The 100835-nt window shown below is 66.4% G+C and carries 102 protein-coding genes; 62 read left to right on the top strand and 40 right to left on the bottom strand.

Annotation, left to right across the window (positions count from 1 at the left end):
- Positions 1 to 11: 11 nt before the first annotated feature.
- Genes AC5Y5W_RS21280 through AC5Y5W_RS21255 form a run of 6 tightly spaced genes read right to left on the bottom strand, consistent with a single transcriptional unit; the run spans position 12 to position 6036 of the window.
- Positions 12 to 347 (bottom strand): monovalent cation/H(+) antiporter subunit G, encoded by a 336-nt coding sequence (locus AC5Y5W_RS21280; protein WP_499887460.1) that lies wholly within the window; start codon positions 345 to 347, stop codon positions 12 to 14.
- Positions 344 to 610, bottom strand: coding sequence for a monovalent cation/H+ antiporter complex subunit F (locus AC5Y5W_RS21275; RefSeq protein WP_500011485.1), 267 nt, complete (start codon positions 608 to 610; stop codon positions 344 to 346). The genes AC5Y5W_RS21280 and AC5Y5W_RS21275 overlap by 4 nt, the downstream gene beginning before the upstream one ends.
- Positions 607 to 1140 carry a Na+/H+ antiporter subunit E gene (locus AC5Y5W_RS21270; RefSeq protein WP_500011483.1) on the bottom strand — a complete coding sequence of 178 codons (534 nt, stop codon included), beginning with the start codon at positions 1138 to 1140 and terminating at the stop codon, positions 607 to 609. Before AC5Y5W_RS21270 ends, AC5Y5W_RS21275 begins: the two co-directional genes overlap by 4 nt.
- Positions 1137 to 2726: a Na+/H+ antiporter subunit D gene (locus AC5Y5W_RS21265; RefSeq protein WP_500011482.1), complete on the bottom strand. Its 1590-nt coding sequence runs from the start codon at positions 2724 to 2726 to the stop codon at positions 1137 to 1139. The genes AC5Y5W_RS21270 and AC5Y5W_RS21265 overlap by 4 nt, the downstream gene beginning before the upstream one ends.
- Positions 2723 to 3184, bottom strand: a complete 462-nt coding sequence (locus tag AC5Y5W_RS21260) for a Na(+)/H(+) antiporter subunit C (RefSeq protein WP_500011481.1) — start codon at positions 3182 to 3184, stop codon at positions 2723 to 2725. The genes AC5Y5W_RS21265 and AC5Y5W_RS21260 overlap by 4 nt, the downstream gene beginning before the upstream one ends.
- Positions 3181 to 6036 carry a Na+/H+ antiporter subunit A gene (locus tag AC5Y5W_RS21255; protein ID WP_500011479.1) on the bottom strand — a complete coding sequence of 952 codons (2856 nt, stop codon included), beginning with the start codon at positions 6034 to 6036 and terminating at the stop codon, positions 3181 to 3183. Before AC5Y5W_RS21255 ends, AC5Y5W_RS21260 begins: the two co-directional genes overlap by 4 nt.
- A 292-nt stretch (positions 6037 to 6328) precedes the next feature.
- Here AC5Y5W_RS21255 and AC5Y5W_RS21250 point away from each other — a divergent pair, with 292 nt between their 5' ends.
- Complete coding sequence (locus AC5Y5W_RS21250; RefSeq protein WP_500011477.1) at positions 6329 to 7351, top strand: TIGR03617 family F420-dependent LLM class oxidoreductase; 1023 nt, start codon at positions 6329 to 6331, stop codon at positions 7349 to 7351.
- A gap of 31 nt (positions 7352 to 7382) precedes the next feature.
- Here the strand turns inward: AC5Y5W_RS21250 and AC5Y5W_RS21245 are convergent, their stop codons facing one another.
- Positions 7383 to 8204 (bottom strand): DUF2867 domain-containing protein, encoded by an 822-nt coding sequence (locus tag AC5Y5W_RS21245; protein ID WP_500011475.1) that lies wholly within the window; start codon positions 8202 to 8204, stop codon positions 7383 to 7385.
- A gap of 21 nt (positions 8205 to 8225) precedes the next feature.
- On the opposite strand from AC5Y5W_RS21245, the gene AC5Y5W_RS21240 reads away from it, so the two are divergent.
- Positions 8226 to 8822 (top strand): TetR/AcrR family transcriptional regulator, encoded by a 597-nt coding sequence (locus AC5Y5W_RS21240; RefSeq protein WP_500011473.1) that lies wholly within the window; start codon positions 8226 to 8228, stop codon positions 8820 to 8822.
- On the opposite strand, the gene AC5Y5W_RS21235 is transcribed toward AC5Y5W_RS21240, so the two are convergent.
- Genes AC5Y5W_RS21235 through AC5Y5W_RS21205 form a run of 7 tightly spaced genes read right to left on the bottom strand, consistent with a single transcriptional unit; the run spans position 8804 to position 16856 of the window.
- Positions 8804 to 10966, bottom strand: coding sequence for an AAA family ATPase (locus AC5Y5W_RS21235; RefSeq protein WP_500011471.1), 2163 nt, complete (start codon positions 10964 to 10966; stop codon positions 8804 to 8806). The two genes, AC5Y5W_RS21240 and AC5Y5W_RS21235, sit on opposite strands and share 19 nt — an antisense overlap.
- Entirely contained in the window at positions 10963 to 11823 is an 861-nt protein-coding gene (locus AC5Y5W_RS21230; protein ID WP_500011469.1) for a CDP-alcohol phosphatidyltransferase family protein, read from the bottom strand. The genes AC5Y5W_RS21235 and AC5Y5W_RS21230 overlap by 4 nt, the downstream gene beginning before the upstream one ends.
- Positions 11820 to 12524, bottom strand: coding sequence for a phosphatidylserine decarboxylase (locus AC5Y5W_RS21225; RefSeq protein WP_500011467.1), 705 nt, complete (start codon positions 12522 to 12524; stop codon positions 11820 to 11822). Before AC5Y5W_RS21225 ends, AC5Y5W_RS21230 begins: the two co-directional genes overlap by 4 nt.
- Before the next feature lie 29 nt (positions 12525 to 12553).
- Positions 12554 to 13759 carry a molybdopterin molybdotransferase MoeA gene (moeA, locus tag AC5Y5W_RS21220; RefSeq protein WP_500011465.1) on the bottom strand — a complete coding sequence of 402 codons (1206 nt, stop codon included), beginning with the start codon at positions 13757 to 13759 and terminating at the stop codon, positions 12554 to 12556.
- Positions 13759 to 14682: an SDR family NAD(P)-dependent oxidoreductase gene (locus AC5Y5W_RS21215; protein ID WP_500011463.1), complete on the bottom strand. Its 924-nt coding sequence runs from the start codon at positions 14680 to 14682 to the stop codon at positions 13759 to 13761. The genes moeA and AC5Y5W_RS21215 overlap by 1 nt, the downstream gene beginning before the upstream one ends.
- A 52-nt stretch (positions 14683 to 14734) precedes the next feature.
- Positions 14735 to 15151 (bottom strand): MmpS family transport accessory protein, encoded by a 417-nt coding sequence (locus tag AC5Y5W_RS21210; protein WP_500011462.1) that lies wholly within the window; start codon positions 15149 to 15151, stop codon positions 14735 to 14737.
- A 52-nt stretch (positions 15152 to 15203) separates the two neighbouring features.
- Positions 15204 to 16856 carry a DEAD/DEAH box helicase gene (locus AC5Y5W_RS21205; RefSeq protein ID WP_500011460.1) on the bottom strand — a complete coding sequence of 551 codons (1653 nt, stop codon included), beginning with the start codon at positions 16854 to 16856 and terminating at the stop codon, positions 15204 to 15206.
- An 84-nt stretch (positions 16857 to 16940) separates the two neighbouring features.
- Between AC5Y5W_RS21205 and AC5Y5W_RS21200 the strand changes: the two genes are divergently transcribed.
- The 4 genes from AC5Y5W_RS21200 to AC5Y5W_RS21185 all read left to right on the top strand — a co-directional run bounded on the left by AC5Y5W_RS21200 (position 16941) and on the right by AC5Y5W_RS21185 (position 21320).
- A complete protein-coding gene (locus AC5Y5W_RS21200) occupies positions 16941 to 17633 on the top strand; it encodes a M24 family metallopeptidase (protein ID WP_500011513.1) in 693 nt (230 codons plus the stop codon).
- A 199-nt stretch (positions 17634 to 17832) separates the two neighbouring features.
- Complete coding sequence (gene groL, locus AC5Y5W_RS21195) at positions 17833 to 19458, top strand: chaperonin GroEL (RefSeq protein ID WP_500011458.1); 1626 nt, start codon at positions 17833 to 17835, stop codon at positions 19456 to 19458.
- An 85-nt stretch (positions 19459 to 19543) separates the two neighbouring features.
- Positions 19544 to 20890 carry a bifunctional adenosylcobinamide kinase/adenosylcobinamide-phosphate guanylyltransferase gene (locus tag AC5Y5W_RS21190; protein ID WP_500011456.1) on the top strand — a complete coding sequence of 449 codons (1347 nt, stop codon included), beginning with the start codon at positions 19544 to 19546 and terminating at the stop codon, positions 20888 to 20890.
- Between the two features lie 43 nt (positions 20891 to 20933).
- The gene (locus tag AC5Y5W_RS21185; RefSeq protein ID WP_500011454.1) at positions 20934 to 21320 is read left to right on the top strand and encodes a heme-binding protein; all 387 of its coding nucleotides are present in this window, start codon (positions 20934 to 20936) and stop codon (positions 21318 to 21320) included.
- On the opposite strand, the gene AC5Y5W_RS21180 is transcribed toward AC5Y5W_RS21185, so the two are convergent.
- Entirely contained in the window at positions 21317 to 21694 is a 378-nt protein-coding gene (locus AC5Y5W_RS21180; protein WP_500011453.1) for a pyridoxamine 5'-phosphate oxidase family protein, read from the bottom strand. The two genes, AC5Y5W_RS21185 and AC5Y5W_RS21180, sit on opposite strands and share 4 nt — an antisense overlap.
- Positions 21695 to 21725: 31 nt before the next feature.
- On the opposite strand from AC5Y5W_RS21180, the gene AC5Y5W_RS21175 reads away from it, so the two are divergent.
- Positions 21726 to 22742, top strand: a complete 1017-nt coding sequence (locus tag AC5Y5W_RS21175; protein ID WP_500011451.1) for an aldo/keto reductase family protein — start codon at positions 21726 to 21728, stop codon at positions 22740 to 22742.
- A gap of 71 nt (positions 22743 to 22813) precedes the next feature.
- Here the strand turns inward: AC5Y5W_RS21175 and AC5Y5W_RS21170 are convergent, their stop codons facing one another.
- Complete coding sequence (locus tag AC5Y5W_RS21170) at positions 22814 to 24553, bottom strand: N-acyl-D-amino-acid deacylase family protein (protein WP_500011449.1); 1740 nt, start codon at positions 24551 to 24553, stop codon at positions 22814 to 22816.
- 23 nt (positions 24554 to 24576) lie between these two features.
- Here AC5Y5W_RS21170 and AC5Y5W_RS21165 point away from each other — a divergent pair, with 23 nt between their 5' ends.
- The 4 genes from AC5Y5W_RS21165 (at position 24577) to AC5Y5W_RS21150 (ending at position 27889) form a co-directional block, all read left to right on the top strand.
- Positions 24577 to 24861 (top strand): VOC family protein, encoded by a 285-nt coding sequence (locus tag AC5Y5W_RS21165; RefSeq protein ID WP_500011447.1) that lies wholly within the window; start codon positions 24577 to 24579, stop codon positions 24859 to 24861.
- A gap of 10 nt (positions 24862 to 24871) precedes the next feature.
- Entirely contained in the window at positions 24872 to 25396 is a 525-nt protein-coding gene (locus tag AC5Y5W_RS21160) for a mycothiol transferase (protein WP_500011445.1), read from the top strand.
- Positions 25397 to 25457: 61 nt separating this feature from the next.
- Positions 25458 to 26993, top strand: a complete 1536-nt coding sequence (locus AC5Y5W_RS21155; protein WP_500011443.1) for an aldehyde dehydrogenase family protein — start codon at positions 25458 to 25460, stop codon at positions 26991 to 26993.
- Between the two features lie 50 nt (positions 26994 to 27043).
- Positions 27044 to 27889 (top strand): hypothetical protein, encoded by an 846-nt coding sequence (locus AC5Y5W_RS21150; protein ID WP_500011441.1) that lies wholly within the window; start codon positions 27044 to 27046, stop codon positions 27887 to 27889.
- Here AC5Y5W_RS21150 and AC5Y5W_RS21145 read toward each other — a convergent pair.
- The 7 genes from AC5Y5W_RS21145 to AC5Y5W_RS21115 all read right to left on the bottom strand — a co-directional run bounded on the left by AC5Y5W_RS21145 (position 27886) and on the right by AC5Y5W_RS21115 (position 33862).
- Positions 27886 to 28377, bottom strand: coding sequence for an LpqN/LpqT family lipoprotein (locus tag AC5Y5W_RS21145; RefSeq protein ID WP_500011439.1), 492 nt, complete (start codon positions 28375 to 28377; stop codon positions 27886 to 27888). The genes AC5Y5W_RS21150 and AC5Y5W_RS21145 overlap by 4 nt on opposite strands.
- A gap of 169 nt (positions 28378 to 28546) precedes the next feature.
- Positions 28547 to 29233 (bottom strand): anti-sigma factor, encoded by a 687-nt coding sequence (locus tag AC5Y5W_RS21140; protein ID WP_500011437.1) that lies wholly within the window; start codon positions 29231 to 29233, stop codon positions 28547 to 28549.
- Complete coding sequence (locus AC5Y5W_RS21135; RefSeq protein WP_500011435.1) at positions 29230 to 29793, bottom strand: sigma-70 family RNA polymerase sigma factor; 564 nt, start codon at positions 29791 to 29793, stop codon at positions 29230 to 29232. Before AC5Y5W_RS21135 ends, AC5Y5W_RS21140 begins: the two co-directional genes overlap by 4 nt.
- Before the next feature lie 46 nt (positions 29794 to 29839).
- Positions 29840 to 30610: a DUF1295 domain-containing protein gene (locus AC5Y5W_RS21130; RefSeq protein ID WP_500011511.1), complete on the bottom strand. Its 771-nt coding sequence runs from the start codon at positions 30608 to 30610 to the stop codon at positions 29840 to 29842.
- A gap of 5 nt (positions 30611 to 30615) precedes the next feature.
- Positions 30616 to 31884 carry a class I SAM-dependent methyltransferase gene (locus AC5Y5W_RS21125; protein WP_500011433.1) on the bottom strand — a complete coding sequence of 423 codons (1269 nt, stop codon included), beginning with the start codon at positions 31882 to 31884 and terminating at the stop codon, positions 30616 to 30618.
- A complete protein-coding gene (locus tag AC5Y5W_RS21120; protein WP_500011431.1) occupies positions 31881 to 32579 on the bottom strand; it encodes a DUF1365 domain-containing protein in 699 nt (232 codons plus the stop codon). Before AC5Y5W_RS21120 ends, AC5Y5W_RS21125 begins: the two co-directional genes overlap by 4 nt.
- The gene (locus AC5Y5W_RS21115) at positions 32573 to 33862 is read right to left on the bottom strand and encodes an NAD(P)/FAD-dependent oxidoreductase (protein WP_500011429.1); all 1290 of its coding nucleotides are present in this window, start codon (positions 33860 to 33862) and stop codon (positions 32573 to 32575) included. Before AC5Y5W_RS21115 ends, AC5Y5W_RS21120 begins: the two co-directional genes overlap by 7 nt.
- Before the next feature lie 130 nt (positions 33863 to 33992).
- Here AC5Y5W_RS21115 and AC5Y5W_RS21110 point away from each other — a divergent pair, with 130 nt between their 5' ends.
- The 4 genes from AC5Y5W_RS21110 to AC5Y5W_RS21095 all read left to right on the top strand — a co-directional run bounded on the left by AC5Y5W_RS21110 (position 33993) and on the right by AC5Y5W_RS21095 (position 38469).
- A complete protein-coding gene (locus AC5Y5W_RS21110; protein ID WP_500011427.1) occupies positions 33993 to 34655 on the top strand; it encodes a fasciclin domain-containing protein in 663 nt (220 codons plus the stop codon).
- 133 nt (positions 34656 to 34788) lie between these two features.
- Positions 34789 to 36528, top strand: coding sequence for a cytochrome c biogenesis protein DipZ (locus AC5Y5W_RS21105; protein WP_500011425.1), 1740 nt, complete (start codon positions 34789 to 34791; stop codon positions 36526 to 36528).
- A gap of 74 nt (positions 36529 to 36602) precedes the next feature.
- Entirely contained in the window at positions 36603 to 37181 is a 579-nt protein-coding gene (locus AC5Y5W_RS21100; protein ID WP_500011423.1) for a fasciclin domain-containing protein, read from the top strand.
- A gap of 13 nt (positions 37182 to 37194) precedes the next feature.
- The gene (locus AC5Y5W_RS21095; protein ID WP_500011421.1) at positions 37195 to 38469 is read left to right on the top strand and encodes a class I SAM-dependent methyltransferase; all 1275 of its coding nucleotides are present in this window, start codon (positions 37195 to 37197) and stop codon (positions 38467 to 38469) included.
- Here AC5Y5W_RS21095 and AC5Y5W_RS21090 read toward each other — a convergent pair.
- From AC5Y5W_RS21090 to AC5Y5W_RS21080, 3 genes are read right to left on the bottom strand one after another with little or no spacing between them, the layout of a single operon-like run.
- On the bottom strand, positions 38459 to 39361 hold the full coding sequence (locus tag AC5Y5W_RS21090) for a crotonase/enoyl-CoA hydratase family protein (RefSeq protein ID WP_500011419.1): 903 nt from the start codon (positions 39359 to 39361) through the stop codon (positions 38459 to 38461). The genes AC5Y5W_RS21095 and AC5Y5W_RS21090 overlap by 11 nt on opposite strands.
- A gap of 2 nt (positions 39362 to 39363) precedes the next feature.
- Positions 39364 to 39753: a type II toxin-antitoxin system VapC family toxin gene (locus AC5Y5W_RS21085; RefSeq protein WP_500011417.1), complete on the bottom strand. Its 390-nt coding sequence runs from the start codon at positions 39751 to 39753 to the stop codon at positions 39364 to 39366.
- Positions 39750 to 39974 carry a FitA-like ribbon-helix-helix domain-containing protein gene (locus tag AC5Y5W_RS21080; RefSeq protein WP_500011415.1) on the bottom strand — a complete coding sequence of 75 codons (225 nt, stop codon included), beginning with the start codon at positions 39972 to 39974 and terminating at the stop codon, positions 39750 to 39752. The genes AC5Y5W_RS21085 and AC5Y5W_RS21080 overlap by 4 nt, the downstream gene beginning before the upstream one ends.
- Before the next feature lie 165 nt (positions 39975 to 40139).
- Here AC5Y5W_RS21080 and AC5Y5W_RS21075 point away from each other — a divergent pair, with 165 nt between their 5' ends.
- Positions 40140 to 41462 (top strand): NAD(P)/FAD-dependent oxidoreductase, encoded by a 1323-nt coding sequence (locus tag AC5Y5W_RS21075; RefSeq protein ID WP_500011414.1) that lies wholly within the window; start codon positions 40140 to 40142, stop codon positions 41460 to 41462.
- Positions 41463 to 41530: 68 nt separating this feature from the next.
- Positions 41531 to 42844, top strand: a complete 1314-nt coding sequence (locus AC5Y5W_RS21070; protein ID WP_500011509.1) for a sensor histidine kinase — start codon at positions 41531 to 41533, stop codon at positions 42842 to 42844.
- On the opposite strand, the gene AC5Y5W_RS21065 is transcribed toward AC5Y5W_RS21070, so the two are convergent.
- Positions 42841 to 43095 (bottom strand): DedA family protein, encoded by a 255-nt coding sequence (locus AC5Y5W_RS21065; protein ID WP_500011413.1) that lies wholly within the window; start codon positions 43093 to 43095, stop codon positions 42841 to 42843. The genes AC5Y5W_RS21070 and AC5Y5W_RS21065 overlap by 4 nt on opposite strands.
- Positions 43096 to 43239: 144 nt before the next feature.
- Between AC5Y5W_RS21065 and AC5Y5W_RS21060 the strand changes: the two genes are divergently transcribed.
- From AC5Y5W_RS21060 to AC5Y5W_RS21050, 3 genes are read left to right on the top strand one after another with little or no spacing between them, the layout of a single operon-like run.
- Positions 43240 to 43566, top strand: a complete 327-nt coding sequence (locus AC5Y5W_RS21060) for a DUF2563 family protein (protein WP_500011412.1) — start codon at positions 43240 to 43242, stop codon at positions 43564 to 43566.
- A 9-nt stretch (positions 43567 to 43575) separates the two neighbouring features.
- Positions 43576 to 45165: a putative alpha/beta hydrolase gene (locus AC5Y5W_RS21055; protein ID WP_500011410.1), complete on the top strand. Its 1590-nt coding sequence runs from the start codon at positions 43576 to 43578 to the stop codon at positions 45163 to 45165.
- A 3-nt stretch (positions 45166 to 45168) separates the two neighbouring features.
- A complete protein-coding gene (locus AC5Y5W_RS21050) occupies positions 45169 to 45864 on the top strand; it encodes a hypothetical protein (RefSeq protein WP_500011408.1) in 696 nt (231 codons plus the stop codon).
- Positions 45865 to 45930: 66 nt separating this feature from the next.
- Here AC5Y5W_RS21050 and AC5Y5W_RS21045 read toward each other — a convergent pair whose 3' ends face one another.
- On the bottom strand, positions 45931 to 47964 hold the full coding sequence (locus AC5Y5W_RS21045) for a prolyl oligopeptidase family serine peptidase (RefSeq protein ID WP_500011406.1): 2034 nt from the start codon (positions 47962 to 47964) through the stop codon (positions 45931 to 45933).
- Positions 47965 to 48019: 55 nt separating this feature from the next.
- On the opposite strand from AC5Y5W_RS21045, the gene exaC reads away from it, so the two are divergent.
- The 7 genes from exaC to AC5Y5W_RS21010 all read left to right on the top strand — a co-directional run bounded on the left by exaC (position 48020) and on the right by AC5Y5W_RS21010 (position 54213).
- Positions 48020 to 49543, top strand: a complete 1524-nt coding sequence (gene exaC, locus AC5Y5W_RS21040; RefSeq protein ID WP_500011405.1) for an acetaldehyde dehydrogenase ExaC — start codon at positions 48020 to 48022, stop codon at positions 49541 to 49543.
- Positions 49543 to 50082: a DUF779 domain-containing protein gene (locus tag AC5Y5W_RS21035; RefSeq protein WP_500011403.1), complete on the top strand. Its 540-nt coding sequence runs from the start codon at positions 49543 to 49545 to the stop codon at positions 50080 to 50082. Before exaC ends, AC5Y5W_RS21035 begins: the two co-directional genes overlap by 1 nt.
- Positions 50083 to 50112: 30 nt before the next feature.
- Positions 50113 to 50394 (top strand): putative holin, encoded by a 282-nt coding sequence (locus AC5Y5W_RS21030; RefSeq protein ID WP_499887382.1) that lies wholly within the window; start codon positions 50113 to 50115, stop codon positions 50392 to 50394.
- Between the two features lie 232 nt (positions 50395 to 50626).
- On the top strand, positions 50627 to 51094 hold the full coding sequence (locus AC5Y5W_RS21025) for a hypothetical protein (protein ID WP_500011507.1): 468 nt from the start codon (positions 50627 to 50629) through the stop codon (positions 51092 to 51094).
- A gap of 182 nt (positions 51095 to 51276) precedes the next feature.
- Positions 51277 to 52509 carry a fatty acid desaturase family protein gene (locus AC5Y5W_RS21020; protein WP_500011402.1) on the top strand — a complete coding sequence of 411 codons (1233 nt, stop codon included), beginning with the start codon at positions 51277 to 51279 and terminating at the stop codon, positions 52507 to 52509.
- A 32-nt stretch (positions 52510 to 52541) separates the two neighbouring features.
- On the top strand, positions 52542 to 53936 hold the full coding sequence (lpdA, locus tag AC5Y5W_RS21015) for a dihydrolipoyl dehydrogenase (protein WP_500011400.1): 1395 nt from the start codon (positions 52542 to 52544) through the stop codon (positions 53934 to 53936).
- 4 nt (positions 53937 to 53940) lie between these two features.
- Positions 53941 to 54213 carry a hypothetical protein gene (locus AC5Y5W_RS21010; protein ID WP_500011398.1) on the top strand — a complete coding sequence of 91 codons (273 nt, stop codon included), beginning with the start codon at positions 53941 to 53943 and terminating at the stop codon, positions 54211 to 54213.
- Here the strand turns inward: AC5Y5W_RS21010 and AC5Y5W_RS21005 are convergent.
- Positions 54204 to 54752 (bottom strand): carboxymuconolactone decarboxylase family protein, encoded by a 549-nt coding sequence (locus tag AC5Y5W_RS21005; RefSeq protein WP_500011397.1) that lies wholly within the window; start codon positions 54750 to 54752, stop codon positions 54204 to 54206. The two genes, AC5Y5W_RS21010 and AC5Y5W_RS21005, sit on opposite strands and share 10 nt — an antisense overlap.
- A complete protein-coding gene (gene ramB / locus AC5Y5W_RS21000) occupies positions 54749 to 56164 on the bottom strand; it encodes an acetate metabolism transcriptional regulator RamB (RefSeq protein WP_500011395.1) in 1416 nt (471 codons plus the stop codon). The genes AC5Y5W_RS21005 and ramB overlap by 4 nt, the downstream gene beginning before the upstream one ends.
- Before the next feature lie 125 nt (positions 56165 to 56289).
- Here ramB and AC5Y5W_RS20995 point away from each other — a divergent pair, with 125 nt between their 5' ends.
- The 4 genes from AC5Y5W_RS20995 (at position 56290) to AC5Y5W_RS20980 (ending at position 60575) form a co-directional block, all read left to right on the top strand.
- Positions 56290 to 57084 (top strand): acyl-ACP thioesterase domain-containing protein, encoded by a 795-nt coding sequence (locus tag AC5Y5W_RS20995; protein ID WP_500011394.1) that lies wholly within the window; start codon positions 56290 to 56292, stop codon positions 57082 to 57084.
- Between the two features lie 279 nt (positions 57085 to 57363).
- Positions 57364 to 58650 carry an isocitrate lyase gene (gene aceA / locus AC5Y5W_RS20990; RefSeq protein WP_500011392.1) on the top strand — a complete coding sequence of 429 codons (1287 nt, stop codon included), beginning with the start codon at positions 57364 to 57366 and terminating at the stop codon, positions 58648 to 58650.
- A 79-nt stretch (positions 58651 to 58729) separates the two neighbouring features.
- Complete coding sequence (locus AC5Y5W_RS20985) at positions 58730 to 59581, top strand: 3-hydroxybutyryl-CoA dehydrogenase (protein WP_499887365.1); 852 nt, start codon at positions 58730 to 58732, stop codon at positions 59579 to 59581.
- A 133-nt stretch (positions 59582 to 59714) separates the two neighbouring features.
- Positions 59715 to 60575 (top strand): cyclopropane mycolic acid synthase family methyltransferase, encoded by an 861-nt coding sequence (locus tag AC5Y5W_RS20980; RefSeq protein WP_500011390.1) that lies wholly within the window; start codon positions 59715 to 59717, stop codon positions 60573 to 60575.
- Between the two features lie 56 nt (positions 60576 to 60631).
- Here AC5Y5W_RS20980 and AC5Y5W_RS20975 read toward each other — a convergent pair whose 3' ends face one another.
- Positions 60632 to 61540: a cyclopropane mycolic acid synthase family methyltransferase gene (locus AC5Y5W_RS20975; protein ID WP_500011388.1), complete on the bottom strand. Its 909-nt coding sequence runs from the start codon at positions 61538 to 61540 to the stop codon at positions 60632 to 60634.
- Positions 61541 to 61737: 197 nt separating this feature from the next.
- Between AC5Y5W_RS20975 and AC5Y5W_RS20970 the strand changes: the two genes are divergently transcribed.
- Positions 61738 to 62988 carry a KasA/KasB family beta-ketoacyl-ACP synthase gene (locus AC5Y5W_RS20970; protein WP_500011386.1) on the top strand — a complete coding sequence of 417 codons (1251 nt, stop codon included), beginning with the start codon at positions 61738 to 61740 and terminating at the stop codon, positions 62986 to 62988.
- An 8-nt stretch (positions 62989 to 62996) separates the two neighbouring features.
- Here AC5Y5W_RS20970 and AC5Y5W_RS20965 read toward each other — a convergent pair whose 3' ends face one another.
- Both AC5Y5W_RS20965 and AC5Y5W_RS20960 read right to left on the bottom strand, forming a co-directional pair.
- Positions 62997 to 64007 carry a prenyltransferase gene (locus AC5Y5W_RS20965; protein ID WP_500011384.1) on the bottom strand — a complete coding sequence of 337 codons (1011 nt, stop codon included), beginning with the start codon at positions 64005 to 64007 and terminating at the stop codon, positions 62997 to 62999.
- A 28-nt stretch (positions 64008 to 64035) separates the two neighbouring features.
- A complete protein-coding gene (locus tag AC5Y5W_RS20960; protein WP_500011382.1) occupies positions 64036 to 64737 on the bottom strand; it encodes a TetR/AcrR family transcriptional regulator in 702 nt (233 codons plus the stop codon).
- 113 nt (positions 64738 to 64850) lie between these two features.
- Between AC5Y5W_RS20960 and AC5Y5W_RS20955 the strand changes: the two genes are divergently transcribed.
- From AC5Y5W_RS20955 to deoC, 6 genes are all read left to right on the top strand, one after another.
- Complete coding sequence (locus tag AC5Y5W_RS20955) at positions 64851 to 66218, top strand: DUF445 domain-containing protein (RefSeq protein ID WP_500011380.1); 1368 nt, start codon at positions 64851 to 64853, stop codon at positions 66216 to 66218.
- A gap of 103 nt (positions 66219 to 66321) precedes the next feature.
- The gene (locus tag AC5Y5W_RS20950) at positions 66322 to 66723 is read left to right on the top strand and encodes a helix-turn-helix domain-containing protein (RefSeq protein ID WP_499887351.1); all 402 of its coding nucleotides are present in this window, start codon (positions 66322 to 66324) and stop codon (positions 66721 to 66723) included.
- A gap of 79 nt (positions 66724 to 66802) precedes the next feature.
- Positions 66803 to 67411, top strand: a complete 609-nt coding sequence (locus AC5Y5W_RS20945; RefSeq protein ID WP_500011378.1) for a heparin-binding hemagglutinin — start codon at positions 66803 to 66805, stop codon at positions 67409 to 67411.
- A gap of 92 nt (positions 67412 to 67503) precedes the next feature.
- Positions 67504 to 67794 carry a DUF2516 family protein gene (locus AC5Y5W_RS20940; protein WP_500011505.1) on the top strand — a complete coding sequence of 97 codons (291 nt, stop codon included), beginning with the start codon at positions 67504 to 67506 and terminating at the stop codon, positions 67792 to 67794.
- A gap of 4 nt (positions 67795 to 67798) precedes the next feature.
- Positions 67799 to 68230 carry a DUF2599 domain-containing protein gene (locus AC5Y5W_RS20935; protein ID WP_500011376.1) on the top strand — a complete coding sequence of 144 codons (432 nt, stop codon included), beginning with the start codon at positions 67799 to 67801 and terminating at the stop codon, positions 68228 to 68230.
- Positions 68230 to 68901, top strand: a complete 672-nt coding sequence (deoC, locus tag AC5Y5W_RS20930; RefSeq protein WP_500011374.1) for a deoxyribose-phosphate aldolase — start codon at positions 68230 to 68232, stop codon at positions 68899 to 68901. The genes AC5Y5W_RS20935 and deoC overlap by 1 nt, the downstream gene beginning before the upstream one ends.
- Here deoC and AC5Y5W_RS20925 read toward each other — a convergent pair.
- Positions 68898 to 69656, bottom strand: coding sequence for an LmeA family phospholipid-binding protein (locus AC5Y5W_RS20925; protein ID WP_500011372.1), 759 nt, complete (start codon positions 69654 to 69656; stop codon positions 68898 to 68900). The two genes, deoC and AC5Y5W_RS20925, sit on opposite strands and share 4 nt — an antisense overlap.
- A gap of 71 nt (positions 69657 to 69727) precedes the next feature.
- Here AC5Y5W_RS20925 and AC5Y5W_RS20920 point away from each other — a divergent pair, with 71 nt between their 5' ends.
- Entirely contained in the window at positions 69728 to 70033 is a 306-nt protein-coding gene (locus AC5Y5W_RS20920; protein WP_500011370.1) for a hypothetical protein, read from the top strand.
- A gap of 6 nt (positions 70034 to 70039) precedes the next feature.
- Here the strand turns inward: AC5Y5W_RS20920 and AC5Y5W_RS20915 are convergent, their stop codons facing one another.
- The 3 genes from AC5Y5W_RS20915 to AC5Y5W_RS20905 form a co-directional block, all read right to left on the bottom strand.
- Complete coding sequence (locus tag AC5Y5W_RS20915) at positions 70040 to 70957, bottom strand: LmeA family phospholipid-binding protein (protein WP_500011368.1); 918 nt, start codon at positions 70955 to 70957, stop codon at positions 70040 to 70042.
- On the bottom strand, positions 70954 to 71772 hold the full coding sequence (locus AC5Y5W_RS20910; protein WP_500011366.1) for a carbon-nitrogen hydrolase family protein: 819 nt from the start codon (positions 71770 to 71772) through the stop codon (positions 70954 to 70956). Before AC5Y5W_RS20910 ends, AC5Y5W_RS20915 begins: the two co-directional genes overlap by 4 nt.
- 84 nt (positions 71773 to 71856) lie before the next feature.
- On the bottom strand, positions 71857 to 72366 hold the full coding sequence (locus AC5Y5W_RS20905) for a DUF2505 domain-containing protein (protein WP_500011364.1): 510 nt from the start codon (positions 72364 to 72366) through the stop codon (positions 71857 to 71859).
- Positions 72367 to 72392: 26 nt separating this feature from the next.
- On the opposite strand from AC5Y5W_RS20905, the gene AC5Y5W_RS20900 reads away from it, so the two are divergent.
- Both AC5Y5W_RS20900 and AC5Y5W_RS20895 read left to right on the top strand, forming a co-directional pair.
- A complete protein-coding gene (locus tag AC5Y5W_RS20900; protein WP_500011362.1) occupies positions 72393 to 73457 on the top strand; it encodes a UDP-N-acetylmuramate dehydrogenase in 1065 nt (354 codons plus the stop codon).
- A 39-nt stretch (positions 73458 to 73496) separates the two neighbouring features.
- Entirely contained in the window at positions 73497 to 74816 is a 1320-nt protein-coding gene (locus tag AC5Y5W_RS20895) for a L,D-transpeptidase (protein WP_500011361.1), read from the top strand.
- Here AC5Y5W_RS20895 and AC5Y5W_RS20890 read toward each other — a convergent pair.
- Complete coding sequence (locus AC5Y5W_RS20890) at positions 74794 to 75540, bottom strand: SDR family NAD(P)-dependent oxidoreductase (RefSeq protein ID WP_500011359.1); 747 nt, start codon at positions 75538 to 75540, stop codon at positions 74794 to 74796. The genes AC5Y5W_RS20895 and AC5Y5W_RS20890 overlap by 23 nt on opposite strands.
- A 195-nt stretch (positions 75541 to 75735) precedes the next feature.
- Here AC5Y5W_RS20890 and AC5Y5W_RS20885 point away from each other — a divergent pair, with 195 nt between their 5' ends.
- The 21 genes from AC5Y5W_RS20885 to AC5Y5W_RS20785 all read left to right on the top strand — a co-directional run bounded on the left by AC5Y5W_RS20885 (position 75736) and on the right by AC5Y5W_RS20785 (position 98631).
- The gene (locus AC5Y5W_RS20885; protein ID WP_499895269.1) at positions 75736 to 77025 is read left to right on the top strand and encodes an ROK family protein; all 1290 of its coding nucleotides are present in this window, start codon (positions 75736 to 75738) and stop codon (positions 77023 to 77025) included.
- A gap of 50 nt (positions 77026 to 77075) precedes the next feature.
- On the top strand, positions 77076 to 78425 hold the full coding sequence (gene mshA, locus AC5Y5W_RS20880; RefSeq protein WP_500011503.1) for a D-inositol-3-phosphate glycosyltransferase: 1350 nt from the start codon (positions 77076 to 77078) through the stop codon (positions 78423 to 78425).
- A 51-nt stretch (positions 78426 to 78476) separates the two neighbouring features.
- On the top strand, positions 78477 to 78983 hold the full coding sequence (locus AC5Y5W_RS20875; protein ID WP_500011357.1) for a type III secretion system chaperone family protein: 507 nt from the start codon (positions 78477 to 78479) through the stop codon (positions 78981 to 78983).
- A 13-nt stretch (positions 78984 to 78996) separates the two neighbouring features.
- Positions 78997 to 79737: a phosphoglyceromutase gene (locus tag AC5Y5W_RS20870; RefSeq protein ID WP_500011355.1), complete on the top strand. Its 741-nt coding sequence runs from the start codon at positions 78997 to 78999 to the stop codon at positions 79735 to 79737.
- A 188-nt stretch (positions 79738 to 79925) separates the two neighbouring features.
- Positions 79926 to 81152, top strand: coding sequence for a sensor histidine kinase (locus AC5Y5W_RS20865; protein WP_500011353.1), 1227 nt, complete (start codon positions 79926 to 79928; stop codon positions 81150 to 81152).
- A gap of 73 nt (positions 81153 to 81225) precedes the next feature.
- Positions 81226 to 81909: a two-component sensory transduction protein RegX gene (gene regX, locus AC5Y5W_RS20860; RefSeq protein ID WP_500011352.1), complete on the top strand. Its 684-nt coding sequence runs from the start codon at positions 81226 to 81228 to the stop codon at positions 81907 to 81909.
- Positions 81910 to 81995: 86 nt separating this feature from the next.
- On the top strand, positions 81996 to 82958 hold the full coding sequence (locus AC5Y5W_RS20855; RefSeq protein ID WP_500011351.1) for an oxygenase MpaB family protein: 963 nt from the start codon (positions 81996 to 81998) through the stop codon (positions 82956 to 82958).
- A 13-nt stretch (positions 82959 to 82971) separates the two neighbouring features.
- A complete protein-coding gene (locus AC5Y5W_RS20850) occupies positions 82972 to 83559 on the top strand; it encodes a TetR/AcrR family transcriptional regulator (RefSeq protein WP_500011349.1) in 588 nt (195 codons plus the stop codon).
- A 67-nt stretch (positions 83560 to 83626) separates the two neighbouring features.
- Positions 83627 to 84334: a TetR/AcrR family transcriptional regulator gene (locus AC5Y5W_RS20845; RefSeq protein WP_500011347.1), complete on the top strand. Its 708-nt coding sequence runs from the start codon at positions 83627 to 83629 to the stop codon at positions 84332 to 84334.
- Positions 84335 to 84467: 133 nt separating this feature from the next.
- A complete protein-coding gene (locus AC5Y5W_RS20840; protein ID WP_500011346.1) occupies positions 84468 to 85355 on the top strand; it encodes a metal-dependent hydrolase in 888 nt (295 codons plus the stop codon).
- A gap of 28 nt (positions 85356 to 85383) precedes the next feature.
- Positions 85384 to 86280, top strand: a complete 897-nt coding sequence (locus AC5Y5W_RS20835; RefSeq protein WP_500011344.1) for a metal-dependent hydrolase — start codon at positions 85384 to 85386, stop codon at positions 86278 to 86280.
- A 21-nt stretch (positions 86281 to 86301) separates the two neighbouring features.
- On the top strand, positions 86302 to 87843 hold the full coding sequence (locus AC5Y5W_RS20830) for a flavin-containing monooxygenase (protein ID WP_500011501.1): 1542 nt from the start codon (positions 86302 to 86304) through the stop codon (positions 87841 to 87843).
- Positions 87840 to 88766 (top strand): SDR family NAD(P)-dependent oxidoreductase, encoded by a 927-nt coding sequence (locus tag AC5Y5W_RS20825; protein WP_500011342.1) that lies wholly within the window; start codon positions 87840 to 87842, stop codon positions 88764 to 88766. The genes AC5Y5W_RS20830 and AC5Y5W_RS20825 overlap by 4 nt, the downstream gene beginning before the upstream one ends.
- Positions 88767 to 88992: 226 nt before the next feature.
- Positions 88993 to 89709 (top strand): MlaE family ABC transporter permease, encoded by a 717-nt coding sequence (locus tag AC5Y5W_RS20820; RefSeq protein ID WP_419866431.1) that lies wholly within the window; start codon positions 88993 to 88995, stop codon positions 89707 to 89709.
- Position 89710: 1 nt separating this feature from the next.
- Entirely contained in the window at positions 89711 to 90580 is an 870-nt protein-coding gene (locus AC5Y5W_RS20815; protein ID WP_500011340.1) for an ABC transporter permease, read from the top strand.
- Positions 90581 to 90585: 5 nt separating this feature from the next.
- Positions 90586 to 91803 carry an MCE family protein gene (locus AC5Y5W_RS20810; protein WP_500011339.1) on the top strand — a complete coding sequence of 406 codons (1218 nt, stop codon included), beginning with the start codon at positions 90586 to 90588 and terminating at the stop codon, positions 91801 to 91803.
- Positions 91800 to 92840 carry a virulence factor Mce family protein gene (locus AC5Y5W_RS20805; RefSeq protein WP_500011337.1) on the top strand — a complete coding sequence of 347 codons (1041 nt, stop codon included), beginning with the start codon at positions 91800 to 91802 and terminating at the stop codon, positions 92838 to 92840. Before AC5Y5W_RS20810 ends, AC5Y5W_RS20805 begins: the two co-directional genes overlap by 4 nt.
- Positions 92837 to 94375, top strand: coding sequence for a virulence factor Mce family protein (locus AC5Y5W_RS20800; RefSeq protein WP_500011335.1), 1539 nt, complete (start codon positions 92837 to 92839; stop codon positions 94373 to 94375). Before AC5Y5W_RS20805 ends, AC5Y5W_RS20800 begins: the two co-directional genes overlap by 4 nt.
- The gene (locus AC5Y5W_RS20795; protein ID WP_500011333.1) at positions 94372 to 95937 is read left to right on the top strand and encodes a virulence factor Mce family protein; all 1566 of its coding nucleotides are present in this window, start codon (positions 94372 to 94374) and stop codon (positions 95935 to 95937) included. Before AC5Y5W_RS20800 ends, AC5Y5W_RS20795 begins: the two co-directional genes overlap by 4 nt.
- 65 nt (positions 95938 to 96002) lie before the next feature.
- Complete coding sequence (locus tag AC5Y5W_RS20790) at positions 96003 to 97079, top strand: virulence factor Mce family protein (protein WP_500011500.1); 1077 nt, start codon at positions 96003 to 96005, stop codon at positions 97077 to 97079.
- Between the two features lie 4 nt (positions 97080 to 97083).
- Complete coding sequence (locus AC5Y5W_RS20785; protein WP_500011331.1) at positions 97084 to 98631, top strand: MCE family protein; 1548 nt, start codon at positions 97084 to 97086, stop codon at positions 98629 to 98631.
- 11 nt (positions 98632 to 98642) lie between these two features.
- On the opposite strand, the gene AC5Y5W_RS20780 is transcribed toward AC5Y5W_RS20785, so the two are convergent.
- Together AC5Y5W_RS20780 and AC5Y5W_RS20775 are read right to left on the bottom strand one after the other, a co-directional pair.
- Entirely contained in the window at positions 98643 to 100505 is a 1863-nt protein-coding gene (locus AC5Y5W_RS20780) for a GMC family oxidoreductase N-terminal domain-containing protein (RefSeq protein WP_500011330.1), read from the bottom strand.
- Positions 100502 to 100828 carry a hypothetical protein gene (locus tag AC5Y5W_RS20775; RefSeq protein ID WP_500011329.1) on the bottom strand — a complete coding sequence of 109 codons (327 nt, stop codon included), beginning with the start codon at positions 100826 to 100828 and terminating at the stop codon, positions 100502 to 100504. The genes AC5Y5W_RS20780 and AC5Y5W_RS20775 overlap by 4 nt, the downstream gene beginning before the upstream one ends.
- Positions 100829 to 100835: the final 7 nt, after the last annotated feature.

The following is a 100835-nucleotide window of genomic DNA, read 5'->3' as shown; positions in this document are numbered from 1 at the left end:
CGCTGTCGTCGTCAGTCCGTGTCATCGCTGCTTTCCATCTGGTCGACGGTGAAGCGTTGACGAATGTCTTGTTCGCGGTATGCCAGCTGGCCGACCCGGTGCGCAACCACCGGGGCGGTGAGCACGGTGAACGCCCCGGTCAAAACGAGCATCCCGACGTCGTAGTTGCCGCGTAGCCGGATCGCGGCTCCGGCCAGCACCAGCAGCAGGCCCAGCACCTGCGGTTTGGTTGCCGAATGCATGCGTGACAACGTGTCGCCGAAGCGGACGACGCCGATGGCCGCGGTCAGCGCCAGCGCGGATCCGCCCAGCACCAGCACCCCGGAGATGATGTCGAGGATGTTCATCGCGGTCCTTTGTCGGGGACCCGGAAGCGGGCCACACTGACCGATCCGACGAAGCTGATCAGCGCCAGCGCCGCCAGGCTGTAGGTCACGGTGCTGTCGAGGGTGAACGCCGCCCAGGTGCCGATGGCGCACATCGTCACCGCGATCAGCGTGTCCAATGCGACCAGCCGGTCCAGCGTGCTCGGACCGGCCAGCAGGCGAAACATCGTGATGGCGGCCGCGGCGCTCAGCAGTATCCCGGCGATCAGCCAGACCGTATTCATGTGGAAACTCCCTCGACGGGCCGCCAATCGTCGTCGCGCTCGTAGGCGGCCATCAGCAGCCGCTCAACCTCGGCGACCTGGCGGTAGAAGCGGCCGATCGAGCGGTCTGAACCGACGTCGACCACATGGCAATAGAACACTCGTCGCACCTGGTCGATCTCCAGCACGATCGATCCCGGGATCATCGTCAAGATGTTGACGGCCAGCACCAGCACCAGGTCGGATTTGATCGACACCTGCGCTCGCAACACACCGGCCGGCGGCGGCGGGCCGGGTTTGATGGCCAGCCACGAGACCTGAACGCTGGACACCACCAGATACCACGCGACCCGGATAAGCAGTCGCAGCACCGACAGTGGGTGCACCCGGCCCTGCACGGGCACCGGTGGCATCGGCAGTAGCCACGTAATCGTCAGCGCGACAACCACTCCGCTCAGCGCGTTGGCCGCCGAGTAGGTTCCCCACAGCAACACCCACACGCCGGTCAGGGCGAGCAGGGTGCTGATTCGCAGAGCGGCGGCCCGCCTCATCGCACCGCCCCTAACACCGCAGAGATGTAGTGGCCGCGGTCGAGCACCTCGGCGGCGGCCCGGTCGCTGTAGGCGAAAAGCGGTCCGGCGAACACCGTCAACGCCACACCGACAGCGATGAGCGCGACGGTCGCCGCGATCATGCTGATCGGCATCCGGCCGACGTCGTCGCGATCCTCGAATGCGATGTCTTCGGTATCCTCGAGCAATACCGCCGCGCGCGCCGCCACCAGCTCACCGTCGGGAGCATCGACGCGAGGGCGCCAAAACGCTTTGGTCCATACCCGCGACACCACATACAACGTCAGCAGGCTGGTCACCACCCCACCGGCGACCAGCACCCAAGCCAGCACCGATCCGTCGACCGTGCCGGCCCGCAACAGGGCCACCTTTCCGATGAATCCTGAAAACGGCGGTATACCACCAAGATTCAGCGCAGGGAGGAGAAAGATGAAGGCCAGCAACGGGTTTGCGGCCAGGCCACCGAGCCGCTGCAAGCTCGACGCGCCGCCTTGGCGTTCGATCAGGCCCGTCGCCAGGAACAGCGTGGTCTGCACGACGATGTGGTGCGCCACGTAGTAGATGGCACCGGACATGCCGGCCTGACTGGACAGCGCCACCCCGAACACCATGTAGCCGATGTGGCTGACCAGCGTGAAGGACAGCAGACGTTTGATGTCGCTTTGCGCGATGGCGCCGAGAATGCCGACCAGCATGGTCAACAACGCGGCCACCAGCAACAGGTGGTTCAGCCCGGCGTCGGGGAACAACAGCGAATGGGCCCGGATGATCGCATAGATACCCACCTTGGTCAGAATCCCGGCGAACACCGCGGTGACCGGTGCCGGCGCGGTGGGGTAGGAGTCCGGCAGCCACGCCGACAGTGGAAAAACCGCGGCTTTGATGCCGAAGGCGATGAGCAGCACCGCGAACATCGCGCTGCGGGTGCCCGCGCTGAGGCTGCCGATCCGCACTGCCAGCTCGGCCATGTTCAGCGTGCCGGTCGCGGCGTAGATCAGCGCGATTCCGAGCAGGAATATCAGCGACGAGACCAGCGACACCATCACATAGCCGATGCCGGCTCGTATCCGAGCGGCGCTGGCGCCGATGGTCAGCAGCACATAGCTGGCGCTCAACAGCACTTCGAACCCGACGAACAGGTTGAATAGGTCACCGGCCAGAAACGCCATACACACACCGGACGCCAGCGCGAGGTAGGTGGGCAGAAAGATCGACACGGGCTGGCGGTCTCCGCCGTCGCGGATACCTTGACCGATTGCGTACAGCACCACGGTCAGCAACACGATCGACGAGACCACCAGCATCAGCGCCGAGAGCCGGTCGACGACGAGCGTGATGCCCAGCGGGCCCAACGCGGTCGGTCCCCAACCGCCGACATGCAGTGCCAACGTGCCGTCCCGGTCGGTCAGGTACAGCAGCGCCGCGCAGATCACCACGATCATCGAGAGGGCGGCCAAGGTGACCGCGCGCTGCAGTCGTGGCCGTCGGCCCGCGACCAGCGTCACGGCCGCGCCGATGGTGGGCACCAGCACCGGAAGCGGAACAAGGTTGGCTGCCAACGTCATCGCGACCCCTGGTGGCCCGGCAGCGCGTCGAGCTCGTCGGGTTCGTCGGTGTCGGGGTAGGGCTCCGACGGGTCGGCGTCGACGTCGGCGGCTTCCTCGTCCGATAGCTGCGCGACGCGGGTGTCCTCGGGGTCTTTGCCGACGGCCTCGGCGGCGGTCAGTCGGTAGGAGCGGTAGGCCAGCGCCAGCACGAAGGCCGCCACGCCCATCGTGATCACGATCGCGGTCAGCACCATGGCCTGCGCCAGCGGGTCGGCGGCGGACTTGTCCGGGGTGTCGTGACCGTAGATCGGCGAATCGCCGGGCGGGCCGCTGACATTGACGATGAGCAGGTTGACGGCATTGCTGATCAGCAGCAGGCCCAGCAACATCCGGGTCAGCGTGCGTTCCAGCAGCAGATAGACCCCGCAGCTGGTGAGGCCGCCGATCGCGAGTAATGGAATCAGGTCGACGGTCATGGTGTCCGCCCCGCCGATGCCGGATTGGTCAGGTCTTCGCCGACCCGGACGCCGAGGCTGCGTAGCACGTCGAGCACCAGACCGACCACGATCAAATACACGCCGAGGTCGAAGAACACCGTGGTGACGAACTTGACGTGGCCCAACACCGGAATGTCGAAGGCCACCATCGCCGACGACAGCGCCGGCGCGCCGAGCAGCAGGGATGCGATCGCGGTGCCCGCCGACAGGCCGAGCCCGACCCCGAGGATCTTGCCGGCGTCCAGCGGCAGTGTCTCGCCCAGTTCGTAGGGCCCACCGGCCAGATAACGCAACACCAGCGCCAGCCCCGCGGTCAGGCCGCCGGCAAAGCCGCCGCCGGGATGGTTGTGGCCGGTGAAAAAGAAATACACCGACACCACCATGATCAGCGGGAAGATGATCCGGGTGGTGACCTCCAGAACCAGCGAGCGGTAACGCGGGTCGCGGTATTCGCTGCCGCGCAGCCAGGTGGTGTCGCTGATCGCCGGGCTGTAGGGGGTGGCGGGAAGGGGCCCGATGTCGGGTTGACCGTTTTGCGGGATTCGCGGGGCCGAGCCGAACCGGCGGTGCCGGAACACCAGCGACGCCACACCGGTCGCCGCAACCAGCAGCACCGAGATTTCGCCGAGGGTGTCCCAGGCCCGGATGTCGACCAGCAGGACGTTGACGGTATTGGCGCCGTGACCGCGCAGATAGGCCGCGTCGGGCAGCAGGCTTGCGATCGAGGTCCCGCTGCGAGCCGCGATGGCGAACATCGCCAGCACGGTCACGGCGGCGCCGACGGCCACGGCCAGCGCCGCGCGAGGCAGCCGCCGGTGCGTGATGTCGTCGACGTCGGCCGGCAGGGTCCGTAGTACCAGCACGAAGACGACCAGCGTCACGGTCTCCACCAGGAACTGCGTCAGCGCCAAGTCGGGCGCGCCGTGGAACGCGAACACCGCACCACAGGCGTAGCCGGTGACGCCGACCGTCAGCACGGCGGCCAGCCGGTTGCGCATCACCGTCGCGCCCAGCGCGCCGGCCAGCAGCAAGCCGGCCAGCATCCCTTGCAGCGGAGAATCCCACAGCCGCAACGACAATCGGTCCCGGGTCCCCAGTGCCAGCGCTGCCGTCGGGACCAGCACCAGCGTCGTCAGAATCACCGACTGGGTGGCCGGGATCGAGCCGCGCTGAGTCCCGCCGGTCAACCGCACCGACACCACGTCGAGGCCGCGGACGACCGCGTCGTAAACGCGGTCGGCGTTACCCAGCGGCAGCCACACCAGCCGCGCGCGCCGCAACCAGGCCCGCCCGAAGAAGGCCGCCGCACCCAGGGCCACCACCAGCGCCGAGAGCAGCAGCGGCAGACCCAGCCCGTGCCACAGCGCCAGCCGGTAGCCGCCGTCGGCGTAATCGTTCAGCAGTCGCCCCAGCGGTGCGGGAGCCAGGCCCAGCAGCAGACCGGCGGCGGCCAGGACCGCCGGCGCGATCAGGAACGTGGCGGTGGGTCGGTGCAGAGCTGCGACCGGGGCGCTCGGGGCGTCGCGGCTCTTGCGCGCAAACGCGCCCCAGAGGAACCGCAGGCTGTAGATCATCGTGAACACTGACCCGACCGCGACCGCGCCCAGCACGTATGGCGCGGCCGTCCCCAGCGACGAACTGTCCGCCAGCGCCGCAAATCCGGCTTCTTTGGCCACGAAACCCAGAAACGGCGGCAGCGCCGCCATGCTGGCGGTGGCCGCGGCGGCGATCACCAGCAACGACGGACAGCGATTCCCCAGCCAAGCCAGCCGGCGCACGTCCCGGGTGCCGGTGGCGTGGTCGATGATCCCCACCACCATGAACAGCGTGGCCTTGAATATCGCGTGCGCGCACAACACGGCCAGGCCGGCCAGCATCAGATCGCGGTCGCCGCTGCCGACCAACACGGTGATCTGTCCGAGCTGGCTGACCGTTCCGAACGCCAGGATCAGCTTCAAGTCGTATTCGCGGACCGCGCGCCAGCCGGCCAGCAACATGGTGACCGTCCCGAGGATCACCACGGTGGGGCGCCAGCCTGGTGAGTCCGCGAATCCGGGGGTCATCCGGGCGACCAGATACACCCCGGCTTTGACCATGGCGGCGGCGTGCAGATAGGCGCTGACCGGAGTGGGGGCCGCCATCGCGCCGGGTAGCCAGAAGTGCAGCGGCACGATCGCCGATTTGCTCAGTCCGCCGACCAGAATCAGTAACACCGCGACGGCGACCGCGGTGCCCGACGGGGGATTGGCTATCACGTCCGACAGCAGATAGCTGCCGGCGGCCTGGCCCAGAATGATGATCCCCGCCAGCATCGCCAATCCGCCGGCCGTGGTCACCAGCAGGGCTTGGCTGGCGCCGCGGCGGCTGTTCAGACGGTCGGCGTAGTGCCCGATGAGCAGGAACGACAACACCGTCGTCAGCTCCCACAAGACGTAGAGCATCAGCATGTTGTCGGCCACCACCAGGCCGAACATGGTGCCGGCGAACGCGACCAGCTCGGCGGCAAAGCTGGGCAACCGGTTCTCAAGATGTCCGTCGTGGTGGCGGAAGTAGTCGGCGCAATAGACCAGCACCAGCGCGCCGACGCCCAAGACCAGGGCGCTCAAGATCGCGGCGAGCGGGTCGAACCGCAGCGCGACGTTCAGGGACAGCTCGGGCACCCAGTTGAACTGCACTGTGTGGTCGGTGTCGCTGGGCCAGTTCAGCACCACCCAGCTCAGCGACCCCAGCGGCACCAGCGCGAGCGGATAGAACGCCCACCGGCCGTATCTGCGCACCAGCAGCGGCGCCAACGCAGCGGCAGCCGCGTGGGCAAGCAGGATGGCGAGCATGGCACTCCGGTGTCGGGGTGTCGTTGAGCCCCCGCGCAAGAGGGCAAAGCGGGGCGTCACCCTGTAGGGCAATATCGCCTGGCAGTCTACCGATGAATCCGGTATCGCGCGACGTCAGCTAACACCTGTTTCGTTGCTACGCCAACGGAACAGCAAGCGTCGCAGGCAGTTTCACGACTTCATCGAATTACTCGGACGGCACCCGGTTGCAGCGGTGACCGTTCGTGCAGTAGAAGTCTTTATCGGGCGAAGTGATGAGCCGTCAAACCGATTGTCCGGGTGAGTTATCGAGATGCAGGTACATCTTCAAGTCGACGGATCGCCGGTCCGTGCGCGGGCAAACGCGGCAGAGATCGCCGCGGCCGGCGCCGACGGCCTGTTCACCTTCGAGGGCCCGCACGACGTGTTCTTTCCATTGGTCGCCGCGGCCGACGCGACCAGCCTGGAGCTGATGACGAACGTCGCGATCGCCGGGCCCCGCAGTCCGCTGCATCTGGCGCACGCCGCTTACGATCTGCAGGTCTACAGCGGCGGCCGGTTCCGGCTCGGACTGGGTTCGCAGATCAGGCCGCATATCGAAAAGCGTTACGGCAGTCGGTGGGAGCGGCCGGCCGCGCGAACCGGCGAGGCCATCGCCGCAATCAAGGCGATATTCGCCGCGTGGGAAGGGCAGTGTCGCCTGAATTTTCGCGGTGAATTCTTTACGCACACCTTGATGCCGCCCAATTTCAACCCTGGGCCCAATCCATTCGGACCGCCTCCGGTGCTGATGGGCGCACTGGGTCCGGTGATGACGCGCACGGCGGCGGAAGTCGCCGACGGCCTGCTCGTCATGCCGTTCAACAGTGCCCGCCACTTCGCCGAACGCACGATCCCCGCCGTGGAAACGGGGCTGCAGCGTGCACAACGGCCGTCCGGAGAGTTTGCGATCATCGCTCAGGTGATGGTTGCCGTTGGCCGTGACGACGCTGATCTGGCAGCCGCGATTGACGGGGTGGCATCCCTGATCGCGTTCTACGGCTCGACTCCGGCCTATCTGCCCGTGCTTGAGACCGAGGGGTGGGCGGATGCCCAGCCGGAGCTCAACGCGCTGTCCAAACAGGGCCGCTTCACCGAGATGCGCAATCTGGTCACCGAAGCGATGGTGGCGCGGATCGGGATCGTGGGAACTCCCGAGCAGTGTGCGCAGCAGATCGCCGCGCGGTTCGGCGAGCACGCCGCCGAGGTGTGCTGTTATTTCCCCGGTTACACGCCGCGCAGCGCCGATGTTGCCGACTTTATCGACGCCCTGCACTGGATCCCTGTCCTGCGATGAGCGGCTTGGGGCACAGCGTGTTTCGCGTTGCTTAGGAGGCTGACCACTGCGCGGTGGCGTCTTTACGGGCGCTGCGCTCCATCAGTCGCGGTGCGAGCATTCGATGCAATGGGCCGACCAAAGCCCACACCGTGCGGGCCGCGATTTTGCGCCGATAGTGCAGACGTGTGGTGAGCACGGCGCGTCGGCCACGCCGCAGCGTCAGTTCGCCGTGCATGAGCGGTCCGTCCGTCGCCAGCACGATCTCGTCGTGCTCCGAATGCATGATCGTCCAGCCGATTGCGTGCCCAGGCGAGGCGGGCGGACCCAGGGAAAACCGCAGGATGTGGCGGTGGATCCAGAAGACCAGCCGTCCCAGCACAACCGGTGTGCCCAGCGCGTCGCGAAAAGCTTGTTCGGCAGTGCGCACGTCGCCGTGACCGATTGGAGCTTCGAACGTGTCCGTGTAATCGGCCGCGGTTTCCACGAGCTGCCCCGGCGCGGCAATCACCGCTGCCGCAACGCGTTTGAGCATCCAGCGCACCACGACGCGATGCGCGCCGCTGCCGATGACCAGCGCGCGATAGATCGTGCCGTGCAGACCCGGAAATGCCGCCCACGTCTGTGAGCGCACCCGAGTGCGCTGCGGGCCTTCGGAGTCCAATTCGAACACCCACCGATAGACCGCGAACGGGTGCCGGCCTTTCAACACCAGGCGTACCGGCGGCGTCGCTTCACCGAGGACAAAGCCCACCGGGACCGTCGAGGGGTCGTTCGGGTCAGTGCAGACCACTCGAAGCAGCGCCGACCACGTGTCTGCCGCCGGCGCGTCGATCGATATGGCATGCTCGTCGATATAGGGTAATCGTTTCATATAGAAGGAATGTACTAGATCGTGGCGCCGCCGCGGAAGCATGAAACCGATGTGATCCTCGACGCAACGCGTTCGCTGGTGTTGGTGGATGGTCCGCGGGCGGCCAGTGTCGCGGCGATCGCGAAGGCGAGCGGCGCGCCGGCCGGGACGTTGTATCACCGCTTCGGTAACCGCAACGGCATCCTGACCGCCGCCTGGCTGCGTGCGCTCGAACGTTTCCAGGCGCGGGCGATCGCCGCCGCCGGCGACAGCCCCCTCGAGACCGCCGTCGCGATGGCCGTGGCGGCGATCGACTTCATGCGCGAGCACCCCGAGGATGCCCGGCTACTGCTGACCATCCGGCCGGGCGATCTGCTCGACGGCGAGCCCGACGCCGCGTTTCAGCAGGTCCTCAGCGCCCGGAACGCGCCGCTGCTGGAACGGCTGCACGCCTTGGCCGGCGAGCTGTACGGCAGCAGCGATCCGCGCTGCGTCGATGCCGTCGCCAGAGCCGTCGTTGACCTGCCCTATGCCGTTGTCCGGCGGCACGCGCACGACAAGCTGATCCCGGACTGGTTGGAGGAGGATGTCGCCGCGGCCGTGCGCGCGTTGCTGACGAGCTATCGGGTCTCGGCATAAGCGCGCAGGGCAGCCACCTGCCCGGGATCCAGCGAGGGCCGGATGGTTTCGCGTGCCGCGGCGATATCGGCGGCGGTGATGTCGGCGGCATCGATGTTGCGCCGCATCGCGGCCAGCGCGGCTTCGCGCAACAGCGCCGCACAGTCCGCGGCGCTGTAGCCGTCCAAATCGGCTGCCAGCACGGCCAAGTCGACATCGGTGTGCAGCGGAATCGACTTGCCGGCGGTGCGCAGGATGTCGTGGCGGGCTGCGGCGTCGGGCGGTTTGACGAACACCAGCTTTTCCAACCGGCCCGGCCGTAGCAGCGCGGCGTCGATCAGATCGGGCCGGTTGGTGGCGCCGACTACCACGACGTCGCGCAGCGGCTCGATGCCGTCGAGCTCGGTGAGCAGCGCGGCCACGACTTTGTCGCTCACGCCGGAGTCGAAGCTCTGCCCGCGCCGCGGCGCCAGCGCGTCGAGCTCGTCGAGGAACACCAACGACGGCGCCGAATCGCGTGCGCGGCGGAACAACTCGCGGACCGCCTTCTCCGAGGAGCCCACCCATTTGTCCATCAACTCCGAGCCCTTGACCGCGTGCACGCTCAGTTGACCGGTGCTGGCGAGCGCGCGGACCAGAAACGTCTTGCCGCAGCCGGGCGGGCCGTAGAGCAGCACGCCGTGCGGCGGCTCGACGCCGAGCCGGGCGAAAGTGTCGGGATGTTGCAGCGGCCAGAGCACCGCTTCGGTGAGCGCCTGTTTGGTGGCCGCCATGTCGCCGACGTCGTCGAGGGTCACGTCACCGGGCGACGGCTGGCCTCCGGTCGACCGGGACAGCGGCCGGATGACGGTCAGCGCGCCGAGCAGGTCGTCGTGAGTCAGCTGCGGCGGCCGGCTATCGGTGCTGGCGCGGGAGGCGGCACGCAATGCCGCCTCGCGCACCAGCGCGGCCAAATCGGCGACGACGAAACCCGGTGTGCGGCCGGCGATCTCGGCGAGGTCCAGGTCGGCGGCCGGAACACCCTTCAGCAGCCCCGCCAACAGGGAGCTTCGGGTGGCGGCGTCGGGCAGGCTCAATCCCAGTTCGCGGTCGCACAGGTCGGGCCCGCGCAGCCGCGGGTCGAGGTTTTCCGGCACCGCCGAGGTGGCGACGAACGCCACCCCCGCCGTGGCCACCGCCGACCGCAGCTCGGCCAGGATCAGGGTCGCCACCGGTTCGGCGGTCGCGGGCAGCAGCGCGTCGATGTCGGCGATCAGCAGCACGCCGCCGCCATCGCGTATCCCGGCGACCGCGGCGGCAACGGTTTTCCGGCGTTCGTCGGCAATCAGCGCGCCGACCTCGGGACCGTCCAGCTCGACCAGCCGCCGGCCGGCGCACACCGCTCGCACCAGCGTCACTTTCCCGACGCCGGCCGGGCCGGACACCAGAACACCCAGATTGGTTGTGGCGCCCAGAGTTTCGAGTAGGTCCGGCTGATCCAGCGCCAGCTTGAGCCACTCGGTGAGCTTGGCGGCCTGGGCCTGAGAGCCTCTGAGGTCCTCGAGCGCGACCGTCTCCCGGTCGGCGGCTGCGCTGAGCGCTGCCGGCGCGACACCGGCACCCCAGCTCACCAGCGAATTGGGTTGCACGCTGACCGGCCCGGCCGGGTCCACGCCGGTCACCGTGAGCAGCTCGGAGGTCCAGCTGATGCCGACCGCCGACGCCAGCGCCCGGCTGGCCTCGGTCGTCGAGGTGCCCGGCCCCAGATCGCGGGGCAGCAGCGATACGGCGTCGCCGACGGTGACCACCTTGCCGAGCAGAGCCTGCCGCAACGTGGCCGGTGGAACCGACTGGGTGGCGACCGCCGAACCGCTCAGCGTCACCGAGCGGGCGCCGCACACGGCGGCCGGGCTGATGATGACGGCGCTGTCCTCGCGCAACCCGGCGTTGGACAACGTCACATCGTCGAGCAGCGCGGCGAACGCCGGGATGTCGGCGACCGTTACGGCGACCACTGCCGCGGTGGTCCGCGAGCCGGTCAGCGACACCGCATCCCACTCCCGAATTCCCAGGGCCGCAATGGCTTCCGGGTGCAGGCGCACCACACCGCGACGCGAGTCGACCGCCGACGTGTTCAGCCGCGCGGTCAGGGTCAGCTGCCGGCCACCCCTGGGCGGCGGTGTCATGGCGTCCGGCCGGGCTTACGCAAACCCAGCCGCGCCATCGACCGCCGGTTGGGTTGCGCCCGGCGGATGGCGCGGCGCACGGCGCGCCGCTGCTTGGGCTCATGCTCCCAGGCCTCGGGATGCTCGGCCAACCAGCGATGGCTGCGCACCGAGAACGGGATGTGGAGCAGGTAGGCCGCGATGGCGACCATGACCAGGATGTAGGGGAACAGGAACGCGGCCGCGGCGACGATCGCCAACGCCGCCAACAGCACCGCCGCCAAATTCGGCGGCACCGACACGGCGTGCATTTTTTTCATCGGCAGCCTGCTGACGACCAGGATCGAGCAGCCCGCGATCCAGGCGCAGACGAACCACGGCGTCGTCCACCAGCCGTCGCCGAACTGCAATTTGGCGGCCAGCGGGCCCAGCGTCGCGATGGCCCCGGCCGGGGCGGGCATCCCGACGAAGAACTCGCGCGTGTATGCCGGCAGGGTGGCGTCGTCGAGCAGCGCATTGAACCGGGCCAGCCGCAACACGATGCACACCGCGTAAAGCAGCACCACCACCCAGCCCGCCGGCAACGCCGCCAGCAACGACACGTAGACCACCACCGCGGGCGCCACCCCGAAGTTCACCGCGTCGGCCAGCGAATCGATCTCCTCGCCCATCCGTGACTCGGCGTCCAGGATGCGGGCCACCCGCCCGTCCAGCCCGTCGAGGATGGCGGCGGCGGCGATCAGCGCCATCGCGATGTGCGGCTGGGCCTCCAACGCGAACTTGATCGAGGTGAGCCCGGCGCAGATCGCCAGCACACTCATCGAGCTGGGCAGGATGCGCAGGTTGACTGCTCGGCGGGTCCGGGGTCTGGTGATCATGACAGTTGGGCCAGCACCGTTTCGCCGGCCAGCGTGCGCTGCCCGACCAGGACCGAGGGTTCGGTCCCGGCGGGAAGATAGGTGTCCAGCCGGGAGCCGAACCGGATCAGGCCGTAGGTGTCGCCGATCGACAGCTTGTCGCCGGCGCGCGCGTCGCAGACGATGCGCCGAGCTAGCAGTCCCGCGATCTGTACGACGACGATCTCGGCGCCGTCGGCGGTGCGGATCCGCATGCTGATGCGTTCGTTGTCTTCGCTGGCCGCGGCCAGGTCGGCCGAGCCGAACCGGCCGGGCCGGTGGTGCACGGCGAGCACCTCGCCGCTGACCGGGGACCGTTGCACGTGCGCATCCAGTAGCGACAGGAAGATGCTGATCCGCGGCAGCGGGGTGTCGGGCAGGCCGAGTTCGGCGGGCGGCGCCGCCGTGTCCACCAAGCACACCAGGCCGTCGGCGGGTGCGACGACGACACCCGGGCGGCTGGGCGGTACCCGCGGCGGGTGGCGGAAGAACCCCGCGCAGGCGCCCGCGGTCAGCAGACCGGCCCGGCGCAACCATCGGTGGTTGCGGCCGGCCAGGGCAAGGCCCAGGCCGGCGGAGATGAACGGCAGCCCGGCCGGATGTACCGGCGGAACGGTCGAGCGCAGCAGCGCTACCAGGCGTTGTGGGCCGGAGAGACCGGCGGGGCGGGGGCGTCGTGCCACCCGGTCATCTTACGGAGCGGCGTGGGCGCTCAGCGCAGGTCCCAGATCCGTAGCTCCGATCCGGCCGGGAGCTGCTCGACGTCCTCGGAAATGTCGAGTAGGCAGTTCGCCGACGCGAACCAGCGCAGATGGTGTGACGCCGGCGGGCCCCAGCTGGTGACGGTGCCGGCGTCGGGGTCGAACACTCCGCGCCGGAACTGGCGCTTACCGGGAGGCGACCGCAGCGCTTCGGTGAGCACCGCCGAACGTCGCGGCCGGTGCGCATCGGGCAGGCCCATCGCGGTGCGCAGCGCGGGGCGGATGAACACCTCGAAGGACACCAGCGCGCTGACCGGATTGCCGGGCAGCGTGATGATGGGCGTGCGCGCCACCCGGCCGGTGCCCTGCGGCATGCCGGGCTGCATGGCCACCTTGACGAAGTCCACGCCTTGATCGCCGTCGCGGCCGAACGCGTCTTTGACCACTTCGTAGGCGCCTGCGCTGACGCCGCCGCTGGTGATGATCAGATCCGCCTCGGCGGCGTAGCGGTCCAGCACCGCGGCGAACTGCGCGACATCGTCGCTGACGGCCGGCGTGGCGACGACGTCGGCGCCGGCGTCGCGGACCGCCGCGGCCAGCATGATCGAGTTGGATTCGTAGATCTGGCCCGGCTGCAGCGGCGTGCCCGGCGACACCAGCTCCGACCCGGTGGAAATCACCAGCACCCGCTGCCGCGGTATCACCGGCAGTTCGTGCAGGCCCAGCGCTGCGGCCAACCCCACCGCCGCCGGGGTGACCACCTGCCCGGCCCGTAACACCGTGGTACCCGTGGCGACGTCCTCGCCGGCGCGGCGGATGTGGCGCCCCTCGTCGGCGGCCTCGCGGATCGTCACGACGTCGGTCTGCCCGTCGGTGGCTTCGACCGGCACCACCGCCGTTGCCCCGGCCGGCATCGGCGCGCCGGTCATGATGCGGTGTGCGGTTCCGGCCTCGAGAGTGGGAATGTCGGTGCGGCCGGCCGGAATATCCTCGGCCACCGGCAGTTTTACCGGTTGCTCGGCTGTCGCGTCGGCGATGTCGGCGGCCCGCACCGCATAGCCGTCCATCGCGGAGTTGTCGAACACCGGCAGCGAGACGGTCGCCGCCACGTCGGCGGCCAGCACCAGATGCTCAGCTTCGGCGAGGCCGGCGGTGGCGGCCGGACGCGCGGCGATCAGCTCGTCGACGACACGCTGATGTTCTTCGACCGAACGCATCAGACCGGGAACGTCACGTCGGTGAGTTCCTCGGAGACCGCCCACAGCCGTCGTTGCAGTTCCTCGTCGTGAGACTGCGCGCTGGACGACACCAGCTTCGGGTGGCCGCGCTGCTCGCCCAGGCCGTCGGGGCCGTAGTACTGACCGCCCTCGACGTCGGGGTCGGTGGCCGCCCGCAGCGTCGGCAGCGCGCCCATCGCCGCGCTTTGGAAGATCAGCGGACCCAGCACCGAGGCGACCGGTCTCAGGATGGTCGGGATGTTGCGCGCCAATTCAGTGTTGGAGCCGCCGGGGTGTGCGGCCACCGCGATGGTGTTCTTCTGCTGCTCAGCGAGCCGCCGCTGCAACTCGTAGGTGAACAAAAGGTTGGCCAGCTTGGATTGTCCGTACGCGGCGATCCGGTCGTAGCGGCGTTCCCACTGCAGGTCGTCGAAGTGGATGGCTGCGCGGATCCGGTGGCCCATGCTGCTGACGGTCACCACCCGCGATCCGCGGACGCCCAGCAGCTGGTCGAGCAGTAGCCCGGTCAACGCGAAGTGGCCGAGATGGTTGGTGCCGAACTGCATTTCGAACCCGTCGGCGGTGACCTGTTTGGGTGTCCACATCACGCCGGCGTTGTTGATCAGCAGGTCGATGCGCGGGTAGGCCGAACGCAGCCGGTTGGCCGCGGTGCGGACCGAATCCAGCGAGCTCAGGTCGAGTTCCTGCAACGTGACGTCGGCCGCGGGGTGGGCGGCGACGATGCCGGCCAGCGCGGCGTTGCCCTTCTCGAGGTTGCGTACCGCCAGTACGACGTGCGCGCCGCTCTGGGCCAGCACCGCGGCGGTGTGATAGCCCAGGCCGGTGTTGGCACCGGTGACGATCGCGATCCGGCCACTCTGGTCCGGCACGTCGGCGGCGGTCCATTTGCCTGCTGCGCTCATGGCGCCAAACGATACCTAGGGATGATCGGTTGTGCCCGACGGCATTCTCGGATTAGCCGGAGGTGCCGCGATACCCCGAGCCCACGTTGACCATGTTGCACCAGGCGCCCGTGCCGGCGTTCTTGGGTGCGTTGTTGGTCTTCGAGACGACCGTACGCCCAGCTACCGAAACCCGGCACGTCACCGACCCGGGATCGCCGCCGGGATGAATGCCGCTGAAACTCAGCGAAGGCGCGCTTCCGTTGTAGTCGTATGCCGTTGACCACGGCAAGCCCACGACAGCGGTCTCGGGCTCGTCATCGGCTCCGAAGTACGACACCTGGACACCCTCGGTAAAAGTTCCTGTCAACTCGAACACCATCGGCGTCGACGCGAATGCCGTTGCCGGAGCTGCCAGCAGCAGCCCGCCGCCAAGCCCAACGACAGCGGCCAGCCTCGTCATGCGACCGGTGGCAAATTTCGTTCTCATGCGTCAATTGCAGCACCGTGAGCAGCTCATCGTCAGGCGATCGGCGTATCCGTTACAACTTCCGCGCCGCTTCGATGCGGGTCTTGAGTTGATCGGTGGTCGCCGCCGCCACCGGCGGTCCGCCGCAGATGCGCCGCAGTTCGTTGTGAATCCAGCCATGTGGCTTGCCCGTTCGGTGATGCGCCGCCGACACCAACGCATTGAGCTCGCGGCGCAGATCGCGCAGCTGACCGTGCCGGATGACCGGCTCGGCGTCACTGCCGCGCCGCTCCAGCTGCTCGGCCTGGCGGCGACGCAACAGGTCTCGCATCTGCCCGGCATCCAACAGACCCGGGATGCCGAGGTAGTCGTCCTCGTCGCCGCCGGTACCGAACGACGCGCCGTCGAAGATGACCTGGTCCAGCTCGGCGTCGGCGCCCAGCGAGGTGAACCCGTTCTCGATCTCCGACGGCTCGCTCTGGCGGCGCTGCGCGGCGACCAGCTCGTCGCTCTCCCGGTGCGGCTTACCCAGCACGTGGTTGCGTTGCGCCTCCAGCTCGCTGGCCAGCAGCAGCAGCGCGGGCACCGACGGCAGAAACACACTCGCCGTTTCCCCGGGCCGCCGGGACCGGACAAAGCGGCCGATCGCCTGCGCGAAGAACAGCGGTGTCGAGGCGCTGGTGGCATAGACGCCCACCGCCAGCCGCGGGACGTCGACGCCCTCCGACACCATCCGCACCGCGACCAGCCAGCGGCTGGTGTCCGCGGCGAACCGCGCGATGCTTTCCGACGCACCCGGGTCGTCGGAGAGCACGACGGTCGGTGTCTCGCCGGTGATCCTGGTCAGCAGGCCGGCGTAGGCGCGCGCGGCCTTCTGGTCCGAGGCGATCACCATGCCGCCGGCGTCGGGCACGCCGCCACCGCGCAACTGCCGCAACCTCGTGTCGGCCGCAGCGATAACCGCCGGCATCCACTCGCCGGCCGGGTCCAGCGCGGTGCGCCAGGCCCGGGCGGTGTGCTCGACGCTCAGTGGCTCGCCGAGCCGAGCGGCGTACTCCTCGCCGGCGCTGTCCCGCCAGCGGGCCTCACCGGAGTAGGCCAGAAACACCACCGGCCGCACTACGCCGTCGGCCAGCGCCTCGGTGTAGCCGTAGGTGTGGTCGGCCTGCGAGCGCAGCAGGCCGTCGCGGTCGGGCGCGTAGTGCACGAACGGGATGGCGGCGTCGTCGCTGCGAAACGGTGTGCCGGTCAATGCCAACCGGCGGGTGGCGTCGCCGTAGGCCTCCCGGATGGCCTCGCCCCAGCTTTTGGCATCGCCGCCGTGGTGGATCTCGTCGAAGATGACCAGGGTTCGCCTGCTCTCGGTGCGCACCCGGTGCCGCGCCGGGTGACTGGCCACCTGGGCGTAGGTGACGACGACGCCGTCGTATTCGGTCGAGGTGTGGGCGGCGGTATTGCGGAACTTCGGGTCCAGCGCGATGCCGTCGGCAGCCGCCGCCACGGCCCATTGCACCTTGAGGTGTTCGGTGGGCACCACCACGGTGATCGCCTCGATGCTGCGATCTGCCAACAGCTCCGCGGCGATGCGCAGAGCAAACGCGGTCTTACCCGCGCCGGGGGTGGCGACCAGCAGGAAATCGCGCGGTTTGCTGGTCAGATAGCGCACCAAGGCTCGCCGCTGCCAGCCCCGCAACGCTCGGGTGCTGGGCGCATCGGTTGCCCGCACCCGAGGACTCCTATCTGTCGAGATGCACTGTAGCGCAATGGCATCGGAGCGTGGGTAGGTCGTACCATCATTGCGGTGGGCAAGCTGGTCGCGGAGGAAAGCGTTCGGGTGGCGCGGCTGCTCGACGCGCAAGACAAGGCGGCGCGGCTGTTCGACGAGATCGCACGCCGCGGCATGCTGCGCGGCGGTATCAGCGAGCGGGAGCTGTCCGACGAGATCCGTGACCTGGCCGCCGACATGTTCGGGATGGCGCAGCACTGGCACAAGCGGGTCGTGCGCGCCGGCGAGAACACTCTGCAGCCATTTGCCGAGAACCCGCCGGATCGAGTGATTGCCGCCGACGACATCGTGTTCTGCGACTTCGGCCCGATCTTTGAGCAGTGGGAGGCCGACTTCGGGCGCACCTTCGTGCTGGGCGACGACCCGGACAAGATCGCCCTGCGCGACGCGCTGCCCCGGGTGTGGCGGGCCGGGCGTGCCTACTTCGATGAGCATCCGGAGGTCACCGGCGCCGAACTGTTCGACCACGTCGTCGAGCAGGCCCGGGCCGACGGCTACGAGTGGGGCAGCCCCATCGCGGGGCACCTGGTGGGGCAATTCCCGCACAAGACGCTCGCCGGCGACGGCGCGCAGTGGTACCTCAAACCGGGATCCGGCCGGCCGATGCGCCGCCTGGACGGCTCGGGGCTGCCGTGCCACTGGATCCTCGAGGTCCATCTCGTCAACCCGGTGCGCGGTTTCGGCGGGTTTTATGAAGAGCTGCTCGACCTGCCCTGAGCCGGCGCGGAGCCCGGGGTATGTGACCTTGCACTCTCCATGGGCGAGTGCTAAGAATGTGTTGGCACTCGCGACCGGTGAGTGCTAGGTCGGGACGGTGAGGCACGGGCCGCGCCAGCGGAAACACACCCGAGCCGTCCGTCGCGGGCACTGCACCCGGCCAGGACGTGTCATCCCCAATCGGAGGAATCACTTCGCAATGGCCAAGACAATTGCGTACGACGAAGAGGCCCGTCGCGGCCTCGAGCGGGGCCTGAACAGCCTCGCCGACGCGGTAAAGGTGACGTTGGGCCCCAAGGGTCGCAACGTCGTCCTGGAGAAGAAGTGGGGCGCCCCCACGATCACCAACGATGGGGTTTCCATCGCCAAGGAGATCGAGCTGGAGGACCCCTACGAGAAGATCGGCGCCGAGCTGGTCAAAGAGGTCGCCAAGAAGACCGACGACGTCGCCGGTGACGGCACCACCACGGCCACCGTGCTGGCCCAGGCGCTCGTCAAAGAGGGCCTGCGCAACGTCGCGGCCGGCGCCAACCCGCTGGGCCTGAAGCGCGGCATCGAGAAGGCCGTCGAGAAGGTCACCGAGACGCTGCTCAAGGGTGCCAAGGAGGTCGAGACCAAGGAGCAGATCGCTGCCACCGCGGCCATCTCGGCCGGCGACCAGTCGATCGGCGACCTGATCGCCGAGGCGATGGACAAGGTCGGCAACGAGGGCGTCATTACCGTCGAGGAGGCGCAGACCTTCGGCCTGCAGCTCGAGCTCACCGAGGGGATGCGCTTCGACAAGGGCTACATCTCCGGCTACTTCGTGACTGACCCCGAGCGTCAGGAAGCCGTGCTCGAGGAGCCCTACATCCTGCTGGTCAGCTCCAAGGTGTCCACCGTCAAGGACCTGCTGCCGCTGCTGGAGAAGGTCATCCAGTCGGGCAAGCCGTTGCTGATCATCGCCGAGGACGTCGAGGGCGAGGCGTTGTCCACCCTGGTCGTCAACAAGATCCGCGGCACCTTCAAGTCGGTGGCGGTCAAGGCCCCCGGCTTCGGCGACCGCCGCAAGGCGATGCTGCAGGACATGGCGATCCTGACGGGCGGCCAGGTCATCAGCGAAGAGGTCGGCCTCTCCCTGGAGACCGCTGACGTGTCGCTGCTGGGCAAGGCCCGCAAGGTCGTGGTGACCAAGGACGAGACCACCATCGTCGAGGGCGCCGGTGACTCCGACGCCATCGCCGGCCGGGTGGCCCAGATCCGCGCCGAGATCGAGAACAGCGACTCCGACTACGACCGCGAGAAGCTGCAGGAGCGGCTGGCCAAGCTGGCCGGCGGCGTTGCGGTGATCAAGGCCGGGGCCGCCACCGAGGTGGAGCTCAAGGAGCGCAAGCACCGCATCGAGGACGCGGTGCGCAACGCCAAGGCCGCCGTCGAGGAGGGCATCGTCGCCGGTGGTGGCGTGACCCTGCTGCAGGCGGCTCCGTCGCTGGACGAGTTGAAGCTCACCGGTGACGAGGCCACCGGCGCCAACATCGTCAAGGTGGCGCTGGAGGCTCCGCTGAAGCAGATCGCCTTCAACTCCGGGCTGGAGCCCGGCGTGGTGGCCGAGAAGGTCCGCAATTCGAAAGCCGGTACCGGTCTGAACGCCGCCACCGGTGAGTACGAGGACCTGCTCAAGGCCGGCGTCGCCGACCCGGTCAAGGTGACGCGTTCGGCGCTGCAGAATGCGGCGTCCATCGCGGGCCTGTTCCTGACCACCGAGGCCGTTGTCGCCGACAAGCCGGAGAAGGCGGCCGCTCCGGCGGGCGACCCGACCGGTGGTATGGGCGGCATGGACTTCTGAGTCTGGTTGTCAACGGGAAGGCCCGGTCTGCTTCGGCAGGCCGGGCTTTTTCGTCTGCACGTCGCGATGGGATGCTCGTAGCACTATGGAGATTCTGTTGCTGGGCACCGGCAGCAGCGACGGCTGGCCCAGCCCGTTCTGCTGCTGCGCCTCCTGCCGGTCGGCGATGGCCGTCGGCGAGATCCGCGGTCAGACCGCCGGGCTGCTTGACAACACGGTGCTGCTGGACTGCGGTCCCGAGGCGCCCCGGGCCGCGATGCGACGCGGCCGCTCGCTGGCCGATGTGCGCCACATCCTGTTCACCCACGGCCACAGCGACCACGTCGGGCCGGCGGCGCTGCTGATGCGGCACTGGGCCGGCCGGACCGAGCCGCTGGAGGTGCTTGGCCCGCCGAGCGCACTGAAGCAGTGCCAGGATTGGGTCGCCCCCGACGACCCCGTCCGGTTCGTCGAGGTCCACCCCGGCGATGACGTCACGTTGGACCGGTATCGGGTGCGGGTTCTGGAGGCGGCCCACGATTCCGAGCTCGGCGCCGATGCCGTCCTCTACGACATCGCCAGCGGCGACGACCGGATCCTGTGGGCCACCGACACCGGTCCGCTGCCGGACAGCGTGCACGCCGCGATCGCGGGCGCCGGCTTCGACGCGGTGTTCCTCGAGGAGACGTTCGGGACGTTCACCGACCACGGCACCGAGCACCACGACCTGCCGACATTCGCGCGCACACTCGCGCGACTGCGCCAATCCGGTGCCGTCGTCGACAGCACCGACGTCGTCGCGATCCACCTGAGCCATCACAACCCGCCCGGTGCCGAACTGGCGCACGCGCTGGGTCAGTGGGGAGCACGCCCGGGGCGCGACGGGGAAGTGGTGCGAACCGGCGCGGCCCGCCCCGACTCTGTGCGTCCGGTCCGCACCCTGGTGCTCGGCGGGGTGCGGTCGGGCAAGTCGGCCTACGCCGAGACGCTCCTGGCCGCCGAGCCCGAGGTGATTTACCTGGCTACCGGCGGCACCCGGGACGGCGACGAGGAATGGGCAGAACGGGTGAAGCTGCACCAGGCGCGTCGGCCGGCATCCTGGCGAACCGTCGAAACCGCCGATGCGGCAGCGCAATTGCGCGCCGCCGGGGCGCCGGTGCTGCTGGACTGCCTGGGCACCTGGCTGACCGCTCGGATCGACGTCCATCAGGCGTGGGACGGCGATGGGCTGGACGCCGTGCACGCCGACATCGACGAACTGGTGGCGGCCTGGCGGAACTGCCCGCTACCGGTGGTGGGGGTGAGCAACGAGGTGGGCAGCGGTGTCGTCCCCGCGACCCCGTCCGGGCGGTTGTTTCGTGATCTGCTCGGCACGGTGAACGCGCGGATCGCCCGCGAAAGCGAGGCCGTCGTGCTCATGGTGGCGGGTATGCCGGTGCCGTTGCGCGGATAACGTGGCTCCAGGCATCCGCCTGACCACGAAAGGACCCACCCCAATGAAAATCTCTGCAACGTGTTTGTGGCCCATTGCGATCAGCGTGGCTGCCGTTTGTGCGCTGGGTGGCGTGGTGGCGTCGCAGCCGGCCGACGCGGCACCCGACCCATGCACCGCTGCCGGCCTGTCGACCACCGCCAGCGGTGTGCTCAGCGACGCCGGTGGATACCTGGGCAGCCACCCGGGAGCCAACGATGTGCTGACCAATGCGGTCCAGCAGCCACCGGCAGACGCCCGGGCGTCGGTCCGGGGCTATTTTGCCGGCCACCTCAACGAGCTGACTGATCTGCAACACATCGCGCAGCCGCTGTCTAACCTGCGAAACCAGTGCGGTGTGTCGGTGTCGCCGGGACAACTGGCCACCCTCTTCGAAGCCTTGTCGGGCTAGGTTTGTACGGCGAGGTTCACGCAGTCGTAGGCGGGGCCGCAGGTGCTCGGCGGGGATTCCGCGGTGGCGGGCCGGTGCAGCACAGCGCGGGTGGGCCTGACCGTCAGCGGGTCGATGTTCTCGGCGTGGCCGTCGACAATCAGCGAGTAGCCGCCCGGCACCTGCGGCGGCCACAGCACGGTGACGTCGCGGTGGGCTTCGGTGTTGGCTCGGGTGTGCCGACCGACCGTCCCGATCTGCAGCACACCGTCGTTGAGGACCGGGGTGACGGCCGCGGTGTGTGCCCGGTATTCGTCGTCGACGCTGATCACGTAGGCGAACCCATAGTCGCGCAGGGTGTCGCCGAGCCGGTCGACATCCACCTTCTTGCTCATGGTTCGAGCTTACTTCGGCAGGATGGGGCGTATGGAATTCCGCTACCTCGGCAACTCGGGTCTGCAGATCTCGGAGATCACCTACGGCAACTGGCTTACTCATGGCTCACAGGTCGAAAACGACGTCGCCACCGCCTGTGTGCGCGCCGCGCTCGACTGTGGCATCACCACGTTCGATACCGCTGACGTGTACGCCAACGGCCGCGCCGAGGAGGTGCTCGGCGCGGCGCTGAAGGGCCAGCGTCGCGAGTCGCTGGAGATCTTCACCAAGGTGTACTGGCCCACCGGGCCCACCCCATTGGGTAAGAACGACACCGGCCTGTCGCGCAAACACATGATGGAAAGCATCGACGGGTCGCTGCGCCGGCTGCAGACCGACTACGTCGACCTGTACCAGGCCCACCGCTACGACTCCTTCACCCCGCTGGAAGAGACCATGCAGGCCTTCGCCGACATCGTCCGCGCCGGGAAGGCGCTCTACATCGGGGTCAGCGAGTGGACCGCCGCGCAGATCCGGGCCGCTCACGCGTTAGCGCGCCAACTCAGGGTGTCGTTGATCTCGAGTCAGCCGCAGTACTCGATGCTGTGGCGGATCATCGAGCCCGAGGTCGTCCCGGCCTGCCGCGAACTGGGGCTGAGCCAGATCGTCTGGTCACCGATGGCCCAAGGTGTGCTGTCCGGTAAGTACCGCCCCGGTCAGCCGCCGCCGGCCGGGTCACGCGCCACCGATGAGAAGGGCGGCGCGAACTTCATCAAGCGGTTCATGACCGACGATGTGCTCGAGCGGGTGCAGCAGCTGCGCCCGATCGCCGAGGAGCTGGATCTGACCACGGCGCAACTGGCCGTCGCGTGGGTGCTGCAGAACGACAACGTCGCCGCGGCGCTGGTCGGTGCGTCGCGTCCGGAGCAGGTAACCGAGAACGTCAAGGCGGCCGGGGTGCAGATTCCCGACGAGCTGCTGGCCCGCATCGACCAGGTGCTCGGCGACGTGGTCACCCGCGACGCGGAGCTGGTGGCGAGATCGACCCCGGAGCAGCGCATCGTTTGACCGTTCCGGCACTCCGTTGAGATTGCATCCAGGGTCGTGATCCCGACGAGTTCACAGCCCTACGTGCAATCTCAACGACTATGGGAGGCGGCGGGCACGGCTTGCCGCCCGCGCACCAGCCGGCCCGGGCGAGCGTCGGTGGGCGCACCGTCGCGGGCGATCACCTCGCCGGCGACGATCGTTGCCACATACCCGTCGGCGGTCTGGTCGAGGCGGCGCCCGCCGGCGGGCAGGTCGTGGGTGACTACCGGCTTGTGCAGCCGTAGCCCCGCGTGGTCGATGACGTTGAGGTCGGCTTTGTAGCCGACGGCGACGCGGCCGCGATCACCCAACCCGGCGACCCGGGCCGGCACCGACGTCAGCTCGCGGATTGCCTCGGCCACCGACAGCCGGCCCGACGCCCGGTCACGGGCCCAGTGCGTCAGCAGATACGTGGAATAGCTTGCGTCGCAGATCATCCCGTAGTGGGCGCCGCCGTCGCCCAGGCCCAGCACGACGTCGTCGCGGCGGATCAGCTCACCAACTGTGGTCAGCGAGTTGGTCTGGAAGTTGGCCATCGCGCCGAGCAGGATCGCATGACCGTCGTCATCAAGCAGCCGGTCGTAGGCCTCCTCGGCCGGGCCCACCCCACGCGCCCGGGCCCGGGCCGCGATGCTGTTGGCCGCGTCAGGCTCGTAATTGGGGTCGTCGCCCAGTGGGAAGATCCAATCCCAGGCCTGCGCCAGGTAGAACAGCGGATTGATCGCGGCCTCGGTCGGCTTGTCGGCCAGAATGCGGGCCCGCACCTCCGGCCGACGCATCTGCGCGACCCGCTCGGCCAGTGGCAGGCCGGCGATCTCGCGATAGCTGGGATAGAGCATGAACGGGTTGACCGTCAGGTCCAGGCCGATCATCAGCCCGATCGGCCGGGGCAGAACCTGCGCGGTGATATCGGCGCCGGCGCCGTTGGCCTTTTCCACCATGGTGATCGCGTCTTCCCACAGCGGGTCACCGGAGTTGCCGACCACCAGCGTGAACGTCACCGGCAGCCCGGTGTCCCCGGCCGCGTCGAACACCTGCTGCAGCACCGGCTGATACCCGCCGGCCGGGATGTCCGGCACAAACTGGATCAGGCCGCCGCCGCCGTCGGCGATGCCGCGGGCGATCTCGAGGATCTCGTTCTCCCCGGCGTCGTAGCTGGGAATCTGCCGACCGCCTTCGGTGCGGTGCGTCGCCAGCCGCGACGACGCAAACCCCAACGCGCCGAGCTCGACGGCCTCCTTGGCCAGCGCCCGCATCTTGGCCAGGTCGTCGGCGGTGGCCGGTTCGCGGTCAGCGCCGCGCCGGCCCATCACGTAGACCCGCAGCGGGGAGTGCGGCAGATAGGCCCCCACGTCAATATCGAGCTGTCGCGACTCCAAAGCATCCAAGAATTCGCCGAAGGTCTCCCACGTCCAGGGCAGGCCGTCGGTCATCACGACGCCGGGAATGTCCTCGACGCCGGCCATCACGTCGACCAGCACGTCGTGGTCTTCGGCGCGGCATGGCGCAAAGCCCACTCCGCAGTTGCCCACCACGACCGTGGTCACGCCGTGCGCCGACGACGGATTCAGCCGGTCCGACCAGATCGCCTGGCCGTCGTAGTGGGTGTGCAGGTCGACGAACCCGGGCGTGACCAGGAGCCCGGTCGCATCGATCTCCCGGTCGCCGGGACCGTCGAGGACGCCGACTGCCGCGATCACGCCGTCGCGTACCCCGACATCACCGACGTAGGGCTCACCTCCCAGCCCGTCGACGATGGTGCCGTGGCGGATGACGAGGTCGTAGGTCATCTAAATAATCTACGACTCCGTCGGTGGCCCATGCCAGGCTCTCTATTCATGATCGATCACTTCGGGACGGCGATCCGGCCTTCTGGATCGCCGAGGGGACCGGGATGGGGCCTAACCGCGAGATCCATGTCGCTTTCCAAGCCGCCGACACCGAAGCGGTCACGGCGTTTTACGAAGCTGCGCTGGCGCTCGGCGCCGAGTCGTTGCACGCGCCGCGGCTGTGGCCGGAGTATCACCCCGGCTACTTCGGTGCGTTCGTGCGTGACCCCGACGGCAACAACGTCGAGGCGGTGTTCCACGGGGCGTAGCGTCGGCAGCATGGCTGAATCCGATGCCGCTGCCCAGGAGTTACTTCGCGATTCGTTCACCCGGTTGGTCGAGCACGTCGACCAGATCACCGACGGGCTCACCGAAGAACAGTCCAGCTACCGGCAGAGTCCCAACGCCAACAGCATCGCGTGGATGATCTGGCACAGCGCCCGGGTGCAGGACGTGCAGCTTGCCGACATCGCCGGCGTCGAGCAGGTCTGGACTCGCGACGGCTGGGTGGATCGGTTCGGGCTGGATTTGCCCCGCGACGACACGGGCTACGGCCACAGCCCCGAAGATGTGGCGAAAGTGCAGGCCTCGCGCGACCTGTTGGCCGGCTACTACCACGCCGTGCACAAGCTGACGCTGGAGTACGTCGCCACCGTCACCGGTGACGAGTTGGCCCGCGTGGTCGACACGCACTGGGATCCGCCGGTAACGGCCAGCATGCGACTGGTCAGCATCATCGACGACTGCGCCCAGCATCTGGGCCAGGCCGCCTACGTGCTCGGCGTCGCGCATCGGCGAACGTGACAGCCCGGGGCGAACTTGACACCTGTCGACCCACGTCAGAGCCGCGGCTAGCATGGCCGGTATGACCGCCACCACATCGCCAGCACCCACCCCCGAGTTCACCGGTACCGGCAGCGTTCGCAATCCCGCTACCGGCGCCGTGGCCGGTGAAGTGCACTGGACCGATCCCGCCGACGTGCCCGCGATCGCGGCGGAGCTGCGCGCAGCGCAACGCGAGTGGGAGCAGCGCGGCGCCAAGGAGCGCGCCAAGGCGCTGGCCCGCTATGCGGTGTGGTTGGGCGAGCACCGCGACGAGATCGAAGAGCTGTTGATCAAGGAAACCGGCAAGTCGGCCGTCGACGCGGCACAAGAGGTGCCGCTATTGATCATGATTCTGTCGTACGTGATCAAGACGATGGAAAAGGCGCTCGCGCCCGAAAGCCGGCCGGCCGCGCTGCCGTTCCTGGCGATCAAGAAAATCACGCTGCACTACCGGCCGCGTCCGGTGGTCGGGATCATCGCGCCGTGGAACTACCCGGTGGCCAACGCGCTGATGGACGGTATCGGCGCGCTGGCGGCGGGATGCGCCGTGCTGCTCAAGCCATCCGAACGCACCCCGCTGACCGCCGAGGTGCTGCGCCGTGGCTGGCGGGAGTCCGGTGCGCCCGACGTGTTTGCGCTGGCTCAGGGCGCCCGGGAGGTGTCCGAGGCCGTCATCGACAACGTGGATTACCTGCAGTTCACCGGTTCCAGTAACACCGGCCGCAAGGTGATGGAGCGCGCGGCGCGCCGGTTGACGCCGGTCAGCCTGGAGTTGGGCGGCAAGGACCCGATGATCGTGTTGGAGGACGCCGACGTCGACCTGGCCGCCCACGCCGCGGTGTGGGGCGCGATGTTCAACGCAGGCCAGACCTGTGTCTCGGTCGAGCGGGTCTATGTGCTCGACGCCGTCTACGACCAGTTCGTCGACGCGGTGGTCCGCGACGTCAAGGCGCTGCAGGTGGGTGCCGGCGATGGGTTTACCTACGGCGCCCTGATCGACGAGGGGCAGCGGGCGGTCACCGAGCGCCACGTCGCTGAGGCGGTGGCCGCGGGGGCGCGTGCGCTGACCGGCGGGCAACGGCCCGACGGCCCAGGCAGCTTCTATCCGCCCACGGTGCTGGTCGATGTCGACCACTCGATGGCCTGCATGACCGAGGAAACCTTTGGTCCGACCTTGCCGATCATGAAGGTCGGCACCGTCGACGAAGCGATCCGGCTGGCCAACGACAGCGAATACGGGTTGAGCGCATCGGTGTTCTCCAAAGACGCAGCACGTGCCAAAGATGTTGCACTGCAACTCGATTGCGGAGCTGTCAATATCAACGACGTGATCAGCAACCTGATGTGCACCACCGCCCCGATGGGCGGCTGGAAGACGTCGGGCATCGGGGCGCGGTTCGGCGGCGCCGAGGGACTGCGCAAGTACTGCCGGGTGGAAACGGTGGTCGCACCGCGCACCAACGTCGGCGCGGGCGGCAACTATTACCACAATTCGCTGAAGGCGCTGACCCGGATGAACCGGATGATGACCAAGATGGCGCTGGCAAGGCCGCGCCGCACCGCGAAGCGGGGCTGATCGGTGGCGACCCGCTGCGCCCGGCTTTGCCGCGCTTGCGATCGCCACTAGTGCGGTTCGCAGCCACGGCGCTGCTGTGGCTGCTGACCACGCTGGCGCTGGCGGTGGCGGTGCCGACGGCGTGGGCGCAGCACAACATCGTCGACGCCGACGGGTATGCGGGGCTGGCCCGAGAGGCGGCGGGTGAGCCGGCGTTGCAGACCGCGGTGGCTTCGCAATTGAGTGCCACTGCGACCAGGCTGATCAGGGAGCACGGCTACCGCGTCGACGCGTCGCGGGTGCACGGTGTCGCCAGCGCCTACGCCGCGGGCCCGTCCTTCCCTGCGGACTTCGCGCAGGCCAACCGGGTCGCGCACGGGTGGCTGTTCACACGCCCCGCGACCGGGTCCGATCCGTGGGTCATCGATCTGGCGCCGATGCTCGAAGACAGCGCCTTGCAGCAGACGCTGTCCGACTACCACGTCCGGGCGCCGTCGACGCTGACCGTTCCGGTGACGGTATCGCCGTCAAAGAGGTTGCAGCCGGGCATGTTACGACCACTGGCGTTGTGGGGGCCGTGGGTGAGCCTAGGTGCGGCGCTGCTCGCGGGTGTCTGCGCGGTCTTGACGTTGGTCGCCGCCCGCAGCCGTGGTCGGGCGCTGGCCGGCCTCGGTGTCTCGGCGTTGCTGGTCGGCGCCGGCGGTTGGGCGGGCGTTGAGGTCGCCCGCGGCCGGATCGGTAATGCGCTTAACCACACCGCCGGCGATATACGCCGCGTCGCCGATGCCATGGTCGGCCACGCCGAAGCGAGCCTGCACCACTGGCTCAACCTGACGTTGGCCGCCGGCGCCGTGCTGGCGGTGTGCGGCGTCGTCGTTGCGATGCTGGGCAGCGTGCGCAACCGGCCCGAACGCTAGCCCGCGCTCGGCGGCAACATCTGGAAGCCGGTCAAAATCGTGTTTGCATCGCGCGCGAACGCCGGGTTGTCCGGATCAGCGGAGCCGACGGTGAGGGTGGTGGCGTAGGTTTTGCCACCGAAGACGCCCACTACGGCCAGCATGGTGGAGCGACGAGCCGGTATCTCGCCCATCGGCGGCGCGGTGTAGGTCACGCTTTCGGCGCTATACCCGCACCGCGTGGTCGGGGTCGTGACCAGGTCAGTAGCGCCCAGTCCGGCGGTCAAGCCCCTCCGCTCGCCGTCAAGTACCTCCTGAGGATCCGCGGACCCGTCGGCGGTTTCCAGCGTGACCACGGCGTTGGGGGCGAATTTGTTGGCGATCAGGTCCCGGTTCACGATGGCGTACCGGACGATCTGCGAGTCGAACAGCGTCGTGCGTTCCCATCCCTGCGGTTGCGGTATCCGCAACTGCGGCTCGCCCAGAGCGTGAGATTCGATTGACGTCATTGGCGCCGAAACATCTTCACACGGACCAGCTTTGGCTCTTTCCGCACCAGGCGCCTTTACCGCCGAACCCGAAACCAAAGTCGTACAGCCGACCAGCGTCGACAGCGCCGCTGTTGCTACCGCCGCTCGCGTCAGCCGTGTCCGTGGCACATCCAACACTGACGCCTTCCTAGCGCAACGGCAACTGGGCAAAGATCTTCCCGGTCGGCTGAGGCGATCCGGTTCCCGGTTCGACGGTGAAGGCCAGCGCACTCGAGTTCCCGAGGTCAGTCAACACCGCGGTGGTTGACGGCGCGACGGTTGCGGTGTTCATCGTCCCCGCCGAGACTGGGCTCTTATCGCCGAGCAACCACATCTGATAGACGGTGCCCACGGAGGGTGCCGGGACGTTGTTCATCACCAGCACACCGGCGTTGCGGTCGCGGGAGAACACCACCGTCGCCGTCCCGCCGTCGGCAAGCGAGCGCGAGACCGTCCGCACATCGGGTGCCGCCATGATTTGCTCGGCAACTGTCGGCGCGGGCGGCGACCGCAGTGCGAGTCCCGCGCCGAACGCCCCGAGGCCCACCACGATCGCCGCTGCCGCGGCCAAAGCGGCTGTGCGCCACCGGGCATAGCGCGGTTTGATCGCGGAAAGCACCGCAGCACGTAGCTGGGTCGGCGGCTCTGTGGCGGTGGCGGCCGACACCACGGCCATCGTCTCGCGGACTGCGCGCACCTCGTCGCGGAAGGCCTGCGCGACCGCTGCCGGTGCGGCGGCGAGCCGTCGGTCGATGTCGATGCGTTCATCGTCGGAGATGGCGTGCAATGCATACGGTGTGGCCAGCTCGAGCAGCTCAAAGGTTGGCTCGGTCATGGCACACCCAGGCAGTCGCGCAGGCCGCGCAGCGCGTCGCGCATTCGAGACTTGATCGTCGACAGGTTGGCTGACAGCCGTCGCGACACCTCGAGGTAGGTCAGCCCGTCGTAATAGGCCATCTGGATGCACTGGCGCTGTACGTCGGTCAGGCCGCCGAGGCACTCGCTCACCCGGCGCCGCTCGTCGCTGGCGATCGCCGAGTCGGCGACGACGTCGTCGGGCGGGTCGACGGTCGCCGCGCCGTAACGCGACTCGCGCTGGCCGGCGGCCTGCTCGGAGCGCACCCGGTCGACGGCGCGCCGATGCGCCATCGTCAATAGCCACGACAGCGCTGAGCCTTTGGCGGAGTCGTAACTGCCTGCGGTCCGCCAGGCCTCGAGGTAGACCTCTTGGGTGGTCTCTTCGCTGTAGCCCGAATCGCGCAGCACGCGGATCACCAATCCGTACACCCGCGTCCGGGTGTGATCGTAAAAGGCGGCGAATGCGTCGGGGTCCCGACGGGCCACCCGGCGCAGTAATGCGTCGAGGTCGCTGCTCAGCCGCGGCGGTCCGGTCATCGACCGGTAGCCTATCCTCTCCAGCACGGCGGTCGGCATTTTCGGCCTATCCCGGCGGGCGCGGGATGAAAAACGATGTCCGTCGCTGGTATTCGTCGAAACCCGGGCGTCCCGCCATGTACTTCTCCGCCAGTCGGGCGCCGCTAACGTGCACCAGGAAATATGTCATGAGCAGCGGGGAGAACACGGTCACCAACGCCCACCAGCCGGTGATGGTGATCAGCCACAATCCCCACCACAGGCAGGCGTCGCCGAAGTAGTTGGGGTGCCGCGTCCAGGCCCATAAGCCGCGGTCCATCACCTTTCCGCGATGCGCGGGGTCAGCTTTGAACACCTGCAGTTGTCGGTCTCCGACGGCTTCGAAGGTGACGCCAACCGTCCACAGCAGCACGCCGGCCACCGTGACCGCCAGCAGTGGGCGGGGGGTGGCTCCGCTGACAGCCGACAGTTGTACGGGCAATGCGACGAACCAGATGGCAAATCCTTGCAGTACGAAGACTTTGCGTATCACCTGACCCAGCGTGGCGCCGCGCAACATGTCGGCGTAGCGAGGATCCTCACCGTTGCCGGCCGACTTGCGGTGGATATGCCAGCTCAGCCGCGACCCCCACATCGCGACCAGCGCCAGCACCAGCCACCGGCGCGGGGCGTCGCCGGTGCCGAGAACCGCGGCGACAACCGCGACCGCGATGAAGCCGATCCCCCAGGCGACGTCGACGACGTTGTAGCGACCGATACGCCGCCCGATGACGAAGGCGATCGCCTGGATCACCGCGATCACCGCGATCGAGACCCCGCAGACGGCGGCAAAGGACATGAGGTTCATCGCGCATCTCCGCGGGCGAATGTCCACTGGTAGACGTTGAGGTATTCCGACCGGAACCCGGCCTCCGCGTATGCCAGATAGAACTCCCACATCCGGGCAAAGACGGCGTCGAAGCCGATGTGGGACAGGGTAACTCGTCGCTGCATGAAGCGTTCCCGCCACAGTCGCAACGTTTCGGCGTAGTGCGGTCGCAGCGCGAGGTGATCGACGGTGCGTAAATCGGTGTGACGAGCGGTGATTCGCCGTATCGCCTCGGCAGAGGGAATCAGCCCGCCGGGAAAGATGTACTTCTGGATCCAGGTGTGGGTACTGCGGGTGGCCATCATCCGGTCGTGCGGCATGGTAATCGCCTGGATCGCTATCCGGCCGGTCGGCGTCAGCAGGCGTTCGAGGGTCTGAAAATATTCCGGCCAGGCGTGAAACCCGATCGCCTCGATCATTTCGACCGAGATCACCGCATCATAGTTCCCACCGACATCGCGATAGTCGCGCAGGTCGATCTCGACTTGCTCGGATAGGCCGGCCGCCGCGACTCGCTGCCGCGCCAACCGCTGCTGTGCGCTCGATAGCGTCACCGAACGGACGTGTGCTCCGCGCTGGGCAGCGCGGATGCACAGTTCTCCCCACCCCGTACCGATTTCGAGCACTTGGCTACCGGACCGAACCCCGGCCACATCGAGCAGTCGGTCGATTTTGCGCCGTTGTGCGTCCGCGAGGTCCGACCACGAAGCTGGCAGCGCAGCGAACAGCGCGCTGGAGTAGGTCATGGTCTCGTCGAGGAATTCGCCGAACAGATCATTGGACAGGTCGTAATGCGCAGCGACGTCACGGCGGGTCTGCGCCCGGTTGCGGTGCTGTGACCGCGGCGGGGAGGCCACCACGATCGGTCGCAGCCACTGCAGCGCGCGTGGTACCAGATCCGCCACCTCCGTCGCCAAGATTGTCAGCACCCCGGTGAGATTGCCCGACTCCCACTCGCCGGCCATGTACGACTCGCCGAAACCGATCAGACCGCGTCGCCCGATCCGGCGGGCAAGCCGGCCCGGGCGGTTGATCATCAGCGCCGGCGACGTCGGCTTCCCGCCGCCGATCACGGTGCCGTCGGGATAGCGGAGCCGCAGCGGCAGGTGTGCCGCCGTGCGGCGCAGCAGTCGGTCGGCAACCATCGCGGATGCCGCGGCAACCGGACCGGAGGGCACCCTGGCCACCGCTGGCCAACGGGCGGAATCTATTGCTGTCAAGTGGGTTCCGCAAGCGACGCTCATCGTGAGACCACCGGGACTTTTCGCAGCCACAGCCTGACCCCTTGGATACGGATGCGCAAGGCGACCATCAGCGGCGCCAGCGGCGAGAGCAACTGCATCCGCGCGACGTGCCGCACGGTTGCGGGTTGTCGTGTCCCGCGCAACGTCGCGACGAATGCCGGTTGCCCATCGCCGTGCAGCATCACCTCAACCTCCGCCCGCCGGTCGGGGAGCGGCGCCAGCACCTGGTAATGACCCGCCACCGGGTTGAACGGTGACACATAAAACTTCTTGGTGACGAGCACCGGGGTGTTCGCGGGGGGCAGCAAGTACGCGTGGCGCTTCCCGTAGGTGTTGTGCACTTCGGCGATCACATGCCGCAGTGCGCCGTCGCCGTCATGGCACCAGAAGACGCTGATCGGATTGAACACGTAGCCCAGCACTCGTGCCTGCAGCAGCGCGGTCACCCGTCCGTCCGCTAACGACACGTCGTGCGCGGCGAGGAAGGTGTCGACCCGCTCGCGCAGCGAGTCGCCGGAAGCACCGGTGAAGTGGTCTTGGGCGTGGAACCGGGCGAACGGTCGCAGCCACCACGGCAGTGCCGGCAGCTCGTCGATATCGATATACCAGCTGTAGCTGCGGTATTCGAACGAGTGATACACCGGCGCCTGCCGGCGGTGGGTAATGGTGGTGCGGTAGATCGCCGGGGTCAGCACGCCATCACCTGCTCGATTCGCGTCGGCCAATCGGCGCCCAGTCGCTGGGCCGCCCGCAGCCCCGACGCCGCGCCGTCCTCGTGGAACCCCCACCCATGGTAGGCGCCGGCGAACACCACCCGGTCGTCGTCGAGGGTCGGCAACAGCCGTTGCGCGGCAACGGATTCCGCTGTATACAGCGGATGGCTGTAGGTCATTTCGGCGATCACCGATCGCGGATCGATCCGGCCGTGGCCGCCGAGGGTGACCAGGAAACGGCGGTCGGCCTGGATGCGCATCAACCTGCTGACGTCGTAGGTGACCACAACTCGGTCGCTGCCGGCGGTGATCAGGTAATTCCATGAGGCGCGGGCACGCCGGTGCCGCGGCAGCACCGACTCGTCGGTGTGTAGTTGGGCGCGATTGGTCGAATACGGAATCGACGCGAGGACGGCCCGCTCGTATGCCGATGGGTTGTCGAGCAGCAGCAGCGCCTGGTCGGGGTGAACAGCGATGACCGCGGCGTCGAAATGCCGCGGCGGTTCGACGCCGGCCTGCACGATCACCCCGTTGGGCAGCCGGCGCAGCGAGTGCACCGGCGTAGCGGTGCAGACGTCATGCACCCGGGACGCGATGGCCTGCACATAGCGTTGCGAACCGCCGGTCACCGTGCGCCATGTCGGTGAGCCGAACACCGACAGCATGCCGTGGTGGCCCAGAAACACGAACAGATAGCGGGCTGGGTAGCGCAGCGCGTCGTCGGCGCCGCACGACCACACCGCCGCCACCAGCGGTGTGATGAAGTGCTCGACGAAGAACGCCGAGAAGCGGTGCCGACGCAGGAAGGCTTCCAGCGTTTCCAAATCGTCGTCGTCGGCGCTTAGTAGCCGAGTCGCGGCCCGGTGAAACCGAACGATCTCGGTGAGCATGAAGAGATAACCCGGTCGGGCCGCTTGCGGGCACGCGAACAGTCCGCCGATACCGAGGGCGCCGGCGTATTCCAGGCCGGTGGCGTCGGCGCGCACCGACATCGACATCTCCGACTCCTGGGTCGCCACCCCGAGGTCGGCGAACAATCGGCAGAGCGTCGGGTAGGTGCGGTCGTTGTGCACCAGGAACGCCGAGTCGACGTTGACGATGGTGCCGTCGCCGCGGTCGACGTCATGGGTGTGCGCATGACCGCCGAGCCGGGTGTCGGCCTCATACAGCGTGACCCGGTCGCGTCCGGACAAGGCGTAGGCGGCGGTCAGGCCGGCGACACCGCTGCCGATCACCGCCACCGAGCGCGCGGATGACTGTTGCACATCAACTATTCGGAGAAGGCGACCAAAAGGATGGCCTCGTCCACCCATCCGTGAGGGCGGTCACTCCGAATCAGAACTGTCCGACCCGTAAGCGGCGGCGTTGCCGCCTTGATTAAGGAGCCGAATCGGAATGAAGGACGTTCAGTCCAAGACACTCGCGATCACCCTGGCGGCGATCGCTGCCGTGGGGTTTTCGGCGTGTGCGAACGACAAATCCGAGTCTGAGAAGCAGACCAGCGCGAGTCCGGTCACCAGCTCGGCGGCGCCGGCTACGACGGGCGTAACAGCAGATCCCGCGGCGGACCTGATCGGCTCGGGATGCGCCGACTACGCGGCTCTGCACCCGACCGGCCCGGCTTCGGTAGCGGGAATGGCGCAAGACCCGGTCGCGACGGCCGCATCGAACAACCCGATGTTGAGCACGTTGACATCGGCGCTCTCGGGCCAGCTGAACCCCAACGTGAACCTGGTCGACACGCTCAACAACGGCCAGTACACGGTGTTCGCACCGACCAACGCGGCATTCGACAAACTGCCCGCCGCGACCATCGACGAGCTCAAGACCAACTCCGACAAGTTGACGAGCATCCTGACCTATCACGTGGTACAGGGTCAGCTCAGCCCGGCGAAGGTTGACGGCGCTCACAAGACCCTGCAGGGCGCCGAGGCCACGGTCAGCGGTCAAGGCAACGACCTCAAGGTCAACGACGCGGGCTTGGTGTGCGGAGGGGTGCACACCGCCAACGCGACGGTGTACATGATCGACACGGTGCTGATGCCGCCCGCTCCGTGACGGTCTGACGCCGCCGCCAGACAAGGCAGCTCGCGCCGGCGGGCTGCCTTGTCGCCTTTAACGGGTTGGTCGCGCAGCGAAACTTGTGGTGTGTGAAAGCGATCCAACACGGGCCTGGCTGCGAATACCGGACATGGTGACGCTTGCGCTGATCGGGCTGGTCGGAGGCTTCGTGACCGGCATATCGCCGTGCATACTTCCGGTCCTGCCGGTGATCTTCTTCTCCGGCACTCAGCGCGCTGCCGAGGATGAGTCGGCGGGCCCGGGCGGTGGGATAGCGGTTGCGGTCAAGCCGAAGCGCTTGTCTCAGCGGCCGTACTGGGTGATCGGCGGCCTGGTGTGCAGCTTCACCGTGGTCACCTTGCTCGGCTCGGCATTGCTGTCGCTGCTGCACTTGCCGCAGGACGCGATTCGCTGGGTCGCGCTGGTGGCGTTGGTGGTGATCGGGCTGGGCCTGATTTTTCCTCGCGTCGAGCAGCTGTTGGAGCGGCCGTTCTCCCGTGTGCCGAAAATTCACATCGCTACCGGTGCAAACGGATTCGGCCTCGGTCTGGCGCTGGGAGTGCTTTACGTCCCGTGTGCCGGGCCCGTTCTCGCCGCCATCGTGGTTGCCGGTGCCACCGCGGCGATCGGCCTGGACACCGTCGTGCTCACCGTTACGTTCGCGGTGGGCGCCGCGGCGCCTCTGTTGTTCTTCGCGCTGGCCGGTCAGCGAGTGGCCGAGCGGGTCAGCGCATTTCGGCGTCGCCAGCGCGAAATCCGCATTTTGGCAGGCATCGTGACCATCCTGTTGGCGGTGGCGCTAGTGCTCAACCTGCCCGCAACGTTGCAGCGAGCCATCCCCGATTACACCGGCTCGCTGCAAAACCAGCTCGGCGGCGATCAGCAGATCCAGGAAAGGCTCAACCTCGGCGGCATCGTCACCGACCAGAACAGGCAACTGGGCAATTGTGCAAACGGCGCGCCGGCGCTGCAGAACTGCGGGCCTGCGCCTGACATCAAAAACATTGCCGGGTGGTTGAATACGGCCGGCGGCAAGCCGATCGACCTGCGCTCATTGCGGGGCAGGGTAGTGCTCGTCGACTTCTGGGCGTATTCCTGCATCAACTGTCAACGCGCCATTCCGCACGTCGAAGGCTGGTATCAGGCCTACCGGGACAAGGGTTTCGACGTGATCGGCGTGCACACCCCCGAGTACGCGTTCGAAAAGGTTGCCGGCAACGTCAAAAAAGGCGCCGCCGATCTGGGTATCACCTATCCGATCGCGTTGGACAACGGCTACTCCACGTGGACGAACTATCGCAACCGCTACTGGCCCGCCGAATATTTGATCGACGCCGGCGGCACCGTGCGGCACATCAAATTCGGTGAGGGCGACTACGACGGCACCGAAAAACTGATTCGCCAACTGCTCGGTGACGCCCAGCCTGGTATCACATTGCCGGCACCGGTCGACGCGCCCGACATCACTCCGCGGCGCGGCCTCACTCCCGAGACGTATCTCGGAGTGGGCAAGCAAGTCAACTACGCCGGCGCTGGCGTCTACGACGAGGGTTCGGCGGCATTCGCCTACCCGCCGTCGCTGCCGAACGATTCTTTCGCCCTGCGGGGTTCGTGGGCATTGGACTACCAAGGCGCGACGGCGGGGGACGGCGCTTCGGCCGTCGAACTCAACTACCACGCCAAGAATGTCTACCTCGTAGTCGGGGGGACCGGTTCCATCTCGGTGATTCGCGATGGCACGACGACCACCGTGCCGATCAGCGGACCGCCGACGTCACACCAGATCGTCGCCGGAAACGACGTGACCCGCGGGAAACTCGAAGTTCGGCCCAGCGCGGGGCTACAGGTGTTTTCCTTCACCTACGGCTAATCGCAACCGATCCGGCGCGCCCACGGCTCCGAATACACGGCGACAGACCTGCCATGGAAAAGGGAGCCGAAACCATGAATAAGACGATTGCAGCAAGTAGTTTCGCAGCGGCGGCCGCAGTAAGTCTGGCCGTGGTCACGGCACCAGCCGCGGCGGCCGCACCAAATTTGGTCGGCCCCGGATGCGCAGACTACGCGGCGCTGCACCCCGACGGTCCCGCCTCCGTGGCCGGGATGTCGCAGGACCCGGTCGCGGTGGCGGCGTCAAATAATCCCGAGCTCACGACCCTGACCGCGGCGGTATCGGGCCAGCTCAATCCACAGGTGAACCTGGTCGACACCCTCAACAATGGTCAATACACAGTCTTCGCGCCGACCGACGCCGCCTTCAATAAGCTGCCCGCCTCGACAATCGACCAGCTCAAGACCAACTCGGACATGTTGAACAGCATCCTGACCTACCACGTCGTTCCCGGACAACTGAGCCCCGACCAGGTCGACGGCTCACATAACACCGTCCAGGGTGCACCGGTAAACGTGACCGGCGCGGGTAACGGCCTCAGGGTCAACAACGCTGGCCTGGTCTGCGGCGGCGTGCCCACCGCCAACGCGACGGTGTACATGATCGACACGGTGATGATGCCACCGCAGTAAGACTGCGCCAGACATGGCAGCCCGGCAAACCGGACCGAATCCCGCACGCGCGGTTGCGCCCATGCTGGCGGCCGCGATCGAGCCGCTGATTGGTGAGCTACCGGTGCGGCTGATTGCCTGGGATGGCAGCACCGCCGGGTCGCCCAACGCTCCGGCGGTGCGCCTCCGCAGGAGGGCCGCGCTGCGACGGATGTTGTGGCATCCTGGCGAACTCGGCGCCGCGCAGGCCTACGTGTGCGGCGACCTCGACGTCGACGGTGACCTGAGTTCGGCTTTGAGCCATGTCTGGGCACGGGCCACGCAGCACGGGCCGACGGCGATCCAGCTGTCTCCGAGGGCGCTGGCGCGGCTGGTTATCGTTGCGGCACGACTCGGTGCGCTCGGCCGGCCGCTACCGCCACCTGCCTCCCGCGTTAGGGTGCGCGGCAGACAGCACAGTCCGTCCCGGGACAACGCGGTGATCAGCCACCATTACGACCTGTCGAATGCGTTCTACCGCTTAATACTCGACCCGTCGATGGCTTACTCCTGCGCCTACTGGGAACCATCCGACCCGAACGTCACCCTGGCGCAGGCCCAACACGACAAGCTGGACCGGATCTGCCGCAAGATTCGGCTCGACGAGCAATCCGGCATGCGGCTGCTCGACGTCGGATGCGGCTGGGGTTCATTGAGTTTGCGCGCCGCCGAGCACTACGGCGCGCGAGTTCTGGGGTTGACTCTCTCGGGCGAACAGAAGGCTTACATCGACGCGGCGCTCACCGAGCGGAGACTGGGCAGCCGGGTCGAAATCCGGGTCCAGGACTACCGGACCGTCGCGGACGGGCCGTTCGACGCGGTCGCATCGATCGAAATGGGTGAACATGTGGGCCGACGCAACTACCCGACGTATGCGCGATTTCTGCGCCGGTGCGTTCGCCCGGGCGGGCGGGTGCTGATCCAGCAGATGTCAAGGGGCGGAGCCCATCCGGGCGGCGGACCGTTCATCGAAGCGTTCATTACCCCTGACATGCACATGCGTCCCGTCGGCGAGACCACCGCGTTGCTCGAAAGTGCGGGACTGGCGACCATCGCCGTCGAGCCAATGCGCGAGCACTATGTGCGCACCGCCGATGCCTGGATCGACAATCTCGAGGCCCACTGGGACGAGGCGATAGCATTTATCGGTGAGGAAGCCGCCCGAGTTTGGCGGCTGTACTTGGCCGGGGGACGGCTGGCGTTCGCGCAGGGCCGCATGGGTGTCGACCAAATCCTGCTCGCGCGGCCCGGTCGCGCCGTCACGGCGTGATGACGTGCGACGGGTCGGGCCGTAGCTCCGGCGGGGCCTGGCTGTAGTCGCCGAACGGCCCGTCGCGGCGCTCGATAGCGGCGCGCACCCCGTCGGTGGCGGCGGTCGCAATGAACTCGAGTGCATCGGGAGTGTTGCGCATCAGGCCGTCGAGGATGCCGCCCAGCGTCTGCGTCGACGCCAGACCCATGTTCTCGTAGGCCTGGTTGACAATGAGCTTCTGAGCCCGCAACTGCGACAACGGGATTCGCGCCAGTTCGGCGGCAATTTCGGCGACGCGGGCCTCCAGCCGCTCGAACGGCACCGCCTCGTTGATCAGCTCGACCTCGGCGGCCTGCACGCCGGTCAGCGGCCGGCCGGTCAGCGAATGCCACTTGACCTTGGTCAAACTGAGCCGATAGAGCCACATGCCGGTCAGGTATGCGCCCCACATCCGGCTGTACGGGGTGCCGATCACGGCGTCCTCGCTGGCGATGACGAGGTCGGCGCACAGCGCGTAATCACTGGCGCCGCCGACGCACCAGCCGTGCACCTGTGCGATCACCGGTTTGGAGGCCCGCCAGATCGCCATGAATTTCTGGGTCGGCCCGGTTTCGCGGGCGCTGACCATGGCGAAATCCTTGCCCGGATCCCACCGGCCGTCGGTCATCATGGCTTCGCCCCAGTGCTCGAAGCCGCCACCGAAGTCGTAGCCGCCCGAGAACGCCCGCCCGGCACCGCGCAACACGATCACTGTGATCTCCGGGTCGCGTTCGGCCAGCCCGACGGCGGCCTCGATCTCGTCGGGCATCGGCGGCACGATGGTATTGAGCTGCTCGGGCCGGTTCAGGGTGATGGTGGCCACCGGACCAGCCGTCGTGTACAGCAGTGTTTCGAATTCGGGTGTTGGCATAGTCAGAACACCTCCACATCTGCATGGTGCCCATGAGCTCGAGCCAGCCGGCGATCACAGGTGATCAGCGGCGCCTCCAGGGCCTCCGCCAACGCGATGAACACGGCGTCGTATGCCGTCAAATGATGACGCAGCCCCCACACGCGATCAGCGAGGGGGCCCAGCGGATACCTGGTCAAGGTGATGTCGTAGATGTCGGCGCGAGCATCCTCCAATCGTGCGTCGTCCGCGGCTCGCGTCAGTGCCAAACGGCGCAGCGCATGGAGAATTTCGACATCGATGAGGTGGGGAGCATGCAGGTCGTTGTCATCGGACAGCCGGGCCAGCAACCCGGGTTTGGACGGGCGGGCCAGAACGGCATCGATGAGTGCCGATGTGTCTACGACGATCACCGATCGCGCCCGGTGCGGACCGCGTCGACGATCGCACCTGCACTGGCGCCACCGCTGCGTCGGCTTGACCGGGCTAGGACATCGGCGAGGGCCGGCCGGTCGGCCACGCGCACAAGTTCATCAAGTAGGTAGTCCGACAGCGACATTCCCGCGGCGGTCGCCCGCGTCCGCAGCGTGCGATGCACCTCGTCGGGAACATTGCGGATCTGGATGACCTTCACCACCCAAACATACACCAAATTTGGGTGTGTCCCACCATATATACACCACCAGTTCAAGGACATGGGTTCTGCCGCGCATTTAGATTCTCCTTAATATTCTTACAATTCGTTTAATTTTATGTAGGGTCGCTGCATGATGGTTGCCGGTAGTAGCGATGGTGCGACGTGAACCGGTTCGACGTGGCGATAGTCGGCGCACGCTGTGCGGGCTCCCCGCTGGCGACGATGCTGGCGCGGCAGGGCCTGAGCGTGTGGGTGCTCGACCGGGCCCGGTTCCCTTCCGAGACTCCGTCGACGCACATGATTCAACCCTGCGGGGTGCAGATGCTGGACCGGCATGGCCTGCTCGACGGGATCCTGGCAGCCGGTGCGGTACCGCTCGATCGACTCACCCTGATCAACGATGACGTTCGGATCGACGCGACGGTCGATCGGCAGGTGGCTCCCTGCCCCGCGTTATGCGTTCGACGCGTGACGCTAGACGCGCTGCTGGTCGAAGCCGCCGCTGCGGCCGGCGCGGAGGTGCGCACCGGTTGCCGGGTCACCCAACTGATTACCGACGACGGCCGGGTAACCGGTGTGGAGACGTCCGCCGGGCCCGTTCATGCGCAGTTGGTGGTGGGGGCCGACGGCCGGCACTCGACAATCGCCTCTTGCGTGGGCGCCCGCGAGTACCACGTCACGCCGCCCGGAAAGTTGTACGCCTGGGCGTATTTCGAAGGTGTCAGTAACCGAGACGGGCACGCAAGGCTCGGTCGCCAGCGGGCCGTCGGATTCCTGGCCGGCCCCACCGACGGGGATCTTTATATGGCCGCGATCGGGATCGATATGACCGACCAGGACGAATTTCACCGCGACCGTGACGCCAACTTCGCCACAGCCATCCGGTCATGGCCGGAGCTGGCCGATCTCCTCGCCGACGGTCGTCGCGTCGGCCCGATCCGGGTTGTCAGCAACTGGTACGGCTACTTCCGGCAGGCCGCCGGCCCCGGCTGGGTCCTCGTCGGCGACGCCGGGCACTTCAAGGACCCGGCGCCGGGACAAGGGATCGCCGACGCGCTGCGCCAGGCCGATAAGCTCGCGACAGCCATCATCGATGGGCTTGGCAACAGTCGTCTCGACACTGCGGCGCAACGGTGGTGGCGATGGCGCGACGACGATGCCTACGAAATGTATTGGTATGCACGCAATGTCGGCGCTCCAGGGGCAGTTTCTCCATTGATTAAAAGCGTGCTGCGGGATATCGCGGCCGACCCCGAAGCCACCCAAACGCTGTTCCGGGTGATGAACCACGACGTTCGTCCGTCGCAGTTGTTCGCTCCGGCAAGGCTCGCCCGTGCCGCGCTGGGGGCATTCCGAGATGAGCCCAGCCAGATCGTGGCAACCGTCAAAGAGATCGTCGGCGCAGGGAAACAAAACGCGCGGCAAGGCCGGCAACGGCGCCTACAGCCGCCTGGCATGTCCGATACGGCCTGGGAGCGACGGTAACGCTGACGTCGGGCAAGATGTCCTCCGTGGAGCCGGACACTCGCTTGCATCGGCTGCAACGGCTGCTGATGCGAATGTTGTCGCTACGCACCATCGTCTTCATCGCCGCGCTCTCGGTGGTCATCCTGGTTCTGACCCTCGGCGCCTGGGTGTGGATCGGCGTGACCAACGATCAACACAACCAGCTGGACCGGCGACTGGACTCGGTAAGCAGCCTCGGCGATATCAGCACCCTGCTGAGCAACCCCAACAGCGATCAGCCCACACCGAACGGCGACCTGGTGCGCACTGCGCGCATCGGGCCCGCGACCGTGTCGGTGCCCAGCGACATCGTGTTGCCGAAACTGGACAACGGTTACGCCGATACCACCATCAACGGCGTCGAATACCGGGTCCGCACCTTCACCGCCGGCCACGCTTCGATTGCGCTCGGCGCGCCGTTGGCCGAGGCCCAGAACCGAATCAACGAACTGCATTTGCGGGTATTGTTGATCTGCGGCGGCGTCATCGTCGGCACGGTTTTGGTCGGCTGGGTCATCTCGCTGATCATGGTCAATCCATTCCGGCTGCTGGCCCAGCAGGCGCGAGCCATCAACGCCCAGTCCAACCCCGACGAAGTTCAGGTCCGCGGCGTGCAAGAGGCGGTCGAAATCGCCGAGGCGGTCGAGGGGATGCTGGCCCGCATCGGCAAAGAGCAGCAACGCACCAAAGCGGCCTTGGAATCCGCGCGTGACTTCGCCGCGGTGGCCTCCCACGAGCTGCGCACACCGTTGACCGCGATGCGCACCAACCTGGAGGTGCTGTCGACCCTCGAGCTGCCCATCGAGCAGCGCAAGGAAGTCGTTGGCGACGTCATCCGTACCCAGGGCAGGATCGAGGCGACGCTGTCGGCACTCGAACGGCTGGCCCAAAGCGAACTGACCACCGTCGACGATTTCGTCCCGTTCGACATCACCGAACTGCTCGATCGCGCCGCGCACGACGCGGTTCGCGTTTATCCCGACCTGGATGTGTCGCTGGTGCCCTCGCCGACTGTGTTGATGGTAGGGTTGCCGGTCGGGTTGCGGCTGGTGGTCGACAACGCGATCGCCAACGCGGTCAAACACGGTGGCGCCACCGAAATCCTGCTCAGCGCAACTAGTTCCGCCTATGGCGTGGAACTTGCGATCGACGACAACGGCAGCGGAGTGCCCGAGGAAGAACGGGCCGCGGTCTTCGAACGGTTCTCTCGCGGGTCGACGGCATCGCGGTCAGGCTCGGGGCTAGGGCTGGCGCTGGTTGCCCAGCAGGCCGAATTACACGGCGGCAGCGCAGCATTGAAGACCAGCTCGCTGGGCGGTGCGCGTCTGGTGTTACGGCTGCCCGGAACGCACGACGGTTAGCGCGGCAAGTGACGACGGCGTCCGACCAGCCACCGGATGAGCACGGCGATCACGACAGCGGCCAACGCGGCCAAAAAATACTTTTCGTAGCGCTGGAATTCGGTGTAAATCGCGGCGATGTGTTCGCCGGCCAGAAAACCGACCAAAACCCAGAGGCCCACCCACGCGGTGGCTCCCAGCACGTTGTAGGCGAGAAACCGCCACCAGCGCATGTGCGCCAAGCCGGCCACCACTCCGTTGGTCTGCCGCAATCTGCGCTTTGTCGGCCGCGCCGGAGGTCCATCGAGAACCCCGTTGCTGAAACCGGCGGTGTACGCGCCGCGAAGACAAGTTTTGAGCCGCACGCTGGGCAATCGCCGTCTGAACCAGCCCGCCGCATCCATTATTCTGGTGCCATGGCCGACGGCGAAATAGAGATCAATGCCGCGCACCTGACAGCGGGCGGTGACTCTTGCGATTACGCTGCGGGCTCGGCGCGCAAAGCCCATGAACAGTTGTCGAGTGCACCGCTAGCGTCGGGAATTTTTGGCAGCTTTGCTGAGGCGGATGCCTTTCATGCCAAGCTCAGCGAGGCTCATCGAAGCCATCGCGAGCGGCTGGAGGGCCATCACGCGATGCTGATGGACTTATCGGAAAAATCCAGCCTGGCGGCGCGGACGTTCGTCGATACCGACGAATCGGCTGCCGACCACCTCCGCGCGGCTGGCGACGATTTCAAATAGGGCTAACCGTTGCGCCCGGCGGGACTTGTCCACCTGGATGTGGGCGAGTTGTGCGCTCTTGCCGGTGGCGATCCGTGGCAACTCGATGACGAATTGCAGGCCGGCGACGCGGGCGCAATCAACAACCTGGCGGACGCGTTCCACAGATCTGGCAATCACGTCAAAGAAGCTGATGACGACTTCAACAAGGCGAAGCAGAAATTCCGAGAAGGATACCAACGTAACGGGTCCGAACACCCGATCAATGAGTCGGCCGAGGTTACGCGGGCGACTGCTGCCCTCAATGGGCACCGGGAGCAACTGTCGCAGATCGCGGTCAAACTGGAGCAAGTCGCTGCGACACTGGCGCAAGCGCAGCGCGACAGTGATGCCGACATCGCCGCATTGAACGGGCAATTACACGAACTGGATGACCAGATCGGTGCCGCGGAGGCGGCTGATCAGAATGCCGGCCCATTACGCTTGGCGGCTGCCGGAGCGGTCCAGTCGGCGGTGAAGAACATAGAAACGATTCGCGGTGCATATGCCGGGCAACTGCATGCGGCGGAGGCCACCATGATGGCGAAAGGCTATGTGCCAGACGCGCTCGACGATGTGGATGGGGTCCCCGGTGACGCACCCGCTGACGCGGCCCGTCGCTATGAGCAGTCGGGTCAGCGGGCGGCGGACAGACGCATGATCGATCAAGCCAAAGCCGCGGGCAAAAGTGACTCGGTCGCCATGGTGGGGCAGCCGGGTGGTTACACCGAAGCGGAAGCCGCTGCGGCGCAACGATTACACGACTACGACGTCATCAACGATAAGGCCATCAATGAGCCCGGCCGAAACGCCATCGATGTACACGACCGCGTTCAGGGCCGCCGGTTGGCCGGCGAACGCCTCGACGACTACAACATGGTGCACTCGACTGGCCCGGTCGCTAGAGACCCGGTGCTCGGCGGTGATGCCCGCACCCGCGCCCAAACTCGGCTCGACTTGCAGCAAAAGCTGGAAAAGGGCGGCCTGTCCTGGAGCGCCCAACCGAAGACGCCCGATCAGGCTACCCAGATGATCGATCAAATGGAGGCCAGCGACCGCAACCAGGTGCTCGCGCGTTTGCCCGAGCAGCTATGTGAGGGCGGCATGTCGCGGGAGGGCGCTGCCCAGTTTGTCGAAGAACTTGCCGACGGAAAGATTCCGGAGGAATACCTCGAAGCTGCCTCGGCCGCTGGAAGTGTCTTCGATGCGGGCAAAGAAGGCACTCATAGCTTCGCCGAGCTGCAGCCCACCGGCAAGCATTGGGGCCCCGGAGTCGCCTATTCTGGCGACGATATTGAAGCGCTAAATAGGTTCGGCAGCAAGTTCGGTTACGTCGGCAGTGCGATCGAACTCGGAACCGCCGTCTACGAAGTGACGCATGGCGCTCCGGTTGGCGAAGTCGTCGCCAAGACAGCTAGTGGCTGGGCGGGGGCTTGGGCTTTCGGCCAAGGCGGCGCATGGGCAGGTGGTGCAGTCGCCGGACCGCCGGGAGCGTTCGTGGGTGCACTCCTTCTTGGCACCGCCGGTGCGTTCACCGGTGAATGGCTTGGTGACCATGGATACAAGTGGCTTACGGAGTAAGAAATGACAACGTTATTCATTGTGGTGGCAGTAGGCGGTGTCCTGCTTCCGGTGGTGGCACCTTTCAACAACCGCCGGGTGGAGCGGCTGCTTTTCTGGATCGGCTTCTTCATTGCGATCGCCTCCGCCTTTTTCATCGCCTATCCACCGAATTGGCATACAGGAATCGGCTTATCGCTACTGGCGGCCTTCCTGATGCTCACCACCGCGTATTTCAGCACTTCCAATATAAAGATTCGCGGCAAAATTTACGCATTCAATGTGAGCAATAGCTTGCCCGATCCATCTTCGGACGGAACGCCGCCTACTGGCGGCGAGCAGCTCGACCACGATCCGGCGCCTGATTCGTACGGTGGCGTTGCTACGGCCAAGAAATTCTGGTGGCTACTGATCTTCTTCATAGCGGTGTGTGTTCTAGCCGTGGTAGTTCGAGCAGAAGACAAGCCATGGTGGATGACGCCACTAATGGGAACTATTGGTGTCACCATGGCGGTTTTCGTCGGCTACAGTGACGCCAGCTGGGACTATCCTATCGCCCGCCGCCAGCGCATACAGTTCATCATCATTTCGATCATCACCGTAGGTATGTTCACCATCCTCTATTTTGCCGCATATCGCATTGCAAAGCGTTGGCCATTGCGGCGCAAACGGGACATGGAATATCGTGCACATCCGCGGCACCAAAAGAGATATCCATAACGTGTAGCGCGGTTCGAGGATCGTAACTGTGGGAGCCCGCATCGGGCGGCAACATTTGAAAGCTGATCAGTCGCCGCCCAGCACCCGCCACAGGAATGCGAAGCTGAGTGCGGACTTGAACGCGATCTGCTTGTTGTCGGCCGCGCCGGCATGGCCGCCCTCGATGTTCTCGTAGTACCAGACCCGGTGCCCGGCCGCTTCCAGCGCGGCGGTCATCTTGCGGGCATGCCCCGGATGCACCCGATCGTCGCGGGTCGACGTGGTGATCAACACCGGCGGGTACTGCCGGTCCGGCGAAATATGATGGTACGGGGAATATTCCGAGATGAACTCCCAGTCCGAGGGATCGTCGGGATCGCCGTATTCGGCCACCCAGGACGCCCCAGCCAAAAGTAGGTGGTAGCGCCGCATGTCCAGTAGCGGCACCTGGCACACCAGCGCGCCGAACAATTGCGGGTATTGGGTCAACATGATGCCCATCAGCAGCCCGCCGTTGCTGCCGCCCTGCGCGCCCAGTTGCGGCACCGTGGTGATACCGCGGACCACCAGATCGGCTGCCACCGCCGCGAAGTCCTCGGCCACCTTGTGCCGGCCTGCGCGCATCGCCTGGGTATGCCAGCCCGGACCGTACTCGCCGCCGCCGCGAATGTTGGCCAGCACATACGTGCCGCCGCGGGCCAGCCACAGCCGGCCCAGCACGCCGTCGTATCCGGGAGTGCGGGCCACTTCGAAGCCGCCGTAGCCACCCAGCAGGGTGGGGCCGGCCTTCGCCTCGGCGGACCGCACGACGAAGTAGGGGATCGACGTGCCGTCCCGCGATGACACGAAATGCTGGGTAACACTGAGGTTCTCGGCGTCGAAAAAGGCCGGGGCGGCCTTGACCTCGTGCAGCGGCCCATCGACGGGTCCCTGCAGCAATCGCGACGGGGTGTCGAATCCGCTGGAATCCAGGAAGATCTCGTCACCGGCGTCATCGGCCGCCACGATCACAGTATTGGTATTGGCCGGCACGTCGGTCACCGGACGGCGCTCCCAGCTGCCCGGGGTGACGATCTCGACGCGACTGGCCACATCGGCCAGCGTGACGATCACCAGCCGGTCACGCGTCCACGCGTAGTGGTGCAGGCTGGTGTGCTGGTCGGGTTCGAACACCACCCGTAACTCCGCTGTACCGGCGAGAAATTCGTCATAGTCGGCGGCCAGCAGCGAGCCCGCCCCGTACGCCGCGTTGCCGGTGAACCAGTCGGTGCGCAACTCGATCAACAGCCACTGCCGGTGCACGGACACCGTCGCGTCGGTCGGCGCGTCGATGCGGATCAACTCCGAACCATCCGGGGAGCCGCGCAGTTCGTAAACCTCGTCGTTGAAGAAGTCGACGGCGCGGTTCACGAAGGTGCGCTCGAAATCCGGTGTGCGGTCGGCTCCCGCCGACACGTTGACGTCTGCGCGTGACCCCTCAAAGACGGTTTCAGCGGCCGTCAGTGGCGTGCCGCGGTGCCATCGCTTGACGACCCGCGGGTAGCCGGATTCGGTCAGCGAGTCAGCGCCCAAGTCGGTGCCTACCAGCAGGGTATCTGGCTCAAGCCAGCTGACCTGCGACTTGGCTTCCGGCAACTCGAACCCGCCGGCAACGAATTTGCGTGTCGCCATGTCGAATTCACGAACGATCGCCGCGTCGGAGCCGCCACGGGACAAGCTGACCAGGGCGCGGGTGTGGTCGGGCTCGATGACCTGTGCGCCGGCCCACACCCAGTTCTCGTCATCGGTGCCGGCCAGCTCGTCGACATCGATCAGCACATCCCAATCCGGGGCGTCGGTGCGGTAACTCTCCAAGGTGGTGCGCCGCCACAGACCTCGGGGGTTGGCGGCGTCGCGCCAGAAGTTGTACAGGTATTCGCCGCGGCGCCGCACATACGGGATGCGGGCATCAGTGTCGAGCACCTCCAGAGCCTCGGCGCGCATCTGCTCGAACTGTTCACCGGAGAACTCGTCGACGGTCGGTTCGTTGCGCGCGCGCACCCAGTCCAGCGCGTCGTCACCGGCGATGTCCTCCAGCCACAGATACGGGTCGTCCCACTCGTCATCAGGCATGGAAGTCATTGTGACCGCAGCGGTACTGTGAGCTGTGTAACACCTGAAACGAGGAGTTGATCCGATGACCGTCTTCGCACGTCCGGGCTCTGCAGACGCGCTGATGAGCTTTGAATCCCGGTATGACAACTTCATCGGGGGCGAGTGGGTGGCGCCGGCCCAGGGCCGGTATTTCGAGAACCCGACGCCGGTGACCGGTCAGTCCTTCTGCGAGGTGCCCCGCTCCGACGAAACCGACATCGACAAGGCGCTCGACGCCGCGCACGGTGCCGCGCCGGCGTGGGGTAAGACCCCGCCAGCGCAGCGCGCGGCGATCCTGGCCAAGATCGCCGACCGCATCGACGCCAATCGGGACAACCTGGCGCTGGCCGAAGCCTGGGACAACGGCAAACCCATCCGGGAGGCGCTGTCCGCCGATATCCCGTTGGCCGCCGACCATTTCCGGTACTTCGCCGCCGCGATTCGGGCGCAGGAGGGTTCGCTTTCGCAGATCGACGACGACACCGTCGCCTACCACTTCCACGAGCCATTGGGCGTGGTCGGCCAAATCATTCCGTGGAACTTCCCGATCCTGATGGGCGCCTGGAAACTGGCGCCGGCGATCGCTGCCGGCAACACCGTCGTCCTCAAACCGGCCGAGCAGACCCCGGCCTCCATCCTCTACTTGATGAGCTTGATCGGTGATCTGCTGCCACCGGGTGTGGTCAACGTGGTCAACGGATTCGGCGCTGAGGCGGGCAAGCCGTTGGCGTCGAGCGATCGGATCGCCAAGATCGCATTTACCGGGGAGACCACCACCGGACGGTTGATCATGCAATACGCCAGCCAGAATCTGATCCCGGTCACCCTGGAGCTCGGCGGCAAGAGCCCCAACGTCTTCTTCTCCGACGTAATGGCGGCCAACGACGACTTCCAGGACAAGTCGCTGGAGGGTTTCACCATGTTCGCCCTCAACCAGGGCGAGGTGTGCACCTGCCCATCGCGCAGCCTGGTCCAGGCCGACATCTACGACGAGTTCCTGGAGCTCGCGGCGATCCGCACCAAGGCGGTGCGGCAGGGCGACCCGCTGGACACCGAGACCATGCTGGGCTCACAGGCTTCCAACGACCAGTTGGAAAAGATCTTGTCCTACATCGAAATCGGCAAGGACGAAGGCGCCAAAGTCGTCACCGGCGGCGAGCGCGCCGAGCTGGGCGGCGACCTCTCGGGTGGCTACTACATGCAGCCGACGATCTTCTCCGGCCACAACAAGATGCGGATCTTCCAGGAAGAGATTTTCGGCCCGGTCGTGGCGGTCACGTCGTTCACCGACTACGACGACGCGATGGGGATTGCCAACGACACCCTCTACGGCCTGGGCGCCGGCGTATGGAGCCGCGACGGCAACACCGCCTACCGCGCCGGCCGCGACATCAAGGCCGGCCGAGTGTGGGTCAACTGCTATCACGTGTATCCACCGCACGCGGCGTTCGGCGGTTACAAGCAGTCCGGGTTCGGCCGCGAGTGTCACAAGATGGCCCTCGAGCACTACCAGCAAACCAAGAACCTGATGGTGTCCTACTCGGACAAGGCGCTCGGCTTCTTCTGATGCGCGTCGGCGACGATGCAGAGCATGGCGATGAGGAGGAGCGGCGCCATGGGGCCGACCGCGTGGTGATCACCGCCGCCGCCGCCAACCTGCTGGAGCAGCTGACCGAGCGGCACGGCGCGGTGATGTTCCACCAGTCCGGCGGCTGCTGCGACGGGTCATCGCCGATGTGCTATCCCGACGGGGACTTCATCGTCGGCGACCGCGACGTGTTGTTGGGTCTGCTTGATGTGACAGACGGAGTGCCGGTGTGGATCTCCGGCCCGCAGTTTCAGGCCTGGAAGCACACCCAGCTCGTCATCGACGTGGTGCGCGGCCGCGGCGGCGGGTTCAGCCTGGAAGCTCCGGAGGGGATGCGATTCCTGTCTCGCGGGCGTGCCTTCACCGACGCCGAGAACACCGAACTGGCAGCCGCGCCGGTGATCACCGGCGCCGACTACGCCCGCGGTGAGCGTCCGCCGCAGCGCAGCCCGGTGGTGACCGAGGCCACTGACGCATGCCCAATACCGACGGGACGCGCCGGACCGGTACCGCAGTAGCCGGTAGCCACCGCAGTAACGTGGGAAAGCGTGATCCCACTGCCCCGTCCATGGCTGCTGACCAGCGCGATGCTGGTCGGCACCGCGCTCGGATTAGTGGCCGGTGTCGCGGCGACGGTGGTGGTTCGGACACCGGTTCGGCCCGATGTCGTCATCGGATTGGTGCTCGGGGTGCCCACCGTGATCGGACTGCCGATGATCCTGCTCTTCAGACGACGCTGGGCCACCGCAGTGGGCGTGTGTGCGCTGGCGCTGGCGCCCGGGTGGTTTGGTGCGCTCGTCGCAATTGAGGTGGTGATGGCTTCTGCCTGAGCAGGACCGCGACGGCCGCGAATCGCTGCCGCAGACCGAACCGTACGTGCCGACCTTCGACACCGGTGCACAGCCCCGGGCCGACGAACCGCCGACGTCGGGTCGGCCCCGCCGACGGTGGCGACGAAAGCCCAAGCCCGCAGCCCCGGATCCATCACCGGCGGAGCCCACGACACAGCTGCCGCCCACCGTTCCGCCGGGGTCGGCGGTGCCGGCCGGGCCGAGGACCGAGCTGGGAGCGGAGGATGCGCCCTTGATCGAGGCCATTCCGGTGCAGTCGAGCGGCGCACCCGCCGCGCCGCCCGCCGAGTTCGCGTCGGAGCCGATTCCGCCCGCCGCGCATTCCGTGACGGTGCCCGGCCGCTACTACTACCTGAAGTGGTGGCAGCTGGTCCTGGTGATCGTCGCGGTGTGGATCCCGGCAGCGGTGATCGGCGTAGCCCTGTTCTCCTGGTGGTACTCGCTGCCCGACAAAACACCCGCCGTGTTCGTCGTGCTGATCTACGTCGTGGTGTGCACGGTCGTCGGGTTGATGATGGCGATGGTGCCGAGCAGGCCGCTCGTTTCGGCGTTAGCGATCGCGGTGATGTCGGCAGTGTTCGCGTCGGCTGCCGCCGCTTCCCCGTTATACGGTCACTACTACTGCCAGGTGCATTACCAGCAGGGCGGCCACTGCCTGGCCGGGATCATCCCGTACTGAGCGCCAAGTCACGATTGCATCCCGGCTTCGCGGGTGCCCGCCGCAGTGGTCTATGGTCTACACCGACGGTGTTGAACTTGGTCGCCGTACCGCGCCTCATGCCCGTGAACCAGGTAACAGATCGGACGTGACGCGAAATGCTGCGGTACCCGAACCTTCTCTGCTGCGTGCGCTGAACGTCGATGGCTATCACCGACGTACCTGAATACGCCCATTTGAGCGATGCGGACATCAAGGAGCTCGGCGTCGCGCTGGAGGCGATCGGTTGCGAAATCGAGGCTTCGCGCGGTGCCAAGGATCGCGCATACATCAAGCGCGTCATCACTTTTCACCGTTGCCTCGAGGTCGCCGCGAGACTGGCCATCGTCGGGAGCAAAGGCAAGTTCGGCTGGGCGGTCGGAACCACGGCCCTGGCCGCGGCGAAGTGCATCGAGAACATGGAACTCGGTCACAACATTATTCACGGCCAATGGGATTGGATGAACGACCCAGAAATCCATTCCAGTACGTGGGAATGGGACATGGTCGGTCCCTCGTCGCAGTGGCGGTCCTCTCACAACCACCGGCACCACGTGTTTGCGAACGTCGTCGGCGTGGACGAGGACCTTGGATTCCGAATCATGCGAGTGACTCGGGACCAGGACTGGCGACCGGCGGCATTGCTGCAGCCGTTGTACGCGGTGCTGCTGGCGATGGCCTTCGAATGGGGCGTCGCGGTGCACGGCTTGTATTCGGTGCAGGACTATGAACCGACAGAGGCCGGTAAAGCCGCCCACAAACGGGCGCTGGTCCGCAAGATCGCACGCCAAGTCGTCAAGGACTATGTCCTCTTTCCCGCGCTGAGCCTTCGGCGGTGGCGCCGCACGCTCGGGGCCAACGTGGTGGCCAATGGACTGCGCAATGCGTGGGCATACATCGTGATCGTCTGCGGTCACTTCGCGGACGGAGCGGAGAAGTTCACCCCGTCAGTGCTGGAGGGCGAGACGAAGCCCGAATGGTATCTCCGGCAAATGTTGGGGACCGCGAATTTCCGGGCCGGGTCGGTACTGGCGTTCATGAGTGGCAACCTCTGCTACCAAATCGAGCATCACCTCTTTCCGGGCCTACCGAGCAATCGGTACCCGGAGATCGCCGAACGGGTGCGCGCCTTGTGCGCCGCCTACGACCTGCCCTACACGACCGGTTCGTTGCTTCGCCAGTACCTGCTCACCGTGCGCACCATCTGCAAACTGGCACTGCCGGACCGGTTTCTGTCCGCTACCTCCCACGACGCACCAGAGACGGCGTCGGAGGACAAATTCCGCAATGACTCGAAAATTTCCGAATCATCAGGGGTCGGGGGCGACGTGCGGCGAAGTGGATTGGCGACCGCAATATTCGCCCGCAGGCATGGGCGCCGTCAGTTGGCCGCTTAATCAAGGCCGGGGCGGCCCGTTACTGTAGTGCCGTGACCCACTATGACGTCGTCGTCCTCGGAGCCGGCCCCGGCGGTTACGTCGCCGCGATCCGCGCCGCCCAGCTGGGGTTGAACACCGCCGTCGTCGAACCCAAATACTGGGGGGGAGTGTGCCTCAACGTCGGCTGCATCCCGTCCAAGTCGTTGCTGCGTAACGCCGAACTCGCCCACATCTTCACTAAAGAGGCCAAGACCTTCGGGATCAGCGGCGAGGCCGGGTTCGACTATGGCATTGCCTACGACCGCAGCCGCAAGGTGGCCGACGGCCGGGTTGCCGGTGTGCACTTCCTGATGAAGAAGAACAAGATCACCGAGATCCACGGCTACGGCAGGTTCACCGATGCCAACACGCTGTCGGTCGAACTCAACGACGGCGGGACCGAACAGGTCAGCTTCGACAACGCAATCATCGCCACCGGCAGCAGCACTCGGCTGGTGCCGGGCACGTCGCTGAGCGACAACGTGGTCACCTACGAAGAGCTGATCATGACCCGCGAGCTGCCGGCCTCGATCATCATCGCCGGAGCCGGCGCCATCGGCATGGAGTTCGGATACGTACTGGCCAACTACGGTGTCGAGGTCACCATCGTCGAATTCCTGCCGCGGGCCCTGCCCAACGAAGACGCCGAAGTGTCTAAAGAGATCGAGAAGCAGTTCAAGAAGCTGGGTGTCAAAGTCCGCACCGGCACCAAGGTGGAGTCGATCTCCGACGACGGATCACAGGTGACGGTCACGGTCAGCAAGGACGGCAAAGCGGAGGAGCTCAAGGCCGATAAGGTGTTGCAGGCCATCGGCTTTGCGCCCAACGTGGAAGGTTACGGCCTGGAGGCGGCCGGGGTGGCGCTGACCGACCGCAAAGCAATCGGCATCAACGACTACATGCGGACGTCCGTGTCGCACATCTATGCCATCGGTGACGTCACCGGGCTGCTGCAACTGGCGCACGTCGCGGAGGCTCAGGGCGTCGTCGCCACCGAAACCATCGGCGGCGCAGAGACTTTGGTGCTTGGTGACTACCGGATGTTACCGCGCGCCACGTTCTGCCAACCCCAGGTGGCCAGCTTCGGGCTCACCGAGCAGCAGGCCCGCGACGAAGGGTATGACGTCAAAGTCGCCAAGTTCCCGTTTACCGCTAACGGCAAAGCACACGGTCTTGGCGATCCCAGCGGGTTCGTCAAGCTGGTCGCGGACGCGAGATACGGCGAACTACTCGGCGGGCACTTGATCGGCCATGACGTGTCGGAGTTGCTGCCGGAGCTCACGCTGGCGCAGAAGTGGGACCTGACCGCAACTGAGTTGGCGCGCAACGTGCATACGCATCCGACGATGTCTGAGGCGTTGCAGGAATGCTTCCACGGCTTGACCGGTCACATGATCAATTTCTAAAACCGTGGATACCGGGTCGGTGTGGGGTGTGGTTGGCGGCGCGGCCGTCGGCTACATCGCCTGGTTGGTGGTGATGACGGTCGGCAACGCCGTCACCACGGTGAGCCGCTGGAGCCTGGCCGCGTTGATACTCTCTGTGCTGCTGGCGATCTGGGCCGTGCTGTGGGGGCGGCGGCAACGTGAGCGGCGCAACTACCCGATCGCCGCGTTTGTGTTCGGCTTACCGATTCTTCCGGTTGTGCTGTCCCTGGCGGTACTGGCCGCCACTTACCTGTGATCTGGATCTGGGTGGTCCAGCGGGATCTCGAGGGCCGACATGGTGGCGGCCAGTCCATCGTATTGTGCTGCCAGCAAGCAGAATTCGATCAGCTGGCGGCGATCGAGATGAGCGGACAACTGCTGCCAGACCTCGTCGTTGATCGAGCGGTTGTTGATGAACTCGTCGGTGGCGCGCAGCAACACCTGCTGTCGATCGGTAAGGCGCTTAGACGCTTCGGGCCAGCCGAAGATGGCCTCCTGGGTCTGCGCATCTAGCCCGCGCCGACGTGCTATCGGGCGGTGATGCTGCAACTCGTATTCGCACGCGCGTAGGTGCGCGACTCGAAGGATCACCAACTCGGTGTCCACCGCCGGCAGCCGGCCACGCAGCAGTCGGGCCCCGTAGAACGCCCATGCCCAGAAGAGCAGTCGACGTTGGCCCAGGGTCGTGAACAGATGAAACTCCGGTGCCCGAACCGTGCGTGCGCCCAGCTTGGCCAGCACCCAGTTGATCGGGCCCAATTCGCGGTACTGCCCCGACGGGATGCGCGTGCTCACGGTTGCTTCACCAGGTAGGGCGACACCGTGCTGCGGTGCTCATCGAGGTCTAATGCGCGGCCCAGCGCAGGGAACGCCCGTTGGGGACAGTTGTCGCGCTCGCAGACCCGACAGCCCGCGCCGATCGGTGTGGCGACATCGCCCGACAAGTCGAGTCCTTCCGAATAGACGAGCCGGTGGGCGTGCCGCAATTCGCAGCCCAGTCCGATCGCGAAGGTTTTACCGGGCTGACCATACCGCGCCGCTCGTCGTTCCACAGTGCGGGCCACCCACATGTAGTTGCGGCCGTCGGGCATCTGAGCGATTTGCACCAAGATCTTGCCGGGATTGGCGAACGTCTCGTAGACATTCCACAACGGACAGGTCCCGCCGCTGGACGAGAAGTGAAAACCGGTGGCGGACTGTCGCTTTGACATGTTGCCCGCGCGGTCGACCCGGACGAATGAGAACGGCACGCCGCGCATCGACGGCCGCTGCAGGGTGGACAGGCGATGCCCGATGGTCTCGTAGCTGACGCGGTAGAACGACGAGAGCCGCTCGATGTCGTAGCGGAAATTCTCGGCGCTGTCGTGAAACTGGCGGTAAGGCAACACAGTGGCGGCGGCGAAGTAGTTGGCCAGGCCCAGCCGTGCCAGCTTGCGCGACTCCTCGCTGGTGAACTTGCCGTCGGTGACCATGGTGTCGATGAGGTCGCCGAACTCCAGATACGCCAATTCGGCGGCCATCTTGAATACCCGCTGGCCCCACGACAAGTGATTGCTGATATCCAGCGTCTTGGCGTCCGGGTCGTAGCGATGCAGCACCGCCTCGCCAAGATCAATACGGCGGTTGATGTGCACACCGTGCACGTCGGTGAGCCGGTTGGCCAGCTCGACGGCCAGCTCACCGCGGTGCATCCGCATCCGCACGGTGAGATCCTCTGCCGCCGTATCCAACTCGTGGAGATAGTTCTGGCGCTGGTAGAAGTAGTCGCGCACTTCTTCGTGCGGCATGGTGATCGATCCGCTGCCGCTGCCGTCGGAAAACCGTTCTTCGGTGGCCGCGGCCAGTTGTGCGGTGGTGATCCGGTAGCGCCGGTGCAGGTTGACCATCGCGCGGGCTAAGCCGGGGTGGGCGCTGACCATTTCGGCCACCTCGGGCAAGTCGACGTCGATGTCCAGGTCGCGGTCCATGGTCACCTCGCGCAGCTCGGCGACCAGCCGGGTGTCGTCCTGAGAGGCGAAGAACGTCGCGTCGACCCCGAAGACCTCGGTGATCCGTAGCAGCACGGCCACCGTCAGTGGTCGTACATCGTGCTCGATCTGGTTGAGGTAACTGGGCGAGATCTCCAGCATCTGGGCCAGCGCGGCCTGGCTGAACCCGCGTTCGCTGCGCAGCTGCCGAACACGCGAGCCGACGAAGGTCTTGGACACCCGATCAGGTTACCCGGGTTGTGAAGGTGGGCTTCGCAGACTTGGCACTCCGACATGGATTGGCGCGCTGCCTCGGTGGTTTAGCATAATTTGCCGGAGGGTGGGGAGTAATCGGGGAGTAAATCGTGAGCCTGGATAAAACATTGATGCCGGTGCCGGACGGGCATCCCGACGTCTTCGACCTGGAATGGCCGTTGCGTGTTGCCGACATCGACCGCGAAGGCCGGCTGCGCTTCGATGCGGCCGCCCGGCACATTCAGGACATCGGCCAGGACCATTTGCGCGAACTGGGCTTTGAAGACACTCACCCGTTATGGATAGTCCGGCGCACCGTGGTCGACCTGGTTCGCCCGGTGGAGTTCCAGGACATGCTGCGTATGCGCCGGTGGTGTTCGGGCACCTCCAATCGGTGGTGTGAGATGCGGGTCCGCATCGACGGCCGCAGGGGCGGGCTGATGGAGTCCGAGGCGTTCTGGATCAACATCAATCGCGAAACTCAAGGCCCGGCGCGGATCGCCGACGATTTCATCGAGGGCCTGCGGCGCACGACCAGCGTCGACCGCCTGCGGTGGAAGGCGTATCTGACCGCCGGTGACCGTGAGGACGCCGTGGAAATCCACGAGTATCCGGTCCGGGTTACCGACATCGACTTGTTCAACCACATGAACAACTCGGTGTACTGGGGCGTGATCGAGGACTACCTGTCGTCACACCTGGACATGCTGAAGGCGCCGCTGCGGGTGGCCATCGAGCACGACGCCCCGGTCTCGCTGGGCGACAAACTGGAGATCATCTCGCACATCCACCCGCCCGGATCCACCGAGCGATTCGGTGCCGGCCTGGCGGATCGCACTGTTACAACGCTCACATACGCGGTCGGCGACGAGACGAAAGCGGTCGCCGCGCTCTTCGCGCTGTAACCGGCCGCCGGCCCCGGCGTTCTTGGCAAACATGGGTATTGACCTGCGCAATCGTGTTACCGACGGGTAACTACTGAAACGGTTCAGAAAACCCGAGCTTTGCAAGCTTTGCAAATGAGTGCAAAGTCCTAGCCAAACTTGGCAACTTAAACGGGTGGACCTGCGGAGCTAACTTGTGCCATCTTCGATTTAGCAAACCAGTGAAGCCGCTGCGGAGTTAACAAGCCTGGAAACCACTCGGGTCTTTCGCGGCGGTGACGAACCTCAAGGAGCACCTCAATGTCGACCGTTGGCACGCCGAAGAGCGCCGAGCAAATCCAGCACGACTGGGACACCAACCCGCGGTGGCGCGACGTGACCCGCACCTACAGCGCTGAGGATGTGGTGGCGCTGCAGGGCCACGTCGTCGAGGAGAACACGCTGGCTCGCCGGGGCGCCGAGGTGCTCTGGGAGCAGCTGCACGACCTGGAGTACATCAACGCGCTGGGCGCGCTCACCGGAAACATGGCGGTGCAGCAGGTTCGCGCCGGGCTGAAGGCCATCTACCTGTCCGGTTGGCAGGTCGCCGGTGACGCGAACCTGTCCGGTCACACCTACCCCGACCAGAGCCTGTACCCGGCCAACTCGGTGCCGCAGGTCGTGCGCCGGATCAACAACGCACTGCTGCGCGCCGACCAGATCGCCAAGGTCGAGGGCGACACCTCGGTGAAGAACTGGCTGGCGCCGATCGTCGCCGACGGCGAGGCCGGCTTCGGTGGCGCGCTCAACGTCTTCGAGCTGCAGAAGGCAATGATCGCGGCCGGTGTCGCGGGCTCGCACTGGGAAGACCAGCTGGCTTCGGAGAAGAAGTGCGGCCACCTGGGCGGCAAGGTGCTGATCCCGACTCAGCAGCACATCCGCACGCTGACCTCGGCCCGGCTGGCCGCCGACGTGTGCGACGTCCCGACGGTGGTCATCGCCCGCACCGACGCCGAGGCGGCGACGCTGATCACCTCCGACGTCGACGAGCGTGACCAGCCGTTCATCAGCGGTGAGCGCACCCGCGAGGGCTTCTACCGCACCCGCAACGGCATCGACCCGTGCATCGCCCGGGCCAAGGCCTACGCGCCGTTCGCGGACCTGATCTGGATGGAGACCGGCACTCCCGACCTCGAGCTGGCCAAGAAGTTCTCCGAGTCGGTCAAGGCGGAGTTCCCCGACCAGATGCTGGCCTACAACTGCTCGCCGTCGTTCAACTGGCGCAAGCATCTCGACGATGCGACCATCGCCAAGTTCCAAAAGGAGCTTGCCGCAATGGGATTCAAGTTCCAGTTCATCACGCTGGCCGGCTTCCACGCACTCAACTACTCGATGTTCGACCTGGCCTACGGGTATGCCCGCAACCAGATGAGCGCCTACGTCGAGCTGCAGGAGCGCGAGTTCGCGGCCGAGGAGCGGGGCTACACCGCGACCAAGCACCAGCGCGAGGTGGGTGCGGGTTACTTCGACCGCATCGCCACCACCGTTGACCCGACCTCGTCGACGACCGCGCTGACCGGCTCCACCGAAGAGGGCCAGTTCCACTGAGCCCTACGCCGAATGTGAAACTGTTGCGAGTTTTCCGCCGATTTCTCGCAACAGTTTCACGCTCGGCGCAAGGAGGAACATGATCGAACGAGTAGGCGTCGTCGGAGCCGGACAGATGGGCGCCGGGATCGCGGAGGTGTCAGCGCGCGCCGGGGTCAACGTGACGGTCTTCGAAACCACCGAAGCACTCGTTACCGCCGGCCGTAATCGCATCGCCAAGTCGCTGGACCGCGGCGTCAGCGCGGGCAAGATCACCGAACGCGAACGTGACGACGCCGCCGCGTTGCTGACCTTCACCACCGACCTCAAGGACCTTGCCGACCGCCAACTCGTGATCGAGGCCGTCATCGAGGACGAGACCGTCAAGGCCGGCCTGTTCGCCGAACTGGACAACACCATCACCGATCCCGAGGCGGTGCTGGCGTCGAACACCTCCAGCATTCCGATCATGAAGCTGGCCGCGGCGACGAAGAACCCGCGGCGAGTGCTCGGGTTGCACTTCTTCAACCCGGTGCCGGTGCTGCCGCTGGTCGAACTGGTCTGCACGCTGGTCACCGACGAAGCCGCCGCGGCCCGCACCGAGCAATTCGCCAGTGAGGTGTTGGGCAAGCAGGTGGTGCGTTGTTCGGACCGGTCCGGCTTCGTGGTGAACGCGCTGCTGGTGCCCTACCTGCTGTCGGCCATCCGGATGGTCGAGGCCGGCTTCGCCAGCGTCGAAGATGTCGACAAGGCCGTGGTTGCCGGGCTTTCCCACCCGATGGGGCCGCTGCGGCTGTCCGACTTGGTCGGCCTGGACACGTGCAAGCTGATCGCCGACAAGATGTTCGAGGAATTCAAGGAGCCGCAGTACGCCCCGCCGCCGCTGCTATTGCGCATGGTCGAGGCGGGCCTGTTGGGCAAAAAATCCGGGCAGGGCTTCTACTCTTACTAGAGCCGGGCATTCCGAACTGACCAGAGTTGCGGTGCGCGCCACATCCGTCAGATGGGGTCGTACCGTCTCTCACAGCTACGGTAAGGTGCTATCCCCAGGGGGGTCCAATGCGCGCGATAGGTAACTGATGGAAATGACAAAACTAAGACCGTACTACGAAGAGTCCCAAGCGATCTACGATCTTTCCGATGAGTTCTTTTCATTGTTCCTTGACCCGACGATGACGTACACCTGCGCATACTTCGAGCGCGACGACATGACGCTCGAGGAAGCCCAGAATGCGAAGCTGGATCTGGCCCTGGACAAGCTGAACCTCGAGCCGGGCATGACGCTGCTCGACGTCGGCTGCGGGTGGGGCGGAGCGCTGGTCCGGGCGGTCGAGAAATACGACGTCAACGTCATCGGCATCACGCTCAGCCGCAATATGTGCGACTACAGCAAGGCCAAGCTGGCCAGCATCCCGACGAAGCGCACCGCGGAGGCGCGGCTGCAAGGCTGGGAAGAATTCGACGAGAAAGTCGATCGGATCATCACCGTCGAGGCCTTCGACGCGTTCAAAAAGGAACGGTATGCCGCATTCTTTGAGCGCGCCCGCGACATCATGCCCGACGACGGCCGGATGTTATTGCACAGCCTGTTCACGCATCCATGGACGTATTGGCATGAGCATGACATTCCGGTGACGATGACCGATTTGCGGTTCATGCGGTTCATCAGCCAGGAAATTTTTCCTGGCGGCCAGATGCCCTCCCAGGAGGACATCCTTGAATATTCGCAGGGTGCCGGATTCTCAGTCGGGCAAATCCAGAATTTGCGCCCGCACTACGCGCGGACGTTGGACACGTGGGCGGCTAACCTGCAGGCCAATCGGGACCGCGCCATCGCTGTCCAGTCCGAAAAGGTCTACGAACGCTTCATGCGCTACCTGACCGGGTGCGCGGACTTTATGCGGCGCGGCATCACCGACGTCGCGCAATTCACCCTGACCAAATAGCAAAGGCCATGCGCCGCAAGGCGCAAGACTGAGCTCGTGCCGACGACCAATGGCCGTTAGGCAGCTTTCTTCTCCATGGTGAACTGGCAGACGTTGGTGTAGCCGTCGCGGAACAGCTCGCGGCATCCGGTCAGGTACTTGATGAAGGTCTCGTACATCTGCTCGCCCTTGAGCTCGATCGCCTCGTCCTTGTGCGCTTCGAGTGCCTTGGCCCAGGTGTCCAGGGTGCGGACGTAGTTCTTGCCGATGAAGTGGTGCCGGGTGATGTCGAAACCAGCCTCGGTGGCGTACTTGTTGACGATGTCGACCTGCGGCAAGCGGCCGCCCGGGTAGATCTCTTTGCGGATGAAGCTGATGAACCGCATCAGCGACATCGTCCTTTTCAGCCCGAGCTTTTCGCCCTCCTCGGCCGACGGCACCACGATGGTGTGCAGCAGCATCTTCCCGTCGTCGGGCAGCACGTTGTGGCACATCTTGAAAAAGTCGGCGTAGCGCTCGTAGGTGCCGATCCCGTCGGCGAAGTGCTCAAACGCCCCCAGCGACACAATGCGATCGACCGGTTCGTCGAACTCTTCCCAGCCGTGCAGCCGCACCTCTTTGGACCGCGGCGAGTCCATCTCGTCGAATTTTTGCCGGCAGTGCGCCAACTGGTTCTCGCTCAGCGTCAGACCGATGACGTTGACGTCGTACTTGTCGATCGCGTGCCGCATGGTCGAACCCCAACCACTGCCGATGTCGAGCAGCGTCATCCCGGGCTCCAGTCCCAGTTTGCCCAGGGCCAGGTCACGTTTGGCGTGCTGAGCTTCTTCCAGCGTCGTGGCGCCATCTTCCCAGTACGCGCAGCTGTAGGTCATCGACGGATCGAGCCACAGCTTGAAGAATTCGTTCGACCGGTCATAGTGCGACTGGACGTTGTCGACATCCGGCTTCAGTTCGGTTTCCCCCGTGCCCTTTACCCCACTCATAGGCGCCGACCTTATACGGCCGCTCGGGCCCCGGCAATCGTGCCCCCGCAGGATCGGGACGACGCCGCAGTGCGGGATAAGTGAGGCTCCGTTCGCGGCGGCGCGAACCAAGGCCAGGTTTACGCTTGATCGGTATTAGGCCGGGGTAATTGGGTGGTATTGGAAGGGCCATCGAGGGAAAGGAACGAAGCAGCGCCATGGCCGAGTTCTCGACCGGAAATGGTTTCCCTGATGTGGTTGTCACCGGTGTTGCAATGACCACCGCCCTGTCAACCGACGCGGACAGCACGTGGAAGAAGCTGCTGGACGGACAGAGCGGAATCCGCAAGCTCGATGATCAATTCGTCGAGCAGTTCGACCTCCCGGTTCGTATCGGCGGGCATCTGCTCGAGGATTTCGACCACGAACTGACGCGGGTAGAACTGCGCCGGTTCTTGTTTCTGCAGAAGATGTCGACGGTGCTCGGCCGACGCGTCTGGGCCAATGCCGGCTCGCCCGACGTCGATCTCACCCGGTTGATGGTCTCCATCGGCACCGGGATGGGTTCGACGGAGGAGATGGTCGCCTTCTACGACGACATGCGCGAGCGCGGTATCCGGGCGATAGGCCCGCTGGGCGTGCAGCAGGCCATGCCCAACGCCGCGGCGGCGGCGGTCGGGCTGGAACGGGGTGCCAAAGCCGGCGTCTCTACCCCGGTATCCGCCGACGCCGCCGGCGCTGAGGCCATCGCCCATGCGTGGCGCAGCATCGTGCTCGGTGAAGCCGAGATCGCGATCTGCGGCGGCGTCGAGACCAGAATCGAGGCGGTTCCCAGCGCGGCGTTCAGCCAGATGGGCCTGCTTTCGACGAACAACGACGATCCCGCCGGTGCGTGCCGCCCGTTCGACCAGGATCGCGACGGATTTGTGTTCGGCGAAGCCGGTGCGCTGCTGGTGGTTGAGACCGAGGACCACGCGAAGGCCCGCGGCGCCAACATCTTTGGCCGGCTGATGGGCGCCGGCATCACCTCGGATGGCTACCACATGGTGGCGCCCGATCCCAATGCCGAACGGGCCGGCCACGCGATGACCCGTGCGATCCACCTCGCGGGGCTGACCTCGGCCGACATCGACCACGTCAACGCCCACGCCGCCGGCACCGCAGTCGGCGATCTGGCTGAAGCGAAGGCAATCAACAAGGCGTTGGGCGCCCACCGGCCGGCGGTCTACGCGCCCAAAGCTGCGCTGGGCCATTCGATCGGCGCGGTCGGCGCTGTGGAGTCGATCCTGACCGTAATGGCACTGCGGGACGGGATCGTCCCCCCGACTTTGAACCTGCGCAATCTTGATCCTGACATCGAGCTGGACGTGGTGGTCGGCGAGGCGCGACCTGGCCACTACGAGTATGCGATCAGTAATTCGTTCAGTTTTGGCGGCCATAATGTCGCGTTGGCCTTCGGCAGATACTGACGCCCGGATCAGACGGCCCGTAGCACCGCGCCGATTGCCAGGCCCACCACCAGCAGGGCACCGGCCTGACGCACGTGCACCCAGGCCAACGCCGCATACCACAGCGGCCACACGGGGAACCCCTCCGGCGGCGACTCAGGCGGCGGGCGACGAAAATACGGCCATACCTTGACAAGTCGGGGCAGCGCCAAGACGACGAGCAGTGCCGGCCAGGGCATCGCTTGCGCCAACACCGCCGCGACGACCAGGCAATAGAACCCGACCATCATTCCCAGCGTGGCCGCACGGGCGCGGGCTTCGCCGAGCATCACCGGCAGCGTGCGAATGCCGAGCGGCTCGTCGTAGGGGATTTTGTCGATGTGCTTGCCCATCAGCACCGTCGTGCACAGCAATCCGTAGGGCAGTGACGCCAGCACAACCTCCCAGCCCACCGTCCCGACCGCGGAATAGTACGTCCCGCAGACCATCAACGGTCCCCAGACGACGAAGACGTCGGGCTCGCCCAGCCCGCGCTTCTTCAGCCGCACCGGCGGGGCGGTATAGGCGACGCTAAGCAGGAAGCCGGACAGCGCAAACGCCAGCACCGGCCAACCGCGCGCCCACGTCAGCACGATCAGGATGGCCAGGTCGGCCACATTCACGACGGCGATCGCCACCAGCAGGGTGCGGCGGCTGACCAGCCCCGACAGCACCGGATGCGGAGCGTAGAGGGCGCGCGGATAGCTGGCGCTGTCGGTCCCGGTTTGGGTGTCGTACAGGTCGTTCATCAAGTTGTTGGCAGTGTGTGCCAACGTGATTCCGACGATCGCGAGGACCAGCCAGCGCCAGTCCAGCCCCGGTTGTCCGACGGCCAGCAGCGCGGCGACCAGACCGGAAACCAGCGTCATCGGAAGCACCGCGGCGCGGGTGACGACGATCCAGCGGGTGACGGCATCGACCGGTCCGTCGGGGGGCGGATTGGTGGTCCGCAATGCGTAAGCCCAGGACCGCAGTCGCGAGCGGGCCGTCACCTCAGTCATCACTTGAGCCTAGGCCGAGATCAGGACCTCAGCGCGGGCGTAGGGGCACGACCGGCGACGGATGCGGTTGATTCCGAAAGTTCTCCAGCGACCCGCCGACCTCGACGATCCCGACAAGCGCATTCCAACTCAGCATTGTCAGGTAATCGATCAGCTCGTCGGCACTCATCCGCGGGTTCAACAACCAGGAGTGGGTGGCCAGTTGCACGCCACCGACGATCATGTACGCCCACGGCTCGACGCCGCCGACGTCCATCCCCGCCGGCTTCATCCGCCGTCGCAGCATCACGGCGAGCATCCGAGCGATGATCCGTTCGGAGTCGGCGACCACCTTGTTCTTGCCGGCCGAGTTGTTGGCCATCACAAACCGGTAGGGCTCGGGTTCGGCCGCGACGGTGTCGACGTAAACCCGGATGATCTCGCGAGTTAGGTCGAAGCCGTCGAGATTCGACGACAGCGCCGCGGCCATGTTGGGGATCAGCGTGATCTGCGCGAACCGCATCATCACTGCGGTCGTCAGATCGTTCTTGTCGACGAAATAGCGGTACAGGACAGTTTTGGAGACCCCGATCTCGCCGGCGATCTCGTCCATGCTCACGTATTGCCCGCGCCGCCGGATCGCCTCGATGGTCCCGTCGATCAACTCGTTGCGACGCTCCACCTTGTGCTGGTGCCATCGTCGCTTCCGGCCATCGGTCTTTGGGGTCCCGGCCGGGGCCTGCTGTGCCACTATTGCTGATTCCCATCCACTCGACGCCCTCGATACTACTGGTTAGTACTGCTCTGCAGTTGCGGGCGGTAACAGTTACTTCGCGCACTAGATACCTGATAGCGGATGATGGTGTGGTGGTACATCGAGCCAATCCGGCGGCCCGTCCGGCCGTGACGGACTTGATCCCGCTGCCGACGAGGGCGCGCCGAACTGCCGCGTCGCTGGCGGAGTCGTTCGCCGGGGCCGACCCGCAGGCAGACGCCGAGCGGCGCCGGGGACTGCGCCGGATGAAAGTCGTGGCGCTGAGTTTCCTGGTTGGCGCCACCGCGGTCTTCCTGGGTTGCCGGTGGGCTCAGACCGGCGGCACCGCCCCCACGTGGGTGGGTTATGTCGGTGCGGCCGCGGAGGCGGGCATGGTCGGTGCACTAGCGGACTGGTTCGCGGTCACCGCGCTGTTCAAGCATCCGCTCGGTATCCCGATTCCGCACACCGCGATCATCAAGCGCAAAAAAGACCAGCTTGGCGAGAGCCTTGGGACGTTCATCCGGGAGAACTTCCTGTCGCCGCCGGTCGTCGAGACCAAACTGCGGGATGGTCAGATCGCCGGACGGTTGGGCAAGTGGCTGTCGGAGACCTCTCATGCCCAGCGGGTGGCCACCGAAACGGGCACGGTGCTGCGGGTGCTGGTGGAACTGATGCGCGACGAGGACGTTCAGCAGGTCATCGACCGGATGATCGTGCGGCGCATCGCCGAGCCGAAGTGGGGTCCGCCGGCGGGCCGGGTGCTGTCCACCTTGCTGGCCGAGAACCGGCAGGAGGCGCTCATCCAGTTGCTGGCCGACCGGGCGTTCCAGTGGTCGCTGAACGCCGGAGAGGTGATCCAACGGGTGGTTGAGCGTGACTCGCCAAGCTGGTCGCCGCGGTTCGTCGACCACCTGGTCGGCGATCGCATCCACCGCGAGCTGATGGATTTCACCGACAAGGTCCGCCGCGACCCCTTCCACGAGCTGCGTCGCTCAGCCACTCGCTTTCTCTTCGAGTTCGCCGACGATCTGCAGCACGACGAGGCCACCATCGCCCGGGCCGAGGCCGTCAAGGAGCAACTGATGGCCCGCGACGAGGTCACCAACGCCGCGGCGACCGCTTGGAAGACGCTGAAACGGCTGGTGCTCGAGGGCGTCGACGATCCGTCCAGCGCGCTGCGCACCCGCATCACCGATGCCGTGGTGCGTATCGGCGAATCGCTGCGCGACGACGCCGACCTGCGCGACAAGGTGGATAACTGGATCGTGCGCGCCGCCCAGCACCTGGTCTCCCAGTACGGGGTGGAGATCACCGCCATCATCACCGACACCATCGAGCAGTGGGACGCCCAGGAGGCCAGCCGCCGCATCGAATTGCACGTCGGCCGCGATCTGCAATTCATCCGGATCAACGGGACCGTGGTGGGTTCGCTGGCTGGCCTGGCGATTTATGCGATTGCCCAGCTCGTGTTCTGAGTTGTGCTAACTAGTGCTTGCAAAAGTTAGCACTTGGTCGTACTGTGGTGCGCGTCAGCACCGACGACCGACGCCGCCGGGCGAATGAACCAAGGAGTCACTGATGCAGCAGGAGGAGAAACTTGCCGCAGTGGTGTCGACTGCTGCGTCAGACATCGGCAGTTTCATCAGGACGCAGCGCGAGGCGGCGCAGGTGTCGGTGCGGCAGTTAGCGGAGAAGGCCGGTGTCAGCAACCCGTACCTCAGCCAGATCGAGCGGGGCTTGCGTAAACCCTCCGCTGACGTGCTCAACCAGATCGCCAAGGCGCTGCGGGTCTCTGCCGAGGTGCTCTACGTGCAGGCCGGGATCCTTGAGCCCAGCGCGACCAGCGAAGTCCGCGACGCCATCGTGACCGACACGGCGATCAGCGAACGGCAGAAACAGGTTCTGCTCGACATTTACACGTCCTTCGTGCAACAAAACGAAGCCGCCCGTGAGGAGACCAAGTCTGCTGAGCCTGCTTGATGCTGCCTAATTCATGACGTTTGGGTATGCCAAACATCTGACCGCCAACACGTAAAACGATCCACGAAAGGGAAACACCATGGCCGACAACCCGACCATCGACGATCTGAAAGCCCCGCTGCTTGCCGCGCTGGGCGCCGCTGACCTGGCCCTGGCCACCGTCAACGACCTGCTCGCCGAGCTGCGCGAGCGCGCGGGGGAAACCCGCACCGACACCCGCAGCCGCGTCGAGGAGAGCCGCGCACGCCTGACCAAGCTGCAGGAGGACCTGCCCGAGCAGCTGCGTGAGCTGCGTGAGCGATTCACCTCCGAAGAGCTGCGCACGGCTGCCGAGGGTTACGTCGAGGCCGCGACCAGCCGCTACAACGAGCTGGTCGAGCGCGGCGAGGTCGCCCTGGCGCGGCTGCGCAGCCAGGCGGGCTTCGAGGACGCGTCGGCCCGTGCCGAGGGGTACGTCGACCAGGCGGTCGAGTTGACCCAGGAGGCCCTGGGCACCGTGGCGTCGCAGACCCGCGCCGTCGGCGAGCGTGCCGCCAAGCTGGTCGGCATCGACTTGCCCAAGAAGGAGCAGCCGGCCAAGAAGAGCGCCGCCAAGAAGGCCCCGGCCAAGAAGGCTCCGGCCAAGAAGAGCGCCGCCAAGAAGGCCCCGGCTAAGAAGGCTCCGGCCAAGAAGGTCACCCAGAAGTAAGCGGCTTCACCCACCACTCGACTCCGAGTTGCCCCTCCTGGGGTGGCTCGGAGTCGACGTTTTGAAGGGCGTCCGCATACGCTTACAGGGTGATGCTCCAAGGTTTGGTCGGCACCATCCTGATGATCGTGCAAGTCGCCGTAGTGGTGACGTCCGTCTATGCGTTCGTGCACGCGGCAATGCAGCGCCCTGACGCCTATCCCGCGGCGGGCAAGCTCACCAAGCCGGCGTGGCTGGGAATCCTGGGCGGCGGTATCGCGGCGTCCTCCGTGCTGGCTTTCCTCCTCGGCGTGCTGGGTCTGGCCGCCGCTGCCTGTGCGTCGGGTATCTACCTGGTCGATGTTCGGCCCAAACTTCTTGAAGTTCAAGGTAAATCGCGCTAGTCGGATGCGAGCGCTCGCTGTGCCGGCGGCGGCACTTCCGGCGCTGCTGGTCGCCGCCCCGGTGGTCGCCGACCCGGGCGCTGCGGGGCCGTCGACGCCCGGATACGCACCGCCGTTTGTGGACCACGCCGAATGGGTGCAATGGGGCCGGCAGTCCAGCCTGCGCGTCTACCCCACCGCGGCGGCGCGCGCTGCTGCCAGGCAGGCCGTCACCGACAGCACGGCCACCGACGAAGCCTGGTCCGAGGTCGTGAGCCGGGCACCCAACGCCGACACCCCTGGTATGCGGGAGCAGTTTGTCTGCCACTGGCAGGTGGCGGAGTTCGTGCAGCCCGGTAAAACCAGCTGGAATCTGGAGCCGTGGCGGCCGGTTGTCGACCCGACCGAGATGATCGGTTCCGGCTGCAACCCCGGCGGCTGGGAAGAACCGTTCTAGTGCCGGGCCCACTGACCCGCCCGCAGGTGGCGGCACGCGTCGACCACACGCTGCTCAAACCCGAAGCCACCGCCGCCGACGTGGCCGCCGTCGTCGCCGAAGCGGCCGAATTGGGCGTGTACGCCGTCTGTGTCTCCGCGTCGATGGTCCCGGTCGCAGTCCGCGCCGGCGATGCGCGAATAGCCGCCGTCGCCGGCTTCCCGTCCGGTAAGCATCTGGCAGAAGTGAAGGCCCGCGAAGCGGCGCTGGCGGTGGGTTCCGGCGCCAGCGAGATCGATATGGTGATCGACATCGGCGCGGCCGTTGGGGGCGACGTCGACGCCGTGCGATCGGAGATCGCCGCGGTGCGCGCCGCGGTACCAACCGCGCTGCTCAAGGTGATCGTGGAGTCAGCGGCGCTGCTGGCACTGGCCGATGAGCGCACACTGGTCGCGGTCTGCCGCGCTGCCGAGGACGCCGGCGCCGACTTCGTCAAAACCTCGACCGGCTTCCATCCGGCCGGCGGAGCCTCGGCGGCCGCCGTGGCGCTGATGGCCGACGCCGTCGGTGGACGGCTCGGGGTCAAAGCCAGCGGCGGCATCCGCACGGCCGGTGACGCCCTCAGCATGCTCGACGCGGGTGCCACTCGACTCGGCTTGTCTGGCACCCGCGCCGTGCTCGACGGGCTTTAGAGGTTGTCGAAGCAGGAGTCCTGACTGGACGACGACGACGCCGGGATCGTCGCGTTTTGCGTCGAGAACGTGGCCTCGACCCCGGAATCGGTGACCTTCACGCTGTCGGCGTGGATACCCAACGGGTAATTCTTGGTCGCCTTGGAGGTGAGGTCGTCGAGGTTCTTTTGCACCGTATCCGTCGACATCGTGGAGCCCAGCGCTTTCAGGTCGACCACCTGCAGCGAAACCCCGTTGTCGGCGAGCTGCGGCTTGACGGTGGCACTGTCCAGCAGGCCCTTCAGTTTGATGGTGCCGTCGCTGGGATTGGCGGTGACTTTGCTGGTCACCAGGTTGCCGATCACCGGGATGGCGTCCTGGATCGACTCTTTGATGCCGTCCGTCGACCAAGTGATCGTGCCGTTGAGCGACCCGATCGTGCCCTTGGTGTTGCCGCTGCCGTTCAGATTGACGTCATGGATGTTCAGGTTCAGCGTCATACCCTTGGCGCTGCGGATCTGATTGCCCGCCGTCTGCACGGAGATGTTGGTGTAGTGGCTGTTGATGTACTGCCATAGCACCGGCGGCGTGGCGGCGAAGGACACCTTGGCGCTGTCCTGCACCTCGCACTGCACCGCGTTGGCCACCTTGCTGTCGGCGGCGTGGCGGGTGTACAACTCGGCGCCGATCAGCCCGGCGAACACCACGAGCAGCACAATCACCAGGATCAGCAGGATCGACGTCCGGTTGCCGGAAAATCGGGTGAGCACGTTCATTGGCTTGTCTTTGGGCTCTGTGGACTCCGCTGGGGTGGGCAGCTTCGTGGTGGCCGGCTCCGGTCGGTTGGGTGGCGGGGCCGGTTGGCGCGCTTGCGGCTGCGGCGGACGCCCCGGCTGCTGATGCGGTGGCGGCCCGGCCTGGCGCGGCGGCGGGGGAGGCGGACCGGGTGGCTGCGGCCGGTTCGGCGGGGGCGGCGGCTGCGGGCGCCCGCGCTGGGGAATCCGTTCGGTGGGGGACTGGGAGGGGCCTGGACCTGGCCGCGGCTGACCAGACGGCCCTGACGGGCGAGCCCATTCCGACGGGTCGCCGCCCGAAGGCCCTTGCGGTGTCGTCACCAGCGCGATTGTGCCTTACCGAGCTGAACGAAATCTGAAAATGGTCACAGGTTGGCGAAGCAGGGATCGGATTGCCCGGGCGGAATAGCGGCATCGCGCGTCGAAAAGTGGGCCGCCACACCATCTTCGGTGACTTGCACGCTGTCGGCACGAATACCCAACGGATAGTTGTTGGTCAGCCGGGAGGCGAAGATGTCCAGCGCCGATTGCGCGGTCTCGCTTGGCACCGTGACGCCCATCGCGGCGACTCTGACGACCTGCAGCCATAGCCCGTTGTCGGCGACCTGCGGTTTGACGGTGACGCTGCCCAGGCCCAGCCCGCCGTTGAGTTCGATCGTGCCGGCACTGGGGTTGGTGGCGACACTGTTGACCAGGCCGCCCACGAACGGAATGGAATCCGCCACGGTTTCCTTGATGCCGTCGGACGTCCAGGTGATGTCGGCGTCCAACGCGCCGATCGTGCCCTTGGAGTTCGCGTCGCCGTGCAGGTCGACGTCATCAATCAGGATGTCGGCCTTCATCCCCTTGGCGTCGCGGACCTGGTTGCCTGCGGTGTGGATCGAGATATCCCGATAGTGGCCCATGATGTGCTGCAGCAAAAACGGAGTGGGGCCGAACGACACGCTGACCTTGTCGTGCACCACGCATTCGGTCGCCGCGGCCACCACACTGTCGGCCCGATGGCGGGCATAGATTTCGCCACCGACCAGCCCCGCGATCGTCAGCGCGACCACGATCACCAGAACCAAAACGATCGAGACCGGGTCGCGCAGCCAACGGCGCCTGTTCTTCACTGGTGCGTCCTCCGACGGCGGCAGTTGCGACGTTGACTCGGTCGGGGCGTCGTCCGCCGGTGGCGAGTCGGCCTGATCCGGTGCGGACGGTTGCGCAGCACCACCTTCACTGCCGGGGCGAGCCCATATCGACGGGTCGTCGTGCGGTGGTTCCGGCGGATTCGTCACCCGGGCGATTCTGCCTCATCGGCGTCAGCGAAGTCGGCCTGGTTGCGCAGCACCGCGATGGTGTCACGGGCGGCTTGCACGCGGTCCAGGTCGATGTCGGCGACCAGCAGCGCAGGGTCGGCGCCTGCGGCGGCCACGATCTCGCCGAACGGTGAGACCACCAGGCTGCCGCCCACCCCGGTCGGGGCGCCCGAGCCGCTCAGTTGCCGGCCGGGATCGGCCTGCCCGGCCGCGACGACGTAGCTGGTGGAGTCCAGCGCCCGCGCGCGGGCCAGCAATGTCCATTGGTCGAGCTTTCCGGGGCCGGAGCCCCACGACGCGGCGACGGCGATCAGCTGAGCGCCGCGGCGCGCCAGCGCGGTGTACAGCTGGGGGAACCGGATGTCATAGCAGGTGGTCAGCCCGACCCTGATCCCGTCGACGTCGATCAGCACCGGCTCACGGCCCGGCGCGACGGTGCGTGACTCGGTGAAACCGAAGGCGTCGTAGAGGTGGATCTTGTCGTAGTGCGTATCGGTGTCCGGGCCGGCTGCGAGCAGCGTGTTGGTGACCCGGCCGTCGTCGGCGGGGGTGAACATGCCGGCGATCACGGTGATGCCGGTGTCGGCGGCGATCCGGCGCACACCGTCCGCCCACGGCCCGCCGACCGGCTCGGCGATCGGCGCCAGCGGCACCCCGAACCGGCACATCGTGGCCTCCGGAAACACCACCAGCGCCGCACCGGCGTCGGCGGCGCGGCCGGTGTCGTCGCGCACCAGCTGGAGGTTGGCTGCCGGGTCGGTGCCACTGAGGATCTGCGCCACCGCAATCCGCATGCCCACCAGCCTAAAACTTTGCCGAACGTCGACTTGTCGGGCAGAAATGCGCCAAATCGCCCAACAACTCGACGTTCGGCGTCATCACGCGTTCTCGTCGATCCACATGGTGGTGAAGCGCTGCTCGGCGATCAACAACTCGACGAGCTGGCTGCCGATGAAGTTCTCCAGCTTGCCGCCGACGAGCGGGATCCGAACCTCGACAGTGGCCCGGAATGTCAACCGCGCCCCGCCCGATTCGGCCACCGGCTCCAGCACGGCGGTACCGGTCAGCGCGGCCGGCGCGTCCAGGATCGAGCCGACCACGGTGGCAGTGGCGGCGCCGTTGCTGATCGGGTCCCAGGTCTCCTCGCGGCGGACGCACAGATCGCCCCGGTGAAACTGGGTGACCACGCCGGGCAGCCGGTCGCTGCGCAGCACCTGGGTGGTGATCACGTCGATCGTGCCGTCCTCGACGCGCATCGAGTCCAGCATCGCGTCGTCGGCGCCCGAATCGGCCAGCCGGGCCAGCCAATACGACTCGTCGCTGAACGCTCGAAGAACCTCTTCGACGGTTGCCCCGTAATCGGTGGACATGTCGAATGAACGCGGCATAGCAAATCACGCTACCGTTACCGCCCGTGGCGGGAACGTTGTTCGCCGGTGCGCATGTCGCCGAGAAGGTGCCGCTGGCACCGCTGACCACCTTGCGGGTCGGCCCGATTGCGCAGCGCGTCATCACCTGCTCGAGCACCGAGCAGGTGATCACCACGCTGCGCCAGCTGGACGCCGAGGAGTGCCGCCCGCTGCTGGTGTTAGCCGGTGGGTCCAACGTGGTGATCGCCGATGCGCTGACCGATCTGACGGTAATTCGCTTGGCCGCCAACAATATCCGTATCGACGGCAACATCGTGCGGGTCGAGGCCGGTGCAGTGTGGGATGACGTCGTCGTCGCATCCATCGAGCACGGTCTCGGCGGGCTGGAATGCATGTCGGGCATCCCCGGTTCGGCGGGCGCGACCCCGGTGCAAAACGTCGGTGCGTACGGGGCGGAGGTCGCCGACACCATCACCCGGGTGCGGCTGCTGGATCGGCGCAGCGGCGAGGTGCGCTGGGCGGCGCCCGGCGAACTCCGCTTCGGCTATCGCACCAGCGTGCTCAAACACTCCGAGGCGGCCGTCGTGCTCGAAGTGGAGTTCGCGCTGGATGCCGCCGGCCGCAGCGCACCGCTGCGCTACGGCGAACTGGTCACCGCGCTGGACGCGACGGCAGGCCAACGGGCCGAGCCTGCGGCGGTGCGAAAAGCAGTGCTGGCGCTGCGGGCCCGCAAGGGCATGGTGCTCGACTCGGCCGACCACGACACCTGGAGCGTGGGATCGTTTTTCACCAATCCAGTTGTCGCGCCTGAGGTTTACCAGCGGCTGGCGGACGAAGCGCATCGTCCGGTGCCACACTATCCGGCGCCAGACGGCGTAAAGCTGGCCGCCGGCTGGTTAGTCGAGCAAGCCGGCTTCGGCAAAGGCTATCCGGGCGCCGAGGAGGCGGTCTGCCGGCTGTCGACCAAGCATGCGCTTGCTTTGACCAACCGCGGTGGCGCCACCGCCGCTGACGTGGTGTCGCTGGCCCGCACAGTGCGCGACGGAGTCCGTGATGTGTTTGGCATCACATTGATGCCCGAACCGGTGCTGGTCGGCTGCGTCCTGTAGCGCGCGCGTGCACGGGGTAGGTCGTTTTCGCCGGTATCTTTGTGTGTCGTGAACACAGCGCGTGACCTGCCGCCGATCAACCGGCGCCGGGTTTTGACGACGCTGGCGGTGGGGATGTTCGCGCCGAACCTTTTGGCGGCTTGTGTCGGGGGATCAAGCAAACAATCGGAGAAGGCCAAACCACCCCCGGCGGCCAGTTTGACGTTCCGGCCGGCCGACAAGGCCGAGGATGTGGTGCCCACGGCGCCGATCAGCGTCGAGGTGCGCAACGGCTGGTTCCAGAAGGTGGCGTTGACGAATACCGCCGGCAAGGTGGTGGCCGGTGCGCTCAACCGCGACCGCACCGTCTACACCATCACCGAGCCGCTTGGCTACGACGCGTCCTACAGCTGGAGCGGTTCGGTGGTCGGCCACGACGGCAAGGCGGTCCCGGTCGCCGGGAAGTTCATCACCGTCACCCCCACCAAGCAGATCGACGGCGGCTTCCAGCTCGCTGACGGGCAGACCGTCGGGGTCGCCGCGCCGATCATCATCCAGTTCGATGCGCCGATCGCGGACAAGGCGGCAGTCGAACGGGCGCTGAAAGTCACCACCGACCCGCCGGTCGAGGGCAGCTGGGCGTGGCTGCCTGACGAGGCCGCCGGAGCCCGCGTGCACTGGCGCACCCGCGAGTACTACCCGGCGGGCACCAAAGTCAACGTCGACGCCAAGTTGTACGGGCTGGAGTTCGGCGACGGCGCCTACGGCAAACAGGACATGAGCTTGAACTTCGAGATCGGCCGCCGTCAGGTGGTCAGGGCCGAAATCTCCTCGCACCGCATCCAGGTGGTCAGAGACGAAGGCGTCATCATGGACTTCCCGTGCAGCTACGGCGAAGGCGACAAGGCGCGCAATGTCACCCGCAACGGCATCCACGTGGTCAGCGAAAAATATGCGGACTTCTACATGTCTAATCCTGCCGCGGGCTACAGCAACATCCACGAGCGCTGGGCCGTGCGCATATCCAACAACGGCGAGTTCATCCACGCCAACCCGGCAAGTTCTGGCGCACAAGGCAATTCGAACGTCACCAACGGGTGTGTCAACCTGTCAACGTCCGACGCCGAGCAGTACTTCAACAGCGCGATCTACGGCGACCCGGTCGAGGTGACCGGCAGCCGGATCGAGCTGTCCTACGCCGACGGTGACATCTGGGACTGGGCGGTGGACTGGGACACCTGGGTGGGGATGTCGGCGCTGCCGCCAGCCAACGGGTCCAAGCCGTCACCGGCCTCGATGCCGCGCAGCGCGCCCGCTACCCCCAAGGATGCGCCCACGTTGTCGGGCACCCCGACGACTAGCGTCCGACCCGGCGGCTAGCGCTCGCCTGATCGCGCGGCCGGATCACGATCTGGTCGAGGTTGACGTGCGACGGCCGCGACGCCACGAACCCGATCACCTCGGCGATGTCGGCGGCCACCAGCGGCGTCATCCCGGCATAGACGGCGTCGGCGCGCTGCTGGTCACCGCCGAACCGCACCAGCGAGAACTCGGTTTCGACGGCGCCGGGCGCAATTTCGGTGAGCCGCACCGGCTTTCCCAGCAATTCGCCGCGCAGCGTGCGGTGCAACGCGCCCTGCGCATGTTTGGCGGCCGTGTAGCCGGCGCCGCCGTCGTAGATCTCCATCGCCGCCACCGAGGTGACGGTGACAATCAGGCCGTCGCCCGACGCGATCAGTTTGGGCAGCAGTGCGCGGGTGACTCGCAGCGTGCCCAGCACATTGGTCTCCCACATCCACCGCCAGTGCGCCAGGTCGGCGTCGGCCACCGGCTCGAGGCCCTTGGCGCCGCCGGCGTTGTTGACCAGCACGTCGACCCGGTCCAACTGGCCCGCCAGCGCGTCGACGGCGGCATCGTCGGTGACGTCGGCAGCCACGGCGGTGCCGCCGATCTCATCGGCCAGCGTGGTGATCCGGTCGGCCCGCCGCGCCACCGCCACGACGTGGAAGCCCTGGGCAGCGAGGGTTCGCGCGGTCGCCTCACCGATCCCGGCGCTGGCCCCGGTGACCACGGCGATGCGCTGGCCTGACTCCGCTGATCTCATCGGAACGACTTTAGTAACCGTGCTAAATTCCTCAGTGTGTACCTGAGCGCATTGTTCGGTCTGACGTCCGCGTGTCTGTTCGCGGACTGCGCGTGTTGTCGCCGCGCAGTTTGCCGCGCCTGACCGGCCTTCCCAACAACCGAAGCCGGAGCGCGGCCAGACCCCGCCATCGGATCCCGGAGAAGGACACACCCCGTGCGCACAACCGCTCTCACCGCCTCACCCCATAGCAGTCGGCCGTCGCTGCGAATGCGCCACGTCGTGACGCCGTCGCTGCACCTGTCCGACACCGCCGCGGCCTCGGTATTCCGGGCCGTGCGGCTGCGCGGGCCGATCGGCCGCGACGTCATCGCGCAGACCACCTCGCTGAGCATCGCCACGGTGAATCGCCAGGTGATCGCGTTGCTGAACGTCGGACTGCTGCGAGAGCGCGCGGATCTTGCCGTGGCGGGCGCGATCGGCCGTCCGCGGGTGCCCGTCGAGATCAACCACGAACCGTTCATGACACTTGGCATCCACATCGGTGCGCGAACCACCAGCATTGTGGCCACCGACCTGTTCGGGCGGACGCTGGACGCCGTCGAGACGCCCACGCCGCGCAGCGGTCAGGCACCTGCCCTGGCCTCGCTGGCCGACGGCGCCAGCCGGTACCTGAGGCGCTGGCATCGGCGTCGCCCGCTCTGGGTCGGGGTGGCCATCGGTGGGGCGGTCGACGGCGCCAGCGGGCACGTCGACCATCCCCGGCTGGGCTGGCGGGAGGCGCCGGTGGGCCCGGTGTTCGCCGACACGCTGGGTCTGCCGGTGTCGGTGGCCTCCCATGTCGACACCATGGCGGGAGCCGAGTTGCTGCTCGGCATGCGCCGGTTGGCCGCCAGCACTTCGACCAGCTTGTACGTCTACGCCCGCGAGACCGTGGGCTATGCACTGGTGATCGGCGGGCGGGTGCACAGTCCGGCGAGCGGGCCGGGCACCATCGCGAACTTGCCCGCGGCCTCGGAACTGCTTGGCGGGTCCGGGCAGCTGGAATCCACCGTCAGCGACGAAGCAGTGCTGGCCGCCGCGCGGCGACTGCGGATTCTGCCCGCCGCCCGCGCCGGCGGTGCCACCGGCACGGTCACCGAGCTGCTGCGGGTCGCACGTAACGGCAACCAGCAGGCCAAAGACCTGCTGACGGAGCGGGCCCGCGTACTCGGTGAAGCGGTCGCGCTGCTGCGTGACCTGCTCAACCCGGACGATCTGGTCGTCGGCGGGCAGGCGTTTACCGAGTATCCGGAGGGTATGGCGCAAGTGGAGGCGGCGTTCGCGGCACGCTCGGTGCTGCCGCCGCGCGACATCCGGGTCACCGCGTTCGGCAACCGGGTCCAGGAGGCCGGCGCCGGCATCGTGTCGCTGGGCGGGCTCTACGCCGATCCGCTCGGCGCGATGCGCCGGGCCGGGGTGCCCGGTTCGGCACTGATAGATACCGACCACGAGTCGTCGGCCTGACGTGGGACGTCGGGTGGTGCTGCAAAGATGACGGGGTGCCTCCGACTGAGATTTCCCGATTGGAGCCCCACCGGCCGGACGCCGCGGAGTTGACCGGTCTGCGGCGGGTGGCGGTGCTGTCGGTGCACACCTCCCCGCTGGCCCAGCCGGGCACCGGGGATGCCGGCGGAATGAACGTCTATGTGCTGCAGACCGCCCTGCATATGGCGCGGCGGGGTGTGCAGGTAGAGATCTTCACTCGGGCCACCGCGTCCACCGACCCGCCGATCGTGCCGGTGGCGCCGGGCGTGCTGGTACGCAACGTGGTGGCCGGCCCCTTCGAAGGCCTGGACAAATACGACCTGCCCACCCAGTTGTGCGCCTTCGCGGCCGGGGTCCTGCGCGCCGAAGCCGCCCACGAGCCGGGCTACTACGACATCGTGCACTCGCACTATTGGCTGTCGGGACAGGTCGGCTGGCTAGCCCGCGACCGCTGGGCGGTGCCACTGGTACATACCGCGCACACGCTGGCCGCGGTCAAGAACGCGGCATTGGCCGACGGTGACGCGCCCGAGCCTCCGCTGCGCTCTGTCGGCGAGCAGCAGGTTGTCGACGAGGCCGACCGGTTGATCGTCAACACCGAAGACGAAGCCGCGCAACTGGTTTCGCTGCATCAAGCCGACCCGGCCGCTATCGATATCGCCCACCCCGGTGTCGACCTGGACGTGTTTCGGCCCGGTGACCGGCGCGCCGCCCGTGCTGCGCTGGGCCTGCCGTTCGACGAGCAGGTGGTGGCCTTCGTCGGGCGGATTCAGCCGCTGAAGGCGCCCGATATTCTGCTGCGCGCCGCGGCGCGACTGCCGCGGGTGCGCATCGTGGTGGCCGGCGGGCCATCGGGCAGCGGTCTGGCCGCGCCGGACGGGCTGGTTCGGCTGGCCGACGAATTGGGTATCACCGCCCGGGTGACGTTCCTGCCGCCGCAGTCGCGGGTGGAACTGGCCAGGCTGTTCCAAGCCGCTGACCTGGTGGCGGTACCCAGCTATTCGGAGTCGTTCGGCCTGGTCGCCGTGGAGGCGCAGGCGTGCGGAACACCGGTGGTGGCCGCCGCCGTCGGCGGATTGCCGGTGGCGGTGCGCGACGGGGTCAGCGGAACGCTGGTGTCCGGTCACGACGTCGACCGGTGGGCCGATGCGATCGACGAGTTGCTGGAACTGGGTGCGGGAGCGCGGGCGGCGGCCTTGAGTCGCGCGGCGGTCGAGCACGCGGCCACGTTCTCCTGGGACAACACCGTCGATGCGCTGCTGGCCAGCTACCGCCGGGCGATCAGCGAGTTCACCGCCCGTCGTCCGGTGCATGAGCTGGCATCGGCGCGGCGAGTCCGGCGCTGGGCGCCGCGCCGGGGGCTGCGAGCCGCGCCGTGACTCGCGCCGACGACGATGATGCTGGCGCAGCCAGGATTGAGGAGTGGCGCCATGACTGACGTTCAGCGGGTGATCGAGGATGCGCTGGACTCCAGCAAGCTGACGTATTCCCGGCATGCGGGCGCCCACGGCGGGCTGCCCGGGCTGATCGTGGAGTTGCCCGGGGAACGCAAGCTGAAGACCAACACCATCTTGAGCATCGGCGAGCACTCGGTGCGGGTCGAGGCATTCGTGTGCCGCAAACCCGACGAGAACCACGAGGGCGTCTACCGGTTCCTGCTGAGACGCAACCGCCGCCTCTACGGGGTGGCCTACACGCTCGACAACGTCGGCGACATCTACCTGGTAGGTCGGATGTCGTTGGCATCGGTGGATGCCGCCGAGATCGACCGGGTGCTGGGACAGGTGCTTGAAGCGGTGGATTCGGACTTCAACACGTTGCTGGAGTTGGGTTTTCGGTCGTCGATTCAGAAAGAGTGGGAGTGGCGGGTGTCTCGGGGCGAGTCGCTGAAGAACCTGGAAGCCTTTGCTCATTTGATCGACGACGACGAGGACTGACAGACTCTCCGGCATGGCCACGCTGGTGCTGCTTCGCCACGGCGAGAGCGAATGGAACGCCCTCAACCTGTTCACCGGTTGGGTCGACGTCGACCTGACCGACAAGGGCCGCGCCGAGGCGATCCGCGGCGGTGAGCTGATGGTCGAACACGACCTACTGCCCGACGTGCTCTATACCTCGCTGCTGCGGCGGGCCATCACCACCGCAAATCTGGCACTCGACGTCGCAGACCGGCACTGGATCCCGGTGCGGCGCAGCTGGCGGCTCAACGAACGCCACTACGGCGCGCTGCAGGGGCTGGACAAGGCTGAGACCAAGGAACGATATGGCGAGGAGCAGTTCATGGCGTGGCGTCGCAGCTACGACACCCCACCACCGCCGATCGAGCAGGGCAGCCAGTTCAGCCAGGACACCGACCCGCGCTACGCCAATATCGGTGGCGGCCCGCTGACCGAATGCCTGGCCGATGTGGTGGCCCGATTTTTGCCGTACTTCACCGACGTCATCGTGCCTGACCTGCGGTCGGGCCAGACCGTGCTGATCGCCGCGCACGGCAACTCGCTGCGGGCGCTGGTGAAGTACCTGGACGGGATGTCCGACGAGGAGGTCGTCGGGCTCAACATTCCGACCGGGATCCCGCTGCGCTACGACCTGGACGCCGACTTGCGGCCCACCCTGGTCGGCGGCAGCTACCTCGACCCCGAAGCGGCGGCCGCCGGGGCGGCCGCGGTCGCCGGCCAAGGCGGCCGGTAGCGCCTACTCCAGTGGCCAGTTATGACACGCGACGCGGCCAAAAGTGTGCGATAACTGGCCAGTGGGCGGCCGCCTTGGGCGAACGTCGCGTAAACAGCAGTCGAATACATGGCTCGCAGCGTGTGACATGTCCGATTTTGGCCGCGCGCTACTGGGGTGAAGTTCACCGGGATTTGTAGGATTTTTATGTGACTGTGTTCTCGGCGCTGTCGCTGGCCGGGGTTTCGATCGTCCTGGCGCTGGCCGTCGGCATCGCCGTCGGTACCCGTCTGGCGCCGCGTGTGCTCGAGCGACGGCAGCGGGCAGCCGCAGACTGGGCCGGCATCACCGTCGCGCAGATGCTGCAGCGCATCGTCGCACTGACGCCGCTGGGCACCGCGGTGGTGGACGTCCACCGCGACGTGGTGTACCGCAACGACCGCGCCGACGAGTTGGGCCTGGTGCGCGACCGTCAGCTCGACGACGAGGCCTGGCGGGCGGCGCGCCGGGCGTTGGCCAGCGGCGATGTTGCCGAGTTCGACATGCAGCCCGCCAAGGGCTCGGCGCCCGGCCGGTCGGGGCTGTCGGTGCGCGGCGAGGCGCGACTGTTGAGCGAGGAGGATCGCCGCTTCGCCGTCGTCTTCGTCTACGACCAGTCCGAGTACGCCCGGATGGAGGCGACCCGTCGTGACTTCGTGGCCAATGTCAGCCATGAGCTCAAGACCCCGGTCGGTGCGATGGCCGTGCTCGCTGAGGCGCTGTTGGCGTCGGCCGACGACCCGGAAACCGTGCGCAGGTTCGGTGAGAAGGTGCTCGTCGAGGCCAACCGGCTCGGGGACATGGTCATTGGGCTCATCGAACTGTCCCGGCTACAGGGCGCCGAGCGATTACCCGATCTGGGCGCCGTCGATGTGGATGCGATTGTCTCCGAGGCGATTTCTCGCCATAAGGTGTCCGCAGAAAGCGCCGATATCGAGGTCCGCACCGACGAGCCGAGTGGCCTGCGGGTGCTGGGCGACCAGACCTTGCTGATCACGGCGCTGGCCAACCTGGTGTCCAATGCCATCGCCTACTCGCCGCGTGGGTCGCTGGTGTCGATCAGCCGTCGCCGACGCGCCGATTCCGTCGAGATCGCGGTCACCGATCGCGGCATCGGCATTGCGCGCAAAGACCAGGAACGGGTCTTCGAGCGGTTCTTCCGCAGCGACAAGGCACGGTCACGGTCCACTGGCGGCAGCGGGCTGGGCCTGGCGATCGTCAAGCACGTCGCCGCCAATCACAACGGCAGCATCGGGCTGTGGAGCCAGCCCGGGACCGGCTCGACGTTCACCCTGTCTATCCCGATGTACGTCGATCCCGGCGACGAACCCGATCAACCGCCCGAGCCCCCGGCTCGGCCCAAGAGAGTCCAACGAGAGGAAGAACTGCGCCGATGACGAGCGGTGTCGACAACAGAGAAATGAGCGATGAGGCGGGGGTACCACCCGCTTGCGGGGGAGAGCGGCGCAAATGACCAGCGTGCTGATCGTGGAAGACGAGGAGTCGCTGGCCGATCCGCTGGCCTTCCTCTTACGCAAAGAGGGTTTTGATGCCACGGTCGTGACCGACGGGCCCTCAGCACTGGCCGAATTCGACCGGGTCGGCGCCGACATCGTGCTGCTGGACCTGATGCTGCCGGGCATGTCGGGCACTGACGTGTGCAAGCAGTTGCGTGCCCGTTCCAGCGTGCCGGTGATCATGGTCACCGCCCGCGACAGCGAAATCGACAAGGTCGTCGGACTGGAACTGGGCGCCGACGACTATGTGACCAAGCCGTATTCGGCGCGGGAGCTGATCGCCCGGATTCGGGCGGTGCTGCGCCGTGGCGGCGACGATGACTCCGAGGAAGTCGACGGCATATTGGAGTCCGGACCGGTGCGGATGGATGTCGAACGCCACATTGTCTCCGTGAACGGAGAGCCGATCACGTTGCCGCTCAAGGAATTCGACCTGCTGGAGTATCTGATGCGCAACAGCGGCCGGGTGTTGACACGCGGACAGCTGATCGACCGGGTGTGGGGCGCCGACTACGTCGGCGACACCAAGACCCTCGACGTGCACGTCAAGCGGCTGCGGTCCAAGATCGAGGCCGATCCGGCCAACCCGGTGCACCTGGTCACCGTGCGTGGGTTGGGCTACAAGCTCGAAGGCTAACCCTCCGCAGCTCGCCGGAAGCCGTTGACACGTTGACACGAAAATGTAGTCTTTGTGTCAAGGAGTCATCCGGCTAAGGAGTGGCCATGGGCGCCGGCACCGCACCGCACATCGATCCGGATCGCCTGGCGGGCCCGGTGCGACCCCGGGTGATGGCACAGTTTCGCAAGCACAGCGGCAGCGTGTTCGCTGGCGTCTTCGGAGCCGCAGCCTTCGACGAGGTGGCTCTGGTACCGGTGGCCGCCGCAGTCGACAAGACCGGTCGCTTCGAACGTAACTTCGCCGACCGCGGTGTGCGCAGCGGGTTTTCGGCGCTGTTGGCCATTTGGGGCGACGCCGACGACCGTGCGGCCGAGGGCGAACGCCTCAAGCTGCTGCACCGCGGCGTCCGCGGCCGCGGCAAGGGCGAGTTCGCCGATGTCCGCTACAGCGCCTTGAGCCCGCAACTGTGGAACTGGATCGCGGTCAGCGGGCTGTTCGTGGTGCTGCGGTCCTTTACGCCGGCCACCGGAATCGCGCTGACACCGGCCGAGGAGGAAGCGGCCTACCAGCAACTCGTCGCCGCGTTCAGCGCAATCGAACTGCCCGGCAAATCCGGCAAGCTGCCGCCGACATACGCCGATGCCATCCGCTACTACGACGACATGGTCGACACCCACCTTCGGGCCAACCCGTTTCTGGACCGGGTGACGGCCGGACTCACCCGGCTGCCCTTGCCGACACTGCTGTTGCCGACGCCGCTGCGGGCCGGCATCACCCCGTTGTGGTTCGCGGCGCGGCCGGTGGCCGGCCGGGTGGTGAAAGTGTGCTCGTTCGGCGTCATGCACCCGGGCGTGCGGGAACTGACCGGCTTCCGGTGGCAGGGCCGCCACGATCGCGAATTCGCGCTCTACACCCGCGTGCTGCAGCTGGCCTGGCGCGTGCTGCCGGACCGGCTGCTGCTGGTCCCGCTGGCCTACAACCGGCTGCAGTACGAGAAGCTGGTCAAACTGCACCGCTCGGTGGCACTGGACTCTATCGCCCCGCCCCGGGGCTGCCCCGTCGGCTGACAGACTGGTGCGGATGCGGCGTAAACGGAACACCACGAGCCCCACCGAGCAGGAGGAGGCCATCCTCAAGGCCGCTGCCGAGGAAGTCTCACTGGTCGGAGCCGGTCGCGCGAGCATGGACGTGATCGCGCGCCAGGCCGGCGTCAGCCGCAGCACGCTGTACCGCCGCTTCCCCAGCCGCGACGCGTTGATCACCGAGTTGGGCCGTCGCACTTTCGAATTCGCGATGGATCGGCTGCGCACTGTCGGCATCGATTCGGGTCCGAAAGACGCTGCGATAGCGGCCTTCTGCGAAGGTTTGCGGTTGTTGACCACCGAACCCGTGATGCGGAAATTCCTGGAGCTCGACGCCGACCTGTTGGCGGTGCCCGGCATCTTTGCCGAAGCCGAGGCGTTCCTCGACAGCGCGTCCGCGGCGATGGCCAAAGCGCTGCGCGCCGCCGGGGCGGCCATGCCCGACCACGACCTGGCAGCGGTCGCCGAACTGCACATCCGACTGGCTTGCTCACTTGCGCAGGTACCGAGCAAGGTCCTCGACGTGAGCGACGACGCCGCCGTTCGCGCGTACGCACGAACGCATCTGGCCCCGCTGGTTTGGTAGCGCTGCGTCGTCGTTCCGCGCCACAGAACGCACGGTCGTCCGGGTGTGGTGGATTACGATTGCGAACGTGTCGGCGGATGTAGCTCTCGGTCGCGGGCGGTTGCCCGCGTTGACCGGGGACGCCCGCGTCGACCGCTGGCGTGAGCACCGAGTTGCAGTGCGCGCCGAGTTGATTGAGGCGACGCTGCGCGCCATCGAGGAATACGGTCCGGACCTGTCGATCGACGACGTCGTCAAGACAGCGGCAGTTCCGCGCCCAAAGCTCTACCGGTTCTTCGCCGACAAGCATGCGTTGTTCACCGCGGTGGGTGAGCGAGCGCAGGAGATGGTCATCGAACGGGTCGTACCCCACTTCAACTTCGCGGGCACCGCGCTGGAATTGGTGCGCTCGGCAGTGGGTTCGTATGTCGACCTCGTCGACGAGCGGCCCAACCTCTTTCGCTTTCTGGTCGGTTCGCATTTCCGCGACGAGCATTCGCCCACCGAGCTGATCGACAATGCCAGACCGCTGTCAAACGCCACGGTCGACGTGGTGGCCGCGCTGTTGCGCACCCAGGGCGGGGACTCCGGTGACGTCGAGTACTTTGTCGACGCCGCGCTCGGGGCCGTGGCTCTTGGCGTGCTGCGTTGGCTCAACAGTCCGACAATCAGCAAAGACACCCTCGTCGAACAGCTGACCACTTTCCTGTGGGGTGCATTCTCGGCGTGCGCGGCGGCCCGCGGAGTGGACCTGGATCCCGACTCCAAACTGGATTCCCTCGCCGGCAACGACTAGGCCGCGCGCCGCCCGATAGAACACCCAGTCTCGTCGCACCGACCCCTTGTGCCCCCTTACGCCGCGCGGTAGTGTGCCAATACCGGTACTGCTAGTACTAGTTACTAACTGTTCGGGAAAGGCTGAGGTCATCATGACGGGCAAACTGCGCCGGAAACGTCCGGACGCCACAGCCACGCGCCCGAGTTATCCCACGACGCGACGGGTGCGCTTTGTTTTGGGCGAGGACCGCGCGTACGAAAAGTACTTCGTCAACGACGACATGGTGTTCAGTCACTTCGTGGCCGGGTTGTCCGGCTCCTTCCCGCCGGGAGAAGAGTCGTTCATCCGTTCGGTGCGCCGGTTCTCGGACCGCCTCGCCGACAAGGCGTTGCAACAGCGAGTTGCCGGCTTCATCGGTCAGGAATCCACTCACGGCCAACAGCACCGACAGATCAACGAGAAGCTGATCGAAATGGGTTACCCGATCGGGTGGTGGGATTCGAAGTCGTTCAAAGAACGGTTTATTCGCTTCGAACAGCGGCTGCCGAGCCGGGTGCACCTGGCCATGACTGCGGCCTCGGAGCACTACACGGCGGTGCTTGCCGAGCGGATACTTGGCCGTTCGGAGCTCCAGGAGATCCCGGGTGAGCCGGAGATATGGAACCTGCTCAACTGGCACGCGCTGGAAGAGCTTGAGCACAAGTCGGTGGCATTCGACGTCTACCGCGCGATGGGTGGGTCGGAACGTACCCGAATTGCCGTGATGTGGGCGATGATCGCGCTAACTTTTCCGATCACGCTGACCACGCTGGCGATCTCGCTGGCGCGCGACCCGATCGCGCGGCGGCAGCCATTGCGGCTTGCCCGGGAGGCGCGCGCATTGTTCGGTGGCCCGCTGTTCAGTGGCCTGATCTACGACCTGGCGAAATACCTGCAACCGGGATTTCACCCGGACGACATTGACACCCAACGATTGCTGCAGGAGTGGCAACAGGAATTGTTCGGTCCGCAAGGAGCCCTTGTCGACCATTTGAAGTGATCGAACACGACGCCCCAAGGAGACGAGCATGGCCGACAGGAACGTTGCTGTTGCGCGACAGGGAGATTCGGCCGCGATCGGCTATCCTAAGGTACGGCGTATCCGGTTTCGCTTCGGCGACCCGCAACCGATGAACCATCACTTCGTCGAGGGCGACATCGCTTTCAGCCACCTCGTGGCGTTCTTGTCGGCGGCTTTTCCGCCCGGGGAGGAATCGTTCATCAGGTCGGTGCGCCGCGTCGCCGATCGGGTGACCGATCCGGTGCTGAAGAAGCGGGTGGCCGGATTCATCGGCCAGGAGTCGGTGCACGGCCAGGAACACCGCCGGCTGAACGAAAAGCTCATCGAAATGGGCTATCCGTTCGTCCGGCTGTTGACCTTCCCCACCGACAGCCGTCGCCACCGGCTGATCCTGCGTCTGGAGAACCGGGCGCCAGCGCTGGTGCACCTGGCGATGACGGCGGCGGCCGAACACTACACCGCGACGCTGGCCGAGCGGGTGCTGTCGCGTGACGAGATCCAGGCGATTCCGGGCGATCCCGAGGTGTGGAATCTGCTCAACTGGCATGCCGTCGAGGAGCTGGAGCACAAGTCGGTGGCCTTTGACGTCTACCGTGCGGTCGGCGGTCCCGAGCGGATCCGGATCGGGGTGATGGCGGTGATGTATGTGCTCACCATCCCGGTGGTGACGGCGGCGACGGTGCTGTCGGTGCTAACCGACCCCAAAGGATGGCACCCGATCAAGGTGCTGCGCCAGACCATCGGCATCTTCCGGGGCCCGCTGGTGCGCGGCCTGATGGCAGACCTGCGCGCCTACATGCGGCCGGGCTTCCATCCCGACGACATCGATACTCGTCAGCTGGTCGAGGAGTGGCGCCAGGAGCTGTTCGGCGCTCAGGGGTCCCTCGTGGGTCACCTCAGGTAACGGGCGGTCGCATTGAGCACACTGCTCGACACCGCGCAGGCCGCCGCTGCCGAGCGGGTATCTCCCGACCACGAGGTTGTCGTGGTGGGAGCCGGGTTCGGCGGGATCGGTGCCGCAATCGCATTGCAGCGGCAGGGAATTCACGACTTTCTCATCATCGACAAGTGGGATCAGGTCGGCGGTACCTGGTATGCCAACACCTATCCCGGGGTGGCCGTGGATATTCCGTCGTTCATCTACAGCTTCTCCTATGAGCAGCGTGGCGGTTGGTCCCGGGTCTTCGCTCCGGGATCGGAACTGCGTGGCTACGCCGACGACATGGTGGACAAGTACGGGCTGCGGGACAAACTACGGCTGAGTACGACGGTTGCCGCCGCGACGTTCGATGAACGCCACAGCATGTGGCGACTGGCCACCGACGGCGGCGGCGAGGTCACCGGCCGGTATCTGGTGCTGGCGGTCGGCGGACTGGAGCGCCCGAAGATGCCCGACATCGCGGGGCTTCGCGACTTCGGCGGCACGCTCATGCACACCGCCCTGTGGGACCACGACGTCGCACTGGCCGGTAAGCGGGTCGCGATCATCGGCACCGGCGCGACCGCGCTGCAGGTGGTGCCGGCTATCGCCGACGAGGTCGAGCATCTGACGGTCTTCCAGCGGACACCGATCTGGGTATTTCCCAGATTCGACATGGAAATGAATCCGGTCAGCCGATGGATCATGGAACGCAAGCCGATCCGGTCGGCGGTCCGGCTGGTCGGAACTGTCGGGACCGAAGTCGCCATGAGCGGGGTGTGGATGGGGCCGCGGTGGCTGACGGAGACCGGCCGCCGGGTGCTCGAGGTTTCGACCCGACGCTGGATGTGCAGCCAGGTCGACGATCCGGTGATCCGGGAGAAGCTGATTCCGCGATACGGATTGGGATGCAAGCGACCGTCGATGTCGAATGACTATCTGCGATCGTTCAACCGTCGCGATGTCAGCCTGGTCAGCAACACCATCGAATGCGTCACCGCAAGCGGGGTGCGGACCGTCGGCGGGGTCGAGCATCCGGTCGACGTGCTGATCTGCGCGACCGGATTCAAGCTGTGGGACAAGGGCGCGGTTCCGCCGTTTCCCGTCGTCGGCCGGCACGGGCTAGAGCTCGGAGCATTCTGGGACGAGCAAAGATACCAGTCCTATCAAGGGGTTTCGGTGCCCGGCTTTCCGAACGCCTTCGCGATCACCGGCCCCTACGGCTTCGTGCTCGGCTCGTATCTGTGGATGATCGAGGCGACGTCGGCGCACCTGAGCCGGGCGATCGCGGAGGCGAAACGCCGCAAGGCGACGGTATGCGAAATCCGCCGGGAGGTCCACGAGGAGTACTTCCGCAAATGCCTCAAACGGCAGCAGAAGAACTTTCTGTTCACCCCGGTCTGCGCCGGCTCCAACACCTACTACCTGGACAACAAGGGTGATTCGCCGTTCAGGCCGTCGACTCACGGTGAGATGTACTGGCAGAACCGCCATTACGACATCGACGTCTATCGCTACAGCGCAGGCCCCGCACAGGAGCGCGCGTGAAAATCAACAGATTGCGACCCCGCCTCGTCGTCGTCACTGGTGCGGGAAGCGGGATCGGGCGGGCGACGGCGATGAAATTCGCCAAGCTCGGCGCCCATGTGGTGGCCTCTGACATCGACTCGGATGCGGCCGCTGCCACCGCCGCGATCATTCGGGGCAACGGGCACCGAGCCTCAGCGGCACGGCTTGACGTCACCGACCCCGACGAGTGGGAGTCGTTCGGCGCCGCGGTGCGCGCTGATCATGGTTGCGCCGACGTGCTGGTCAACAATGCGGGCATGCTCGTCGGTGGTCCGTTTCTGGAGCTGAGCCCCGTCGACTGGGACCGTCAACTGAGTGTGAACCTGATGGGCGTGGTTCATGGTTGCCGCGTCTTCGGCGCGCAGATGATCGAGCGCGGCGCCGGTGGGCACATCGTCAATATCGCCTCCGCGGCAGCTTTCACTCCCACCCCGGTCATGTCGGCGTACTCGGTGTCCAAAGCGGGTGTGAAGATGCTGACCGAATGCCTGCGGCTTGAACTCGGACCCAAAGGCATTGGGGTCAGTGCCATCTGCCCCGGAGTGATCAACACCAATATCGGCGAGAACGCAGTCACCGTCGGTGTCGACCAAAAGCTCATCGAGCAAGGCAGGGAGATCACGCGGCGTCTCCAAGAACTCGGCGAGAAGCTTCCGTTCGCGCCGATGAGCCCGAACCTGGTCGCAGCGGCGGCGGTGCGCGCGGTGCGATTCGACCTCGCGGTTGTGCCGGTTCGTACCGAGGCCTGGCTCGGTTACTTCATGCTGCGCATCGCGCCGGGCGTCAATCGCCGTATGGCACAGCCGTTCTCGGTGGACACCTTGCAACGACTGGGGAAGCGACTGTTGAAGACGTCGGGCGCTGCTGGGCTCGAGTCAGCGATCGTGAACAAGCGCCTTTAGCAATTCGGTTGCCACTAGTTGCGACCGGCATGTCCGCCCATCGCCGCCATGACACGGCTACACGTCCTTGCACGGTTCTGAGGGTTCCCGCGGTTAAAGTTAATGCCTGTTTCTCGGGCTGCACGGTGAGGAGCCAGCGGTGACGACGTTGACGGAGACACGGCTCGCCGAATACGTTCGCGACCAACTTCAGCCACCGCTCGCGACGGTCGGCGGCTTCGCCCGGATGTGCGTGCTGACCGGAAAGGCGCTGTTCCGTACGTCCTTTCAGTGGCAGGAATTCATCCTGCAGTGCTGGTTCATCATGCGGGTCTCGTTGCTGCCCACCATCGCGGTCGCGATCCCGTTGACCGTGCTTGTTGTATTCACGCTCAATACGCTGCTGGCCGCGTTCGGTGCCGCCGACGTTTCCGGGGCAGGAGCGGCGCTAGGCGCGGTCACCCAACTAGGGCCGCTGACCACGGTATTGGTCATCGCGGGCGCTGGGTCGACGGCCATCTGCGCCGACCTGGGCGCCCGCACCATCCGTGAGGAGATCGACGCGATGGAGGTCCTCGGCATCGACCCCATCCCCCGGCTGGTGGCACCGCGGGTCGTCGCGGCCACCGTCGTCGCCACCCTGCTCAACGGCACCGTCATCACCATCGGGCTAGTGGGCGGCTTCGTGTTCGGCGTTCACATCCAAAATGTCTCGGGCGGCGCGTATCTAGCCACCCTGACCCTGGTCACCGGGCTGCCCGAGGTGGTCATCGCGACGATCAAGGCCGCGGTATTCGGACTGATCGCCGGTCTGGTTGGCTGCTATCGCGGGCTGACCACCAAAGGAGGCCCCAAGGGCGTCGGCATCGCCGTCAACGAAACCCTGGTGTTGTGCGTTCTCGCGCTGTTCGCAGTCAACGTGGTGCTGACCACGATCGGCGTGCGGTTCGGGACGGGACGCTGAGATGTCAACGATCGCCGTTGTGCGGGCCCGCTTCCCGCGGGCGACCACCAATGTCAATCGTTACGTCGGCAGTGTCGGGCGAGGATTGGACCAGGCCGGGCAGCTGGCCCGGTTCGCGGCGAACAGCAGCTGGTCGATTGGCTTGGCGCTGCGCCGCTATCGCACGGAGACGCTGCGGCTGATTGCCCAGATCGGTATGGGCACCGGTGCCATGGCCGTCATCGGCGGCACCGTCTCGATCATCGGTTTCACCACGCTGTCCGGCGGGTCGCTGATCGCCATCCAGGGCTTCGCCTCGCTGGGCAACATTGGCGTGGAGGCGTTCACCGGATTCTTCGCCGCCCTAGTCAACGTACGTGTCGTGACCGCCTTGGTGACTGGCGTCGCGTTGGCGGCGACCGTCGGCGCCGGCGCCACCGCCGAGTTGGGTGCCATGCGTATCAGCGAGGAGATCGACGCTCTTGAGGTGATGGGCATCAAGTCGGTTGCGTTCCTGGCATCCACCCGGATCCTGGCCGGACTGGTAGTGGTCATCCCGCTGTATGCGATGGCACTGGTGATGTCGTTCCTCGCGGGGCAAACCGTGACGACGTTGTTCTACGGGCAGTCGGTGGGCACCTACGAGCACTACTTCCGGACATTCCTGCGCACCGAGGACGTGTTTTGGTCGGGCGCGCAGGTCATCGTCATGGCGGTGGTGGTGATGATCACCCACTGCTACTACGGCTATAACGCCAGTGGCGGTCCAGTCGGGGTGGGCGAGGCGGTCGGCCGATCGATGCGGTTCTCGCTTGTCTCGACGGTGCTCGTTGTCCTGCTCACGTCGATGGCGCTCTATGGCGTCGATCCGAACTTCAACCTCACGGTGTAGTCGACATGACCATCCCGATCAAGGAACGCAAGCCGCGCACCTGGCCGGACAAGCTGGCCGGCGTGGGGTTATTACTGGCCTGCGCCTTGGTGCTTGGGCTGACCTACGGGCAATTCCGTGGCGACTTCACCTCCACGACACGGTTGACGATGCTGGCCGCGCGGGCCGGACTGGTGATGGACAAGGGAGCGAAGGTCACCTATAACGGCGTCGAGGTCGGCCGGGTCGCTGAGATTTCCGAGGTTGACCGGGACGGTAGGCCGGCGGCCAAGTTGGCGCTCGATGTGGATCCGAAATACGTGAAGCTGATTCCGGCCAACGTCGACGCCAAAATTCAGGCCACCACGGTGTTCGGCAACAAATACGTTTCGTTCACCGCGCCCGAAGACCCGTCCCCCCAGTCGATCTCGCCGGGGGACGTCATCAACGCCATGTCGGTGACCACCGAATTCAACACGTTGTTCGAAACACTGATGGAGCTTTCCGAGCAAGTCGATCCGATCAAGGTGAACCTGACGCTGAGCGCGGCTGCGGAGGCGCTGAGTGGATTGGGCAAGAAGTTCGGGGCGTCGATCGTCAACGGCAACGCCATCCTCGACGACGTGAATGCGCGGATGCCGACGATCCGTCACGACATTCGGCAAGTCGCGGCTCTGACGGAGACCTACGCCAACGCGGCGCCCGATCTCGTTGACTTCATCAACAATGCGCTCACCACGGCGCACACGTTCAATGCACAACAAGACGATCTGGACGCCGCGCTACTGGCAGCGATCGGCTTCGGCAACACCGCCGGCGACGTCTTCGAACGGGCCGCGCCGTATCTGGAACGCGTTATCGGCGATCTCGTTCCGACGACCCGGCTGCTCGACACTCACAGCCCCGCACTGTTCTGCACGATCCGCAATATCTCAAATCTCGTTCCCAAGATCACCGAGTTGGAGAGCGGTAACCAGTACTCCGCGGCGCTCGGGGTGGCAATCACGGGTGCCGAGAACCCCTACGTGTATCCCGACAATTTGCCGCGGGCCAATGCCAGAGGCGGGCCAGGCGGCGCACCGGGCTGCTGGCAACCGATCACCCGCGATCTGTGGCCGGCGCCGTATCTGGTGATGGACACCGGCATCAGCATCGCGCCTTACAACCACTTCGAACTCAACCAGCCCCTCGCCATCGAATATGTGTGGGGACGCCAGTACGGGGAGAACACGATCAACCCATGAGAATCACCGGTCCGGTTATCCGGTTGGCCGCCATCGCGTCGGTGCAGTTGCTGTTCACCGCCATCATCGTGGTGGTTTTCGGTCAGATCCGGTTTGACCGGACCGACAACTATTCCGCGGAATTCAGCAGTGCCAGCGGATTACGCGCCGGCCAGTTCGTCCGGGCGTCGGGCGTTGAAGTCGGCAAGGTCAAAAAAGTGGACTTGATCGACGACGACCAGCGGATACTGGTCGTTTTCAGCGTCGAGCGCTCAGTGCAGCTGTACGAGTCGACCACGGCACAGATCCGTTACCAGGATCTGATCGGCAACCGCTATCTGGAACTTGGCCGCGGCGAGGGCGAGGCAGCGAACAAAGTTCTGCCTCCGGGCGGATTCATCCCGCTGGCGCGCACTCAGCCGGCGCTGGATCTCGACGCACTGATCGGCGGGTTCAAGCCGCTGTTTCGGGCGTTGAACCCGCAGAAGGTCAACGACATCGCCTCGTCGATCATCACTGTGTTTCAGGGGCAGGGCGGAACCATCAACGACATTCTCGATCAGACCGCCGAGCTGGCTTCGCATCTGGCCGAGCGCGACCAGGCGATCGGCGAAGTGATCACCAACCTGAACACACTGCTGGACACCACGGTTCGGCATCGGCAGGAGTTCGACCAAACCGTGGACAATATCGAGACATTGGTCACCGGCTTGAAAAACCGGGCCGACCCGCTGGCCGCCGGTATGGCACACATCAGCCGCGCAGCCGGAACCGTGGCCGACCTGCTGGCCGACAACCGGGACCTGGTGCGCAGCGCCGTGAGCCACTTGGAGACTGTCGCTGCGCCGCTCGTCGACAACCGCGGCCAAATCGGGGATCTGCTGTCGCAGTCACCGAAAGCCTTCAATCTGGTTGGCCGCACCGGCGGTCTCTACGGTGACTTCTTCAATTTCTACCTGTGCGACCTGTCGATCCGGCTCAACGGACTGCAACCGGGCGGTCCGGTACGCACCGTTCGGCTCTTCCAACAGCCGACAGGCAGGTGCACGTTGCAATGAGAACGCTGGAACCTGCCAACCGGGTACGCGTCGGGGCGATGGCGATCGTCACGGCAGCCCTCGTTGTCGGTGTGGGGCAGAGCTTTAGCAGTGTTCCGATGCTGTTTGCGCAACCGAGCTACTACGCGCAGTTCAGCGACACCGGCGGCCTGTCCAAGGGCGACACCGTTCGCATCGCCGGTAAGGACGTCGGCACCGTGCAAAGCGTCGCCATCGACGGCAACCACATCGTGATGAAATTCTCGACGGGCACCCACACCATCGGGACCGAGAGCCGGTTGGCGATCAAGACCGAAACCGTTCTGGGCAAGAAGGTGCTCGAGGTCCAACCGCGAGGCTCGGAAAAACTACGCCCGAACGACGTGCTGCCGCTGGGGCAAAGCACCACGCCCTACCAGATCTACGACGCGTTCTTCGACGTCACCAAGGCCGCCGCCGGCTGGGACATCGACACGGTCAAAAGGTCACTGAATGTGTTGTCCCAGACCGTGAGCCAGACCTCTCCGCACCTGAGCGCCGCCCTGGACGGGGTGGCCAAGTTTTCGGACACCCTCGGTAAACGAGACGACCAGATCAAGCACCTGCTGACCTCGGCCAGGAAAGTAGCCGGTGTCCTGGGGGACCGTGGCGAACAGATCAACGCGCTGCTGGTCAACGCGCGGGCGTTGCTGGCGGCTTTCAACCAGCGGGACCGCGACATCAATGCGCTGCTGGGCAACGTCGCGGCGTTCTCCGGGCAGGTGCAGGGACTGATCAACGACAACCCGAACCTCAATCACCTTCTTGAGCAACTACGCTCGGTGACCGACGTACTGGTCGAGCACAAAAACGACCTTGTCTCCGTGTTGACGAGCTTGCAAAAGTTCACCGCGTCGCTGAGCGAGGCCGTCAGTTCGGGGCCGTACTTCAAAGTCATGGTGGCCAACCTGCTGCCGTATCAAATTCTGCAGCCGTGGGTGGATGCGGCATTCAAGAAGCGCGGCCTCGATCCCGAGGACTTCTGGCGCAGTGCGGGTCTGCCGGCGTTCCGGTTCCCCGACCCCAACGGCACCCGGTTCCCCAATGGTGCGCCGCCGCCCGCACCGCCAGTGCTGGAAGGCACCCCGGGTCATCCGGGACCGGCGGTGGCGCCGGGGTCACCCTGCTCGTACACGCCGGCACCCGAATTGCTTCCGCGCCCGGGCAATCCGATGCCATGTGCGGGCATCGACCAAGAGCAAGGCCCGTTCGGACCCAATGGGCCCTACCCGGCGTTGCCCGACGTGTTGTCGTCGCCGCCCGACCCCAAGGGCCTGCCCCCGACGCCGGGCATCCCGAGCGGGGGGCGGCAAGGTATTGCGCCGCCCGACGTTCCGGGCACGCCGGTGCCGTTGCCGCCCGCGCCGCATGGAGCGCGCACAGAGCCAGTAGGGCCGGCCCCGCTACCCGGGGCGCCGCCTCCGCTGCCTCCGGGACCGCCGTCGCCACCGGGACCAGGCCCACAGTTGCCGGCCCCGTTCATCACGCCCGACGGGACGGGAGGTAGCAGCCAATGAGCACCATCTTCGATATCCGAAAACTCCAGCTGCCCAGACTTTCACGGGCGACGATCATCATCGGTTCGCTCGTGGTGGTGCTGGGCCTGGTCGCGACGGTCGCAGGCTGGCAGCTCTACCACCGGCTGACCAACAACACCGTCGTTGCCTACTTTCCGGCGGCGAATGCGCTTTATGTCGGCGACAAGGTTCAGATCATGGGCGTGCGGGTGGGCGCCATCGATGCGATCGAGCCGACCGGCGACAAGATGAAAGTCACCTTTCACTACCAAAACAAATACAAGGTGCCCGCCGACGCCTCGGCGGCGATTCTCAACCCCACACTGGTGGCGTCGCGCGCCATCCAATTGGAGCCGCCCTACGACGGTGGTCCGGTGATGGGCGACAACGCCGTAATCCCCATCGAACGTACCCAAGTGCCGGTCGAGTGGGACGACCTGCGCAACCAGGTCACCAACATCATCGACAAATTGGGCCCCACCCCCGAACAGCCCAAGGGCCCGTTCGGCGACGTCATCGAGTCGTTCGCCGACGGGTTGGCGGGCAAGGGCAAGCAGCTCAACACCACGCTGGATGGACTGTCGACGGCGCTGACCGCGCTCAACGAGGGCCGCGGGGACTTCTTTGCGGTGGCGCGCAGCCTGGCATTGTTCGTCAACGCGCTGCACCGAAACGACCAGCAGTTCGTCGAACTGAACCAACAACTCGCACACTTCAGCGATATCTTCACCAGTTCGGATCAGGCGGTGGCCCGCGCGATACAGCAGACCGACGACCTGTTGTCGACCGGGCAGAAGTTCTTGTCCGAGAACCGTGAAGTGCTGACCCACGACCTCAACAACCTTGGTGAGGTGACCACCGCCATCGTGCAGCCGACGCCGATCGACGGTTTGGAGACCGGGCTCCATGTGCTGCCCCACATGGCCGCCAATGTCCTCGGGATCTACGAGCCGGCGCACGGCGGATTGACCGGGGTGCCGGCGCTGGTCAACTTCGCCAACCCAATGCAGTTCATCTGCAGCATGATTCAGGCCGGTAGCCGCCTGGGGTATCAGGATTCGGCCGAACTCTGCGCCCAATATCTGGCGCCGGTCCTGGATGCGATCAAATTCAACTACGTCCCGTTCGGGATCAATCTGGCCACGACCGCCGATACGTTGCCCAAGAACATTGCGTACTCAGAGGAGCGGCTCCGGCCGCCGCCCGGTTACAAGGACACCACGGTGCCCGGGATTTTTTCCCCGGATACTCCGTGGTCGCATCGTAATTCCGAGCCGGGCTGGGTCGTCGCGCCCGGCATGCAAGGAGTTGAGGTGTCGCCCGCCACCGCGAGCTTGCTGACACCGGAGTCGTTGGCAGAGCTCATGGGCGGCCCGGACATCACGGCGCCACCGCCGCGCCAGAACATGGCCGGGCCACCGGATGCTTACAACGAAAACAGCCCGCTGCCTCCGCCCTGGTATCCGCAACCGCTGCCGTCACCGGCACCGGCGCCGGGTCCACCGGCCGATGCTCCGCTCGGTGCCGCCGAGGCACCCGGACCGGCAGGCCCGGGCTCGTGAGGTGCGCGGTACGCGCTGTGCGCCGGCGGGTTTGGCAAGCCGTGGCGCTGCTGGCGGCAACCGTGATGCTGACGTCGTGTACGAGCTGGCGGGGTATCGCCAATGTGCCGTTGCCCGGCGGGCCGGGCAGCGGACCCGGTTCCTACACCATCTATGTGCAGATGCCGGACACCTTGGCGCTCAACGGCAACAGCCGGGTTCTGGTCGCCGACGTCTTCGTCGGGACTGTGCGGGCAATCGAACTGAAGAACTGGATCGCCACGCTGACACTGGATTTGGACAAGGGCATCCGGCTGCCGAAGAACGCCACCGCAAAGATCGGCCAGACCAGCCTGCTGGGTTCTCAGCACGTGGAATTGGCCGCACCGCAGGACCCGTCGCCGCAACTGCTGCATAACGGCGACACGATCCCGCTGAAACACTCATCGGCGTATCCCTCCATCGAACGGACATTGGCCAGCGTGGCTATGGTGTTGCGCGGCGGCGGCATCCCGAACCTGGAGGTCGTCCAGGATGAGGTCAACAACATCCTGACCGGACGGGCCGGTCAGATCCGTGACTTCCTGCACAAGCTGGACACCTTCACCCGTCAACTCAACCAGCAGCGTGACGACATCACTCGTGCCATTGACTCCACCAACCGGCTGTTGTCCTACCTGGCCGGGCGGACGGATGTACTGGATCGAGCGCTCAGCGAATTGCCGCCACTGGTCAAGCATTTCGCCGACGAGCACAACCGGTTCGTCGAAGCGATCGATGCGGTGGGACGCATCAGCGCCGTCACGGATCGGACGCTGTCGGCCTCGCAGGACAACCTCCACCAAGACCTGCAACTACTGCAGCGACCGCTCAAGCAACTCGGCCGCTCCTCGCCCTATCTGGTGGAGTCGCTGAAGCTCCTGCTTTCCCCACCGTTCACCCTCGATGCCTTACCCAAAATCGTGCGCGGCGACTACATCAACGTTTCCGGGGCGCTGGACCTGACGCTGAGCACCATCGACAACGCTGCCCTCACCGGCACCGGATTCTCCGGGGCACTGCGTGCCCTCGAGCAGTCCTGGGGTCGCGATCCCGCCACGATGATTCCCGACATCCGATACACCCCCAACCCGGCCGATGCGCCGGTGGAGCGAGGGGAATGACGCGATGTTGACTCGGATGATCCGCGGCCAGTTGATCGTGTTCACTGTTTTGACCGTGGTGGCGCTGGTTGTGCTCGGCTGGTATTACCTGCGTATCCCGAGCCAGGTCGGCATCGGCCAGTACACCCTGACCGCCGAGTTGCCGGCTTCAGGCGGTCTGTACCGGACCTCCAACGTGACCTACGGGGGAATTCAGATCGGCAAGGTCACCAAGGTCGAGCCGACGAAGAAGGGCGCCCGAGCCACGCTCAGCATCGACAATCGCTACCGGATTCCGATCGACGCGTCCGCCAATGTGCATTCGGTGTCGGCGATCGGCGAGCAGTATTTGGATCTGGTCTCGACGGGAAATCCGGGCAAGTTCTTCTCGCCGGGGCAGACCATCACCAAGAGCACCGTTCCCAGCGAGATCGGGCCCGCCCTGGACGCCGCCAACCGCGGACTGTCGGTGCTGCCCAAGGAAAAGATCGGATCCCTGCTCGACGAGGGAGCCCAAGCCGTAGGGGGATTGGGGCCGTCGTTGCAACGACTCGTCGACTCCACCCAGGCCATCGTCGGCGACTTCAAGGCCAATCTTTCCGACATCGACGACATCATTGGCCACTCGGCACCGATCCTGGACAGCCAGGTCAACTCGGCGGATGAGATCGAACGTTGGTCCCACAACCTGGATGTCGTGGGCGTCCAGATCGCCGAGAAGGACCAAAACGTGAAAAGCATTCTGCGCCAAGCCGCGCCGACTGCCGATCAGGTCAACGCGGTGTTCGGCGATGTACGCGAGGCGTTGCCGCAGACCCTGGCTAACCTAGCCATCGTTACCGACATGCTCAAGCGGTACAACAAGAACCTCGAGCAGCTGCTGGTGTTTTTGCCGGAGGTCGCGTCCATCGCGCAGACGGCGGTTGCCGGGTCGCCGGGGTCGGTGATCATGGACTTCAACCTGTCGATCAACAATCCGCCGCCGTGCCTGACCGGCTTCATCCCCGCATCGGAGTGGCGTTCTCCGGCGGACACCAGCATTGCGCCGTTGCCGACCGGGACCTACTGCAAGATTCCACAAGACGCGCCGGCCAACGCCGTGCGCGGCGCACGCAACCTGCCGTGCGTCGACGTTCCCGGAAAGCGAAGGGCCACACCGCGGGAGTGCCGCGATGACAAGCCGTATGTTCCGTTGGGCACCAACCCGTGGTACGGCGACCCCAACCAGATCCTCAACTGCCCGGCACCCGGCGCACGCTGTGATCAGCCGGTCAACCCCGGGCAGGTGATACCGGCGCCCTCAATCAACAACGGCCTCAATCCGGCTCCCGCCGACCGGCTTCCGGGGCCGACTCCTCCGCGCAGTGATCCACTGCAACGCCCGGGAACGGGCACCGTGCAATGCAATGGGCAGCAGCCCAACCCGTGTGTCTACACCCCGGCCAGTCCGACGGCGATCTACAGCCCGTCCAGCGGTGAAGTGATGGGTCCGGACGGCGTGACGTGGGCGGTGCACAACTCAGCCGAAACCGGAGACGACGGCTGGAAGGCCATGCTCGCGCCAGCCGGCTGAGCCGATCCGGCTCAGGCAGCGACGATTTCGTCGGCGACCGCCAACGCCAGCGCCATGATCGACACCTGTGGGTTGACCTCCGGACAGCTGGGCAGGATCGAGGCGTCAACGACCCAAACCCCGTCGACGCCGCGCAGCCGGCCCGTCTCGTCCACCGGACAGCGCTGTTCGTCGGCGCCGGCAGCGGCGGTACCGGTGGGATGGAAGGCAGCCAGGTGCAGGCTTTTTGGGTTCGTCCGCCGTAGCAGGCTCTGCAGCGCAGACAGCGAGGACACCGTCGGCGCACCGGGCAAGCCGGTGAGCACCTCGACGGCGCCGGCGGCGAACAGCAACCTGCCGATGGCTTCCAGCGCGGTGATCAGCTTAGCCGTGTCGTCCGGGCTGATGTCGTAGCGCACGAGTGTCTGCCCGCGCGGCGAGTAGACCCGGCCCACGCCGCGGTCGGCGATCATCGCCCCGAACGTGGCTACCTGCGGCGCCCGCTCCAGCCACCCCAGCAGCTCGGCGCCGTAGCCGGGAAACACCATCGACCCCATGCCCGGCGGAGTCGACGTCGCTTCGATCAACACGCCGTGCGTGGCGTGCAGTTCGTCGACCGCGGCGCTTTGCAGGACGCCACGCCATGCCACGATCTCGTCGTCGAAGTAGCCGGCCAGCATGGCGGCCGGATGCAGCGCGAGGTTTCGGCCGAGCCGCGGATGACCGCCAAGGCCGCTGCGCCGCAACACTCCCGGCGTTTCGGTCGCCCCGGCAGCAACGACGACGATGTCGGCGAGCACGTCAACGGCAGTGCCGTCCGGGCGCCGGGCCCGGACGCCGCGGGCGCGACCGCTCGAGTGCAGTATCCGCTCGACGCGGGCATCCGACACGATCCGCGCGCCGTGCGCGCAGGCTTGCGGCAACGCGTTGAGGTGCACACCGAACTTGGCGTTGCGCGGACAGCCGATCGCGCATTGGCAGCACGCATCGCAGCCCGGCGCGTTGCGGGGAATCGGCGCCGCTTGCCAGCCCAGCGCCGCGGCCCCGTCGAGCAGTAGCCGGCCGTTGCGTCCCATGATCTCCAACGGCACGGGCGCCACCTGTAACGTCTGCTCGACGTCGTCGAGGTGGCCGGCCAGCCGTTCCGGATCGGCCAGCCGCAAACCGAACTCGTCGCGCCAGCGCCGCTGAACGGGCAGCGGGGGCCGATAACAGGTGCCGGAGTTGACGACCGTGGTGCCGCCCACCGCCCGCCCGATCGGCAGCACCACGGTCGGGCGTCCCAGCGCCAGCGTGGCACCCCCACCGCGATACAGCCCGGCGTAGCGGTCGATCGGGTGCATGTCGCGAAATTCGTTGACGCTCCATCGCCGTCCCTCTTCGAGCACAACGGTGTTAATCCCGGCGCGGGCCAGCGTGCGGGCCGCCATGGCACCGCCTGCCCCGGAGCCCACCACCACCGCATCGGCGTGGATCACCGACGGCGCCGCAGTCGACGCGGTGATCGTCAGCGCCGCGTCGGGGCGGGCCACGTCGTGCTCGGTGCCGCGATGCAGCAACTCCGCGGCGTAGCTGTCGGCGCCATTGGCGAGCAGCACGATGGCTTTGAGCCCCTCGACTGCCGCGCCGGCATCGGGACTGAGTGTGGCGACTCGGCGCAGCACTGCAGTGCGCCGCTCCGGGGTGAGTCGGGACAGCGACCGGCCCGTGGTGAGATAGCCTGCCGCGGCAAGGGATAGCAGCCCCGCCCGTAGCGCACGCCGGGATGTCACCGGCAGCTGCGTGACGTAGCGGTCGACGCGTTCGACCAGCTGCGCCGGTGACGGGCCGCCGCTTTCCGGCGGAAGAAGCGCCGCCCCGAACGAGGCGGTCGCCCGTTCGGCGAGCCGAGTCATACTCGCCCGAGCCGGCGGCCGAGCTTGAGAAAGAACGGGTAGGTGGCAAAGATGCCGGCTGCCAGCGCATGCATCGGCCAATTCAGCTGCTGGGTGCGCACGCCGAAAACCCCGCTGTTCCACATGAAGTCGCGCCCGTTCTGCGCCCGGAACGGCCGCCACAGCAGGCTCAGCCCCGGCACGTTGTTGTACAGCCCGAACGAGCCGCCGAAGAACACCCCGAGCGTGGCGGCCTCGGCGGCGTCACGCTGTTCAGCGGGCAGACCGCGTTCGATGAGCACACCGGAAGCGACCAGCATCGGTGGGTCGAGCAGAAAACTCATCACGGAA

The organism is Mycobacterium sp. NGS51 (genome assembly GCF_059812525.1).
The sequence above is the reverse complement of the archived record's forward strand: the minus strand, read 5'-3'. Positions and strand labels throughout refer to the sequence as shown.

What these genes read in the sequence shown, in the direction of transcription:
- AC5Y5W_RS21105 (WP_500011425.1), top strand. Translation starts at nt 34,789, where the DNA reads ATGGTGACGCTTGCGCTGATCGGGCTGGTCGGAGGCTTCGTGACCGGC.
- AC5Y5W_RS21155 (WP_500011443.1), top strand. Translation starts at nt 25,458, where the DNA reads ATGACCGCCACCACATCGCCAGCACCCACCCCCGAGTTCACCGGTACC.
- AC5Y5W_RS21035 (WP_500011403.1), top strand. Translation starts at nt 49,543, where the DNA reads ATGCGCGTCGGCGACGATGCAGAGCATGGCGATGAGGAGGAGCGGCGC.
- AC5Y5W_RS20780 (WP_500011330.1), bottom strand. Translation starts at nt 100,505, where the DNA reads ATGACTCGGCTCGCCGAACGGGCGACCGCCTCGTTCGGGGCGGCGCTT.
- AC5Y5W_RS20935 (WP_500011376.1), top strand. Translation starts at nt 67,799, where the DNA reads ATGCGAGCGCTCGCTGTGCCGGCGGCGGCACTTCCGGCGCTGCTGGTC.
- AC5Y5W_RS20800 (WP_500011335.1), top strand. Translation starts at nt 92,837, where the DNA reads ATGAGAACGCTGGAACCTGCCAACCGGGTACGCGTCGGGGCGATGGCG.
- AC5Y5W_RS20855 (WP_500011351.1), top strand. Translation starts at nt 81,996, where the DNA reads ATGGGCGCCGGCACCGCACCGCACATCGATCCGGATCGCCTGGCGGGC.
- AC5Y5W_RS21235 (WP_500011471.1), bottom strand. Translation starts at nt 10,966, where the DNA reads ATGACACCGCCGCCCAGGGGTGGCCGGCAGCTGACCCTGACCGCGCGG.
- AC5Y5W_RS21175 (WP_500011451.1), top strand. Translation starts at nt 21,726, where the DNA reads ATGGAATTCCGCTACCTCGGCAACTCGGGTCTGCAGATCTCGGAGATC.
- AC5Y5W_RS21250 (WP_500011477.1), top strand. Translation starts at nt 6,329, where the DNA reads ATGCAGGTACATCTTCAAGTCGACGGATCGCCGGTCCGTGCGCGGGCA.
- AC5Y5W_RS20775 (WP_500011329.1), bottom strand. Translation starts at nt 100,828, where the DNA reads ATGAGTTTTCTGCTCGACCCACCGATGCTGGTCGCTTCCGGTGTGCTC.
- AC5Y5W_RS21265 (WP_500011482.1), bottom strand. Translation starts at nt 2,726, where the DNA reads ATGACGTTGGCAGCCAACCTTGTTCCGCTTCCGGTGCTGGTGCCCACC.
- AC5Y5W_RS21270 (WP_500011483.1), bottom strand. Translation starts at nt 1,140, where the DNA reads ATGAGGCGGGCCGCCGCTCTGCGAATCAGCACCCTGCTCGCCCTGACC.
- AC5Y5W_RS20840 (WP_500011346.1), top strand. Translation starts at nt 84,468, where the DNA reads ATGACGGGCAAACTGCGCCGGAAACGTCCGGACGCCACAGCCACGCGC.
- AC5Y5W_RS20905 (WP_500011364.1), bottom strand. Translation starts at nt 72,366, where the DNA reads ATGCCGCGTTCATTCGACATGTCCACCGATTACGGGGCAACCGTCGAA.
- AC5Y5W_RS21070 (WP_500011509.1), top strand. Translation starts at nt 41,531, where the DNA reads ATGCGAATGTTGTCGCTACGCACCATCGTCTTCATCGCCGCGCTCTCG.
- AC5Y5W_RS21140 (WP_500011437.1), bottom strand. Translation starts at nt 29,233, where the DNA reads ATGACCGAGCCAACCTTTGAGCTGCTCGAGCTGGCCACACCGTATGCA.
- regX (WP_500011352.1), top strand. Translation starts at nt 81,226, where the DNA reads ATGACCAGCGTGCTGATCGTGGAAGACGAGGAGTCGCTGGCCGATCCG.
- AC5Y5W_RS21215 (WP_500011463.1), bottom strand. Translation starts at nt 14,682, where the DNA reads ATGAGCGCAGCAGGCAAATGGACCGCCGCCGACGTGCCGGACCAGAGT.
- AC5Y5W_RS21230 (WP_500011469.1), bottom strand. Translation starts at nt 11,823, where the DNA reads ATGATCACCAGACCCCGGACCCGCCGAGCAGTCAACCTGCGCATCCTG.
- AC5Y5W_RS20850 (WP_500011349.1), top strand. Translation starts at nt 82,972, where the DNA reads ATGCGGCGTAAACGGAACACCACGAGCCCCACCGAGCAGGAGGAGGCC.
- AC5Y5W_RS20870 (WP_500011355.1), top strand. Translation starts at nt 78,997, where the DNA reads ATGGCCACGCTGGTGCTGCTTCGCCACGGCGAGAGCGAATGGAACGCC.
- AC5Y5W_RS20785 (WP_500011331.1), top strand. Translation starts at nt 97,084, where the DNA reads ATGTTGACTCGGATGATCCGCGGCCAGTTGATCGTGTTCACTGTTTTG.
- AC5Y5W_RS21185 (WP_500011454.1), top strand. Translation starts at nt 20,934, where the DNA reads ATGAAAATCTCTGCAACGTGTTTGTGGCCCATTGCGATCAGCGTGGCT.
- AC5Y5W_RS20945 (WP_500011378.1), top strand. Translation starts at nt 66,803, where the DNA reads ATGGCCGACAACCCGACCATCGACGATCTGAAAGCCCCGCTGCTTGCC.
- AC5Y5W_RS21100 (WP_500011423.1), top strand. Translation starts at nt 36,603, where the DNA reads ATGAATAAGACGATTGCAGCAAGTAGTTTCGCAGCGGCGGCCGCAGTA.
- AC5Y5W_RS20890 (WP_500011359.1), bottom strand. Translation starts at nt 75,540, where the DNA reads ATGAGATCAGCGGAGTCAGGCCAGCGCATCGCCGTGGTCACCGGGGCC.
- AC5Y5W_RS20795 (WP_500011333.1), top strand. Translation starts at nt 94,372, where the DNA reads ATGAGCACCATCTTCGATATCCGAAAACTCCAGCTGCCCAGACTTTCA.
- AC5Y5W_RS20970 (WP_500011386.1), top strand. Translation starts at nt 61,738, where the DNA reads ATGGCCGAGTTCTCGACCGGAAATGGTTTCCCTGATGTGGTTGTCACC.
- AC5Y5W_RS20965 (WP_500011384.1), bottom strand. Translation starts at nt 64,007, where the DNA reads ATGACTGAGGTGACGGCCCGCTCGCGACTGCGGTCCTGGGCTTACGCA.
- AC5Y5W_RS20975 (WP_500011388.1), bottom strand. Translation starts at nt 61,540, where the DNA reads ATGAGTGGGGTAAAGGGCACGGGGGAAACCGAACTGAAGCCGGATGTC.
- AC5Y5W_RS20835 (WP_500011344.1), top strand. Translation starts at nt 85,384, where the DNA reads ATGGCCGACAGGAACGTTGCTGTTGCGCGACAGGGAGATTCGGCCGCG.
- aceA (WP_500011392.1), top strand. Translation starts at nt 57,364, where the DNA reads ATGTCGACCGTTGGCACGCCGAAGAGCGCCGAGCAAATCCAGCACGAC.
- AC5Y5W_RS21255 (WP_500011479.1), bottom strand. Translation starts at nt 6,036, where the DNA reads ATGCTCGCCATCCTGCTTGCCCACGCGGCTGCCGCTGCGTTGGCGCCG.
- AC5Y5W_RS21180 (WP_500011453.1), bottom strand. Translation starts at nt 21,694, where the DNA reads ATGAGCAAGAAGGTGGATGTCGACCGGCTCGGCGACACCCTGCGCGAC.
- AC5Y5W_RS21245 (WP_500011475.1), bottom strand. Translation starts at nt 8,204, where the DNA reads ATGAAACGATTACCCTATATCGACGAGCATGCCATATCGATCGACGCG.
- AC5Y5W_RS21125 (WP_500011433.1), bottom strand. Translation starts at nt 31,884, where the DNA reads ATGAGCGTCGCTTGCGGAACCCACTTGACAGCAATAGATTCCGCCCGT.
- AC5Y5W_RS21110 (WP_500011427.1), top strand. Translation starts at nt 33,993, where the DNA reads ATGAAGGACGTTCAGTCCAAGACACTCGCGATCACCCTGGCGGCGATC.
- AC5Y5W_RS21170 (WP_500011449.1), bottom strand. Translation starts at nt 24,553, where the DNA reads ATGACCTACGACCTCGTCATCCGCCACGGCACCATCGTCGACGGGCTG.
- AC5Y5W_RS20980 (WP_500011390.1), top strand. Translation starts at nt 59,715, where the DNA reads ATGACAAAACTAAGACCGTACTACGAAGAGTCCCAAGCGATCTACGAT.
- AC5Y5W_RS20875 (WP_500011357.1), top strand. Translation starts at nt 78,477, where the DNA reads ATGACTGACGTTCAGCGGGTGATCGAGGATGCGCTGGACTCCAGCAAG.
- AC5Y5W_RS20820 (WP_419866431.1), top strand. Translation starts at nt 88,993, where the DNA reads ATGTGCGTGCTGACCGGAAAGGCGCTGTTCCGTACGTCCTTTCAGTGG.
- AC5Y5W_RS20925 (WP_500011372.1), bottom strand. Translation starts at nt 69,656, where the DNA reads ATGAACGTGCTCACCCGATTTTCCGGCAACCGGACGTCGATCCTGCTG.
- AC5Y5W_RS21260 (WP_500011481.1), bottom strand. Translation starts at nt 3,184, where the DNA reads ATGACCGTCGACCTGATTCCATTACTCGCGATCGGCGGCCTCACCAGC.
- AC5Y5W_RS20790 (WP_500011500.1), top strand. Translation starts at nt 96,003, where the DNA reads ATGCTGACGTCGTGTACGAGCTGGCGGGGTATCGCCAATGTGCCGTTG.
- AC5Y5W_RS20985 (WP_499887365.1), top strand. Translation starts at nt 58,730, where the DNA reads ATGATCGAACGAGTAGGCGTCGTCGGAGCCGGACAGATGGGCGCCGGG.
- AC5Y5W_RS21130 (WP_500011511.1), bottom strand. Translation starts at nt 30,610, where the DNA reads ATGTCCTTTGCCGCCGTCTGCGGGGTCTCGATCGCGGTGATCGCGGTG.
- AC5Y5W_RS21045 (WP_500011406.1), bottom strand. Translation starts at nt 47,964, where the DNA reads ATGACTTCCATGCCTGATGACGAGTGGGACGACCCGTATCTGTGGCTG.
- exaC (WP_500011405.1), top strand. Translation starts at nt 48,020, where the DNA reads ATGACCGTCTTCGCACGTCCGGGCTCTGCAGACGCGCTGATGAGCTTT.
- AC5Y5W_RS21210 (WP_500011462.1), bottom strand. Translation starts at nt 15,151, where the DNA reads ATGAGAACGAAATTTGCCACCGGTCGCATGACGAGGCTGGCCGCTGTC.
- AC5Y5W_RS21145 (WP_500011439.1), bottom strand. Translation starts at nt 28,377, where the DNA reads ATGACGTCAATCGAATCTCACGCTCTGGGCGAGCCGCAGTTGCGGATA.
- AC5Y5W_RS20815 (WP_500011340.1), top strand. Translation starts at nt 89,711, where the DNA reads ATGTCAACGATCGCCGTTGTGCGGGCCCGCTTCCCGCGGGCGACCACC.
- AC5Y5W_RS20810 (WP_500011339.1), top strand. Translation starts at nt 90,586, where the DNA reads ATGACCATCCCGATCAAGGAACGCAAGCCGCGCACCTGGCCGGACAAG.
- AC5Y5W_RS20950 (WP_499887351.1), top strand. Translation starts at nt 66,322, where the DNA reads ATGCAGCAGGAGGAGAAACTTGCCGCAGTGGTGTCGACTGCTGCGTCA.
- AC5Y5W_RS20940 (WP_500011505.1), top strand. Translation starts at nt 67,504, where the DNA reads ATGCTCCAAGGTTTGGTCGGCACCATCCTGATGATCGTGCAAGTCGCC.
- AC5Y5W_RS21095 (WP_500011421.1), top strand. Translation starts at nt 37,195, where the DNA reads ATGGCAGCCCGGCAAACCGGACCGAATCCCGCACGCGCGGTTGCGCCC.
- AC5Y5W_RS21090 (WP_500011419.1), bottom strand. Translation starts at nt 39,361, where the DNA reads ATGCCAACACCCGAATTCGAAACACTGCTGTACACGACGGCTGGTCCG.
- moeA (WP_500011465.1), bottom strand. Translation starts at nt 13,759, where the DNA reads ATGCGTTCGGTCGAAGAACATCAGCGTGTCGTCGACGAGCTGATCGCC.
- groL (WP_500011458.1), top strand. Translation starts at nt 17,833, where the DNA reads ATGGCCAAGACAATTGCGTACGACGAAGAGGCCCGTCGCGGCCTCGAG.
- AC5Y5W_RS21050 (WP_500011408.1), top strand. Translation starts at nt 45,169, where the DNA reads ATGACAACGTTATTCATTGTGGTGGCAGTAGGCGGTGTCCTGCTTCCG.
- AC5Y5W_RS21280 (WP_499887460.1), bottom strand. Translation starts at nt 347, where the DNA reads ATGAACATCCTCGACATCATCTCCGGGGTGCTGGTGCTGGGCGGATCC.
- AC5Y5W_RS21275 (WP_500011485.1), bottom strand. Translation starts at nt 610, where the DNA reads ATGAATACGGTCTGGCTGATCGCCGGGATACTGCTGAGCGCCGCGGCC.
- AC5Y5W_RS21020 (WP_500011402.1), top strand. Translation starts at nt 51,277, where the DNA reads ATGGCTATCACCGACGTACCTGAATACGCCCATTTGAGCGATGCGGAC.
- AC5Y5W_RS21060 (WP_500011412.1), top strand. Translation starts at nt 43,240, where the DNA reads ATGGCCGACGGCGAAATAGAGATCAATGCCGCGCACCTGACAGCGGGC.
- AC5Y5W_RS21160 (WP_500011445.1), top strand. Translation starts at nt 24,872, where the DNA reads ATGGCTGAATCCGATGCCGCTGCCCAGGAGTTACTTCGCGATTCGTTC.
- AC5Y5W_RS21190 (WP_500011456.1), top strand. Translation starts at nt 19,544, where the DNA reads ATGGAGATTCTGTTGCTGGGCACCGGCAGCAGCGACGGCTGGCCCAGC.
- AC5Y5W_RS20805 (WP_500011337.1), top strand. Translation starts at nt 91,800, where the DNA reads ATGAGAATCACCGGTCCGGTTATCCGGTTGGCCGCCATCGCGTCGGTG.
- AC5Y5W_RS21135 (WP_500011435.1), bottom strand. Translation starts at nt 29,793, where the DNA reads ATGACCGGACCGCCGCGGCTGAGCAGCGACCTCGACGCATTACTGCGC.
- AC5Y5W_RS20910 (WP_500011366.1), bottom strand. Translation starts at nt 71,772, where the DNA reads ATGCGGATTGCGGTGGCGCAGATCCTCAGTGGCACCGACCCGGCAGCC.